Genomic DNA, 115,343 nt, shown 5'->3' on the forward strand with positions numbered 1-115,343 from the left:
AGGGAGGACCCGTGCTCTGGGTTGCGATCATCGGGCTCGTCGCTACGGGCGTCGCGCTCGCCCTGGCGGGCCGCCGCGTGGCGTTCCTCTACAGGCTCGCCACCAGCGGCCAGCCCGCGCCGGAACGGATCACGTACGCCAAGGAGAACGCCGGCGCGGAGATCAAGACCCAGCTGGTCGAGGTCTTCGGGCAGAAGAAGCTCCTGAAGTGGACGCCGTCGGGCACCGCGCACTTCTTCGTGATGTGGGCGTTCTTCATCCTCGCGACGGTCTATCTTGAGGCCTACGGCGCACTCATCCAGGGGATGATCACCGGCACACCCGATTTCCACATCCCGCTGATCGGGACATGGCCGGTGCTCGGCTTCCTCCAGGACTTCATCGCGGTCGCCGCGCTCATCGGACTGATCGCCTTCGCCGTGATCCGGCTCAAGAACTCGCCCAAGAAACTCGGGCGGGATTCCCGGTTCTCCGGCTCACACCTGGGCGGCGCCTGGCTCGTCCTCTTCATGATCTTCAACGTGATCTGGACGATGTTCCTGTTCCGCGGCGCGGCCGTGAACACCGGGAACTTCCCGTACGCCTCCGGCGCGTTCGCCTCGGAGCTGACCGCCAAGATCCTGCCCACCAGCGAGCTGCTGGAGGAGATCGGCCTCCTGCTGCACATCGGCGTCATGCTGGTGTTCCTGATCATCGTGGTGAACTCCAAGCACCTGCACATCTTCACCGCGCCGCTGAACGTGCTCTTCTCCCGCCGCCCGGACGGCCTGGGCGCCGCGCAGGAGATGCGCAGCGGCGGCAAGGTGCTCGACTTCGAGGAGGCCGACCCCGAGGTCGACGTGTTCGGCCGGGGCAAGATCCAGGACACCACCTGGAAGGGCTTCCTGGACTTCTACACCTGCACCGAATGCGGCCGCTGCCAGTCGCAGTGCCCCGCGTGGAACACCGACAAGCCGCTGTCGCCCAAGATGCTGATCATCGACCAGCGCGACCACGCCTTCAAGGTGGCCCCGTACCTGCTGGCGGGTGAGGACAAGAGGGACTCCTACCCCGAGGACGTGCTCGCGCTGCTGGACAAGCCCCTCGTGGGCGAGGACGGCGTCATCCACCCGGACGTGCTGTGGTCGTGCACCAACTGCGGCGCCTGCGTCGAGCAGTGCCCGGTGGACATCGAGCACATCGACCACATCCTGGACATGCGCCGCTACCAGGTCATGATCGAGTCCTCGTTCCCGTCCGAGGCGGGCGTCATGCTCAAGAACCTCGAGAACAAGGGCAACCCGTGGGGCATGCCGGAGATGAAGCGGGCCGAGTGGATCGAGGAGCTCGACTTCGAGGTCCCGATCATCGACTCGACGATGCCCGAGGGCGTCGAGTACCTGTTCTGGGTCGGCTGCGCGGGCGCGCTTGAGGACCGGGCGAAGAAGACCACCAAGGCGGTCGCCGAGCTGCTGCACATCGCGGGTGTGAAGTTCGGCGTGCTCGGCCCGATGGAGGCGTGCACGGGTGACCCGGCCCGCCGCCTGGGCATGGAGTTCCTCTTCAACATGCTGGCCCAGCAGAACATCGAGATGTTGAACGAGGCCGGCGTCAAGAAGATCGTGGCGACCTGCCCGCACTGCTTCAACACGCTCGCCAACGAGTACCCGCAGCTCGGCGGCACCTACGAGGTCGTGCACCACACGCAGCTTCTGGCGCACCTGGTCGAGGAGGGCAGGCTCACCCCGATCACGCCGATCGAGGAGAAGATCACCTACCACGACCCGTGCTTCCTGGGCCGCCACAACAAGGTGTACGCACAGCCCCGCGACATCATGGCGAAGGTGCCGGGTGTCCAGGCGCAGGAGATGCACCGGTGTAAGGACCGTGGTTTCTGCTGCGGCGCCGGCGGTGCCCGCATGTGGATGGAGGAGCGGCTCGGCAAGCGGATCAACACCGAGCGGGTGGACGAGGCGCTGACCACCGATCCCGACACCGTCTCCACCGCGTGCCCGTTCTGCCTGGTGATGCTGGGTGACGCGATCAACGAGAAGAAGAACAGCGGCGAGGCCAAGGAGACGCTGGAAGTCGTCGATGTGGCCCAGCTTCTGATCAAGTCCGTCAAGGGCGAGCCGGTCGCCGGCTGAGCCACGCGCCACCCCGGGCCGGTGAGAAGCCTGCGGATCATCGGCCCGGCTCCGGTCTGACGGGCGCTCTCGAATCCGATTCTCGACCTCGTGGGCTATTATCCCAATTTATCCGGTTAGTCCCGGCGTGAGTACCCCGGCTATTCCGGCGAACCAAATGGCCGTACCGGTCCAGAGGCCCTCACCAGCCGGCATCGTCGCGGACCGAAACGCCGTACGCCGAAGGCTGCTGAATCTGGGGCCGGAATTGATTCTCCATCGGCGAATTTGCCAGCCGAGCGAAGACGTCGATGGCCCGGGCCACCAATTCCTCGGCCTCCTCGCGGGTGGCACAGGCGGCCACCTCCCGGCATATCCCGCCCATGGCATCGGTGACGATCGCGACGATCGCGCGGACGGCCAGTGGGTCGTCGTGTCCCGGGGCATTCGCGCTGTCGCGAAGCAGTGTGGAATTCTGCCGGAGCCAGTCCTGGTTGATGCGGCGCATGCGTAGCCCGAACCCCGGCGGGGTGTCCCCGTCCGCGACGAGTCGCACCACGTCACGGTGCTCCCACGCCCCGAGCAGGTAGGCGCGGGTCCCTGCGAGGAACAACCGGAGCCCATTGGTGACCCCGGCGGCCCGCACGGCGGTGACCGTTTCCCTGGCCCGCGCCTCCTGGCTGCGTTGATACTGCAGCCAGATGGCCACGTATACGTTGGTCTTACTGCCGTAGTGGTAATAAAGCGACCCAACGCTCATGCCCGCACGCTCCGTGATATCGCTCACGCTGGTCGCGGAGAATCCCTTTTTCGCGAAAAGCTCGCGGGCCGCTTCCGCCAGGCTGCGTGCGGCCTCGGTCTGCAACCTCGGATCGTCGAGATCGATGACCGTCTCGGCGTCTTCACCCACTCGGGGCAATGCCTCCTGCTTTCTCGCCGACGTACCGGACTTCGCCATGTGTGCCCCCAACCAGGTCCAACCGATCCGCGCAACCCGGGAGATCTGAATGACATTCAGTCTATGGCACGCAGCGGATCCTCTGCCAGAAATCCCCGTCCTTCTTGATCTCCGATTCGGAGCCGTACGCTTCGCGGCCGGGGCGTCGGCCCGTTCCATAGGCGGGGGCGGCAGCAGCCGCGCGGGCTCGCGTGCTTGGGTGCGGATCAGCGAGCCTGCGGACTGTCCATCCGCAGCTGCCGGATGCGGCCACTCGACAGAATGCGCAGAGATCAATCCTTGATCGCCGACGTACCGCTGCTCGGCCTCGCCCCCCGAGGAGGCTTCGGGCTTGGTCTTCCGTTGATTGCCTGCGAGGCCGGGTCTGACGAAGCGGCCCTAAACGATCTACCGTGCACCCGGTCCGCGCACGCGGGCAAACAACGAGCAACCATCCGGGACCCGCTGCTCACAATGGAGCCCCTCAAGATCGAGAAATCACAGGTCGGAGGCCATGACAATGAGCGCGCCCCGAGGGATTCGAACCCCCGACCGTCGGACGAGAAGCAAGATCGTTCGCGTATCGACTGCGGACGTTCAAGACTTTGGACTACCGATTCGTGGCGCTTCGTCCACAACCCATCCGGATTCGATGACGGATCGTGACGGGGCTGACGGTGCGTTCCGGGACATGCGAGCACGCACCGCCGGTCCACCGGAATCCCAGGAGACCAAAAGGAGTGGGATGAGGGCTCAGTTTCGCGAGCGGGGGGCGCGATGGGGCCGACGGCTCCTGGATCCGTCGGCCCCATCACGCGGCGGCGCGGTCAGTCTGCGACGAAGAACATCCGCTTGTTGACGAACTCGTCCATGCCGAGGGGGCCGAGCTCGCGTCCGAACCCGGAGCGCTTCACCCCGCCGAACGGAACTTCCGCGCCTTCACCGGCGGGGGTGTTCACGTTCGCCATCCCGGTCTCGAGCCGTGCGGCCATGGAGGTGGCTCGATCCACGTCGGTGCTGAACACCGCGCCACCCAGTCCGTACTGCGTGTCGTTCGCGAGCTCCAGGGCCTCCTCGTCGCTGCCGACCTTGTAGACCACGGCGACCGGCCCGAACAGCTCTTCGCGATAGGCCCGCATGTCCGGGGTGATCCCCGTGAGGACAGCAGGCGAGTAGTACGCCGCCGGGCCGTCACTGAGCACACCACCGGCATGCAGCGTGGCTCCCTTGCTGACCGCCTCCTCGACCTGGGCCGCGAGTGTCTCCGCGGCCGCCCGAGATGACATCGGGGCGAATGACCCCGGCTCGATCGCGAGCGCCTTCCGGGTGAGCTCCGAGACGAAGTCATCGAAGATGTCATCCATCACGATCATGCGCTTGTTGGAGTTGCAGGCCTGGCCCATGTTGTACAGGCGGGTGCCCCACGCGGTCTCCGCCGCCTCCGCGACGTCGTCGCTGTCGAGGATCACGTAAGGGTCCGAGCCTCCCAGCTCGAGCACGCACTTCTTCAGGTGCTTCCCCGCGAGCGACGCGACGATCGCACCGGCCCGCTCGGATCCGGTCAGCGAGACGCCCTGCACCCGCGGGTCAGCGATGATCGTCTCGATCTGCTCGTGGGTCGCGAACACGTTGACGTACGCGCCCTCCGGCACGCCGGCGTCCTTCATGATCTGTTCGACTGCGAGCGCCGACCTCGGCACCGACTCGGCGTGCTTGAGGATGATCGTGTTGCCCAGCATCAGGTTGGGCGCCGCGAAACGGGCGATCTGGTAGAACGGGAAGTTCCACGGCATGATCCCGAGCAGAACACCGATCGGCAGTTTCTGCACGACCGCCTTTCCGCCGGCGAACGTCTTGATCGGCTGGTCCGCAGCGAGCGTCGGGCCCTCGGTCGCGAAGTAGTCGAAGATCGCCTGGCAGAACTCGACCTCTTCCACTCCCTCCGAGACCGGCTTGCCCATCTCCTGGGCCGCGATCGCGGCGAGCTCATCCGCACGCTCGGCGAACAGTGCTCCGACCTTGCTGACGATCTCGGCACGTCGGGTGATCGGGACGTCCTTCCACGTCGTGTACGCCGCAGCGGCGGCAGTCAGCGCGGCCTCGACGTCTGCGTCGGTCGCCGGCTCGAAGGTCTCGACGACCTCGCCCGTCGCCGGGTCGGTCACCTGGTAGGAGGGACTGGTGCTCATCGTCGTTCTCCTGTCGGGAGTGGTTCAGCCGGTGCCGGTTCGGGCACCGATTGTGAGTGTCGGCGGTGCGGAGCTGTTCGCCGACGCGTCCGCCCCTCGCTCGCCTGGTCGCTCTCGGAGGAGACAACAGGGTCGAGCGCCTCGGGCCCGAAGTACGGGGCGACGGCAGCCCTGCAGATGTTCACGGTGCGCCTCGGGTAACAGGGTTCGTCATGGCGTCGGCCGCCGTACGGCTCGCGGCCCAGCTTCGATCATGTCGATCAGAGCTGTCTGGGCTGGGGGGACCCACTGGCCGCTGAGCTCGAGCGTCGCTCCGCCGATCTCTTCGGTCAGAGACTACCGCCGGTGCGTTCGTGGGCTTCAACCACGGTGACCGGTGAGCGACGAAGCCACCCCCGCCCACATCTCATCCCGTTAAAACGCGTGCTCATGCCGATGGGTGCGCACAGATCGCCTCCCAGATCCCTACGCGAGGCGGGGCTTGACGGCGATCCACTCGCGGAGCCGACTGGCGAGGTGCTCATCCCGGACCTCGTCCAGGTGCAGCTGAGCGGCGCTGATCAGAATCCTCGCCTGCCTGGAGCGGAGCATCCGTACGCGGTCGAGTCCGCGCGGGTCCCGACGCTCGTTGAGCACGGCCACATGGTCGAGATCTTCCGGGATGGCGTCTAGTGCCGTGACCGGCAAGGTTTGCCCGGACGGAGCGGTGATCCAGGGTGGTGCATCGCAAGGCGGAGGAGGAGGCCGTAGCGGAGCCTACGGCCGACGACGACAACGCCGCGAGGTGCCGCCCTGGGCGACGCGACGGGGCAAAGATTGACGGGAGGGGCACTAGGCAGGCCTGGACGACGTCGTCGGCGGACGGCAGGACAACCGCTAACTCGCTCCCTGCGGGCCGCAGTCCGGCCACGAAGTACGCCGTCTTCTCGGCGATCTCAATCGGGGTGAGGATGCCCCGGGCACTCCCCTGGCACAACAGCCACAGTTTCAGGTCCACCCAGGCCGCCTGCCGGTCCGGTCGACCGCCGAGTTGCCGGTCGATGACCAGGAGCAGGTACCGCCACCAGTTGGCCCGCTCATCCGGCGGCGGCTGGCGGCGGTCGAGCCAGTCCTCGCGCTGGTCGCCGCCGAGTCGGAGCAGATGGGTCAGACCATCCTTGACCGCTTGGCGCCGCGCGTCCAGCCGTACGGAGACCGCTTCCTCGGGCGAATTCGGTGCGCTGATCGACCGCCGAGCGGCCTCGACCGGAAGATCATCGGCGGGCATGCCGGCCAACCTACCCGTCGAGGGCTTCGGTGTAGCGGCGGGCGAGGGTGCGGATGTGGGCGACCAGTTCGGGTGGGCCGTCGACGCGGAAGTCCATCATCAGCATGCTGAGGTAGATGGCGATGGTCTCCAGGGCGTCGGCACCGGTGACGAGGACGCTGGTGTGGGAGTCGACGGCTTCGACGATGCCGACGGCGGGGTTGATGCGGGCGATCACGGTTTCGGCGGGGGCGAGGACGGTGACGCGGGCGTGGACCTTCCAACCGGTCTGCGCGACTTCGCGCAGGACGAAGGCGACGAGGTCGTCGTCGGGTAGGGAGCGGGCGGCGAAGCGGCGGGACGCGGACCGGACACGGATCAGGTCGGCGACGGGCAGCGCCCGCCAGACATGCGCGCCGAGGTCGTAGGCGACCAGGAACCAGCGGCGGCGCCAGCTGATCAGGCGGTAGGGCTCCACCTCGGTTTCGGTTTCGGTGTCGGCGCGGGTCGCGAAGAGGGTCGCGCCGTCGCGGATCGCGCCCGCGACAACAGTGAGGGTGGCGGCGGGCACCGGGGCGTCCGGCTCGCGGGAGCCGACTGTGGCGGGCCCGACCGCCGTGGCCGACCGCAGGGCGGTCACTTTGCGCTGCAGGCGTTTCGGAAGGATCTGCTGGAGCTTGGCGAGCGCCCGGGTGAGGCTGGCGTCGATGTCCGCGATCCCGGTGGAGCCGTCTTCGGCCAGGCCGACGGCCAGTGCCACGGCCACCGCCTCGTCGTCGTCGAGCAGCAGCGGGGGCATCTTCGCGCCCTGTCCGATCCGGTATCCGCCCACCGCGCCGCGCTCGGCGTGCACCGGATAGCCGAGTTCGCGGAGGCGCTGAATGTCTTGCCGCAGTGTGCGTTCGGCGACACCGAGACGCTCGGCGAGTTCGCGGCCCGTGTAGGACCGGTCCTGCAGCAGGGAGAGCAGGCGCAGCACTCGGGTTGTCGTCGAAGCCATCGGATTCTCACCCCCGGGGATTATTAGGCACGAAAGTAGCCTAATAGGCCCATAGGCTGATGTCACAAGCAAGGAAGAGATCGAAAGGCAAGATTATGAACGCCACCGACACCGCCACCGTCACCTCCCTGCAGCCGGTCTGGCGTGAGGTGCTGGCCGCCTCGTACCGGGCGCTGGAGAACAGCGTCGCGGGTGTACAGGACAGCCAGGGAGACAACGCCACCCCGTGCTCGGAATGGACGGTCACCCAGGTGATTCAGCACGCCGCAGCCGACCAGCTCGCCTACGCGATGGTGCTCGGCATCGGAAACGGTCCGGCCTACGACCCCTTCTCGCCTTCCGGAGTTGTCGACGGCACTGCGGCAGAACTGGTGAAAGACGCCATCGAGCAGACCGGCGCGGCGTGGGCGACGGTGTCCGACGACAGCGAGACCGTTCCGACGCCGCTGCCGCACGGTGACCTGCCGACTCCGGTCGCCGCGGTGATGTGCGCGCTCGACGCCGCCGTGCACGCATGGGACATCGCGATCGCCACGGGCCAGCCGTCCCCGCTCGACGACGAGCTCGCAGGCCACCTTCTCGCCGCCGCGCGGGGAATCGTCGAACCGCTGCGCCAGTGGGGCGCCTACGCTCCCGTGGTTGAGGCTGAGGCTGCCGGCAACCCTTCCTCCACCCCAGTCGTCGACGACCTGCTCCGCTACCTCGGCCGCGCCCCGCGCTGACGATCGAGTCATGAGGGCTTCGGGGATGTGGGCGGTCGCGATCACCTGCCGGCGTCGCCTCGTACGCTGAGCTATTTGTCAGGAAAGTTCTCAGCGACCGCCCACCCCGGCCCACCCCGGATCACCGGCAGGCGATCCATCGGCGAGATTGTCGGCGACGAAGGCTACGGTGACCGCGAGGAGGCGGTAATCAGTGGAACTCACCCCCCAACAGGTGCTCGGCCTGCGGATGTCCAGCCTGCTGCTACGAGCGTCGCCCGGCGGCGCCGGCCAGGCGACGAGCGTGGCCGAGGTGGTGACCTGGCTCGGGGCGATGCAAGCGCAAGACCTGGCCAGCGGTCTGTGGTCGTTCGGCGCGCGACTGCCCGGATACACCGCCGCCGACGTCACCGCCGCGCTGGAGCGGCGTGAGGCGCTGCGCACCTGGCCGATGCGCGGCACCATCCATTTCGTCCCGTCCCGCGACGCCCACTGGATGCTCGAACTGATGGGCGTCCGGGTGCTGAACGGCGCGGCGAGGCGGCGCGAACAACTCGGCCTCTCGGAGGAGACCGCCGCTGCGGCCATGGATGTGCTGGGCGCGGCCCTGGCCGGCGGCGGGCGGCTGAGCCGGTCGGAGTGCCTGGCCGTGCTGGCCGACAAGGGCATCGACACCAGTGGCCAGCGCGGCTACCACCTGCTGTGGTACGCCAGCCAGCGGGGCCTGCTGTGCATCGCCCCCAACATCGGCAACGAGCAGAGCTTCGTGCTGCTCGACGAGTGGGTTCCCGACCCGCACCGGCCAGAGCGCGACGAGGCGCTGGGCATCGTCGCCCTGCGTTACTTCCGCGGCCGCGGGCCGACCACCCGGCACGACTTCGCCGGCTGGACCGGCCTGACCGCGGCCGACGCCAAACGCGGCATCGCCGTGGCCGGCGACGCGCTGGCCCAGGTGACCGTCCACGGGGTGGAGATGTACCTCGACGCCGCGCTCCTCGACACCACCCCTCCCCCGGCCGGCGACGACGAGGTGCTCGTGCTGCCGGGGTTCGACGAATACCTCTTGGGTTACAAGGACCGCTCCCTCATGGTCGCCGACGAGCACAAGGCGGCCATCATCCCCGGTAACAACGGGATCTTCCAGTCCACCGTGGTGCGCGCCGGCCGGGTCGTGGCCACCTGGAAACGCACCCTCGCGAAGAGCCGGGTACAGATCGCCGTTCAGCCGCTCGTACCGCTCCACAGAAGCAACCAGGTGGAGGTTGAGCGGGCGTTCGAGCAGTACGCGCAGTTCGTCGAACGCACCCCGGAGGTGCGCTGGCCGTGACCCGTCGCGTGTTCAGGCGGGCTGCGGGCAACGGGCTGACCACCACCGCGAAATTAACTACCGATCGAACCGCCTCACCCGACCACGCGGAGATCGCGAAAGATCGAGGTTAATTTCGAATAGCGGAGGCTACTGCTGGATTATGGTCGAGCACCGCCGCGTACACTCTTTGCATTTCAGGCCCAGGCGTGTGGCCGAGTTCTTCGAAAAGGAGCGTTCTAGCATCCTCGTAAGCAATGAGCGCACCTGCGGTGTTTCCAGCTTCATAGAGAGCCCGAATAAGGAGCACGTGAGAGCGTTCCCGCATAGGGTGATCGGCGACAAAGGATCGAATCTCGGGGACAAGCCGTCCCGGGGGAACGAGAATCATCCGATTCTCCAACCACTCCTCGTGAAGGATGTAACGCTGCTCGTTAAGCGCCGTCAGCCGATCTCGCAGTTGTCGAGAGCCGATTATGTTGACCCCAGCGGGCCCCCTCCACAGGGCAAGGGCAGCTTTCATCGTCTCCACCGCAGCCTCGCGGTCCCCAACATCTGCCTGGGAGCGTCCCTTCGCCATCAGCTCCTCAAAAAGTGCGAGATCCGTTTCATCGGAGGGAATCTGCAACTGGTAGGCACCTCCACCACCGCCGCCACCACCGCGAATCGTTGTGATCTGACATTGCAGTTTGGGTTGGCTGGCCAGCACAGCACGGAGGCGCATGACATGCTGTCTGATGTTGGCTTCGGCTGATCTGGGAGGGTCGTCCCAGAGAAGCCGTATTAACAGTTCCCTACCCGTCGGACGCCCTCGCTCCAGGAGCAGTGCGAGAAGCAACGCCCGCAGAGACGGTGCGGCCAAGCTCCGCCAGGAGACCCCTTCGACCTCAATCGGACCTAAAAAACGAAACAACACCCAAAGATCTCCCATCCAATATCCACCGACCGCAAGATCCTTACAGTCTCGACAACGTTTGACAAGTCGCTGTCGACGACCCTTGACATCACGGCGGGCAAGAACCTTCGGGAAGACGCGAGTAATCGCACGAGGCCATGCAGAAATCCGGCGACTCCGGAGCCGAAGACATTCCTGCCATTGCCGACCGCTCCCGTGGCGGCCTGCCGTCAGCGGTGACCGCCGACCCAGCCGTGTGATTGCCGCTGCCAGGGCAGCGCGTCACACGCACTACAGCACGATCGGCGAGCGTGTTGGTGGTCCAGATTCCCCAGTCGCGGGGGCCTGTACACCTCCCGTCACCCAGGGCCGAAGCGTTCTCGGTGAGCTCGAACAGCGCGTCTGCCCGAGCGGTCAAGCGGTCATACAGGTCGGTTCGGAACCGGGACAACACGGTCAGCGACTCGACGCGGGCGGGATCGTCCGCCCCCTTCAGTCTCATCCAGGTCAACACCACTCCACGCCTGCGACCCTGCGACAGCGACTCCTACGCCATGACCTTCGACCACGACACGATCTTCGTTTCCCTGCACGGCAGTCACTGACCGCGATATCGTCAACGTCTCCAGAGATCGCAGCAGAGTGCTCCGATGCCCAAGTAAATTGAAAAGACGCCGAGCGTCAGACACGATCTCCGTCACCAATGAAATTCGAGTCGTGACACTGAGTCAGCATTCATGTCGAGGGCCAGCCTCCGGCGAACTTCTTGGCTCATTACATGTACGAATCTTATACCCAAGTTATACGATGGTGATCGTAGGCTGCGGGAGATTCGGATGAGCAGCGTATTCCACGGTCATCCCGATGGCCATGGAATACGCTCAGGAAGAAAGAGGATCCCCCATGACGGACTTCGGCGTGGGCAACACCGCCCGGCGGATCGCGGCCGGTCTTGCCACCGTGGTCGCGACCACTGGAGTAACCCTGGCTCTCGCAGCCGGGCCGGCATCGGCGATGCCGAGCTGCACCAAGTACGAAGGTAAGACCTACGGCAAGGTCAACTGCACCGGCACGGGGCAGTGGCAGGGCGTGTGGGACTGTGACTGGCAGGCCGACTACTGGACCGGCTGGATTCAGATGCCGTCGACCCAGAAGTCCTCCAGGGAGTTCACCTGCGACTCCCTGCTCATTCACATCGATGTCATGACGCGATAATCCACCGGTTGCGCGTTCGGCACCGGACCCGGCCAAATGAGAGGCCGGGGCCGGTGCTTTGCCGTGACGGAAGGCGATGAGAGGAGTTTTGGGTAATGCCTGGTCTTGAGGTCGTCGGGCTGGTGCAGAGCTATGGCTCGCGCACCATTATCTCCGGGCTGACGATGCGAGCCGATGCCGGTGTCACCGCACTGTTGGGTCCGAACGGCGCAGGCAAGAGCACGCTGCTCAGAACGCTTGCGACGGTCACACCGCCCGGCGGCGGCGAACTGCGCCTGCTCGGCAGGAAAGTCGACAGCGAAAAGGACGCCAGGGAGGTCCGGAAACGGATCGGCTATCTTCCGCAGGAGTTCGGTTACCACCCGAATTTCTCTGTCTACGAATTCATACGCTATTGCGCCTGGTTACGTGAGGTTCCCGATCGCACGGCACACGCGTCGACCATGACGGCCCTGGAGCGGGTCGGACTCGCCGACAGACGGAAGAGCCGGATGCGGGAGCTGTCAGGGGGCATGCTGCGAAGGGCGGGCATCGCCCAGGCAATCGCGGGCGATGTCGGCTTGGTACTTCTTGACGAGCCGACAGTAGGCCTCGACCCGGAACAGCGGCTCGAATTCCGAGAGCTTGTCAGGACTCTGGCCGACACAGCGACCGTGGTGCTCAGCACTCACCTGGTGGAGGACGTGGCGGCGGTCTGCACACGCCTGCATGTCATCACGGCGGGCAGGATCGTGTTTTCAGGAACGCCCGCCGAACTGGCGGCGAACGCCACCCCTGGCACACCGGGTGATACACCACTTGAATCCGGATATATCTGGGCACTGCGTTCGGCGGCGGTCTCGGCATGAAGACAATGTTCGGCATCGAGCTGCGCCGATCGATCATGCTGTGGCTTCTTCCCTTCACTCTCGCCGCGGGTGCGCTAGTGGCGTGGGGGTGGTCGGAGACCTGGCTGGTCTGGCCGGAGGCGAGCGCCACCACCTCATTTGCCGCCACGCGTTTCTCGGTGGCCGTGCTCGCCGGTGTCGCTGCGTGGTCGGCGCAACGGGATCGGCGCGGGGGATTGCGGGACCAACTCGTGGCGATCGCCCGGCCTGCCTGGCAGGTTGAAGCTGTGCATCTCCTGGGCACGATGGCTTACGCGTGGATCGGACTGCTGATAACGGCGCTGTCGATCCAGCTCCTGGTCATGGCGAAGATCGGTCCAGGCTTTCTTTGGCCCAGTTACCTACTTCTCGGCCTGACCACGCTCACGTTCAGCGTCGCCGTCGGCCATCTCGCGGGTCGATTGTCCAGTTCGCGGCTCATTCCACCCCTCATCGGGGCGACCATGCTCGTGGCCGGATTCATCGCACCACCGAATGCCCCCTTCGATCTTTCGGTTGTCACGGGGCCCGCCAAGCTGGAGCTGAATCCTTCAGTCTTGGCAGCAAGATCGGCGTTTGCAGCGGCGTGCGTGGTGTTGGCGATCACCATTCCTCGCACCAGTGCCCCGTCACGGCCCACCAAGCAGGTAGCGGTACCTCTCCTCGCGGGCGTGATCACCCTCGGCTGGCTGACCGTGTCAGGCCCGCTGCAGGTACCGCGGGCTCCGGTAGCTCGGCCTCTCTGCGCGGAACCGGCGGCGGGCGTACCGCGGGTATGCGTCTGGCCGGAGAACCGCGCCTATCTGAATGACGCCACACGGGCGGCACGGCTGATCGCGAGCGCCGCTGGAGGCGCGGTGCCCTTGCCCGACACCTACTACGACGAAGGACTGTCCGAGGACAAACCGACCTTCACCGCGCTCAGCACGATCAATCCCATGATCGCCGACATGGCGATCGCAACCATGCCGTCGTTTCGGGGATGCAGGGACAAGTCCGAGGCCGACGCAGAGGAGCGGGCAACCATCGGCGGCGAGATCTGGGTGTGGATGACGGCCAGAGCGAGTGGCCTGAAGTCCGTGACGAACGATTCCTCTTTCCTGCTTCCCGCCGAGGTGGGGCGCGATGTCGACGCCGCCCTTGCCAAGCCGCATGACAAGCAGCTTGCCTGGGTCAAGCGGCAGGTGGCGAGAACCTGGGAGGGCTGTGGTGCGTGATTCTGCAGGGGTGTCAGTGGCGCGGGAACGGGCACACGCGACGGAAGAGTTCGCAATCCGCCGTGCCTTCGCTCAGGCGCGAGGTCTCTCACCGCTGGTTGCCTCGCTCGTGGTACTCAGCGTGGCGGCGGGGGCTTGGGGCCGTCTGTCGGTGAGTTTCCCTCAAGCGTGGAATCATCTGCCCACGCCGGTTCCCGTCGCGGTGCTGATGCCGATTCCGTTCGCCTGCGTCGCAGTGATGAGCCTCCACAGTCGGATGGCCGACTTCGAGCTCGTCGCCGCGCGCCCTATGGCCCGGATCGACCTCTGCCAGTTGAGCGCCTTTTTGCTCGCTGGCGCGGCCGGGCTCGCCGGAGGACTACTCGTGGGCGGAAGCTCTGAGACGGTCAGCGCCGCCCTGCGGAATCTTGCCTGGTGGGGAGGCATCGCCTGCCTGTCGGGGTGGTGGATCGGCCGCCGGTTGGCCTGGGTGCTGCCGCTGGCGATGGCGGTGCCGATGTACGTGTTCGCGGTGGCCGACGACGAAGTAATGGCGTGGGCGATCCCGAAGCTGGACGCGAACGTCCCACATTCGTGGATGGTGTCAATCCTCGTCCTGGTGATCGGAGCGTCGTTGCTGATCAGAAGCTCGCGATGGCAACGTCGGCGAACGCGACCCTGCACACGAGCCCGATGAAGCGTCGGTGGCGATGAGACCACCTCAATCAGTAGGAGCCTGCTAGCGATCGGTTCTAAGAGCATCGCGATGAGAAACCCGGGCCCTACTTGAGTGGAGCCGGGTTTCCATGTCCCGCGTCAAGAAGTGGCCTCATGAGAGGGCGTCCGAAAAGACGTAGTTTCTGATTGATTGTCGGTTACGCGTCTCGCCAGGTTGGAGTGGTTTCGCCGGTGATCCGCCGAGCGAGGTTGTCGATCGACGCGACGCGGATCATCGCTGCGGCGTGGCCGGTCCGGGTTTCGTAGTCGCGAGTGAGTCGGCGGTGGAGCATCAGCCGGCCCAGGGTGCGCTCGACGACCCAATGGCCCTTGACGACGTGGAAGCCGGGCTGGTCGGAGCGGCGTGGAACGACTTCGACGTCGGCTTGCGCTCGCTCGCCGGGTCATCCCAGCGCGCCCGGGCCCACCAACTAGGCGCAATGCTCCAGATCCACCCGATCGCGTTACGACATGGCGGGCATCAACTCGCGAATCTCCCTCCGAAAGAACGCGATCGTGACCGTCCTGCTCACCGCATCCTTCCTACGCGAGATGGACGCATCTGCCTGGCGAATGTCATTCCATAGGCTAGGCGGCGGCAGCCGCGGGGGCTCGCGTGCGTGTACTCGTTGACACCAAGGTTCCGCGCCACGTGCGAGACGGGCTTGCCGGTCTCCTTGACGATGCGCACCGCTCCGGCCCGGAACTCCGGATCAAAGCGGCGCCTGGTGGACCTGCCACGACCAAACCTCTCCAGGTTCGGCCTCCACGCTAGGAGGGAAAGCGCACGCAGCGCCTCCCGTACGCGCCCGATATGCCGCCCGACGCGCCCCCCACGAGGTCAACCCTCCGAAGTCCGGCTGGTGGTGGATGGTCGTGACCGGAGGACCGTCCGGACGAACCGGCATCGCACCGATCCGCCCTCAGGCGACTTCGTCGCCGTTGAGCTCGCCTGATCAGGCCAAATCTCGACCCCTCGCGCAGGCGCGGACCGGGGGCTGTCAACATCCCGCAAGGCTGCTGTCAGCAAGATCACCAGTTATTTGACCGATATGCGGAATAGAGCTCGAATCAATTAGTCAACATGGACAGGTGTCCTATCGACACGAAGACCGAAACCTTGATTACGGACATTCCGTAGGGGAGCGAGATCCTCACAGAGGATGACCGACGCCCAGACGCAGGGACGGGCAGAGATCATCCGCCCAGCCGGAGAGGTTCACCACCCGCCGGCGCACCCACAGGCAGTGCAATTTCCCAATGCCCGAAACCTCCATTCCATCATGGGTTGAAATTTCACCCCTTGACTGGCTTTCGGACAAAATAATAGGAATGGCATGGCTTATGGCGTTGGCCGACCCTCGCCAGGACGAACCCTGACGAGCGGCCCATACTTCCTGCTGCCCGCGCGACGACCTCGCACGGCGCGGTGGACCTGTCCGGGGGTGACTTCGCGTAGCAATGCGAGAGGAACACGTGCTACCCGAGACACCGTTCGCCTCGCTAACGCGATACCCGCCCGGCGCCCGGCTCCTCTTCTGCCTCCCCTACGCCGGTGGAGACGTCTCCGCCTTCTGGGCGTGGAGGCAGGCGTTCGACGGAGTCTTCGACGTACGGGTGGCGATGCTCCCCGGTCGTGAAGGCCGGGTGGCCGAACCCGGGGCTCTCTCCCCGGAGCTGATCGCACGGTCCATCGCCGCCCACCACCGCACGCCGTACTCGATCTATGGGCACAGTATGGGCGGCCGGGTCGCCTTCGAGGTGGTCCGCGAGCTGCGGCGGCTTGGCGTGCCGGCGCCCGAATGCCTCTACGTCGGCGCCGCGCACCCGCCGGAGCACCAGGAGACGCTGGGGCGGTGGACGGGCCTGGGTGACGAGGACCTGATCGAAGAGCTGATCCACCGGCTGGGCGCGCCCGCGGAGTTACGGACGCAGCCCGAGGTCAAGGCTCTGCTCGTCCCCGCCCTGCGGACGGACATGGAGTGGCTGCGCCGTTACCGCTTCGCCAGGCAGGAGCCGCTCGACATCCCCATCGTCGCCTTCGCCGGCGCTCATGACCGCGAGGTCGCCCACCCCACCATGCTCGGCTGGGCCCGCCACACCACCTCGACCTTCCGCCTGCACACGCTCGACGCCGCGCACCTCTTCCTCGCCACGCACGGCGATCAGGTGGCGCGGACGATCGCAACGGGCCCCCGGCAGAGCCCGGCCGCAGACGAGGTGCACGTGTGGCTGGCCAACCTCAAGGAACTGCCCGAGATGTGCGCGGCCGTCGACGAGCTGTCGCCCAGGGAGGCGGCACGAGCGGCCAGGTTCCGGCAGGAGGACCATCGGCGCTGGTTCGTCGGCAGGTCGGTGCTGCTGCGGCGGCTGCTCAGGGAGTACGGGATCGAGCCGGGCGTCGGCGAGCCGCGTACCCGGCCCGGCGGCAAGCCGTGCACCGGGACACAGCCCACCTACAGCGTCAGCCAATCGGGCGGGCTCGTGCTGGTCGCGCTGGCGACGGGCCGGGAGGTGGGCGCCGACCTCGAGCGCCTCCGCCCGCCGGCCGACGAGCAGGCCTTCTTCGAGAAGGTGCTGGACGAGCGGGAGCGCGATGAGTTCGCCGCGCTGCCCGAGGAGCTGCGGCTGCACAGCGCGCTGCGCACGTGGACGGCGAAGGAAGCGGTGCTGAAGGCGACCGGTGACGGGCTGCGGGTGGATCCGGCGCTGTTCGGGTTCGCGGGGCAGCGGCCAGGCACGACGTGGGTGCCCGAGACGGCTCCCGAGGTGGCGCGGCTGGCGGAGTGGCGGGTGACGCACCTGCCGCTGGGGCGCGCGATCGCCGCGATCGCCGTCCGCGCGCCGCGCTTCCTGCTGCGTTTCGAGACGGTACGGCAAGGCCGGCTGGTACGGCCCGGCGTGGAGGCCGCAGGATGACACTCCTCAGCACTCTGATCACGGCTCAGGCTGCGAAGACCCCGGATGCCCCGGCGGTCCGGCAGTGGGAAAACGTGCTCACCTATGCCCAGCTGGTCGAGCGGGCCGGGGCGCTGGCGGCGCGGCTCCAGGAGCTCGGCGTCGGGCCGGAAAGCCGGGTGGGCCTGTGCACCCGCCGTACCCCGCTGATGCCGGCGGCAGTGCTCGGCATCCACCTCGCGGGCGGGGCGTACCTGCCGCTGGATCCCGGGCATCCGCGCCTGCGGCTGGAAGAGGTGCTCGACGACGCCGGGGTCGAGGTGGTCGTGGTCGACGAGCGCGGCGCGGAGCTGCTGGAGGGCTGCGGGCGCGCGCTCGTGAACGTGGACCAGCCCGGTCGAGCCGCTCCGCCGAACCGCGCGGTTCCGGGAAACGCCGCGCACGTCATCTACACCTCCGGTTCCACCGGGAGGCCCAAGGGCGTGGTCGTGAGCCACGCCAACGTGGTCGCCTTCGTCACCTCCACGGTCGCGCACTTCGGGTTGGACGCGAGCTGCCGCTCGTTCGCCTTCTCCGCGCTGGGCTTCGACGCCTCGGTGTTCGACATGCTGACCCCGCTGGCCGCCGGTGGCTGCGTGCAACTGGTGCCCGACGAGGACCGGGTGGACCCGGCGCGGTTGCAGCGCTTCCTGGAGGAGCACGACGTCACCTACGGGTTCCTCCCGCCCGCGGTGCTCCCGCTGGTCGACCCCGGCCGCCTGCCGTACCTGCGGGACGTGATGACGGCGGGCGAGCCGCCCCCGCCCGAGCAGGTGGCGCGGTGGTCGGCGCACGGGAACTTCCACAACTGGTACGGCCCGACCGAGTCGACCGTCACGGTGGTGGGCGGCCGGTTCGAGGGCGTGTGGGAGCGGCCGCTGCCGATCGGGCGGCCGCTGCGCGGCTGCCGGGCGCACATCCTGGACGAGGACCTGAACGAGTGCCCGACCGGCGTACCGGGCGAGCTGTGCATCGGCGGCCCGCAGATCAGCCGCGGATACGTGGGCCGGCCCGGGCTGACGGCCGAGCGGTTCATCCCCGACCCGTTCTCGACCGAGCCGGGCGCGCGGCTGTACCGGACCGGCGATCGCGTGGCGTGGCAGGAGGACGGTCAGATCGCGTTCATGGGCCGGCTGGACCGCCAGGTGAAGGTCCAGGGGCAGCGGGTGGAGATCGGAGAGGTGGAGACGACACTGCGCGCCCACCCCAAGGTGCTGCAGGCTGTGGTGGACTTCACGGGCGAGCTGGTCGCCTACGTGACGCCCGAGGACGCGCCCGAGCTGGCCGTACTGCGCGAGGATCTGGCGGTACGGCTGCCGCCGTACATGTTGCCGACCAGGCTGGTACGGCTGGCCATCCTCCCGCTGAACGCCTCGGGCAAGGTCGACCTCGCCGCCCTCAGGGCGCGGTCCCAGCGGGAGCAGGGAACGGGGACCGGGTTGGCCGGGATCTGGGCGCGGGTGCTCGAGGCGCCCGCCCCGGACGACGAGGACGACTTCTTCCAGCGCGGCGGGCACTCGCTGCGGGCGATGCGGCTGGTGGCCGCGGTACGCGCGGAGCTGGGCCGGGTGGTGTCGGTCCAGGACGTGTACGAGGGCCGGACCTACGGCGCGCTGCGTGCGCTGGTGGAGCGCGCGCAGCGGGCGACCACCGCCGCCCCGCCCACGGGGAGTCCGGCCGCGTTCACCCCCGCCCAGCGCCGGATGTGGTTCGTCGAACAGCTGGCGCCCGAGTCGACCGCGCACAACATCGCGATGGCCGAGCGGATCCGCGGCCCGCTCGACGTCGCCGCACTCCGGCGCGCGCTCACCACCGTGGTGACGGTCCACGAGGCGTTGCGCTGGCGGGTGGGCTCGCGCGACGGGATCCCCGACGTGACGGTCGCGCCGCCGGGCGAGGTGCCGCTGCCGGTCGACGACCTCTCCCCCGCGGAGCTGGCCGGAGCGCTGCAGAAGGAGGCGCGGGAACGGTTCGACCTGGCCGCCGGTCCGCTGTTCCGGGCGCGGCTGATCCGGCTGGCCCCCGACGAGCACGTGCTCTGCCTGACCGCGCACCACCTGGTGTTCGACGGCTGGTCGCAGGATGTGCTCTACCGGGGCCTGTCCGCCGCCTACCGCGGCGAGCCGGTCGAGGTGACCGAGCACACGTTCGCCGACTACGTGCGCTGGCTGCGCGGGAACGGCGACGGCCGGGCGCTGGGCTGGTGGCGGGAGCACCTGCGCGACGCTCCGCTGGTGCTGGACCTGCCCAGGGACGCGGCCAGGCCGCCCGCGCAGACCTTCCACGGCGCCGCCTGCCGGGGCGAGCTGGACGCGGCACTGGCCGGGCGGGTGGCGGAGCTGGCGGCGCGGCTGGGGGCCACGCCGTACGCGGTGCTGCTGGCGGCCTTCGGACGGCAGCTGGCCGGGCTGTCGGGACGCGACGATCTGGTGGTGGGGGCGGCGTACGCGGACCGGCCGCACGTGGCGTTCGAGTCGCTGGTGGGGATGTGCGTGCAGGTCCTGCCGCTGCGGCTGCGGCCGCGGGGCGACTTCGCCGAGCAGGTGCGGGCGTGCGCGGCCGAGCTGGGCGCGGCGATCAGGCACCGGGACGTGCCGCTGGGGCAGCTGCTGGAGTCGCTGCGGCTGCCGCGTGACCTGAGCCGCAACCCGATCACGCAGGTCATGTTCAACATGTACAACTTCGCGCAGGCGCGGCTGGACCTGGCCGGGTGCGCGAGCGAGCCGTTACGGCCCGGCCTGCCGGGGGCGCTGTTCGACCTGACGATGTACGTGAGCGAGCAGCGCGACGGGTACACGCTGGAGCTGGTCTACAACCCCGACCTCTACACGGCCGAGCGCATGGCGGCGCTGGTCGAGGGCTACGTGGACCAGCTGGAGGAACTGCTGACCGGACGCGTGGACCGGGACCTCCCCGAGGCGGAGCTGCCGGGCTGGACGGGGCCGGGGCTGCTGGAGCTGGCGGGCGACGCCCACGAGCGGACGCGGCGGCGGACGGAGGCGGCGCTGCGTGACAAGGGCGTCGAGCCGGGCGACGTGGTGGCCGTGGTCGCCTCGCGGGTGCCCGAGCTGCCGGGGATCCTGCTCGGTGTGCTGGCGGCGGGAGCGCGGTGGGTGGTGATCGACTCGGCCTACCCGCCGGCCGTGCAGGACAGGCAGATCGCCGCCTCGGGAGCCCGGGCGGTCTTCAAGGACCACGAGGTCGTACTGCGCGACGGCAGCACGAACCTGCCGGGAGCCGGATACCTGTCGATGACCTCCGGGACCACCGGCGACCCCAAACCGGTCGTCACCGGCGAGAAGCCGTTGGCCCACTTCATCTCCTGGTACATCCGCACCTTCGACCTGAAGCCGCACGACCGGTTCGCGCTGCTGTCCGGCCTGGCCCACGATCCGGCGCTGCGCGACATGTTCGTCCCCGCCGCCCTGGGCGCCGAGCTGTTCGTGCCCGAGCAGGAACTGACCCGCGACCCCGCCAAGCTCGTCGCCTGGCTGCGCGAGCACGCGATCACCGTCCTGCACCTGACGCCGCAGCTCGCGGCCATGCTGGCGGGCACCGGCACGCCCCTGCCCGACGTACGGCTGGCCGCCATCGGCGGCGACCGCCTCACCGGCGCGGAAGCGGGCACGTTACGGAAGCTCATGCCGCGGGCCAGGCTCGTGGCCTGCTACGGCACGACCGAGACCCCGCAGGTGCACGCCTGGCACGAGCTGGCCGAGCCGTACCCGGAGGTCGTGCCGATCGGGCGGCCCGTCGAGGGCAGCGAGATCATCGTGGTGACCCCGGACGGCAGGCGCGCCGGGGTCGGCGAACTCGGCGAGGTGGTTGTCCGCAGCCACCACCTGGCCACCGGCTACCTGGATCCGGCGCTGACCGGCGAGCGGTTCGACGGCGACCGCTTCCGCACCGGCGACCTCGGGCGGCGCAACCCCGACGGCACGATCACCCCGGCGGGGCGGGCCGACGACCAGGTGAAGGTGCGCGGGTTCCGGGTCGAGCTCGGCGAGGTGGAGGCGGCGCTGGCCGGCTGCAGGGACGTGCGCGCCGCCGTCGCCAGGGTCGAGGGCGGCAGGCTGACCGGCTACGTGGTGCCCGCGCGGCCCGGGCTGGCGGCGAACCGGGTCCTGGAGGAGCTGGGCCGCGTGCTGCCCGAGCATGCCGTACCGACCGAGCTGGTGTCGCTGCCCGCGCTGCCGCTGACGCTCAACGGGAAGGTGGATCGGGCCGCGCTGCGCGGGCGGCCGGTCGACCAGCAGCGGGCCGAAGGCCGCCTCGACGGCCCCACGCAGCGGGCGGTCGCCCAGGTGTGGCACGCCGTGCTGGGCGTGCCACGGATCGGGCCCGACGACAACTTCTTCGAGATCGGCGGCCACTCGCTCGCCATGGCCGCCGTGCAGGCACGGCTGAAGGCGGCGATCGGCCGCGAGGTGCCGATCGTGGAGCTGTTCCGGCATCCCACGATCCGGGCGCTGGCCGCCCATCTGGACGGCGCGGGCGGCAGTCCCGGGCTGGACCGGGCCGCGCGCCGGCTGGCCGTACGGCGAGACAGGTTGAGGAAACGCAACGAGAAGGGGACTGCCCCATGACAGACGAGCCCACGGCTGAGCCCACGGCTGAGCCGATCGCGATCATCGGCTTGTCGTGCCGGGTCCCGGGAGCGGGTGACGCGCGGCAGTTCTGGCGCAACCTCGCCGACGGCGTCGAGTCGCTGACCACCTACACCCTGGAAGAGCAACGGGCGATGGGCACGGCCGAGAGCCTGCTGGCCGACCCGAACTTCGTGCCGGCCGCCATGGTGCTGGACGACTACGAGGGCTTCGACGCGGCGTTCTTCGGCATGTCGATCAGAGAGGCCGAGGTACGCGACCCGCAGCACCGGATGTTCCTGGAGCTGTCGCACACGGCGCTGGAGGACGCGGGCTACGACCCGTTCCGCTATCCGGGCGAGATCGGCGTCTACGCCGGGACCGGGTCGGACAACTACCAGTGGCGGAACATCCGCAGCAACGCCCAGGCGCACAAGAACGCCGGCTGGCTGGCGATCATGGTGGGCAATCACGTCGACTACTGCGCGACCCTCACCTCCTACAAGCTCGACCTGCGCGGCCCCAGCTACACCGTGCACACCGCGTGCTCGACCGCGCTGGTGGCGCTGCACATCGCGTGCGAGGCGCTGCGGACGGGCGAGTGCGACATGGCGCTGGCCGGCGCGGCCATGCTGGACCTGCCGCAGGGCGAGGGGTACGTCTACGACGAGGACGGCATCGTCTCCCCCGACGGTCGCACCCGCTCCTTCGACGCGAACGCGGGCGGCACGATCTGGGGCAGCGGCGGCGGCGTGCTGGTGCTGAAGCGGCTGTCTGAGGCGATCGAGGACCGCGACAACATCCGCGCGGTCATCCTGGGCAACGCGATCAACAACGACGGCGCGGGCAAGGTGGGCTTCTCCGCGCCGAGCATGGACGGGCAGTCCGCGGTGATCTCGCAGGCGCTGGGCGTGGGCGGCGTGGATCCGCGCACGGTCACCTACGTCGAGGCGCACGGCACCGGTACGGCGCTCGGCGACCCGATCGAGGTGGCGGCGCTGTCCAGCGTGTTCTCGCAGTACACCGCCGACACGCAGTGGTGCGGCATCGGCTCGGTGAAGAGCAACATCGGCCACCTCGGCCAGTCGGCGGGCGTCCCCAGCGTGATCAAGACGGTGCTGGCGCTGGAGAACCAGCTGATCCCGGCGACACTGCACTACACGAGCCCCAACCCGAAGATCGACTTCCCGGCGAGCCCGTTCTACGTCGTCTCCTCGCCGACCAAGTGGGAGAGCGACGGGTCCCCGCGGCGGGCGGGCGTGAGCTCGTTCGGGATCGGCGGGACGAACGCGCATGCCGTGCTGGAGGAGGCGCCGCCGCGTCCGCCGCTGCCCCGCGAGCGGCCCGCGCACCTGCTGAAGCTGTCGGCCAGGACGGAGTCCGCGCTGACCGCCGCGCGCGAACGGCTGGCGGCGCACCTGGCCGAGCACCCCGACACGGACCTGGCCGACGTGGCCTTCACGCTGCGCGTGGGCCGCCGCGAGCTCAAGCACCGGGCCGCGGTGGTGGCGACCTCGACCGCCGACGCGGTGGCGGCGCTGGCCGACCGGAAGCGCGTCGTCGCCGGGGCCAAGCCGAAGCGCGCGCCGCAGGTGGCCTTCCTGTTCTCCGGCCAGGGCGCGCAGTACGGCGGCATGGCGGCGCAGCTCTACGAGAGCGAGCCCGTCTTCCGCGAGGCGATCGACGAGTGCGCCGAGATCCTCGACCTGCGCGAGCAGATCTTCGCCACCGGCGAGGAGGCCGACGAGGCACTGCGGCAGACCTCGCTCACCCAGCCCGCGCTGTTCACCGTCGAGTACGCGCTGGCCAGGCTGTGGCTGTCGCTGGGCGTCGAGCCGGCGGCGATGATCGGCCACAGCATCGGCGAGTACGCCGCCGCGACCGTCGCCGGCGTGTTCACGCTGCCCGACGCGTTGCGGCTGGTCGCGGCGCGCGGGCGGCTGATCCAGGCGCTGCCGCCGGGGTCGATGCTGGCCGTACAGCTGATGCCGGACGAGGTCGCGCCGATGCTGCCCGACGGCGTGTCCGTGGCCACGATCAACGGCCCGGGCACCTGTGTGGTGTCGGGCCCGTCGGACTCGGTCAGGGAGCTGGCGGAGATGCTGGAGGAGGAGGGCATCGGCTGCACCCCGCTGCGGACGTCGCACGCCTTCCACTCGGCGATGATGGAGCCGATGCTCGGCGAGTTCCGCGAGCTGGTCGCGGCCACCGAGCTGTCGGCGCCGAGCCTGCCGTTCCTGTCGAACGTGACCGGCACCTGGATCACCGCGGCCGAGGCCACCGACCCGTCCTACTGGGCCAGGCACGTGCGCGAACCCGTCCGCTTCGGCGACTGCGTCTCGACGCTGCTGGCCGACGGCGAGTGGGTCATGATCGAGTGCGGTCCCGGACGGCAGCTGGCCGGCCTGGCCGCCACGCAGCTGCCCGCCGCCGCGATCGCCCCGCTGCCGTCACTGCCCGGACCGCGCGACCGGGCCGGTGACGTCGCGGTCTTCTCGCAGGCCGCCGGCGCGCTCTGGGTCCATGGCATCGAGCTGAACGACTTCGGCGCCCCCGGCTACCGCGTCTCGCTGCCCAGCTACCCGTGGGAGCGGCAGCGCGCCTGGATCGACCCGGACCCGCAGGGCGCGTTCACCGGCGGCGTCGCCCGCCCGCAGCAGGCCGAGGGCCCGCTGCCGCCCGAGCGGTGGTACGGCGTGCCCGTCTGGCACCAGGCGTCCGCCCGCCCGTCGACCCCGATCACGCGCTGCCTGGCCTTCGTGGACGAGGGCTCGGCCGGGCTGGTGGGCCCCGAGGCCATCGCGGTACGGCCAGGCCCCGCGTTCGGCAGTTTTGACGGATATTTCACCGTACGACCGGCCGAACGCGAGGACTACGACGCCCTCTTCCACGCGCTCGGCGAGATCCCCGAGCGGATCGTCCACGCCTGGTCCCTCGCCGGCGACGAGGACACCTGGTCGGCCCAGGACCGCGGCTTCTTCGGCGTCCTGTCCCTCGTCCAGGCCCTCTCGGCGGCGCAACCCCCGGGCGGCGTACAGCTCGACCTGGTCACCGCGGGCACGATGGACGTCGTCGGCGACGACCTGACCAGCCCGGAGCACGCCACGCTGGCCGCCTTCGCCCGCGTCGTCCCGCTGGAGACGCCGTGGCTGCGCGTCCGCCACATCGACGCCCAGGACCGTGACGCGGTACGCGCGGTCGCCGCCGAGCTGGGCCGCGAGCCGGAACCCGGTCCGGCCGGGCTGCTGGCCCCTGTCGCGCTGCGCGGCGGCAAGCGGTGGCTGCTCGGGTACGAGCAGGTCGAGGTGACGGCCGAGCCGGCCGAGCCGCGCGACGGCCAGGTGTACGTGATCACCGGCGGGCTGGGCGGCATCGGCGTCTCGCTCGCCGAGGACCTGGCCGCGCGCGCCCGCGTCAACCTGGTGCTGCTGTCCAGGAGCGGGCTGCCCGACGGGCCGCCGCGCTCGGCCCGCGAGGCGCGCGCCGCCGAGGCGATCGGCCGGATGGAGGCCGCCGGGGCGCGGGTGCTGACGCTCGCCGCCGACGTGACGGATCCGGCGGACATGCGCCGGGTCAGGGACGAGACGCTGGCCGCGTTCGGCCGGGTGGACGTGCTCGTGCACGCGGCCGGGCTGCCCGGCGGCGGCATGGCGCAGATCAAGGAGCGGGAGGCGGCCGAGGCCGTGCTCCGCCCCAAGGTGCTCGGCACGCTGGCCCTCCAGGAGGCGTTCGGCGACCTGGAGCTGGAGGCCGTGGTGCTCTGCTCGTCGATCACCGCGGTGGCCGGCGGGTTCGGGCAGATCGACTACTGTGCGGCCAACAACTTCCTCGACGCGTACGCCGCCGCCGGGCGGGGCTGGAACGCGGCTCAGCTCGTCAGCGTCAACTGGGGCAGGTGGCTGGAGGTCGGCATGGCCGCGGAGACCGCGGCGCCGGCCGGATTCGCCGCGCTGCGGCGCGGCGACCGGATCAAGGCGATCGACCATCCGGTCCTGACCGCCAGGCACGCGGGTGACGGGCTCGACTGGTGCAGCGGCACGATCTCGCCCGGCACGCACTGGGTGCTGGACGAGCACCGCATCGCCGACGTCCCGGTGCTGCCCGGCACCGGGCACCTGGAGCTGGCCCGGACGGCTGCCGAGGCGGTGCTGCCCGGCGGCGGCTCCGGCGGCGACATCGTGGAGCTGCGTGACGTGGTGTTCGTCGAGCCGCTGTCGGTGGCCGACGGGGCGACCGCCGAGGTGCGGGTGGTGTTCAGACCGGAGGCCGACGGGGCCGAGTTCCAGGTGCAGAGCATCATCGGGGGGTCGCAGCGTACGCACGCGACCGGGACGGCGGCCAAGGTGAGCCCGCCGCCCGCCGGCCGCGTGGACCTGCGCGCGATCATGGATCGCTGCGTGCCGACGGCGGACGGGCAGGGCAGCGTGCCGCTGTCCGGCCTGCTCACGCTGGGCGGGCACTGGAGCAGGACGCTGACCGCCACGCACACCGGCCAGCAGGAGTCGCTGGGCCTGTTCGAGGCCAACGACGCGCTGCTGTCCGACCTCGACCAGTGGGGGCTGCACCCGGCGCTGCTCGACGCCGCCACCACCTTCAGCTGGACCCAGGTCGAGGGCCACTACCTGCCGCTCGGCTACGGCCGCATCACCGTGTACGAGAGCCTGCCGGAGGCGTTCTGGAGCCACCTGCGCGTCACCAGCACCGACACCGACGAGGTGCTGGTCGTCGACGTCACGCTGATCGGGCCCGACGGCACGGTGCTGGTGCAGGTGTCGGACTATGTGATGCGGCGGATCGACACCGACGCCGTGATGACCGGGGTGGTCACCAGCGCCGACGCCCAGCGTGCCGCCCCGGCCGCGGCCGACGACGACACGGCCGGGATCAGGCCCGCCGACGGCGCGCTCTCCCTGCGCCGGCTGCTGGCCGCGCCGCTCGGCCCCCAGGTCGTGGTGGCGGCCAGCACGGTGGCCGACCTCGTGGCCGGAGTCGGTTCGCTGACCCAGGACACCGTGGAGACCGAACTCGACCCGGCGGCGGTCGCGGCCCGGCAGGACAAGGCGCCCGCCGAGGGCTATGTCGCGCCGCGCAACGACGCCGAGGCGACGATCGCCCGGCTGTGGGGCGAGGTGCTCGGCGGCGACCACATCGGCGTCGATGACGACTTCTTCGAGCTGGGCGGCAACTCGCTCATCGCGGTCCAGCTCATCGCCCTCATCCGCAAGGAGCTGGGGGTGCGGCTGCCGATGCGCAGCCTGTTCGAGGAGCCGACCGTGACCGGTGTCGCCGCCCTGATCTCCGCCGCCACCACCGCAGAACCCGCCGCCCAGACCATCCCCCGCCTCCCCCGGAGTTCCGCATGAGCACCAAGGTCGTTCGCAACGACGAAGAGCAGTACTCCATCTGGCCCGCCGACCGGGAGAACCCGTCGGGCTGGTACGACGCCGGCTTCTCCGGCACCAAGGACGAGTGCCTGGAACACATCGAGCGGGTGTGGACCGACATGCGGCCCAAGAGCCTGCGAGAGGCGATGCACAGTGAGTGATGCCTTCCCCGCTTCCTCCGGCCAGGAGCGGATGTGGTTCCTTTCCCGCTTCGAGCCTGACCTGGCCGTCTACAACATCGGCATGGTCATGCCGATGGCGGCCAGGCAGCCGGTGGACCCGCGCCGGCTGGAGCGGGCGATCGACCTGGTGGTGCGGCGGCACGAGGCGCTGCGCAGCACGTTCGAGTTCAGGGACGGGCAGGTGGTGCAGCTCGTCAGCCCGGACGCGGAGCCCACGGCGCTGACGGAGACGGACCTGACCCACCTGCCGCGGGCGGCGGCGGAAGCGGAGCTGACCCGGCTGGCCAGGGCGGACGCGGTCGCGCCGTTCGACATGGAGCGGGCGCCGCTGTACCGCGCCAGGCACGTCAAGCTGGCCGAGGACGACCTGCGGCTGGTCACCGTCTTCGATCACACGGTCTTCGACGGCGTCTCCGGCATGATCTTCATGAACGAGGTGGAGGAGTGCTACGACGCGCTCGGCGAGGACCGCGTGCCGAAGCTGCCCGAGCTGCCGATCCAGTTCGCCGACTTCGCCGTGTGGCAGCGCGGCAGGCTGTCCGGCGAGTTCCTGGAGACCGAGCTGACCTACTGGCGTGAACGGCTGGCCGGGGTGCCCGCCGATCTCGCGCTGCCGGGCGACCGGCCGCGGCCCGCCCGCCGTACCTACCGGGGGGAGATGCGGCTGGGTGCCTACTCCCCCGAGCTGTCGGCGGGGGTGGAGCGGCTGGCCAAGGAGCTCAACACGACGCTGTTCACGGTGATGCTCACCGCGTACGCGGCGGTGCTGTCGCGCTGGTCCGGGATCGACGACATCGTGGTCGGCACGCCGATCGCGGGGCGGCTGCTGCCCGAGACCGAGCCGGTCATCGGCATGTTCGTCAACGCGGTGCCGCTGCGGGTGGACCTGTCGGGCGCGCCCAGCTTCCGCGAGGCGGCGGCGCGGGTGCGGGCGACGGTGGCCGAGGCGCTGGACCACCAGGAGCTGCCGTTCGAGCGGCTCGTGGAGGACCTGCAGCCGGCCAGGGACCTGAGCGTGCCGCCCCTGTACCAGGTGATGTTCAACCTGGCCACCGGCACCAACGAGGGCCAGATCGCCAACGGCACCGCGAAGGTGGACCTCCAGCTCGACCTCAACGTGCGCGAGGGGCGGCTGCACACGCGGCTGGAGTACGCCACCGACCTGTTCGACCCCGAGACGATCGAGCGCTTCGAGGCGAACCTGCGGACGCTGGTCGAGGCCGCCGTCGCCGACCCTGACCGGGCGGTTCCCGCGCTGCCGGTGCTCGCGGAGCAGGAGCGCGAGCGGGTGCTCGCCCTCGGGGCGGGCGGTCCCGAGGCCGCTCCCGGGACCCTGCCCGCGCTGGTCGAGGCCCAGGCCGCCGCGACGCCCGGCGCCCCGGCGGTGGTGTCCGGCGACGTCACCCTGACGTACGGCGAGCTCAACGCCCGCGCCAACCGGCTGGCCCGGCGGCTGCGGCACACCGGCGTCGAGCGCGGCCAGCCGGTCGCGGTCTGCGCGGAACGCTCGGCCGAGCTGGTCGTCGGGCTACTGGCCGTACTGAAGGCGGGCGGGGCCTACGTGCCGCTGGACCCCGAGTACCCGCGCGACCGGCTGGAGTTCATGCTGTCCGACTGCGGCGCGCGGGTGCTGCTCACCCAGCGCCACCTGGAGCCGGCCGGTCCGCTCCGGACGGTGCTGCTGGAGGACGACCACGAGCTGCCCTCCGACGATCTGGAGCCGGTGGCCGGACCGGACGACGCCGCGTACCTGATCTACACCTCGGGCTCGACCGGCCGGCCCAAGGCCGTGGTCAACACCCACCGCGCGATCGTCAACCGCCTGGCCTGGATGCAGGAGACGTTCGGCCTGACGGTCGACGACGTGGTGATGCAGAAGACGCCGACCAGCTTCGACGTGTCGGTGTGGGAGCTGTTCTGGCCGCTGCTGCACGGCGCCGCCCTGGTCCCCGTACGGCCCGGCGGCCACCGGGACCCCGCCCACCAGCGCGACCTGATCAAACGGCACGCGGTCACCACCATGCACTTCGTGCCGTCGATGCTCGCCCTCTTCCTGGAGGAGGCCAACATCGAGTCGTGCACGTCGCTGCGCCGCGTGGTGTGCAGCGGCGAGGAGCTGCCCCCCAGGATGGCGGCCCGCTTCTTCGACCGCCTGCCGCACGCCGAGCTGCACAACCTGTACGGCCCCACCGAGGCGGCCGTCGACGTCTCCTGGCACGCCTGCCGTCCGGGCGAGACGGTGATCCCCATCGGCCGCCCGATGCCGGGCTGCCGCCTGCACGTCCTGGACGAGCACCTGGAGCCGATGCCCGTCGGCGTGCCCGGTCACCTGCACATCGGCGGCGTCCAGGTGGCGCGCGGCTACGCGGGACGCCCCGGGCTGACGGCCGAGCGCTTCGTCCCCGACCCGTACGGCCCGCCCGGCGCCCGCCTGTACGCCACCGGCGACCTGGCCAGACTGCGCGCGGACGGGGAGCTGGAGTTCCTCGGCCGACTCGACGACCAGGTGAAGGTGCACGGCTGGCGGGTCGAGCTGGGCGAGATCGAGGCGGCGCTGGCCGAGGACCCGCGGGTGCGCAGGGCGGTCGTGGCCCTGCGTGACGACGCGCCGGGCGGTCGCGGGCTGGTGGCGTACGTGGACGGGACGGGCGAGTGGCACGAGCTGCGGACCGGGCTGGCGCGCAGGCTGCCGACGGCGCTGGTGCCGCAGGCGTTCGTGCACGTCACCGAGTTCCCGTTGAGCCCGAGCGGGAAGCTCGACCGCGCGGCACTGCCGCCGCCGACCGGGCCCGGCCGCGGCGACCTGGGGACCGGCTATGTCGCGCCGGAGACGCCGCTGGAGGAGGAGCTGTGCGCGCTCTGGGGTGAGCTGCTCGGGCGTGATCGGGTGGGTGTCGAGGACGACTTCTTCGCGCTCGGCGGGCATTCGCTGTTGGCCGTACAGCTGATCACCAGGTATCGGGAGGCGTACGGGATCGAGCTGGATCTGCGGGTCTGCTTCGAGCTGACCACGGTGGGCGAGCATGCGCTGGCCGTACTGGAACTCCAGCTCGGGGACGTCGAGCTGGACGAGCTCCTGGCGGAGGACGCGGACGGATGAGTGACCTGAGAGGGCGGCTGGCCAGGCTCAGCCCGGAGCAGCGGGCGGCGCTGGAGCACAAGCTGCGGCGGCAGCCGAAGGCGCGGCCCGCCGGAATTCCCGCGCGCAGCGACCCGGACGCGCCCGCGCCGCTCTCCTACGGGCAGGAACGGCTGTGGTTCCTGCAGCAGCTCGACCCCGCGGACACCTCCTACAACATGTACCTGGTGCAGCGGCTGCGCGGCGAGCTGTCCGTCCAGGACCTGGCGGGGGCGCTGACCGCAGTGGCGGCGCGGCATCCGATGCTGCGGGCCCGCTTCCCCGCGGTGGAGGGCAGCCCGGTCCAGGTCGTCGAGTCGTCGCTGCGGCTCGAACCGGTCCTCGTGGACCTCGGGGACCTGCCCGCGTCCGAGCGGGAGGCGCGCGCGACGGAGCTGGTGGCGGAGCTGACCAACGCGCCGTTCGACCTGGCCACGGGGCCGCTGGTGCGGGTTCACCTGATCACACTGTCGGCGACCGATCACGTGCTCTGCCTGGTGCTGCACCACCTCGTGGCCGACGGGTGGTCGCTGAAGCTCGTCTTCTCCGAGCTGGTCGCCTGCTACTCGGGGGACGCGGCCGGGCTGGGCGTTCCGTCGGTCGACTACCGGGACTTCGCGGCCTGGCAGCGGGGGCGCGAACCGTCTCAGGAGTCGCTGGACTACTGGCGGTCCCAGCTGGCCGGGGTGGAGCCGCTCGACCTGCCGGTGGATCGGCCGCGGCCGGCCGTACGGAAACCCAGCGGCGACTACTGCGCGCGCAGGATCGGGCCGGAGCTGACGGCGCGGCTGGAGCAGCTGGCCAGGGACGAGCGCGGGACGCTGTTCATGGTCCTGCTGGCCGCCTACCAGCTGCTGCTGGGCGCGCACTGCGGCACCGACGACCTCGCGGTCGGCTCGGTCATCGCCGGGCGCGACCGTCCGGAGCTGCAGGACGTCGTCGGGTTCTTCCCCGAGACGCTGGTGCTGCGCGGCGACCTGTCGGGCGATCCGTCGTTCCGCGCGCTGCTCGCGCGGACCAGGGCGACGGTCCTGGACGCCTTCGCGCACCAGGACATCCCGTTCGAGCGCCTGCTCAACGACCTCGGGATCCGCCGCGACCTGAGCACGACGCCGCTGTTCCAGGCGATGTTCGTGATCCAGGACAAGGAGGCGGCCGCGCTGCCGCTGCCCGGCATCGAGGCGGAGATGTTCGACCCGGGCGCGACGCAGGCGAAGTTCGACCTGATGCTGGACATCACCCAGTTCGACGGCTCCCTGTGGGCGATGCTCTCCTACGCCAGCGACCTGTTCGAGGAGGAGACCGCGACGCGGCTGCTGCGCCGGTGGGAGCGGATCCTGGAGGCGGTCGCCGCCGACCCGGGCGCGCCGCTGTCCGCGCTGCGCGCCGCGATGCTGCTGCCCGAGGACCGGCCACCGGCCGCCGACCCGGCTCCGGTGGTCGCGCGCGACGTGCTCGACCTCTTCCAGGACCGCGTACGGCAGGCCCCCCACGCGATCGCGGTCAGCCACGGAGCCCGCCGGGTGACCTACGCCGAGCTGGACGCCATGGCATCCGCGCTGGCCGGACGGCTGCGAGGACTCGGCCGGGACGCGGTCGTGGGCCTGCGCGCCGAGCGCTCGGTGGAGCTGATCGCGGCGATGCTCGCCGTGGGGAAGGCGGGCTGCGCCTATCTGCCGCTCGACCCGGCGTACCCGCCGGAGCGGCTGCGGTGGATGGCGTCGGACGCGGCGCTGGTGCTGGACGATCTGCACGTTCCCGAAGAATCCACGTATGTCGCAGCACGCGGATCCCTGGCGTACGTGATCTACACCTCGGGTTCGACCGGCCGTCCCAAGGGCGTGGAGGTGCCACGCGAGGCACTCGCGGCGCGGGTGAGCTGGATGCGGGAGCACTACGGGCTCGGGCCCGGCGACCGCGTGCTGCAGTTCGCCTCGCCGAGCTTCGACACGCACGCCGAGGAGATCTACCCGGCGCTGGCCGCCGGAGCCGAGCTCGTCCTGTGCCCGGACGAGCCGCTGCCCGACTTCCTGAAGACCCCGGAGGGTTCCGCGCTCACCGTGCTCGACCTGCCGACGTCGTACTGGCAGGAGCTGGTGGGCATGGGCGTCGCCTGGCCGCCCGGCCTGCGGCTGCTCATCCTGGGCGCGGACCCGCTGCCGGGTCCCGCGCTGGCCGCCTGGTACGAGTCAGGTCCCCCTGGCGTACGGCTGGTCAACAGCTACGGCCCCACCGAGACCACGATCATCGCCACCACCGCCGAGATGGACCCCACCGAGGCGTCACGCCGACCGGCCGTCGGGTTCCCGCTGCCGGGCACCACGGTCGAGGTGGTCGCTCCGGACGGGCTTGCGGTCCCGCCCGGCGTGGCGGGTGAGCTCCTCATCGGGGGCGGCGGCGTGGCGCGTGGCTACCGGGGCGCGCCCGCCCTCACGGCGGAGCGGTTCGTGCCCGGCCCCGGCGGTTCACGCCGGTACCGTACCGGCGACCGGGCCCGCTTCCGCCTGGACGGGACGCTGGAGATCCTGGGCCGCCTCGACCGGCAGGTGAAGGTGCGCGGCTACCGCGTCGAGCCGGGCGAGGTGGAGTCGGTGCTGCTCACCCACCCGTCGGTACGGCAGGCCACCGTGACGGTCCGCGACGACCGGCTGGTCGCCTACGTCGTCCAGGACCCGGCTCCCCTGCACGATCACCTCGCCGCCGAGCTGCCCCCGCACCTGATGCCCAGCGCGATCGTCTCGCTGGACCGCATCCCGCTGACCCCGGGCGGCAAGGTCGACCTGGCCGCCCTGCCCGCCCCCGGCCAGCAGCTCGGCACGGCGTACGAGCCGCCGGAGAGCGCGGCGGAAGAACTGGTCTGCCTGGTCTGGTCCGAGGTGCTGGGCCTGGAACGGGTGGGCGTGCTGGACGACTTCTTCCGGCTCGGCGGCCACTCGCTGTTGGCCACCAGGACCACGGCCCGCATCGCCGCGGCCACCGACCTGGAGGTGCCGCTCAAGCTGGCCTTCACCCACCCGACGCCGCGCCTGCTGGCCGCGGCGCTGGAGCATCTGGCCGAGGAGGCCGACGAGCGTGGATGAACGGCGTGCGCGCGTCGAGGCCCGCTTCCGCAGGGCGGTGGCGGGGCTGGGCGCGGCGGAGGAGATCCCGCGGCGGGCCGAGGGCAGCCGACCGCCGCTGTCGTTCGCGCAGGAGCGGCTGTGGTTCATGGAGCAGTTCGCCCCCGGGACGAGCGCCTACGTGCTGCCCGCCTCGGCCCGGCTCCGCGGCCCACTATCCGTGGAGCGGCTGCGGCGGGCGCTCGACGCCGTGGTCGCCCGGCACGAGAGCCTGCGCATGACCTTCCCCGCCGGAACCTCCGGCCGGCCCGAGGTCTGCGTGGCCGACCACGTGACGATCCCGCTGCGCGTCGTGGACGCGGCGACCGAGGAGGCCGCCCGGCACGTGCTCAGCACCGACGCCGCGCTCCCCTTCGGCCTGGCGGCGGGCCCGCTGCTCCGCGCCACCCTCGTACGGCTGGCTCCCGACGACCACGCGCTGCTCATCGCCGTCCACCACATCGTCGCCGACGGCTGGTCCGCCGAGCTCATCCTGCGCGAACTCCTGACCCCGCCCGAGCGCGAACCGCGGCTCGGCTTCGGCGACTACGCGCTGTGGCAGCGGGAACGGCTGAGCGGCGAGCGGCTGGCCGGCGACCTGGCGTTCTGGCGCGCGGAACTGGCCGGGCTGCAGGTACTCGACCTGCCGCTGGACCGGCCGCGCCCGCCCCGGCAGGGATTCCGCGGCGGCTGGCACGACCTCGAACTGGACGTCGCGGAGTTCCGCGCGCTGTGCGCGGCCGAGGGGGCGACGCTCTACATGGGGCTGCTCGCCGCCTTCCAGGTGCTGCTGTCGCGCTGGTCCGGCCTGACCGAGTTCGCGGTGGGGTCGCCGGTGGCCGGGCGGACCAGGCCGGAGTTCGAGGACATGGTGGGGCTGTTCGTCAACCTGCTGCCGATGCGGGCGCGGCTGGCGGGGGATCCCGGGTTCGCCGAGGTGCTGCGCCGTACGCGGGACGGGGCGCTGGAGGTCTACGGCCACCAGGAGCTGCCGTTCGAGAAGCTGGTCGCCGAGCTGGACCCCGAACGCGACGTCAGCCGGCCGCCGGTGGCGCAGGTGCTGTTCGCGCTGCAGAGCTACCGCGATGGCGGCGAAGGTTTCGAGCCGGACAGCACGACCACCCGGTTCGACCTGGAGCTGTACGCCGCCGAGCGGGGCGACCGGGTGGAGGGGCGTTTCGTCTACAACGCCGACCTCTTCCTGCCTTCGACGGTCGAACGGCTGGCGGGGCGGTTCGCCGCCCTCCTGCGCGCGGTGGTGGCGGAGCCCGACGTGCCGGTGGGACGCCTGGACCTGCTGCCCGCCGGGGAGCGGGACCAACTCGCGCGCTGGAACGCCACCACACGCGACCACCCCGGCGGACTCCTCCACGAACTGGTCTTCGAACAAGCCTCCCGCACCCCGGACGCGACAGCCGTGATCTTCGAAGGCGAACGACTGACCTACCGCGAGCTCGCCTCTCGCGCCCGCGAGATCGCCGCCGGACTCGACGTCCAGGTCGACCAACCCGTCGGCGTCTGCATGGAACGCAGCCTCGACCTACCCATCCAGCTCCTCGCAGTACTCGCCGCCGGCGGCGCGTTCCTCCCCCTCGACCCCAACGACCCCGAAGAACGACGCAACGGCATGCTCGCCGACGCCCACACCACCCCCGGCGGCCACCCCCACCCAGACAACCTCGCCTACGTCCTCTACACCTCAGGATCCACCGGACGCCCCAAAGGCGTCGGCATCTCCCACCGCGCGATCGTCAACCGACTCCGCTGGATGCAGCACACCTTCCAGCTCACCTCACACGACCGGGTCCTCCACAAAACCCCGATCACCTTCGACGTCTCGGTGTGGGAACTGTTCTGGCCACTCATCACCGGCGCGACCATGGTCATCGCCCGCCCCGGAGGCCACCGCGACACCGCCTACCTACGCGACCTCATCAAAACCGAAGCCATCACCACCATCCACTTCGTCCCCTCAATGCTCCACGCCTTCCTGGAAGAAGAGGACATCCAACTCCCGGAACGGATCATCTGCTCCGGCGAAGCCCTCCCACCCGGCATCGACATCCCCGGACTGCACAACCTCTACGGCCCCACCGAAGCAGCCGTCGACGTCTCCTGGCACCCCTGCCAGCCCGGCGAAACCGTCGTCCCCATCGGCAGACCGATCGACAACACCACCCTGCACGTCCTCGACCAGCACCTACGCGACGTCCCCATCGGCACACCCGGCGAGCTCTACATCGGCGGCATCCAACTCGCCCGCGGCTACCTCGGCAAACCCGCACTCACCGCCGAACGCTTCCTCCCCGCACCAGGCGGCGAACGCCTCTACAAAACCGGCGACCTCGCCCGATGGCTCCCCACCGGCGAACTCGAATACCTCGGCCGCACCGACCACCAAATCAAAATCCGCGGCATGCGCGTCGAACTCGGCGAAATCGAAGCCGTCTCCGGCGCCGCCGTCAAACTCATCGACGGCCGCCTCGTCGGCTACGTCGTCGGCGACATCCCCGACCTGACAGACCTGCTCCCGGACCACATGATCCCGACGGCATGGGTCCGGTTGAACCGCCTGCCCACCACCCCGAACGGCAAGCTCGACCGGGCCGCGCTCCCCGCCCCCGACCGCCCGGCCGACCTGCCCTGGGAGCCCCCGCGCGGCGCGGCGGAGCGAGCCGTCGCGCAGGTCTGGCAGGAGGTTCTCGGCCTCGACCGGGTCGGCAGGAACGACACCTTCTTCGCCGTGGGCGGCGACTCGATCAGCAGCCTCAGGGTCGTGGCCCGGCTGCGGGGCCTGGACTACGACGTGGAACTGCAGCAGCTGTTCACCCACCAGGCGGTCTCCGAGCTGGCCACCGTACTGCGGCCGCGGCGGGCCGTACGTGAGTCCGCGGCGGCGGCCTTCGACCTGCTCAGCCCGGCGGACAGAGAGAGGCTCACGCGATGATCATCGACGCCTACCCGCTCAGCGCCCTCCAGGCCGGGATGCTGTACCACAGCGAGCTGGACGGGGTGACCTTCCACGACCACACCACGCTCACGCTGCGCGGGACGTTCGACGAGGCGGCGCTGGTCAGGGCGCTGGGAGAGCTGTCGGCGCGGCACGAGGTGCTGCGGACGTCGTTCGACCTGACCGGGTTCAGCGAGCCCGTCCAGCTGGTGCACGACAGCGTGGACATCCCGCTGACGGTGTCGGGCGACGCGCCGGAGTACGGGCCGTTCGACTGGACGCAGGCTCCGCTGCTCCGCGTGCACGTGCTGCCGCAGGCGGACCGGTTCGCGCTGACCGTGTACTTCCACCACGCGATCCTCGACGGGTGGAGCGTCGCGACTCTGGTCAGCGAGCTGCTGGCGCGCTACGCGACACCGGGACTGCCGCTGGATCCGCCCGGGGCGCGCTTCCGCGACCTGGTGGCGGCCGAGAAGGCGGTGCTCGCCCAGCCGGAGGCGGCGGAGTTCTGGCGGGAGGCGATCGCCGAGGCGCCCGAGGGACGGCTGCCCCGCAGGCCCGGCTACCCCACCGGCGGGCCGCGCCACGTCGAGGTCCTGGCCACGACGCTCCCCGGCGACCTGACGCGGGCGCTGGCCGAGGAGGCGGCAGACGCGCGGGTGCCGCTGCGCTCGGTGCTGCTCGCCGCGCACGTGCGCGTCATGGGACTGCTGACCGGCGAACCGGACGTCCTCACCGGGATGCTCACGCACAGCCGCCCGGAGAGCGAGGCGGGCGGCGAGGTGCTCGGCCTGTTCCTCAACACCATCCCGTTGCGCGTACGGGCCGATGCTCCCGACCTGGTGCAGCGGGTGTTCCAGGCGGAGGTGGCGGCGCTGCCGTACCGGCATTTCCCGCTTTTCGAGATCCAGCGGGCCAGCGATCGCGCGCGCCTGCTGGACACGCACGTCGACTTCCGCGACTTCCAGGTGTACGGCGGCGCCGCCACCCCCATCGAGGGCCAGGACTTCTTCGAGCAGACCGACTTCGCGTTCAGCGCGGCCTTCGTCCGGACTCCGGGGCAGGGGCTGGTGCTGACGATCTCCTACGACACCACGCAGTTCCCCGCCGACCAGATCGCGGCGATCCGGGACCACTACCTCCGCGCCTTGTCCGGAAATATCACCATCTCGCCGGAGGATGCGGCGCTACTTGCGCGCTGGAACGCCACCACACGCGACCACCCCGGCGGACTCCTCCACGAACTGGTCTTCGAACAAGCCTCCCGCACCCCGGACGCGACAGCCGTGATCTTCGAAGACCAGCGACTGACCTACCGCGAGCTCGCCTCTCGCGCCCGCGAGATCGCCGCCGGACTCGACGTCCAGGTCGACCAACCCGTCGGCGTCTGCATGGAACGCAGCCTGAACCTGCCCGTCCAACTCCTCGCAGTACTCGCCGCCGGCGGCGCGTTCCTCCCCCTCGACCCCAACGACCCCGAAGAACGACGCAACGGCATGCTCGCCGACGCCCACACCACCCCCGGCGGCCACCCCCACCCAGACAACCTCGCCTACGTCCTCTACACCTCAGGATCCACCGGACGCCCCAAAGGCGTCGGCATCTCCCACCGCGCGATCGTCAACCGACTCCGCTGGATGCAGCACACCTTCCAGCTCACCTCACACGACCGGGTCCTCCACAAAACCCCGATCACCTTCGACGTCTCGGTGTGGGAACTGTTCTGGCCACTCATCACCGGCGCGACCATGGTCATCGCCCGCCCCGGAGGCCACCGCGACACCGCCTACCTACGCGACCTCATCAAAACCGAAGCCATCACCACCATCCACTTCGTCCCCTCAATGCTCCACGCCTTCCTGGAAGAAGAGGACATCCAACTCCCGGAACGGATCATCTGCTCCGGCGAAGCCCTCCCACCCGGCATCGACATCCCCGGACTGCACAACCTCTACGGCCCCACCGAAGCAGCCGTCGACGTCTCCTGGCACCCCTGCCAGCCCGGCGAAACCGTCGTCCCCATCGGCAAACCGATCGACAACACCACCCTGCACGTCCTCGACCAGCACCTACGCGACGTCCCCATCGGCACACCCGGCGAGCTCTACATCGGCGGCATCCAACTCGCCCGCGGCTACCTCGGCAAACCCGCACTCACCGCCGAACGCTTCCTCCCCGCACCAGGCGGCGAACGCCTCTACAAAACCGGCGACCTCGCCCGATGGCTCCCCACCGGCGAACTCGAATACCTCGGCCGCACCGACCACCAAATCAAAATCCGCGGCATGCGCGTCGAACTCGGCGAAATCGAAGCCGTCTCCGGCGCCGCCGTCAAACTCATCGACGGCCGCCTCGTCGGCTACCACATCGGCGACATCCCCGACCTGACAGACCTGCTCCCGGACCACATGATCCCGCGCAGCTGGGTACAGCTGGACGCCTTCCCCCTCACCCGCAGCGGCAAGCTCGACCGCGCCGCCCTCCCCGCGCCGGAGGCCACCAGCGGCAAGCCGTACGTGCCGCCGCGCGACGAGGTGGAGGCGCGGCTGGCCAGGCTGTACGAGGAGGTGCTGAAGGTGCCCGCCGCCGGGATCCTGGACGACTTCTTCGAGCTCGGCGGCCACTCCATCAGCGCGCTGCGGCTGGCCGCCCGCATCCGCCAGGAGCTGGGGCGGAACCTGCCGGTCGCCACCGTGCTCGCCGCGCCGACGATCAGCGCGCTCGGCCGGGTGCTGCGCCAGCCCGAGGACCTGGCGCCACCGAGCCACGTCGTGCCGCTCAACCCGGACGGCGACCGTACGCCGATCTTCTTCATCCACGCGCTCGGCGGCCAGGTCTTCCGCTACCACCCGCTGGCCCGGCGGCTCGGACCCGACCAGCCGGTGTACGCCATCGCCGCGCGCGGGCTCGTGCCCGGCGAGGAGCCGCACGCGACGCTCGCCGAGATGGCCGACGCCTACGTGACCGACCTGCTGGCAGTACGGCCGGCCGGGCCGTACGTGCTGGGCGGGTTCTGCATCGGCGGGAACATCGCGCTGGAGGTGGCCAGGCGGCTGCGCGAGCGCGGCGAGCAGGTGCCGCTCGTCGTGCTGTTCTACGCCAACGCCGAGGAGCCGGTGGCGGACGCGTCGCTGAAGGACGACACGGTGCTGCTGTTCCACGCGCTGGCCGGCGGGCCCGAGGAGACCCTCGGGCTGGACGCGGCGGAGCTGGCCGCCCGGTCGCCGGAGGAGCGGCTGCTGGCGGTGATGGGCGCGGCCGAGGCGGCCGACCGGCTGGCCCCGGACACCGCCGAGGTCGAGCAGGCGCGCCGCTACCTGGCGGTGTTCCGGGCCAACGCGCACGCGGTCGGCGGCTACCGGCACGAGCCGTACGACGGCGACGTCGCGCTCTTCGCGCCCAGGCGCGAGGACGGCGGCTGGCCCTCCGTCGCCAAGGGGCGGCTGGCGCACGTGGAGATCCCCGAGGAACGCGTCCCGATCCTTTACGAACCCCTGGCCGCCGGAGCGGCCACCGAGATCAGAAAGTGGATGGATCATGGCATCCCCGACCATTGAGCAGCAGCCGAGCCTGTGGAAGTACCCCGACTTCCTGCGGCTGTGGGCGGGCCAGAGCCTGTCGCAGTTCGGCTCGGCGATCAGCCTCTTCGCGTTCCCCGTCATCGCGGTCACCGTCCTGAACGCCTCCGAGGCGGAGATGGGCGTCGTCGGCTTCCTGCTGCGGCTCCCGATGGTGTTCTTCCTGGTCTTCGGCGTGCTGGCCGACCGGGTGCGCAAGCGGCCCATCCTGATCTGGACGGACGTGGCGCGCTTCGTGCTGCTGATGCTGATCCCCATCGCGTGGTTCGCCGACATGCTCACGCTGACCTGGATCTACGGCGTCATCTTCGCTCTCGGGCTGCTCAGCACGCTCTTCCAGACGGCCTACCGCAGCTACTTCCCGTTCCTGGTGCCGCGGGAGAACTTCCTGGAGGGCAACTCCAAGCTGCAACTGACCGAGTCGACCGCCCAGACCTTCGGACCCGGCCTGGCCGCGGCGCTGCTGAAGGTGCTCGCCGCGCCCGCGCTGCTGATCATCGACGCGGTGTCGTACCTGGCCTCCGCGATCGCGGTGTCGCTGATCAAGCGGCCGGAGGCGCGGCCCGAGCCGGACGGCACCACCGCCGGGCAGATGCACAAGGCGATCTGGCAGGGAGCGCTCTGGGTGATGCGGCACGAGCTGATCCGGCCGCTGGCCATCTCCTCGGCCGTGTACTCGCTGTTCATCCTGGGCTCGATGAACTCCATCTACGCCCTGTACGTGATCCGCGACCTGGGCGTGCCCGCGGCGTGGTTCGGCAGCATCCTGGCCGGCGGCGGCGTGGGCGCGATCATCGGCGCGCTGATCGCCGTCAAGGTGATGCGCCGCTACGCGATCGGCAAGGTGCTGGTGTGGTCGATGGTGTACGGCAACCTGGCGCTCTTCCTCATCCCGCTGGCCACCGGCAACGTCTGGGTGTCGGTGTCGATGCTCGTCCTCGCGCAGCTGGTCAGCGGCGTCAGCTCGCAGATCTTCTTCGTCACCAACACCTCGCTGGTGCAGACGGTCACCCCGCCGCAGCTGCAGGGCCGCGTGGTGGCCTCGATCTACTCGCTGGGCCTGATCCCGGCCCCGCTGGGCGCGCTCGGCGCCGGCCTGCTGGCCGGCGCCGTGGGGACGCGCGTGGCGCTGTGGGTGGTCGTGGCCATCGGCGCGCTGGTGCCGATCGCGGCGATGGCCTGGTCTCCGCTGGCCAAGCTCAAGGAGATGCCGGCGCCAGGCTCGCAATGAGCCGTAGCTGGCGGCTGCGCAGCCGCCGGGTGGGCGTGACCAGGCCGACGATCAGCGTGGTCGCGCCCGCCTCCTGGTAGGCCGCCATCCGCTCGCGCACCTTGCCGGCCGGGCCGCACATGGTCATCGCGTCGACGAGCGCGTCGGGCAGCATCGCCATGGCCTCGCCCTGCCGCCCGTCCAGGAAGGCTTCCTGCATGCGGGCGGCCTCCTGCTCGAAGCCGAGCGTGGCGGCCAGCCGGTTGTAGAAGTTCGTCCGGCGCGAGCCCATGCCGCCCAGGTAGAGGGCGAGCATGGGCCGCATCATGTCGTAGGCCAGCTCCTGGTCCTCCTCGACGAGCGTCAGCACCATGGGCGCCACGTCGAGGTCGCCGCGGTTCAGGTGCTTGGCCATCCTGGCCAGGTGGTCGGGCGGGAAGTGGATGGCCAGCCAGCCGTCGGCGAGCTCGCCGGCCAACGCGACGGTCCCGGGCCCCATCGCGGCCAGATAGACCGGCAGCCGTTCCTGCACCGGCGACACGGCCAGCGCCAGCTCCTTGCCCTCGCTGCCCGGCAGAGGCAGCGTCATCGTGGGCCCATCGTGCCGCACCGGCTCCTGGTGGAGCGCCTTGCGCACCACCTGGAGGTAGTCCCGGGCGCGGGCCAGCGGCCGTTCGAAGCGCTCGCCGTGCCAGCCCTCGACCACCTGCGGGCCTGACAGCCCCACGCCGAGCCTGGCCCGCCCGCCGGAGATCTGGTCGAGGGTGGCCGCGGTCATGGCGGCGACGACGGGCTTGCGCCCGGTCATCTGCAGCACGCCGGTGCCCAGCGCGATGCGTTCTGTCTGCCCGGCGATCCAGGCCAGCAGGCTCGCCGGGTCGGTGCCGTAGGTCTCGGCCGCCCACACCGAGTCGTAGCCCAGCGCCTCGGCCTCTCGTACCAGCGCCAGGTGGTCGGCCGGGCCGAGGCCCGCGCCACCCCAGTAGCTCATGCTGTAACCGAGGCGCATCCCATCTCCTGAGCGATCGTGGCTGCCAGGACGTCCGGGGTGTCCTCGGCCAGCCAGTGGGTGGAGTCGAGCTCCCTGAGCGCGGGCCGGTGCACGCTCTGCCTGCGCCAGCCGAGCAGGCCGCCCCTGGTCAGCGAGGCGTCCCGGATGCCGTACAGGACAGAGATGGGCACCGGCAGCGGTGGCCCGGGCCGGTGGTGGTAGCCGGCCAGCAGCCCGAAGTCGGCGCGGAGCGCCGGCTCCAGCACCGGCCAGAGCACCTCCCGATCGGCCACTTCCGGCGGGACACCGCCGAGCGCGATCAGCTGCTCCCAGAACAGCCACGACGGCAGCGACGGCAGCCTGCGCAGGAGCAACGTCACGTCCGGCGCGGCGAACGACGCGACGATCAGCCGTTCCGGTCGTCCGCCCAGCTCGACCGCGCGGCGGCAGACGAGGAAGGCCAGCAGCGCGCCGCTGCAGTAGCCGAACAGCGTGTGCGGGCCCCTTTCCACGAGGTCGTGGGCGAGCTCGTCGACGAGCCCGTCGAGGTCGGTGCGCGGCTCCTCGGCGAGCCTGGCCTGCCGTCCCGGCAGGTTGACCGACCACAGCCCCACCTCGGGCGGCAGGTGACCGGCGAGCTCGCCGAGCGACGCGGGGCCGCCGCCCGCGTGCGGGAACGCGACCAGCGCCCGCTCGCCCTCCTTGACCTGGACGAACCACGGCGTCATCGGGCTTCCCCCAGGTGTCGGGCCAGCTCGGCCGGGGTCGGATGGTCGAACACGGCCCGCATCGAGACCGGCCGTCCCGCCAGCTCCTCCAGCGGTCGGACCAGCCGTACGGCCAGCACCGAATGCCCGCCGTTGAGGAAGAAGTTGTCGTGCGCCCCCAGCCCGGGACGGTTCAGCGCGTCGCGCCACAGCGCCACCATCTGCTGGACCAGCCCGTCACCCGCTTCCTGCTGTTGTGTGCGGCCTTCCGCCGGAACGACGAGGTCGCGGTAGGCGATCTTCCCGTTGCCGGTGGTGGGGAGCCGGTCGACGACGACGTAGCGGGTGGGGACGGCGTAGTCGGGCAGCCGCGACCTGGCGAACCGCCACAGCTCTCCCTCGTCGGCCGGGCCGGTGACCTCGAGGAAGGCGACGAGCCGCCCGTCGGTCTGCGGGTCGCCGTCCAGGATCACCGCGGCGGTCCTGATGACGTCGTGCTCGTGCAGGGCGGCCTCGACTTCGCCGAGCTCGATGCGGTGGCCGCGGAGCTTGATCTGCCGGTCGTCGCGGCCGAGGAGTTCGAGGGTGCCGTCGTGGCGGATCCGGGCGCGGTCGCCGGTCCGGTAGAACCTGCCGTACCGGTCGTGGTGGCCGAAGCGTTCCGCGGTCAGCTCGGGGCGGTTGAGGTAGCCCGCGCTCACCCCGTCACCGGCCACACACAGCTCGCCCGGCACGCCGGGCGGCACCTCGCGGCCTCCCCCGTCGGTGACGAAGATCCGCGTGTTGGCCAGGGGCGCGCCGGCGGTCACCGGATCGGCCTCGCGCAGCTCGGCGGCCGTGGACCAGATCGTCGTCTCCGTCGGGCCGTACACGTTGAACAGGCGGCACCCCAGCCCCAGCAGGTCCCTGGCCAGCGCCGCCGGCATCGGCTCGCCGCCGCACAGCACGGTCCGTCCGGCCAGCTCCCGTACGGCCTCCGGCGCGATCAGCCGCCAGGCGGTCGGCGTGGCCTGGACGACCTCGACGCCGGTCATCAGCCGGAGGAACCTGGCCGGGTCCAGCTGGTCCTCGTCCGAGGCCACCACCACGACGCCGCCGGAGGCCAGCGGCAGCAGCAGCTCCAGCCAGGAGATGTCGAAGGAGGTGGTGGTGGACCACAGCACGCTGGTCGGCGCGCCGAGCCGGTCGGCGAAGTCCAGCACCAGGTTCGTCAGGTTGCCGTGGGTGACCCGCACGCCCTTGGGGCGTCCGGTGGAGCCGGAGGTGTAGATGACGTAGGCGATGTCGCCCGGCTCGGGGGGCTCTGATTCCATCCGGGTGTCGGGCATCCTGACGACCGGGGTCGCGCCCGCCCAACCGGGGGTGCCCTCCGCGATCACCAGCCGGGCGCCCGAGTCGGACACCTGGTAGGCGAGGCGGGATTCCGGCTGCCGTGTGTCCAGCGGCAGGAACGCCGCGCCCGCCTGCCACACCCCCAGCACCGCCGCCACCAGTTCCGCCGAGCGGTCCAGCGCCAGCGCGACGAGGTCGCCGGGCCGTACGCCCTGCTCGCGCAGCAGGTGGCGGACCGCGGCCGCGCGGCCGAGCAGCTCGTCGTAGCCGGTCTCGCGGGAGCCCTCGCGGACCGCCACCGCGCTGCCGGGGACGATACGGTCGAGCAGCGTGTCCGGCCAGGTTCGGTGCGTGTCGTTGATCCGGTCGAGCAACGCCCGGTCCTGCGGTGAGAGCACGTCCTCGACGGGGCCGCGGGCGGCCTGCCGTACGACCGCGCACATCCTCGCGGCGAACGCGGCGATCTCGTCCTCGTCGTGCACCTCGGTGCTGTGCACCATCCGGATCGTGAGGCGGTCCGGCTCCTGGATGACGTTGCACTGCAGGTCCAGGCGACTGCGGTCGATGAGGTCGTCCACGTAGCCGGGCACCTCGCCCTGGACGCTGACCTTCTCGTCGCTCCAGGGCCGGTAGTTGAACATGTGCCGGAACAGCGGGACGCGCCAGTCGTCCGTACCGTGCCCGCGGCGGGTCAGCACCGCCTCCACCGAGGCGCCGGCGTGCTCGATCCCCTCCGCGAAAGCCTCCTCCACGCGCCTGGCGACCTGCTCGAAGTCGTCGTCCAGCTCGACGTGGACGCGCAGCGGCAGCGTGCTCACGGCGTAGCCGACGTGCTTGTGCTCCTCGCCCGTCTTGGTGCTGACCGGCATGCCGATCACCAGGTCCGGGCCGGCACCGTGCCCGCGCAGCGTCAGCAGGAAGGCGGCGGCCAGCACGATGTTGCCGGTGGTGCGCAGCCGGGCCCGCACGCCGTCCAGGGCCGCCACGGTCTCGGCGTCGACCTGCCACGAGCAGGTGTGGCCGGCGAACGTCGGACGGCCCGGCGAGTGCCTACTCCCCGGCAGCACCATGGCGGCGGGGTCGACGCCGTCGAGCCGCTCCAGCCAGTAGCCGATCGACTCCTCGGACGGCTCCCCCGGCTCCAGCATCGGCGCGGGCCCCGCCAACTCGGGGGGCAGCGTGCCGTGCCCGGTCTGGCTGTCGTAGAAGCGGCCCAGTTCCTCCACCAGGAGCTGGAGGGAGGTGCCGTCGATAATGATGTGGTGGCCGACCAGGCACACCACGGTCCCGGCGCCGTCGGGCAGGGTGAAGTGTCCCACCCTGATGAGCAGGTCGCGGCCCAGGTCGAAGGGCTCGTCCAGGAAGGACTGCAGGTCCGCGACCAGCGTCTCCTCCGTCGTGGCCCGCGTCTCGACCTTCAGCTGGGCGTCCTGGGGCGCCACCAGGTGCCTGACAGGCGCCCCGCCCTCCACGGGGAACCGCAGGCGCAACGCCGGATGCCGCTTGACCAGCCGGTTCACCGCGATCTGCAACGGCAGCCTGCGCAGCGATGTCTCGAACCTGAGCGCCACCGCCAGGTTCGAGACGCCGCTGTCCGGCGCGAGCTGCTCCAGAACCCAGAAGGAGTACGGCACCGCCGACAGCGGACGCGGCTCCTCCACGGAGGCGGGCAGCTCCGGCTGCGGCCGCGGGATGGGGATGCGTTGCAGCGGGTGATCGGGATCGAGCGCGGCCCAGTCCACCCGGCCGCCGCCCGTCCAGAACCTGGCCACGGCGGCCAGCAACCCCGCGAGGTCACCACCCACCTGGACCTCGGCTCCGACCGTCTCCTGCGCGAGGCCGGCGAGCGCCTCCTCCGGCGGAAGGTCACTCGCGAGGAGTGCCGGGTCCGGGGCTTCTGCGCGGATGCCCCAGGCGGCGAGGGTGGCGGCCAGCCCGTAGGCGGTGGCGAAGGCGGATGGCACCTCGACGCCGCGTGCTTCGAAGGCCTCTTCGCACACGTCCACGGCCTCGGTGAACACGCGCTCCACGCCGTACAGACCGGCCGTCTCATCGGAGTGGGACAGGCGGACCGGCCCCTGCTCGTAGGTGTGCTCGCGGCCCAGCGCGAGAGCGGCTTCCGCGGCGCTCCGGCAGACCACCGCACCTCTCACGGGGTGGTGGACGCGTCCCTGCCGCAGGGTGCCCGCCGCATCGGCGTAACGATCCTCCGATAGTCCGGCGAAGAAGCCGGCCAGGCTTCGCCGTACTGACTCGGCCTCTTCGTGGGTGCGGCCGGACCACACCACCACCTGCGGGCGGCCGTCGCCCGGAGCGTGCACCGGCGGATAGCCCTCCTCGACCTCGAGGTCGTCGGGCCAGATCACCCGGTGCACCAGGTCGCCGTCGAGCAACGCCCGGTCGAGGAGCCGCAGGACCAGGGTGCCGCGCAGCGTACCCGGCGGCAGCTCGCCGGCGTCGGTCACGGCCAGCTCGCACTCCCCGGCCAGCAGCGCCGCGCACGCCTTGCCCACCCCGCCGTACAGCCGGACGACCTGCGCTCCAGGATCGTGTCCGGCCTCCTCGGCCGCCCCCACCTCCTGCGGGAAGCGCCCCATCGCGATCACGGCGATGGGCAGTTCGTGTGGGGTCACCGACCGTCCTCACGGATCCTGGCACGCACGTCGCGGCGGCTGCCGCCCAGCGGACGGCGACGGGCGCCGTCCTGCCTGGCGGGCGCCTGGCCCTGCGTGATCAGGTGTGAGAGGGCACGCAGGTTCGGGTGGGTGAACATCGCGGTAACCGGCAGGCTCAGGCCCAGTGTGCTGGTGATCTCCTCGTGCAGCTCGACCAGGGCGAGCGAATCGAGACCGGCGTCGAAGAAGTTGAGGTCGGGATCGAGAACCCGGCCTAACCTTCGCTCCACGAGAGATGCAACCGCGTCGGCCTGGGTCATCCGGCGTCCTTTGTCTCGCCTGCTATCGGACGGGATCACCGTCCGCCTCCCAGCATCCTTACCGAGCGCCGTCATCCACCACAAGCCCGTATTTTTCGGGATTTCGGCGCCACGCGCATGGCTCCGGAATCCCCGCGGCTACCGCCCAGTGATCTTGACGTCGTTGTCGGCAGAGACGTCGTCACCAAGGACGGCCACCTGACCTTGGTCGCACGGGGTCGGTGACGACTCCAGCGCCCACACCTCGGCGCGAACGCGTCTAGGGTCGGCGCCATGACGCGAGCGGAGATTCTGGTGCGGCAGGGTGCGGACTTCATCGTGGACAACGCCACGGAGACGCTGTATCAGCTGGCCTCTGTGAGCAAGCAGTTCACCGCGGCTGCCACGCTCTTGCTCGTCGAGGACGGCATGCTGGCCCTCGACGATCCCGTGGGCCGTTGGATCGACGGCTGCCCGGAGGAGTGGCGAGACATTACGCTGCACCACCTGCTCACCCACACCTCCGGCCTCGGCCACTGGGACGACTACCCCATGATCGACCTAGGCCAGCGGGTTGAGCCCGGCGAACTGCTGAAGACCTTCCACTGCGTACCACTCCAATATCCGCCGGGCGAGGGCTGGAGCTACAGCAGCCCGGCGTACGTGCTGTTGGCGCACGTCGTCGAACGGGCCGCCGATACGCCCTACCGGGCCTTCTTGGCAGACCGCATCTTTGATCGCCTCGGTTTGACCGGGACGTTCGCGGGCGCTCCCGGTGCGCGGCCGAACCTGGCGCGCGGCCACGACACTGAGGGCCGGCCGTTGCCGACCTGGGAACTGGACGTGGTGGGCATGGGGGCCGGAGACGTCTGGTCGACGGCCAAGGATGTGTTGGCCTGGCTCGATGCCCTCCAGGACGGCCGTCTGCTGAGCGAACCGTACCGCACGCTGATGTTGACCGAACGGGCGCGGACCGGCAAGGGCCCCGATGAAAGCGGTTACGGCTACGGCGTCTTCGTTGGTGAGCTCAACGGCCGGCGGTGGTGGCACCACAGCGGCCACAACGCGGGCTTCAAGGCGTTCGCCGCCAGCATTCCGGAACTGGGTCGCCGCATCGTGGTCCTCAGCAATACCGAGGCGACGGACGCCAGCACCCTGGAGCCTCTGCTCGCATAGATCAGGCACTTCGAATCACCGCGGCCGTCCCGATCCGGAAGACCCCGCCGAAAGCCGGCGACTGGTATCCGCTCATCGGCTATGAGAGGACGACAGCGCGGGTCCGAACCCCTGCACGCAACGGGCTGCAAGCATCAGTAAGCGTCTCGCCGTACTTGTGCGTATAGGGGATGTGGAGCATCTGGAGTTCGAGGAGTTTTACCAGGAAAGCCGGGATGCCTGCCTCCGGGCGGTGCTGGCCACCACGGGTGACCGGCAGTTGGCGGAGGACTTGGTCGCTGAGGCGTTCACGCGGGCGTGGATGTCGTGGCGGAAGGTGAGCCGGCATCCGGCGCCACACGCCTGGATCGTTCGCGTGGCGCTGAACACCCGGGTCACCTGGTGGCGGCGGCGCCGCCACGAGGTCGCCTTGGGAGGCCACGATGCCGTGGACCCCTCGGCGGCCGACGGGGCCGATGTGGACCCCGCTCTGCTGGTGGCGCTGCGGCGGTTGCCGCGACGGCAGCGGGAGGTGGTCGCGCTGCGCGTCTTCCTCGATCTGGACACCGACACCGCCGCCAGGACCCTCGGGATCGCTCCAGGAACCGTCACCGCACATCTGTCGCGCGCTGTCGCGGCTTTGCGCGGCGACCTCGCAACAGTCAACAGCCAGGAGGCGAACGGTGAACGACAATGATGTGCTAGGCGCGGTGCGGGACGCGATGGCCGAGGTACACATGCACACGCCGGTGCAGGAACTCGTGGCGTCGGGCCGGTCTCGCCGCCGCCGCAGGATCGCGGGGACGGCGGTCGGCGCCACATTGGCGACGGGCCTGGCGTTGACGCTGGCGATCGACAGCCCCCAGGTGAACGCACCGCCGGTCGCCGCCGGCAACCAGGTGCACGTGCACCTGGCCGCATTCTCCGTCGACACCAACCCCGACGGCACGGTCACCGTGAAAATGACCAAGCAGGAGTCACTGGATCCGGAGATCATGCAGCGGACGCTGGCCCAGGCCGGCGTCCCCGCCCAGATCACGATCAACAAGTGGTGCCGGCCATCGGACGCGTCGCAGGACCTGGAAGCGGACTTCCAGAAGGTCGTCGGGGACGGAAAGCAGCCTGACGGAACCTCCGTGATGGTCATCACACCATCAGCGATGCCCCCAGCAACCAAGCTGATCATCGGCATGAGGACAGACGGCTACCAGCCCGACTCTCCGAGCCCGCTCGCGGTGGTCATGCGCCTGGTGCCCGACGATGCCCCGCTGACCTGTACCACGGACGTCCCACCCAAGCCTGCATCCAATTCCTAGATCACCAAGGATATCCAACAGACGGCACATGGCCAGGTGACCCCTTTGGGCGGGGGGCACCTGGCACGTCTACGCGTCGGCGGGCAACTTGACCTGCTCGCGTTGGCGCGCACCCATCCCGCCCGTGCCGTCATCGCCGACCGGCGCGGCCTCCGGCCTGCCCGAGCCTGAACCACTGGCGGGCACGGTCGAGACCTGGCGGCCCGAAATCCTCGCGTTCATCCAGACCGGCATCACCAACGCGGAGCACTTCGCACTCGCGACCTCGCGCTGCATCACCGCTGAGTACGGTGCTCGTCCCCCTCGTGACGTGCCGGCCGTGACTCGCCTTCAAGGTCGGCCAAGAGCGACAGCGCCAGGTCCTCCAGGAGGCGGTAGCCCGTCGAGGACGCCTGGTCCAGCGCTTGACGGGCGTACTGGAGCGCGCGGTCGCGCGTGCCCAGGGCGGCGTGCGCGCGGGCGAGGCCGAGCAGCGGCCTGACCTGCAGATGCCGCATGCCTGCCGTGACGGCGTACCTGAGTGCTTGTTGGTGGGCGTCGAAAGCCTCCCCGTGGTTTCCGATCATCGCTTGGACGGTGCCGAGGACGTGCGAGGCGCGGCACATGGCATAGACATGCTGCGCGCCCTCTGCGCGCTCACCGGCCGAGACCGCAGCCTTAAGGGCGAGATCGAGACGGCCCCGGTCACAGTGGATCTCCGCCAGCGTGGTCAGGCTCTTGGACTCGGGAACGTGCAGGCCGCTCGCGCGGTCGTGGCCAAGCGCCTCGGTCGCGAGGGTCAGTGCCTCGTCGAGGTCGCCGCTGAGGCGCCGGACGGTCGCGAGCTCGTTGAGGGAGTGGCTCACCTCGCTGTCGCGCAGGCCGCGGTGAAGGGCGAGGGCGTCGCGCAGGTGCCGTTCCGCGGCCTCCAGATCGCCGCATTCCAGGCATACGGCGCCTAGATTGCCCGTGGCGCGAGCCTCGCCGTAGGTGTCACCGATCTCACGGTTGAGCTCCACGGACCTGACGAGGTGGTCGATGGCCCGGCGCAGCTCGCCTAGGTCATGGCAGGCGGTGGCGGCGTTGTTGTGCGCGGCGGCGGCGCCCGCGGACCAGCCCGCGCGCTCGCTGTGCTGAACGGCCAGTTCACAGGCGACGCGGGCGGCGGTAAAGCCGGCGCGGCACAGAGCGGCCGTGCCCGCACAGAGGTGCGCCGCCGCCAGGCCGAGCGGGTCGTCCTCGACGGTGGCCGCGTGCACCGCGGCGTCGGAGACCGCCACGATGTCGGCCAGGCTGGAGGCGGTGTGGTGGACGAAGTGACCACGCAGGGCGTCGGCGATCATCCAGGTGTGCCGCCTGGGTCCGCTGATCGGGGGCCGACTGGCGGCGGAGGAGAGGCCGGCGACGTCGGCGGCGCCGGCGGCGTGCAGGGCGAAGGCGACGAGGTTGGCCTGTTCCGCCGTGAGCCAGGCCATCGCCTCGGCGCGGGGCCTGAGCCCGGACGGAACGGGGAACGGCAGGCGGGTGATCGAGGGATAGGCACTCTCCGCCGCCGCGACGGCCTCGGCCAGGTACCAGTCGCCGAGGCGTTCGAGGGCCTGGCCGCCGACCGCGGGGGTGTCGTCGCGTAGCGTGAGCTCTCCCGCGTACTGGCGGAGCAGGTCGTGGCAGGTATACCGGTACGGCCGGTGCTCGTCGATCAGGTGGGCGGCGGCGAGGCGGTCCAGGAGCCGTTCGGCCTCGGCGGTCTCGACGTCCGCCAGGGAGGCGGCGGCCGGCGCGGTGATGTCGGGCCCTCGGACCAGGCCCAGCAGCCTGAACAGGCGCCGCTCCGCCTCCGGCAGTCCCGCGTACGACAGCTCGAACGCCGCCCGGACCGCCACGTCGCCGTCGATCCGCAGCATGTCCAGCCCTCGCGCGGACAGCGCGGCGGCGTACTCGCTCAGCGACCTGCGCGGACGCGTCGCCAGCGTGGCGGCGGCCACGCGCAGGGCCAGCGGAAGGCGGCCGCACAGCCGTACAATCCGCTCGGCTGCCTCTGGCTCCGCGGACAGCCGCTGATCTCCGAGCACGGAGGCCAGCAGCCGGACGCTCTTGTCCTGGTCGAGCACGCCGAGGGACAGATTCCGGGCGCCGTGGGAGACGGCCAGCCCGGCGAGCGCGTTGCGGCTGGTGACGAGGACCAGGCAACCGGGAGTGCCGGGGAGCAAGGGCCGCACCTGCTCGGCCGTCCGCGCGTCGTCGAGCAGCACCAGCATCCGCCGGCCCGACAGGCGCGAGCGGTACAGGCCGGCCGCCGCCTCCTGTTCCTCCGGGATCCGCTCTGGGGGTATCCCGAGCGAACCGAGCATCCGTACGAGTGCCTCCAGCGGCGACGTGGGCGGGCGGGGTGCGTGCCCGCGCAGGTCCACATAGAGCTGGCCGTCGGGGAACTTCTCGGCCACGAGATGGCCGAACCGTACGGCCAGGGCGGTCTTGCCCGCGCCGGCCGCACCGGTGACGGTCGTGACGGAGGGAGTGCCCGCAGAGAAGGCGTGTCGGCGCAGCAGGGCCAGATCTCGTTCGCGCCCCACGAAGCCGGTCACGTCGGCGGGTAACTCGGCGGGCACCTGCCTCGCCTCGCCGCGTCCGTGGAAGGGCTCGAGGTCGGGGGCGTCGGCGAGGATGGCCGCCTCCAGGCGGCGCAGCTCGGGCGCGGGGTCGAGGCCGAGTTCGTCCGCCAGCAGGGCTCGCCCCGCGCGGTACACCTCCAGCGCGTCGGACCGCCGCCCGGAGCCGTGCAGCGCCATCATGAGCAGCCCCCGCAGACGTTCTCTCAGCGGATGCTCGGCCAGCACCTCCGACAGCTCGCCGACCACGTTGCGGTGCCGGCCGAGGGCGAGGTCCAGTTCGGCCCGCTCCTCCAGGACGGCCAGGCGCAGTTCCTCCCACCGCCCGACGAAGGCCGCCATCTCCTCCAGTTCCAGGTCGCCGAGCACCGGGCCGCGCCACCGTGTCAAAGCCTGGCTCAGCAGGTCTGCGGCCTCGGCTTGCCGTCCCGCCTGAGCCGCCTGCCTGCCCCGCTCGATGCACTGCTCCGCGTAGTGCGTGTCCACCAGGCCGCCGGCCAGCCGATAGCCGGCCCCTTCGGTCCTGATGATCTCCGACTCTGCGCCCGCCCTGCGCAGTTCCCTGCGTAAGGCCGCCACCGCGATCATGACCTGGTTGCGTACGGTTGCCGGCGGGTTCTGTCCCCAGGCGGTGGACAGCCGGTCAATGCTGATCACCTGGCTGTGGCCGACCACCAGCATGGCCAGCACCGCCCGGGCCCGCGGACCGCCCAACCGCACCGGCCGGTCGCCGACCGTCGCTTCGAGCCGCCCAAGGATGTTGAACCGTACATCCTCAGCTCCCATGTGATCATGATAACGAGGGCGGTCTCCGCCGACCGTCGCTTTCCCCGGGCCCGACGGCAGCACGCGCACGCACGGCCTGATGTTCCTGTCCGAACGCCGCCCGGTCCCCGCCCGCCGCCCGGCCGCCGGCGACATCTGCCCGCACACCGGCCGCGCCCGTCCGGGCTACGACCGCGCCCGCGGACGCCTTGCGCTCGTCCCCGCTCTCGGTGTCCATGGGCAGGTAGGACTCGATCAGTTGGTCAGCCTTGTCATACACCGCCGTGGAGACCGCTCCGTTGGGGGCGGTCATCTTGGTGATGTGTCGTTGCGGTCGTAGCTCTGCCCCCGTCCTCCTCGTAGCTGCCTACCCCCGGGACGGGACACTTGAGCGGCGAGGAGGTCTCATCGGGCACGCAACGAGGCTCGGGAGTGACCATTGTGTCGCTCGCTCCTGGAAGCATGGATATATGACTGCGACTGCTGTCGATTACACCTGGTTCCGTGAGCGTTTCGCGTACCTGGCGGAGGCGTACTGTTTCACCCTCATCCGCGGCCTGACATCCGAGGAGCTGGCGGCTCGGCTCGGCGCCCGGACCGAGGGATTCCCCGATATGACGTTTGAGGAGCTGGTCGACAGTGCCTTCTCCGGTCCTGGCTCCTATGGCACCTGGGATGGCCACTTCTTCGGAGCCGTCCCCGTTGGAGACTGGATTCTCATCGTCGAGCCTAACGGATTTCTCGGCGTGACCAGGAAGGCCATTGTGCCGTTGTCGGCGGGCACACGCCTCGTCTCCCACTTCCGGAACGTCAACTCAGTGAACTACTTCTACTGGGTGGAGGATGGGGATATTCGGCTGTTCTTCGAACCGCTTTCCCCCTCCCCCCGCTACGGCAGCGACCCGGACGGACTCGTAGAGATCATGCAGCAGGCCGGCTTCGACCTCCGCAACGGCGGCAATCACAATCTCTACATGGGGGCGGCATTCGCACTGGCCGAGCACCTCACAGGGATCAAGGTCACTCCACAGCTCCTTGAGTAATCCATTTACTCATGCGGGGTCGCACCCGGATCATGGTAAGCAATCCAACGGGTCAATGTGGACAGGCAGCGCCACACAATCCGGCAGGCCAGGGCGGAGAACGTGTTTGAGAAGGGCGGATAGCGGTCTGCGCATCTCGCCGCTGCGACCGCCGTCGTGTTGCGATCATGACTTGGCGCCCAACGCCGCCGAGGCGCCCGTGGCTGCTGCATGCTGTACGGGATCCCCCGAAAGGGGCATATGCTCCCGATCGTGCGTCGAATCATCGTGAGTCGAATCGCGGTAACGGTAGCGGCCGCGCTGATGGTAGCCAGCTGCACATTTGAGCCGGAGCAACCAAAACCACCTCCTGCGGTCGCGTTCACGCCGGAGATGGCGGAGTCAGTCCTCATGGAAGTTGTCGCTGGAGTCAGCAAGAACGGCGTCGCCGATTTCTGCTCCAAATTCGCGCGTAGCACGGGGACATGTGAGGCTCTTCTGAAGGATGCCTTGAGGCGGTGCCTGCTGCCTGGAGACGAGCCCATCGTGAAGCACTCGGTGCGTCTACCGGCCACGGACAAGTACGAAGAGACGTGGCAGTTGGTGGTTCAGGGTAGAACACTCGATGGCCAGAAGTATGTTTCGGATTTTCCGATCGTCCTATCGGCGGGTGCGCCGAAGGCTGTACTAGGAATCTACTGGACAGGTCAGGGTTACGGCAGGAATATGGACGACCCCCCGAAGTACACGGTCCCCCCGAAAAACGCTTGCCCTCGGTAAAAGTGGCACGCCGCCTTGATGCCTCTGGAGCGGATTAGAGAACGTTGAATTGGGCGATTCAGGGTACGTGCGTGCTGGCGTGTCGCAGCATGTCCGCGGGTGAGACGCCGCGCCATTCCGGAGATCGCCGCCCATCGGATCATGGCTTCGGCTGTGGCGGGGTGGCGCTCATAGTCCCGGGCCAGGCGGCGATGGCTGGTCAGCCGGGCCAGTGACCGTTCCACGACCCACCGCCGTTCGATCACGGCGAACCCGATCTGCCCCGGCGCCTTGCGGACGATGTACAGCACGGTCCGCAGGACCCGGCGAGCGGGGCCGTCACGGCCGAAGGATGCGGGGCATCCGCGGGCTCAGCGGGTGGTGAGGGTGCGTGCCCGCCGGGCGGGCACGCGCCGCTCCTTCTCAGGCCGGCCGGGTCACTCGGCCACCGTGAAGTAGGCGGCCGGATCAAGGGAGTTGAGCGCGATCCAGCGTTGCGCCGTCGCTTCGGCGGGCGCCTGGCCGCCGCCCGCCGAAGTGCGGAAGAAGCCCTGCACGTCGAGAGCGATGCGGGGATCGTCGTCGATGCGCCGCGCCATGTCGTAGTAGACGGCCAGCTCATGGACGCACCGCGGGGTGGCGGCCGGGCAGGAGCAGTCGACGCTTTCGAGGACCGGCGCGGGCGGATGGCCCGCGTCGGCGATCGCGCGGTACAGATCGTCAGTGAGCAGGGGCTGGATGCCGCTCAGCTGACGGGAGATCTCGGCCGTCGCCCCCGCGGACATCGGCGCGACCTCGATCGTGACCACCGTGGTGCCGCGGCCTCGGTGCACGGCGGCGCGCACGGTCCGGCCGTCGAACGTGATCTGCACCTTCCCGTCGCGCACCATGCGCCGCGCGCTCGGCAGCTGGGGATCGGGACGGGTCTGGCGCAACGACTCGGCGAACCGGACCCAGTCCTTGCCCCACTTCGTGTATCCGTAGTCGTGGTCGGCCATGGTCAGTTGACTCGCTTCCGGCGCAGGACCTCGATGAGACGGTCGTCGTCCAGGCGTGTCAGCTCGGCGACGCTGGACATGTCGGCGATGTCCGACAGCGCGGACTTGCGGTGATGCATGGCCGCGATGTGCTCCTCGACGGTGGTCCCGGTGGTCAGGGTGGTGACGGTGACCGTGCGGGTCTGACCGATCCGGTGGACCCGGTCGGACGCCTGAGCCTCCACGGCCGGGTTCCACCACCGGTCGAAGTGGATGACGTCGGCCGCGCGCGTGAGCGTGAGCCCGGTGCCCCCGGCCTTCAGGCTGAGGACGAGCACCTTCGGACCGTCGTCGGACTGGAACCGGCGGACGATGTCGGCCCGTTGCTCCTGGTTCAGGCCTCCGTGGAAGAACGGCGTACTCGCCCCGAACTGTTCGGCGAAGTGCCGGACCAGCAGCTCACCGGTCTGCCGGTACTGGGTGAAGACGAGGGTCGGAGAGGCGTTCTCCAGGTTGTTGGCCACAATGTCGGTGCACAGGTCGAGCTTTCCCGACCTGCCCGACAGCTCACCGAGGTCGTCCGTGATCAGGCCCGGATGGTTGCAGACCTTCTTGAGCGAGGTCAGGACCGCGAGCACCTTGGTCTGCCGCTGGGCGCCACTGCCGAAGCCGTCGTCGATGACCTGCTCCAGCAGCCGGTCGTACAGCCTCTCCTGCTCCTCGGTGAGGTCGCAGATGAGATCGGCATGGATCTTGGGCGGGAGCGACCCCGCGACCTGGGACTTCTTCCGCATCAGCACGACCGGCTCGATGGCCCCGCGCAGCCGGGCGGAAGCGGCCGGGGAGCCGTCCGCGATCGGCCGCACGAAACGACGGCGGAACTGCGTCCGGTTCCCGAACAGGTGCGGTGCGACCAGATTGAGCAGCGCCCACAGCTCGTCGAGGTGATTCTCGACGGGCGTCCCGGTCAGGGCGATCCGCGCGTCGGCCGCGATGGTGCGCGCGGCCTTCGACACCTGCGTACGGGGGTTCTTCAGGACCTGCGCCTCGTCGAAGACCGCGGTGCTCCACTGGATCCCCGCCGGGGCCGGGCTGTGCGTGCGCAGCGTGGGGTAGCCGGTGAGCACCACCGTGCCGCTGTCCACCGCGGGCAGCGGCCCGCCGCGCCAGATCGTGGCCCGCAGGTCGGGTGCGAACCGCGCGATCTCGTGCGCCCAGTTCCCCACCAACGACGTGGGGCAGACCACCAGTTGCGGCCCCTTCTCGGCCCGTCCGGCGACACAGCCGATGGTCTGCAGGGTCTTGCCGAGTCCCATCTCGTCGGCCAGCACCGCGCCACCGTGCGTCTCGATGGTCTCGCGCAGCCAGCTCACCCCGCGCACCTGATACGGGCGCAGCTTGGCGGTGAGCGCCGCGCGCATCTCGGCCCCCACCGAGGTGGTGCGGCGGAAGACGCCGCTCGCGTGCTCCGGCGTCGTGACGGCGACACCCGTGGCGTCGGGGACCGCGTGCGCGGCGATCGGCAGGGCCGACTCGCCGCCCGCGATCCACGACCGCCAGACGTCCACCGACCGGCCGGGCGAGTCGAGGGGCACGGTCACGAGCCGGTCCGGCTCGATCAGCACGCAGTCGACGTCGGACACCTTGAGCCTGCCGAGGTCCGGCGTCGGCACGACCAGGGGGACGGTCTGGACGTCACCGACCGCCGGGGCCGCCCCCACGGCGCCGTCGGCCCAGGTCCACAGGGCGAACATGTGCCGGTCGGGCAGGTACGTGGCCTGACTGCCCGACCGCGCCTCGGGGAGTTTCTGCCTGGTTCCCATGGCGTCAGCGGGTGCCCACGTCGTCGCCCTCGCGGGCGGTCAGGTCCTCGGCCTCAGCCCGGGGGGCCGTCTCGTCCGCGGTCGGGCCGCCGTCCCGCGCGGGCTCCGGCGCGCCCCCGGCAGCCGCGGGCTTGCGGATCGCGCACAGGGCGAGCAGCAGCACGGCCGCGCCGAAGAGCGCGATGAACATGATCCAGACCGCGCCGACATGCATGGCGTGGACGACCGCGTCGTCGGCGGCGTTCCCGAGCGCGGGCAGGTGGGACGTGGTGGCGGAACACACCATGAGAAGAGCAAGAATCAACTGCTGCCTGGACTTCGGCAACGTGGATGTAGTCATTAATACCTTCGGTATGCGGTCTGGAAAAGCTGACGAGCGGACCGTAGGCAACCATCGGGCGTATGTCAATTCTCATGCGGCCGGTAACGGTCGGCGATTTTCCGACGCACCCGAGGGCATGCCGACAAGCGTTCTGTCAATTCTTGAAGATGTGAGCGGGCCGGCGGTTTAGTGCGCTCCCGTGGGCATGCCGCCAAGCGCCCTGTCAATTCCTGATCCTTTTGTTTGACTTCGCGTGAATTCCGTGCCCCACCCCGTGTTCTGCCTCTGCTCCGCGCCCTGTCCCGCCCCGTGTCCCGCGTCGTGCGCTACACCGGGAGCAGGAAGGGGGTGGGCGCCAGCGCCGGTGCGGCCGCCCCCGGGGCCGCCGGGAGCGGCCGAGTACCCAGACGGCTACCCCGTGCGGGCGGTCCTTTCGGCCTGCCGGTTCAGCAGGCCGAACGTTCTTCCCCGCGTATTTTTTTGAATGGGAGGATTGGAATTCACCCAGGCCGGCGGAACGGAAGTCGCCGGGGCATGCATGGAGAGGCAGGGGGATGACCCTACAGGGCCAATGGTGGAGCGAGAGCGACAGTTACGTCTCGGGCATTCTCTCGGTGTGCTCATTGGATTCGGACCGTGCGGTGCTCCACTGGCGCGGTCAGGTGATCTCGGGTGCCGAACTGAACCGAACAGCAACCCGAGCGTGGCACCTTTCGCGATCTCAGCAACCGACTGGACGAATCCTTCGGGACCACCGGTCAGAACATCAATTGGTGGGCGCGAATAGAAGAACCGCCAGAGCAAGCCTGATCCGGGCCACGCGCCTCTCCTCTCCCTGCGAGCGAGCTACACCCATCTCGGAGCGTTTCGGCGGCCTCGAAGCATGGCGCCAGGACATCGCCTTCTTCCGTGAAGTGCGCGTCTGGATAGTGAAGCTGGACGCCGCGGACCGCGAGGCCAGCGACAAACCGTTGGCGGCCGAGGTCAACCTCTACCTCTCCCAGCTGGCGGCCTCCGTCGTCGACGCCGACGACATCACCGATCTGTACGCCGAGGCCGGCATCGAACGGCTCGACATCACCAGCCTCAACGAGGAGCACCTGCGCAGGCTCCAGGAATCCGAGACGCCACACCTGACGGCCGAAGCCCTGCGCCGGTTGATCGAGCAGAAGATGCGCGAGGTGATCCCGCACAACATCGTCCGCCAGGGAACAGAGAGAGCAGTAAGGCCGCAATGGCCGCAATGGCCGCGATGGCCGTGAAGATGTCGTCCAGCCAGGACCGTCGGAGGGCGTCGTCTTCTCTTTAAGAACCTGACGAATGGCTGGCCAATTATGCTCGCCCATACTCCCGGAGCGCAGCGCAGTTTGGCCGCTCTACACCCAGCAAGGTTACGACGGCCGAAGAGCTGTAAAACCGTCGGCTCAGCCTACGCAAGTTCGAACCTTGCACCTGCCACATCAACGAGAAAGGGTCCGTCACCAGCGGAAACGCGGCGGCAGGCCTCTCGCGCTGATTGCCCGTGAGCTCCCGTGAGTTCCCGTGATTCCCCTGATTTCCCGTGGCCTCTGGCACGCGATCACGGCAGCTTCCTGCCTGAAGACAGAGACGAAGAGCGATTGCGCCAAACTCCTCCAGTCCCCCAAGCTGCCCCGGACAAGCGGGCGGCGGGGCAGGGAAAGGACCGGTGACCAAGGGGCCGGCGGCGGCGCGGTTCTCAGCTCAGGTCGGCAGGTCGATTGGGTACGAGGTGGTGGCGTATGGCGGGTCGCGCGGGATCTTGAAAAGGTTCAATGGTGCTACATTGACTGAACCTTTGGCCACAGCACGGCGGTCCGCAGTAACGAGGTGTCGCCCCAAGCAATGCGGGACGAGTTCCTGTTCAGCCACCTGGCTATTCGAGCGACGACGACCTTGAGGCCTGCGTCCGCCATTGAAAGGAAGAGCGATGAAGAAGAGGACCACTGCCATGTTGGTCGCGGGGCTGACCGTCGCTGCCGGTCTCGTGGCATCCTCCCCGGCATACGCTGACCCGAGCTTCCCATGCGGTCTCTCCTACGCTAAGCAGAGCGGTGTCGACCTGTCGTTGCACTACCACAACTGCGGCAGCACGACAGTGAAGCGCAAGCCCTTCAGCGTCCTCTACGGCGGTATGGGGAGCTGCAAGTCCATTTCTGCCGGCGCGACCGTCGGCTGGATCGTCCAGGGCAATGCCCACCCCGAGACATGGTCGGTCATCGCCTGCTGAGTGGACGATCTGCCCGCGTAGGGATAGGCATGTCGGGAGACACAGAACATCTCCATTAGCAGGACGAACAGCGATGTCCGCCGCCGAGGTGTTACCACCATGCTCCTGCGTACCTTTCTCGGCCTGATCATCCCGTCTGCCGTCGTCCCGCCCGAAGGGGAAGCGGGCCGGGGACGAACTGGTGACCATTCTCCGCGACCATATCCACCGGTACGGCGTCGGCAACGACGGACGACCATTCCGCACGAGGATGGGCGGCGTGATCTCCGGATCGGCCTACGCCATGGTCTGGAAGGAAGCCCGCACATACGCGCTCACACCCGATCAGGCCGCTTCTCCTCTGGCGGCCCGGCCGTACGACCTGCGGCACGCGGCGGTCTCGCTCGGGCTGAACGCCAGGGTCCACGCCCCGGAAGCCGCGGAACGGGCCGGTCACGGAGTCGACGTCATGCTCCGGGTCTACGCCAAGTGCATCGACGGGCAACGTGAGGCGGCCAACCAACGGATCATGGATGCCCTCGCCGGATGAGGCGACGCATGAGCATCAAACGAAGGGTCTCGGTTCACGCCGGGACCCTTCGGCGTGCTCGGGGGGCTCGGAATCGTTCCGGGAGCTCGTAAAAGCCACGGGCCGACCTGCGAAAACACCCCCAAGATCATTCCGGATATGTTCCGGAAGTAGTGGCATCCGGCTGCGTTCGGCGGCCTGCGGGTGCATACGCGGCACATTCCGTACCAAAGCAAAAGACCAGGTCACACGGGATGTGGCCTGGTCTGGAGAGCGCGCCCTGAGGGATTCGAACCCCGGACCGTCGGATTAGAAGTGGGTGATTCTTTCCCCCACCTATATACCGCTGACCTGCTCGACAAGCTATTGGCGTACGGCGGGCAGAGAAGATCATCCCGCGCATATCCCGCAGGCCCGATCCGCTACCGTGACGGCGTGTCGAGTAGCGAGCGTCATCTGTCAGTCGAGGAACAAGCCGTCATCCTGGCACTCCTCGCACAGGACTTCCCCGGCGCGGACGAACTTCGAGCTCAGGTTCCTTCGGCAGTTGTCAGCGGGCGATGCGGATGCGGATGCGCGACAGTGGATCTTCGAGCGGGAACAGGACCTCGCGCACTCGCCTCGCCGGTGCAAGACGGCGTGCTGATCTCCGCCGAAGTATGTGGGCGAAGTGATGGCGTCTTGCTCTTCGTCGAAGATGGCCATCTCTCGTGTTTTGAGGTCTACTCCGTCGAAGATGAGCCGGCCACGCTCCCACGGCCTGAAGATCTCACCGTTGACGCGCCAGGCGCCTGGGAGTGATGTCCCCCAAGAGGAGCAAGTCCGAAGGCCAGCTCACGACTCCGCGGATTGAAGGATCGATTTCGCGTCGTTCCACACAGTTCAATGCAGATCAGGCGCCGTACGCGGTCTGATCCGAACTGTCCTGGATCACCTAGAACTGCACGCGCTCACGCGCTGCCGACGGGTTTACAGCGCGTGACCGTTCCCGGCCAATCATAGGTACGGCTCCCACCGGCAAGATCATTACACGTATTTTGCACGTGCGGGCATCGCCCTCATCGACCGCGCCTGTCATCCTGTGGGCGTGTCCGCTCCGACATGTCCCCGATGTTCCGGCAAGATGACGCCGTTGATGTACGGGCTCCCTACCCAAGCGGCGAGAGAAGCCGCCGAAGCCGGTGAACTCGCTCTGGCGGGATGCGCCGTTCCCGTTGACGCTTTCGAAGAAGGCTGGCGATGCCTCGCCTGCACCTACAGCTTCGAGGCAACGGATCGGGCCGATTGGCTGGCCGCCCTGGAACAGGCGATCGCAGGACGTCCGCGGTGCCCGCAGTGTGGCTCACCGAGCCATCTGCTCGTGTATGCCGACGCGGTAGAGATCTTCGCCGACGACATTGCGAGGGGCCGAGCCGTGGTGGCTGCCCATACGGCGCCTGCGGGAGTGAATGCTGAGCAACAGTGTCCTGCTTGCGGTCATGTTTGGCAGCCGCGTTGATGTCACTCGACCGACCGTGATGAGCGTCCGAGCCGGTCGCCATCCAGGAACCGCGGATTGAAAGAAGTCGATTCGATCGAGGTCCGGGGCTCCGAACTGCGGGTGCGGTGTCCGTGGACGTCCGCCGAGTTCCGCCGTCGTCCGCCGCGTCGGCTGCACTCGTGGCTGTAGAGCTGCAGTCAGCCTTCAGGGTCGAAGGGGTTGATCATTAGCCCCGCGAGTCGTGATGTCGCGAACTCAGCTCCGCAGGTAGGGCATCCCGACTCGAAGGAGTGTCGATGCCGCCACCCTTCTAGTACCTCGGGCGTGTCCACAGGGTAGAGCACCTCGTGCCATGCGCCGCAGCCGAAACAACGATGAGAACGACTGTCGGCAAGCAGGACGCCTCTGAGATCCTCGGCGGTCCACGCTTCGACCTCGCTCGCCGCGCGGCGTGGTTCGATTCCGGACGGCCACACCGCAATGCATCCTTGTGTAAACCTCGGCCGGTCGATCCGCAGGGCGGATGCGCGGCAAGAGGCCTCGTTGGCCAGCCAAGCCGGAATGGGATCGACATACGGTGGGAGCACGTCACCCGCCTCGTAGACCGTGATGTGCAGCCGATGATCGAAGTGGACAGTTTGCACGGCTGACGACGGTACTCGCAGATGGCGGTGTGGTTCGACCGTGACCTTGGATCGAGCCCGCGCTGTCAGCTTGGGAAGCGTACGGATCGCGCCTCGTAGCGCCGCTGAGCTGCGCTTCGGGCCGGTCATGAGTGACCGTGGTTGACCCCTCGTCACCCTGCTTAATGGCCCGCTAATGGCCCGACGATCACAGTGCTGCTCTTGGTCGTACGTTCGATGATCAATAGATCACGTTGTGGGCGGTAGTTGAGTGTCGCGGCTGAGGAGATCCGGGAGCGTCAGACTCAGGCGGTGCGGCAGGTCGAAAACTGTGTTCAGCCGATGATGTAGCGGGACAGATGCCTTGCCCTGGGGGTCGATCAAAAGCGCCTCCATGCCCATGCGGCGCGGGCCAACGTAGTCGGCTTCGTAGGAGTCGCCGATGAACCATACGTCCTGGGCCGAGACCGCGAGCTGGTGGAGTGCCGCCTGATAGATGTCCGCGTGGGGCTTGCGCCTGCCCACGTCCACGGAGAGCACGACTGCGTCCATGGAGTCGAGCACTCCCATCGCCGTGAGGTGCTCAGGCACCATGGTCGGGCTGTGGGTGTTGGAGACCACCGCCAGGCGGAACTCCGAGCTCAACCCTTCGAGCAGGACGTCGATACCAGCAGGGTGGCGCACTGGGGCGCTCCACTCGGCGAGATAGGTCTTCACGAAAGCGTCCACCTGCCCAGGCGTCGGCTCCCGAGGAAGCGCCGCATGCAGGAATGCGGTCGTGACGTCGGCCATGGAGAACTCACGGTCATCGAGCGCGCTGTGCTGGTCGAACTGAGCGGAGGTCGCGGACCAGGCTTCCAGGAACCGCTCGTAACCCAGCTGTCCGCCGAACTCGTACAGCAAGGCGTGAGAAAGCTGATAGCCCTGCTCGGTTCGGCTCGGCGAGTAATCGACGAGCGTGCCGAAGAAGTCGAACAGAAGATGCGTGGGACGACGCTGAATCATCCAAGGATCTTGCCAGGCTCGCGCGGCAGCTCAGCAGGTAGCCCACAGCTGGCGCCGACCTGCAGTCGCCGGCCAAGCACGGCCCGTCCCCTGGTTCGCCCCCGTCCTCCTCGTAGCTGCCAATCCCCAGGACGGGACCGAGGAGTCAAGGGTCAGCGAAGCTGATCGCGAAGCGACGCCGCGGGCGCCCTTGACTCCTCGGGCACGGCCGGGAAACTCAAGCAGCGAGGAGGACGAATGCCATCAGACTACGAGTGGACCTGATCTTGCTGAGGAAAGGGCCACCTGACCTGCAGTGCGGCGTGGCTGCCTGCTCTCCGGCTACCGTGCCCCATGGCCAGCGGGGCAGGACAGGACGAGGCTATCCGGTGGCCCAGCTCTGAGGAACGAAGGCCTGGACCACCGATCGCCCCCAAGCAAGTGCGGCGACCGACCACGTAGTGGCGATCGTTGTGCTGCATTGGGTGGCGGCGTGACCAGGTGCCGCCTTCTTGGATCGGTCGGCGCATTCCCGGCTACGACGCGGCCCGAGCTGCTGGCGGCCGGGACCGGCCCCCAGGCCGCAGCCCGGCCGGCGAGCGGGCATAGGGCCGCCCTTGAAGAGCTTTCGGCAAACCCCCTCGACCGGGTGAAGCTCCGCCGCACCAAGAGCACCGGCGAGATAGATCGGCGCGTCGTGGTGAACCCGGCCCAGGTTCGGGAGCTCCTCGTCGCCGTCACCTACTGCGGGCGGTCGCGCGGGCCGATGCTGGCGGCCATGTTCGCCTGCATGTACTTCGGCGGCCTTCGGCCTGCTGAGGCGGCCGGACTCCGCGAGAAGGACTGCCACCTTCCGAAAGACGGCTGGGGCCTGCTCACCCTGGAGAAGACCGCACCGCAGAGCAACAAGCGGTTCACCGACTCCGGCAAGGGTCATGACGAGCGCGGCCTGAAGCACCGAGACGAGAAGATCACACGGCCGGTGCCCATTCCTCCGGAACTGGTGGGCATCCTCCGCGACCATATCGACCGGCACGGCGTCGGCGACGATGGGCGGCTGTTCCGGACCCGCACAGGTGGCGTGATCTCCGGCTCGGCCTACGCGAAGATCTGGAAGGAAGCCCGAACCTACGCGCTCGCACCCGACCAGGTCGCCTCTCCCCTGGCGGGTAGGCCGTACGACCTGCGGCACGCGGCGGTCTCGCTCTGGCTGAACGCCGGGGTCCACGCCCCAGAAGCCGCGGAACGGGCCGGTCACGGAGTGGACGTCATGCTCAGGGTCGACGCCAAGTGCATCGACGGGCAACGCGAGATCGCCAACCAGCGCATAGAGGGCGCTCTGGCCTCATGAGTGATCAACCGCGGAATACTGGTCTGGTGGAACTCTCCCCTGAGCTCAGGAATCGTCTGGCTGAGCTGAGAGGTGATCTCCTATGGGGCCGCCTCTCGGGGACCGCGCCGGAGGCAGGCTGGCTTGCCTGCGAACTGATCGAAGCCGGTCTGGACTCTCCTGCGGTGTGGGAGCTGGCGGGCTACACGTTGTCCATCGGATCAATGACCGAAGTTGAGCCGCTCGTCCGCGAGGTGCTGGCGGAGAGCGGCTTCTCACCCATCGATGTCCAGCGCACACCATGGGAAGTCGCCCGCGATGTGGCGCAGGGAATAGCCGAGGGCACACTCCCCATCGGTAAGGGTGCGGACTTCCTGATCCTCGAACTCAGGGACAAGTGCGACGGCCCTGAGGACATCTTCTGGCTGATGATGCTCATCGACGACTGGGAGGCCGTGCAGGCAACTCCGCCGAGTGACGATGCGCTCCGCGAGCAAGCACGGAAGATCGCGAACGCTGCAACCGACCGGCTTGAGGCGATGAAAGATCAGGATTCGTAGAAGTGGGAACCGCGCCAGCCAAGGGTCTCGAATCACTCCGGGGCCCTTCGGCGTACCTTGGATTCATTCCGCAGACATCTGGAAACCGTCCCTCGACCTGCGGAAACGCCAGCGCTTCCATCCCGCGTATATCCCGCGATCAGCGACAAACGGTGGCTGTCGGCGGCCCGCGGGTGCATACGCGGCACATGCCGTATCAAAGCAAAAGACCAGGTCACAGGAGATGTGGCCTGGTCTGGAGAGCGCGCCCTGAGGGATTCGAACCCCCGACCGTCGGATTAGAAGCAAGATCTTTAAGTGTCGCGGAGTGTCGTTTGACGGTGGTTCGTACCGCCTGCGCGCACATTTCGTGTCAAGCGGTGCCGGGCCCTGACGGCGAGTGACGGGGCGTACGAGCACGCACCGAGCACGGTGGACACCCGATTTGATCACCGTGGGTCGCCCACATCATCAATCTTGCACCCAGAGCCCGCCGTCACGCCACATAGATCCTGGTCCCTGTGCTCGGCACGTGCTCCCGCGAAGGCGGCCACGCTGCCTCGCCGCCTTCGAGATGGCGTCGGCAAGCTGAGGGCCGGCGAACGGTACGCCGCTCGTACCCTACCCTGGCCATCACCAAGACCCCTCGGAAATTTGACAGAGACCCTGAGACGAGGCGAACCGTTCCTCATCGAGGAAGCGCCCCAGTGATCCGGTTGACAACGCAGCCAGCCCGTGGCCGTTCGAATGACCACCTGTGCTCCATCCGCCTCCCCATCGTCAGCGGCGCGATCAACGAATACCACCGCGATGGGTAACCACAGCTCAGACCACGTAACTCAATATTCGAGCGGCACACCATTTACACCATGCCCTGCGCGAGTACCAGCAGTTCTACAACGAGCACCGAGCCACTTGAGATGCACGGACGTACTTTTCGGCAGGCGCAGGGCTGCGGTGTGGGCCACCGCCGTGACTTGGCGGACCAAGGCGGGCCAGCCGAAGGTCTCCACCGGCTGGGGGTTGATCGAGCGGAGCGCGTTGTCCGGCATCGGTCCGCTGGCTGCGGATTTCGTCCGGCGGGACCATACGCCGCACCTCACCGAGGCCATGCAAATGCGCAAGCTCGGTGTCGCGGTAGGGGCGGCTACGCCGGCGAGCTGCTTACCGACGGCCCCGCCGAGGATGACCCGGTGGTTGTGGTACGACGCCCGGCGGGCGCAGGATCAGCGCCCGCCGCCACCAGGTCGAGCGTCGAGTAGGTGTCGATGAGGAACGGCTTGGACACCTCGAATCCGGCATCGACTCTCAGCTATGAGCGGCCATTACCCATCGTCATGGTCGGGACGGCTTCGAGGAGCTGCTTCGTGTACGGGTGCGCGGAACGCTCGATGACGTCCTCCGTCGTACCGTGCTCGACGAGCCGGCCGGACTTCATGACCGCGATCGAGTCGGCTATGTAGCGGACCACGGCGAGGTTGTGCGAGATGAACAGGATCCCGACACCGGTCCGGGTCTGGATCTCCTTGAGCAGGTTGAGCACGGCACCCTGGACCGAGACGTCGAGCGCCGATGTGATCTCGTCGGCGATCAGGACCTCGGGCTCGGCGGCGAGGGCGCGGGCGATGGCGACGCGCTGCCGCTGTCCGCCGGAGAGCTGCCGGGGGCGCTTGTGGACGTCGCCGGGATCGAGCCGGACCATCTCGAGCAGCTCGGTGACCCGGGCCGGCCGCTCCTGCCGCCCGCTTGCCCGGGGCAGGCCCTCGGCGATCGACGCGCCGACGCTCATCCGCGGGTTGAGGGACGCGTACGGGTCCTGGAACACGTACTGCAACGGCGGGCGGCCGCGCGGGTCGAGCCCCGCCCCCTTCCAGAGGATCGTGCCCGAGGTGAGCGGGGCGAGGCCGACCGCCGCCCGGGCGAGGGTCGACTTGCCGGACCCCGACTCGCCGACGAGCCCGACGACCGAGCCGGCCGCCACGGTCAGGCTGACCTCGTCGACGGCCGTCACGGCGCCCTGATTGTGGCCGTACCGGACAACTATGTCGCGGAGCTCGAGCACGTCACGCCTCACTTTCTAGGACCGGCAGCAGCGGATGCCAGCAGGCGACGGCGCCGCCACCGCCCGAGTCGGCCAGTTCGGGACGCGCCTGCCGGCATCGGTCGTCCGCCCGGCCGCACCGGGGCGCGAACGCGCAGCCCGGCGGCAGGTCAGAGGCGTGCGGCGGGCGGCCGGGAATGTTCGCGAGCGGCCGCGACCGGTCCGTCGACATGTCCGGGATGCTCGCGATCAACGCGCGGGTGTACGGATGCGCGGCCTCGGCGAGCCCGCTGACCGGCAGTTCCTCGACCACCCGGCCGGCGTACATGACCAGGACCCGGGACGCGTTCTCAGCCACCACCGCGATGTCGTGGCTGATCATCAGGACGGCGGCGTCGCTCTCCCGGGAGATGCGCCGCAGCAGGCCGAGCACCTCCTTCTGGACGGTCACGTCGAGGGCGGTGGTCGGCTCGTCGGCGACGATCAGCGCCGGCTGGGCCATGAGGCCCATCGCGATCGACGCGCGCTGGCGCATGCCGCCGGAGAACGCCATCGGGTACTGCTTCGCCCGCGCCTGCGGGTCGGTGATCAGCACTGCGCTGAGGCGGTCGACGGCTCGTCGCCACGCGTCCCGGCGGCCGAGGCGTTCGTGGGTTTCCGCGACCTCGGCGAGCTGGCGTCCGACCTTGAGCGTCGGGTTCAGCGACGACATCGGGTCCTGGAACACCATCGCGAGCGAGGTGCCGAGCAGCCGCTCGCGGTCGCGGGGGCGCATCCGCCGCAGCTCGTTGCCCTTGATCTGGTGCACGTCGGCCTCAGCGACGTTCGGGTACGAGGTGAGCTGTGCGACCGCCATGGCGGTGAGGCTCTTGCCCGATCCCGACTCGCCGACCAGCCCGACGATCTCGCCGCGGCGAAGGCGCATGCTGACGTCGACGACCGGGGAGAAGGGCGCGGTCTCGCCGGGTACGGTGACGGTCAGGCGCTCGATCCGGAGCACCTCTTCGCCCGGTGGCGGCGTCTCGGCCGGGGCCATATCCCGGCGCTGGGACCTGAGGGACGGGAGCCGGAGGTGACCGTGCTGGCTGCCGCCGAGGACCTGGGTCAGCAGCTCGCCGGCGAGGACGAATGCGAGACCCGCGACGACGATCATGATGGACGGCGCGAGCGCGGCCGCCGGGTTGGTGTAGATGGCCGGCAGCCCGTCGGCGAGCATGCGTCCCCAGTCGTACTGCGGCGGTTGCACGCCGAAGCCGATGTAGGACAGTGCCGATATGCTGAGCAGCGCCGCCCCGACCTGGCTGGTCGCGTTGATGACGAGGGGTTCCGAGATGTTCGGGATGACGTGGCGAATCAGGATCCGCCACCGCGGGACCCGGAGCAGTCGCGCGGCGGAGACGTAGTCGGCGTTCGCGACGCCGCTGGCGGTGGTGTGGGTCAGCCGCGCGAACGAGGGCGCGAAGGCGATCGCCATCGACAGCACGGCGCCGCGCGCCCCCACTCCGAAGATCATGGCGAGGAACAGGGCGAGCAGCAGCCCGGGAAAGGCGACCATCAGGTTCAGGACGGCGACCACCGCTCGGCCGGCGCGCCGGCCGAGCACGACGGGGACGGTGCCGATGATCAGCCCGCAGGCCACGCCGATGCCGACGACGAGCAGAGCGAGGACGAGGGACAGCCGGGTGGCCACCAGCGTCCGCGTGAGGACGTCGCGTCCGAGGGCGTCCGTGCCGAACGGGTGCGCCGCCGACGGTCCCGCCTGGAGCGCGCCGCCCGCGATCTCCGTGGCCCGGTCGCCGAGCAGCAGCGGCGCCACGACGGCGGTCGCGACCAGGAGCAGCAGCAGGGCGACCGTGACCACGCCGAGCGGCGACGACAGGTGATGGCGGGTACGTGACCAGGACACGTCAGCTCTCCTTGATCGTCGAGCGCGGGTCGATGACGGCGATCGCGATGTCGACCGCGAGGTTGATCAGCAGGATGCCGGCGCCGAAGAAGAGCGCGACCGCCTGGACGACCGGGTAGTCCTTGGCGAGCACCGAATGCACGAGCTCGGCGCCGACGCCGGGCCAGGCGAACACGTTCTCCACGAGCACGGTGCCGGCCACCATCGACGCGAGGATCATGCCGGAGACGGTCAGCGTCGGGGTCAGCGTGTTCGGCAGCGCGTGCCGCAGGTAGATCAGCCGCGCCGGGAGGCGCTTCGCGCGCGCCGCCCGGATGTAGTCCTCGCCGAGCACCCGCTGGGTCTCGGCCCGGACGATCCGCGCCAGGTAGGCGGCCGGCCCCACGACGAGGGCGGTCACCGGCAGCACGAACGACGCGGGACCGGACAAGCCCGCGACCGGCAGCGCATTGAGGGAGACGGCGAAGACGAACACGAGTCCGACCGACACCAGGTAGTCCGGCACGGAGAGCGCAAGCCCGGTCACGCCGCCGAAGCCGAAGTGCAGGCCGCGGCCCCGGCCGTCCCGGGTGGCGATACCGAGGAGCAGGCCCACCGGTATCGCCACCGCGAGGCAGACCACGAACGCGGTCAGGCCGAGCTGGAGGGTCGCGGGCACCAACTGTGCCATCTTCTCCCGCACCGGCGTCTGGGTGTCCAGGGACGTACCGAGGTCGAGGTGGAGCAGGTTCCAGAGATAGTCCAGGTACTGCCGCCACAGCGGGTCGTTGAGCCCGAGACGCTCCCGGGTGGCCGCGATGGTCTCCGGCGACGCCATCAGGCCCAGGGCTCCGCGTACCGGGTCGCCCGGCAGCGCGTGGACCATGGCGAACGATGCGGTGACGACGACCGCCAGCGAGACGACGAACCTCCCCAGCCGCCGGATCAGGAATACCGGCCACGGGTACCTGGCGCGCAGCGACGACTTCACAGAACCTCCCATCCTCCCCGCCGTACCTAGCGCAGAACCCGGAGCGAGGTGGGCTCCAGCACGCGGGCGACGACGTCGAACGTGGCCCCGTTGCCCCAGTAGAGGTAGGGCGAGACGGCGATCGGGGTGATGTCCGCGTCCTTGATCAGGGCGCCCTCGCCCGCGTTCCAGTCGGCGCAGCCGCCGGTGCCGGACTTCGCCTGCGCCGCCTTGATCGAGCTGTCGAAGACGTCGTTGTGCATCGAGCCGTAGTTGATGCCGCCATGCGACGGGGTGGCGCCGGAGAAGAACGGCACGAGCGTGGCCGGGTTGGACACGCCGAGGCCGATGAGGGTCGCGGTCCACGGGCCCTTGCCGCCGAAGACGACATCGGACCGCGCGTTGAACGACTGTCCCTTGAGGTCCACCTTGACGCCCAGCGCCGTCCACTTCTGGCCGATGTACTCGGCCGCCGCCGCGGTCGTGGCGTCCTCGTTGTCGTAGACGAACGCGACCTCGAGCGGCTTGCCGTCCTTGGCCCGGGCTCCGCCGCCGGCGGCCGTCCAGCCGGCCCGGTCGAGCAGCGCCGCCGCGGCGGCCGCGTCGTACGCCGGCTTGTTCGGGGTGACGGTGTCACCGCTGCAGATCTTCGGGTCGGTCAGCAGCCCGTTGGCCTCCTGTCCGAGGCCGCCGGTGGCGACCTGGGCCAGTTCCTTCATGTTGAGAGCGCCGACGAGCGCGCGCCGGACGTTGACGTCGGCGGTCGGCAGACCGGCAGCCTGGTTGAAGGTGAGCTCGTCGTCGATGATGCTGCCGCCGTCCGAGAACACCTTGGCGGCCTTGAGCCGCCGGGTGTCGGCACCGGAGAGGTACGAGATGTTGACGCCCTTGCTCAGCAGGAGGTTGGCCGTCGTGGTCACGCTCGTCACGAGCTTGAAGGTCACCTTCGCCGGCATGCCCTTCTCGGCGGTCGAGGCGCCGTTCGGCCCCCAGGCGTACCCGTCGCGGCGGGTGTACGTGTACTGGTTGCCGGCCTGCACGCTGGAAAGGACGAACGGACCGGAGCCGGCGGAGGCGGCCTTCAGGGAGTCGCGGTTCTTGATGGCGCTCGAGCAGACCAGCGGCAGCTCGGCCAGGTTCTGGAAGAAGAAGGGCGCGCCCTCCTTGAGCTTGACCGCGACGGTGCCGGCGGCCTTGTCGGCCGTTGCCGTGGCGCCGGCAGGAACGGCGGCGCCGCGCATGGGCGAGCCGTTGCCCTCGGCGGCCACGTAGTTGATGTTGTCGGCCACCGTCTGCGCGTCCATCGGCGAACCGTCCGAGCAGGTGACGCCCTCGCGGACGGTCAGCGTGTAGGAGGTTCCCTCGCCGGTCCACGACTTGACGACGCTGGGCGCCACCTCGCCGGAGTCCAGCAGCTTGACGGGCGTGTCGTAGGCGAAGACGGCCATCATCTTGTTGACGCCGTTGACCGAGCGCTGCGGGTCGAGCGCACCGGGGTCGCTGTCGATCGCGATGGTGAGCGAGCCACCATCGGCATAGTCGTCGCCGGACGAGCTACCGGTGCTCCCACCGTTGGAGCAGGCAGCCAGCGCGACCGTCGAGCACAATACGGAAATCGAGACACGAAAAGGGCGATTTCGGACCATTGGCGTGTGACTTCCTCTGCGGCCGGCGGGACGAGCCAGCTCGGCGCTGGGTGATGTAACCCACGATTGAAGCCACAGCGCGACAGCGATTCTTGTCCAAGCCCACAAAGGTGCCCGTGCTCGATCGTGGCCAGACCCAAGCCCCACGGTCGCCCCTCACTTTAACGTCGTCCGTCAGACCGTACCCGACTAGGTGAAACATGGATCAAATGACGGAGAGGTCCGGGTTGGTGGACGTCGAAAGCCTCGGCAAGCGGTACCAGGAGCTCCGGTACCGCACGGCGCCCACCTGGGCGCACCTGATCGGTGAGTACTCGGTGGCAGGGCACTTCGAGGACGTCAGCGCGACGGCCGAGGCGGCCGAGCTCCGCGAGCTGCGCGAGGTGGCACATGCCGCCGCCGCGCTCGCCCGTACGCCGGACGGCACACCCGTCTCGCTCGACGGCGCGGTCCTCGCCTGGCAGGCCGCAACCAGAGCCGACGTGCTCGAACACCGGTTCGCCGAGCTCGACGTCGACCCGCTCTTCGGGCCGGTGACCCAGTTCCCTGGCCGGGTCGCCAAGCTGGCGCTCCCGTCCGCCAAGGTGGCCGGCGCCCTGCCGAAGAAGTACCGCGGCTTCGCGCGCAATCTGCGCGACAGGCTGGAGCGTCTCGCTGCGGGCCGCGCGGCCGGCCGTACCCCGGTCGCCTTCGCCGTGGCGGACACCGTGGACAGGGTGCGGAAGTGGCTGCACACCCCGCTCGAGGACGACCCGCTGCTGGCCGTCGACCGCGCCGCGCGCACGGATCACCTGCGCGCGGTGGTCGGCGAGGTGGTGCGCCCCGCGCTGGCCGACTATGCCAACGCGTTGACATGGGAGGTCGCGCCGTCCGCGCGGCCCGACGAGCGGTGCGGGCTGTGCTGGCTCGACGACGGCGATCGCGTCTACGCCACCCTGGTCCGCTCGCACACCACCACCGACCTCCACCCTGACCGCATCCACGAGATCGGGCTCGCCCAGGTCGCGGCCCTGGACGAGGAGTACGCCGCCCTCGGCCGGGAGGTCTTCGGCACCTCGGACGTGCCCGCCGTCATGGCCAGGATGCGCGACGACCCGGCCCTGCACTTCGACGACGTCGCCGGCCTCGTACGCGCCGCGGAGGTCGCCCTGGCCCGGGCGACCGACCGCGCCCCGGACTGGTTCGGGCGGCTGCCGCGCGCCGCGTGCGCGGTCGAGGCGGCGACGAGCGGATCGCTCGGCCAGTACATGCTTGCGCCGAAGGACGGCTCGCGGGGCGGGACGTTCGTCATCAACGTCTCCGATCCGCGTGCCTGGGCCCGGTACGAGGTTGAGGCCCTCGCCTTCCACGAGGGCGTTCCCGGGCACCACCTGCAGATGGGCCTCGCCGCCGAGCTCACCGAGCTGCCGGAGTTCCGCCGCACCACCACGGTCACCGGCTTCCTCGAGGGCTGGGGGCTGTACGCCGAACGGCTCGCCGACGAGATGGGCCTCTACAGCAGCCCGCTGGACCGGCTGGGCATGCTGTCGTTCGACTCGCTGCGGGCCTGCCGCCTGGTCATCGACACCGGCCTGCACGCCAAGGGCTGGAGCCGGCAGCGGGCCAAGCGCTTCCTGGCCGAGCACTCCCCGCTGAGCCCGGGGCACATCGACGCGGAGGTCGACCGGTACATCGTGACGCCGGGCCAGGCCCTGGCCTACTTGGTCGGCCGGCTCGAGATCGTGCGGATCCGGCGGGAGGCGGAGCGCCGGCAGGGTGCCGACTTCGACCTGGCCCGGTTCCACGACGTGGTGCTCGGCGCGGGGCAGCTGCCTCTGCCCTTGCTGGAGGCGCACGTCGCCGCGGCACTACCAGGCGTCGTCGGGTAGCGCGCCGGGCGGGCGGCGGCGATGCCAGTCGCTGACCGCCTGCACGGCTTCGCCCACCACGAGCAGGGCCCGGTCGGCGCCGCGCCGGCCGACCAGCTGTGCGCCGACCGGCAGCCCGGCCGGCGAGGGCGACACCGGCAGGCCGAGGACGGGCAGGCCGGTGACCGACCAGCAGCCGGTGAGCTGGTTGATCCGCCGGCTGGCGAGGGTGAGATCGCCGTCCCCGGCAACGGGCGCGACGAAGGGCGTGGCCGGCACGGCGATGACGTCGGCCTCGGCGAGCACCTCGTCGACCCGGGCCCGCCAAACGAAGGCCACCGCGAGCGCGCTCTCGATCTCCTCGGTGGTGACCCGGCGGCCCGCCTCGATCCGCCCCTTGATCCCGGCGCTGACGCGGGCGTCGTGCCAGTACGGCCGGAGATGGCGGATCGCCTCGGAGTTCTGCAGCGCGGCCATCGCCTGGTGCACCCGATCGACGTCGCGCAGGGCCACCCGCCGGATCTTCGCGCCGTGCGCGCCCAGCAGGTCGAGCAGGTCGCGGAAGCCGGCGGCGACCGCGGGCTCCAGGTCGTCGAGGAAGTACTGCTCGGGTACGGCCACGGTCAGGCTGGACAGGTCCCGCGGCGGAAGGGGCCGCGAGCCCGTGCCAGCCATGACCTCCAGGGCGATGCGGGCCTCGGCCGCACTACGCGCGAGCGGCCCGACGACGTCCATGCTGGGGCTCAGCGGCGTTACTCCCAGCGTCGGCACCAGCCCGTGGCTCGGGCGCAGCGTGGTCACCCCGCAGAACGCGGCCGGGTTGCGCAGTGAGCCGCCGGTGTCCGTGCCGATCGCGAGCCGGACCAGGCCCGCGGCGACCGCGGCGGCCGACCCGCCGCTCGAGCCGCCGGGGATCCGGTCCGGGTCCCACGGGTTGCGGCAGGCGCCCCACGTGTCGTTCTGCGTGGTCGCCCCGAAGCTGATCTCCTCGAGGTTCGCCTTGGCGACGATCCGCGCGCCGGCGGCCCGCAGCCGGCGCACCACCTCCGCGTCGATCACCGCCGCGGGCGGATGCGGGGCGCGGAGCCCGTCGGTGCGCACCGTCCCGGCGACGTCGATGTTGTCCTTGACCGCGATGGTCCAGCCCGCCATCGGGCCGTTCTTCTCGGCCGCGATGCCGTCCTCGATCAGCTGGGTGAAAGCGTTCAGCCGGGCGGCGAGCGCCACCACGGCGGCGGGAGCGCCGCTCACCGTTCACCGCCGAAGGCGCCGCCCCGTGCAAGATCGGCCAGTTCCGCGGCGCTCATGCCGAGTTCCTCCCGCAGGATCTGCTCGCGGTGCTCGCCGAGGCCCGGCGCGCGGTCCGGCACCGGGTTCTCCCACCAGGCGCGTCCCGCCGTGCGCACGTGCCGTACCGTACCGAAGCTGGGGTGGTTGGTGTCGACGACCAGGCCGCGCTGCGCGGCCTGCGGCTCCTCGAAGGCCTCGCGCAGCCCGTTGACCGGGCCGCACGGCACGCCCGCCGCCGACAGCAGGCCGACCCAGTGGTCGGTGCCGTGCCGGGACAGGGCGGAGTCCAGCACCGCGTCCAGCTCGGCCTGGTGCGCCTGGCGGCCGGCGAGCGTCGCGAACCGGGGATCGGCGGCGACCTCGGCGACGCCCAGCACCTTGGTCAGGCGCTCGAAGAACACCGGCTTGACGCAGGCGAGCATCAACCAGCCGTCCGCGGTGGGGTAGGCACCGAACGGCACTACCGAGGGGTGCGCCGACCGGGTCTTGCGGCGGGTCTCGTGCCCCCGGGTGAGGAACCAGGTCGCCGGGTAGGAGAGCATCGCCATCGCCGTGTCGAAGAGGCTGACGTCGCACTCGCCGCCGACGCCGTCGCGCCGGGCGACGTGGATCCCAGCCAGCAACGACATCGCCGCGACGACTCCGCCGCAGTAGTCGACCAGCGAAAGGCCGCTCTTGGTCGGCGGTCCGGCCGGGTCGCCGGTCAGGTCCATCCACGCGGCGAGACCCTGGACGACGTAGTCGTACGCCGGCTCCGCCCGCCGCGGCCCGGTCATCCCGTAACCGGACAGCGAGCAGACCACCAGCCGCGGATTGAGGTGGCTCAGGTCGGCGTACCGGAGGCCGAGCTTGTCCGGCACGTCCCCGCGCAGGTTGTACATGAGCGCGTCGGCGCCCTCGACGAGGCGGTGCAGCACCGCCACGCCGGCCGGAACCGAGAGGTCGAGGCAGATGCTGCGCTTGTTCCGGTTGAAGCTCTGGAAGAAGAGGCTGTCGTCGTCCTCGGCGAACGGCGGGACATGCCGCCCGATGTCGCCGCCCGTACGCGCGTCCTCGATCTTGATCACGTCGGCGCCGAGCTCGGCGAGGTGCAACGATCCGAACGGGCCGGCGCCGTACTGCTCGACGGCGATGATCCTGATGTCACTGAGTCCCGTCACGTCTGCTCCTGTGCTCGATGACCGCGTGGGTGCGTGCCATCTCGTTCCTGGTCACCATCACTGCCTCGTCAACACCCATGCCGGGCCGGGCCAGCAGCACGTCCGCGCCCGCGCCCATCGCGACGTGGGTGGCGATGCGGGCCGACAGGTCGGTCTCGGTGCACGACCCTCCGAGGTACGCCGCGACGCCCGCGGCCCGGCAGGCGAGAACGGACCGCACGGCGTCGTCGAGGCTGCCGACGTCGGGCATCTTGATTTGGATCATGTCGGCCGCCCGCGCGTCGAGGAAGGCCAGCACGTCCTCGTGGGTGTTGCACCACTCGTCGGCGACGATCTGGACGCCGGTTTCGTGTTTGCGCAGGCGCAGGAGGACGTCGATCTGGGCCTCCCGCGACGCCGCGCGCATCGGCTGCTCAACGCGCAGCGGGAACGGCGCGCACTTCTCGGCCAGCCGGGCGAGGAAGCCGGCCACCTCGGCCGTGGAGGGGAAGACGTCGCCGAGGGTGCCGTAGCAGTCGATGTGGATCACCGGCTGGTAGTCGTCGTCCGGGCGCCGCGCCAGCACCCGGTCGCGTACCCAGCCGACATAGTCCAGCAGCAGGTGGCCGCCGGGCCCGACGAGCAGATCGGCGTTGTTGATCAGCCCGTGCGGCAGGCTCTCGACCCGGCGCAGCACCATCCGGTCGACCGCGCCCCGCCGGTCCTCGCCGGACTGGGCGAGCAGCGGGACTGGACCGATCGGATCGGCGCCGCCGTACTCGGCGGCGACCACCTCGGCCATCGTGCGCCGGGTGGCGTTCGCGGCCGCATCGAGCAGGGCCTGGCTGACCCCGTACGCGACCGCTCGTGGCAGCCCGAGCGGCGCGATCAGGGCGGAGGTCTCCCGGAACGAGTCCACGGTCGCGTCCAGCAGGACGTCGCGCAGCACCGGCAGCCAGCGGTCGCGGGCCACCTCCGCCAGCAGGACGGGCTCGCGTCCGGAGCCGCCGGCGTACTGCACCGACACCCCGGCCCCGGTGGCCACGCGGTCGTCGTCGAGGAAGAGCAGAATCTGCAGCGACTCGCTGGGCTGGCGGATCGCGCGGTAGCCTGGGGTGAGCGCGGGGCCGTCGTAGAAGTAGCCGTCGCGTACCGCCCCGGCCTTGATCGCCGCCTGGTCGTCGTTGCTGTAGGTGCCGGTGCCGGGCACCGCCAGAATCCCCGAGACGCGCATCAGCCGGCGTACCTTGTCACCCAGTCCACGACCCGGGCGTTGTAGTCGCGCCGGAACCGGGGCGGGCTGTTGAACAGCATGTTGTGCGACGCCTCCGGGTAGATCACGATCTCGGTCTGCACGCCGAGCTCGCGCAGCGCCGTGTGCCACTGCCTGGCCTGGTCGAGCGGGCATCGGACGTCCGCACCGCCGTGCAGGAGCAGCGTGGGAGTGCGTACGTCGGCCACGTGGGTGATGGGCGACATCGCCGCGTAGTTCTCGGCGTCCGCCCAGAACGCGCCGCCCCACTCGCTGGTCGACAGGGCGCGCCGGTTGTCGGTCGTGCCGGCGGCGCTGCGCAGATCGCTGATGACGCCCCCGCCGACGGCCGCGGCGAACCGGTCGCTGCGGCTGGTGAGGTAGCAGGTCATGTAGCCGCCATAGCTGTAACCGGTCACCGCGATGCGGTTGTTGTCGACGAGCCCCTCGGCGACGAGCTCTTCGAGGGGCTCGAAGAAGTCCGCGGTGTCCGAGGTTCCCCACCGGCCACTCACGGCGCGGGCGAACTCCTCGCCGTAGCCGTCGCTTCCCCGCGGGTTGAGCAGCAGTACGGTCCAGCCGCGCGCGACGAGCTCGTGGTGGTAGAGGTGCACGGCCTCCGCGGCACCGTTCCAGGCGTTGTGCGGGCCGCCGTGGATGTCCAGCAGCAGCGGCTGCGGGCCGGTGGCGTCGGGGTCGCGCATGACCCATCCGGTGACGGCCGTCCCATCGGAGATGGTGAACGTACGCTCGGCGCGCGGGGCCAGACGCCGGCCGCCGAGCCGCTCGCGATGGTTGGTCAGCTGGGTCGACGTGCCGGTCGTGAGGTCCAGGACGTAGATCTCGCCGAACGTGTCCGGCCCGTTGCCGAGGAACGCGACCAGTGTGCCGGCCACGCTCAGGCTCGAGACGTTCTGGTCGGGCGCTGCGAGCAGCGCGGTGGGGGTGCCGCCGGTCTCGGGCATCGTGTACGGCACGACGTAGCCGCCCTCGCGCACGCAGAACAGGACCGTCCCGAGCTCCTGCACCACGCGCGGCGTCGAGCCGGGATAACCGGGCGCGCCGTACATGACCTGCCGGTCCATCTGCTCGGTGAGGTGCCGGGCCGTGCCGTCCGCCGGATCGACGAGGAGCAGGCCGGTGAAGCGCGCGGGCCCCTCCGGGTGGCCGCAGACCAGCAGCCGGGTGCCGTCGCCCGTCCAGGCGAGCGGCCCGGCGCTGCCGGATTCCGGGCCCGCCGGCCGCGGGACCCGTCCGGGGTCGCCGAGGTCGATGGTGTACGCGGCGGATTGCCGGGTGAGGTCGGCGTCCGCGGACATGGCGGCGGAGAAGGCGATCCGGGTGCCGTCCGCCGACCAGGCCGCCCCGGATGCGCTCCACTCACCGGCGGTGATCTGCTCGCATCCGCCCGTGTCGACGTCGGCGACGTGGATGTGCTGCCGCGGGGCGCTCAGCACGCCGGCGCCGTCAGCGTAGTAGTCGAGGCGACGGCTCACGACCGGCGCGCCCCACGCCCACGTGCCCTCGGACTCCGGGGGATCGGCCGGCGCGGTGAACAGCAGCCGCGAGCCGTCCGGGCTGAACGCCGGGGCGCCCGCCCCGCCGGGCCGGCGGGTGAGCTGCCGCGCCTCGGACGTCCCGACGTCGAGCAGCCAGATCTGGGGCCGGCCGTCGGTGGTGCGCAGGAAGGCGAGCAGCCGGCCGTCCGGCGACCAGGCCGGGGCGCAGTCGCCGACGCCGTCGGTCAGGCGGCGCGGGTTCCCGCCGCCGGTGGGCACCAGCCACAGGGCCTGCTCGACGCGGTCCGCGTCGAGGTCGTCGGTCTGGACGACGTAGGCGACCGCGCTGCCGTCCGGGCTGATCGCCGGTTGCTTGGGTACGTCGATCCGCCGGATGTCGTCGACAGTCAGATAGCGGTTCACACCGGTCCTCTCGTCGGTTGCCTGGATGCCGGACACCGCTGATCGTCACAAGTCCGGGGGCGGCGGCGCTGGTGTCGCGGCACGAAATTGCGGGCGCCGGGTAGCGCCGCGCGACGAGGCTGCCGGTCAGGAGCGCATGAAGAGCCGGAACTGGAGCATCAGCGACAGCCGCTCGTCGTGGTTGTCCAGGCTTATCCCGGAGACCTCCGCGACCCGCTTCAGGCGGTAGCGGAACGTGTTGGGGTGGACGTGCAGCGACGCCGACGCGGCGATGTTGTCGCCGAAGTGGTCCAGCCACGCGCGCAGTGTCGGCACCAGGTACCCGTGGCGCTCGTCCCGCTCGACGAGGCGGGCGAGCGGCCCGCTGAGGCCCATCCCCCGCGCCGACACCAGGTCGGCCATCTCCATCATGAGCAGCTCGTACGCGTGCTCGACCGTCGAGCAGACGCGGTCGCCCTGCTGCGCGCCGCGGGCCAGCCGCAGCGCGCGGTCGGCCTCCTCCCGGGCCCGCGGGAGGGCGTAGGCGTCGGGCGCGACGGCGCTGACCCCAATCACCGCGGCGGACCGCCGCCCTACCCGGGCGAGGAAGTCCTTCGCCATCCGCTGACCGCGGTCCGAGTGCGGGTCGGCGGCCGGGGGCAGCGGAACGATCCCGTACACGATGTCGCCGACCAGCGCGGCGGAGGCGCCCGGCTGGACGGTGCCGAGGTGCATGTCGAACGCGTCACCGATGCGCAGCAGCTCGGCCGCGCGGTCGCCGCGCAGGCGTGCGGGCTCGTCCTCGCCGTCCGGGAGCGCGACCGCGAGCACCAGCATCGGGCGGCGGGGCAGGCCCAGCCGGGCCGCGACCTCCTCCGCCTCCGGGCCGCCGGCCAGGACCTGGGCGGTAAGGTCCGAACGCATTCGGCGCTCCACGTTGGCGTTCGCGCGGTGGCTCAGCAGGTGCACGGCGACCGTGCCCTGCAGCTCGCGGAAGGCCTGCATCCGCTCGTCCGAGAGCGGACCGGGGACCGCGGCCCACACTGAGCCCAGGATCTCGTCGTCGGCCCGGATGCCCAGCACGACGCGGGGCATCGTGAAACCGCCGTACCCGCTCTCGGGCGGATCGACGAAGAGCGGCTCCTGGGTGCGGTACAACTGGCGGAAGATGCCGCGCTCGGTGAGATCCTGCGTGGCCCAGGGCGTGACCTGGCGGTTGAGGATCGCGCCGATGCGCGACGGGTCCGCCTCCTCCTGCCGGATCGAGAAGGCGAGCACCCGGGAGTCCCGGTCCTCGACCGTGACCGGCGCGTCGAGGATCTCGGCGATGGCGTTCGCCAGGGCGAACAGGTCGCCGGTCGGGACGCCACCGAGCGGCGCCGCGAGCGCGGGGCCGGACGAGCCGTTCACCAGCGGCGCGAGGGTCGCGGCGAGCTGGATCCAGGAGTTCTCGTTGCCGAGCGCGAGCACCGGCGCGACGCTCCGCGGGCCGGTCAGCGTGGCGACGACGCTCTCGTGGACGATGAGCGCGCCGCCCTGGCGTGCCACCCGCTCCCTGAGGGCGGTGAGCTGCTCACCAGCCTGGACCCCGACGGCAAGAACCAGGGGGCGCCGCGACCAGGCGACCTGGTCGGCCGGGTCGAAGATCACCAGGCCGTCGACGATCCGGTCGAGGTCCTGGCCGTCGAACGCCGGGCGGAGCAGGGTGTGGCCGGCGTCCTCCAGGATCCGGGCCAGCGTGATCGACGGTCCGTCTACCACGACCGATGCTTCCGGCTGCTCCGGGTGTCCCACAGCCATGATTTTAGCCACGGCCGGTTGGCCCGATCTTGTTCCACGGCACTATCGGCCTGCTCGATCTGGTGCGGCAGCACCATCTCTACGGGGCTTCGGGGTCACTGCGGGATGGGCGGTAGCGGTCGCCGCTGTCTATGAGGCCGCTGAATATCAGCGCTTCATCGGTCTGCTCAGCCCGAGGTTGGTGGGTGGTCCGGGTGCGTGGTGGTCGGTCGAATGCGTGGGTAGGCCGGTGGGGTGTGTCTGGGCCGGCCGGGACCCGGGGTCGTCAGGCGGTGGTCAGGGCCCAGGTCCCGGCTGTGCGGGTGAGGCCGCGGTTGATGAGGTTGCGGTTGATGAGGTTGCGGAGGTTGAGCGCGGCGGTGCTGCGAAGGTAGCGACTCGGGTGGCGCTGATCGGCCGGGTGCTGCCGTTGGGGCAGGTCACCGTGCCGGCTTGCTCGTCAACGGTGAAGTCATCGACGGTGAACCCGCCCTCAACCGCATTCTGCAACGGCTTTGGTTTGATCACCGCAGTGTCGCCAGCCTGGCCGATCGCGTCGCGCAGGTCACCGGTGCCGTAGGCCGAATCGCCGTACCACTCCCGGCGTTGGTCGCTGTCGCTGTGGTGCGTGCGTTCGGTGGTGTCGGCGTCCGACAGGTCCAGCAACGTCTGCAACGTCAGGATCGAGGCCGCCACCGACGCCGGCATCGATGGACGGCCCTTCCCGGACGGAAACAGATCAGCGAACTGCTCGTCCGGGAACAGCGCACCGCGATGCTCGGCCAGAAACGCGAACATACTGCCCTCGGGCACCAGATGACCCACCAGTGCGGCGGCGTCGAGAAGCTCCCGGTCTGCACGCTCCACACCCCGCACCCAGAAATCATCGCATCTCGGTATAAATCACTACAGACGACACGCCGATTCTTCAGCGGCCTCCTATAGGGGTAGCCACTCGGTGTGAACTGTTGCTGCGGCGAGAGCTTCGGGGTCGGGGGTGACGCCCAGGCCTGGGCCTTCTGGGACTGACATGTAGCCGTCGCTGAGTTCGAGGGGTGGGGTGATGTCCTGGTGGTAGAAGCGCGACGAGGCGGAGATGTCGCCTGGTAGCCGCATGCCGGGCAGGGCGGCCAGGGCGGCGTTCGCGGCGCGGCCCAGGCCGGTCTCGACCATGCCGCCGCACCAGACCGGGACGTCGTGGGCTTGGCAGAGGTCGTGCACGCGCCGGGCCTCGAGGTAGCCGCCCACCCGGCCGGCCTTGATGTTGACGACACGGCACGCGCCCAGTCTGATCGCGTCGGCCGCGGCCCGGGCGGAGGTGATCGACTCGTCCAGGCAGATGGGGGTTCGCAGGTGGCGGGCCAGCTCGGCGTGGCCCAGCACGTTCTCCTCGGCCATCGGCTGCTCGATGAGCAGCAGGTCGAAATCGTCCAGTTTCCGGAGTTGGTCGACGTCGGCGAGCGTGTACGCCGCGTTCGCGTCGACCTGCAACGGGATGTCGCCGAACGCGTCCCGGATCGCGCGCACCGCCGCGACGTCCCAGCCTGGCTCGATCTTGAGTTTGATCCGCCGGTATCCGTCGGCCAGGTAGGCGCCGACCGCGGTGACCAGCTCGTCGAGGGTGTCCATGATGCCGACCGAGACGCCCGACGGCACCGACGTGTGGACGGCGCCGAGCGCGCGGCTCAGCGGCATCCCCAGACCCCGTAGCTCGGCGTCCCAGACCGCCATCTCGAGCGCCGCTTTGCTCATCCGGTGCCCGCGGAAGCGATCCAGCGCGGCGCTGACGAGGTTGACGTCGATGGCGGGCAGGTCGCGCAGCGCGGGCACGAGGAAGTCGCGCAGCGTGATCATCGCCGCGCCGACGTACTCCGAGGCGTACAGCGGGTGCTGCGCGGCGACACACTCGCCCCAGCCCTCTGCGTCGGCGGTGACGGCGCGGAGGATCAGCACGTCTTTGGTCGTCTGGGTGCCGAAGGAGGTGCGGAACGGCGACACCAGGGGCAGCCGGAGCCGCCGCATCTCGATGCCTTCTAGCGCGGATACCTTACCCATCAGGGTCACCTCAGTCCTCGGTCCGGGTCAGGGGGATGTTGGCGTACGCCGGGCCGGCGTCGCCGACCGTCAGCACCTCGCCGGTCGCGGACAGGTAGCGTCCCGGGCCGGCGGCGGTAAGCTGCAGGGTGATCGGGGCGTCGAGGGAGCCCCCACTGGGCAGGTCGATCACGGCGTGGTCCCCGTCCTGCCGCAGGCGGTACGGCGCCATCGGCACCTCCCCGACCCGGGATTCGTAGTCGCCGGCCAGGCCGGGTTCGAGCGTCGACGGGCCGAGCTCGGGCACGGCGGTCCGGTACCGCACATCGCCGGTGGCGGCGTCGAGCTGGTAACGGACGTGCCCGGCCGCGTCGCGCAGGAACACGGACCGGCCGTCGACGCCGTGAAGTTCGCCGTCGCGGGCGACGATGTCCCGGATGTCGCCAAGGCGCCCGACGTACCGGCCGGCCGCGTCCTGCGGGTAAGGCGAAGCCGCCGCCGGGGGTGGGGTGGCCCGCGAGCCGTGGCCGTCCGCGAGCCGCCGAACGATGTCGGCCGCCAGCTCGTTCTGCAGGTCGTGGTCCACGGAGTTGGTGAGCACCGCACCGCCGATGCCGAGGTCCGGCAGCCAGAACACCTGGCAGAGGAAGCCGAAGCCGGCCCCGCCGTGGTGCAGCACCCGGACCCCGGGCGCCCAGCGGTCGACGTAGAGCCCCAGCCCGTACCCCTGGGTCTGCTCCTCGGTCAGCCTCGGGAAGTCCAGGTGTTGCCGGGCCAACTCGGGCCGTAGGACGCCGTCGCCCTCGCGCAACTGGAATCGCAGGTAGCGCAGTACATCCGCCACGCTGGTGTAGAGACCGCCCGACGGCACCATCGGCACTCGCCGGGGCACGTCGCGACCCGCGCGGGCGAACGTGCGGGAGTGCCCGAGCGCCCGGTCCTCGTCGCCGTCGAAGGCGCCGAAGTCGAACGTCGACCGGGTGAGACCGAGCGGCTCGAACAGCCGCCCGCGCATGAACTCGGCGAACGTCTCCCCCGCTGCAGTAGCCACCACCTGGCCGGCGAGGTCGATCCCGAGGTTGGAGTACTCGTGGTGGTGGCCGACGGGGAACCGCAGCCAGGTCTCGGGGATGCTGGCGAGGTGCTCCTCGAACGTGGCGTCGCCGACCTCGTAGTTGGACCCGACCGGCGCCTCGTGGGTGAAGCCGGCGGTGTGGGTCAGCAGGTGGCGCAGGGTGATCCGGCGTTCGGGCCGCTCCTCGAAGTCGCTGTGTACGGTGAAGTCCGGCAGGTGGCGCAGGATCGGCTGGTCGAGGTCGACCAGGCCCTCCTGCACGGCCAGCAGCACGCCGGTCGCGGTGACCAGCTTCGACGTCGACTGGACGCTGAACATGGTGCGGACGCCGATGCCGCTGCCGAATCCCTCGGCCCACAGGACGCCGTCGGCATCACACAACCCTACGGCGACCCCCGGAATCCCCCGCGATCTCGCTTCGCGGGGAACGGCTTCGGAGAGGTACGCGATGAGCTCATCGACCCGCGACATGACCCGACCCTTCTTCGGTACGACCCCGCGCCGTCGACGATCCGGCCAGGACCGCATCGTATCCGGCCGGATTGGTGACCCCCTCGGTGTCGAAGAGGACGAGCGTGGATCTGGGCCGCAGCAGCGAACCCGCCCGCGAGTCGAGCCGCAGCCGCCGGAGACCGGCCAGGCCGGCCGCGCCGCTCTCGCTGGTCGCGACGCCGAGCGCGGCGAGGTCGCGGACGGCCGCGGCCACCTCGAGGTCGGAGACCCGGGTGGCGGCACGGACGCCCCGCTGCAGCGCCGGCCATGCCACCAGCGAGACCTCGCCGCAGTTGAGCCCCGCCATCGTGGACTCGTGCGGTCCCGGCACCGTCACCCGTTCCCGGGCCGCCAGGGACTGCCATAGGCAGTCGGCCGCCGCCGGCTCGGCGGTGACGACGCTGCACGACCCGCTCGCGAGGCTGCGGACCGCGGCCGAGGCGAACGCGCCCACGCCCACCGGGACGAGCGCCAGGTCGATCGACGCGTCCGAGCCGAGCGCCGCGGCGAGCTGGCGCCGGGTCTCGGCGAAGATCGTCGAGTAGCCGGCGGCCACGGCCTCGGGGATCCGGGTGTACCCGGGCCACGACGTGTCCGAGACGAGCAGCTCGTGCCGACCGTCGGGCCGGTCCCGCTCCGCGCTCTCGGCCGACCGGCGAACGGCGTCGTCGTACGATCCGGCGACCACCTCGACCTCGGCGCCCTCACCGCGGATCGCATCGACGCGTGCCTCGGCCATGTCCGCGGGCACGAAGATCCGGCTGTTCAGGCCCAGCCGGCGCGCCAGGTACGCGACGGCGCGGCCGTGGTTGCCGTCCGTGGCGGTCGACAGGACGATCGAGGCGCGCAGGGCGCCGGCCGCCTCGGCGAGCGCGTCGAACGTCGGGAAGGGCACGCGGCCGATGTGGCCGGCGATCGCCACGCTGACGGCCCAGCTCGCACCGACGACCTTGAACGACGGCAGGCCGAGGCGCTCGACCTCGTGCTTGACGAGCACGTGCGCGACGCCGACCTGGTCGGCGATCGCCGGCGCCGGCACCAGCGCGGACTCGGCGAATCCCGGGATCGATCGGTGAAAGTGCTCGATCGCGTCCGGAGGGCGTTCCGCCCAGCCGTCGAGGGCCGACCACGCCGGGTTCCACAGGACGTTACTCTCGAAGTGCGCCATCTCAGTCCCCAGTTCCCCTTTTCTCATCGATGGCCGAGCCGGCCAAAATCCGGCGCGCGCGCTCGACGACCGGGGCGTCGACCATGACGCCCCCGACGGCGACCGCACCCTGCCCGGCCGCCGCGATCACCTCGCGCGCCCAGGACACCTCCTCCGGCGACGGCGCGAAGGCGGACCGGATCGCGCCGGCCTGGACCGGATGGACTGCGAGCTTGCCCGCGTAGCCCTCGCGGCGCGCTCGCCCGGCGTCGGCGAACGTGGCGTCGTAGTCCCGCAGCGCCATGGTCACCCCGTCCACCGGCGCGGGCTTCCCAGCCGCGCGGGACTCCAGAACCAGCCGGCTCCGGACCTGCCTGACGACGTCGGACTCCTGCTCGCAGCCGAGATCGAGGGCGAGGTCGACAGTGCCCAGCATGAGCCGCTCCACCCGCTCGACGGCGAGCATCTCGGCGACTCGCTCGACGCCGGCGGCGGACTCGACGAGGGCCGCCGACGGCACCGGGAGCAGGTCGCACACGCGTTGCAGGTCCGCCGCCGACTCGGCCTTGGGCACGACCACGCCCCGCAGGCCCGCGCAGCCGACCAGCGCGCGCAGATCGTCCGCATGCCACGGTGATCCTGCCGGGTTCACCCGTACCCAGGCGGATCCGCCGACGGCGAGCCAGCCCGCGACGTGGTCCCGGGCCGCCGGCTTGGCAGTCAGCGCCACGGCGTCCTCCAGATCGCAGATGATCTGGTCGGCGGCGCTCGCGGCCTTCGCGAAGCGCTCAGGGCGGTCGCCCGGGACGAAGAGCCAGGCCGGGCCTCGTACGGTGCTCATGCGACCAGCGCCGCGAAGGTCCAGTCGAGGACGGCTCCGCGACCGGCCACCGACGTCTGGGTGTTGAGCACGGCGATCGCGGTGCCGTCCCGGTAGGGCGTGACGCCCCGCACCGTGACGCGGCTGCGCACCGTGTCGCCTTCGAAGACGGGCGCGATGTGGTCGCACGCGAACCACTCGGTCACGGTCACCAGCCCCGGGACCATCCGGCAGGTCTGGCTGAGCGCGAGCCCGATCGTGTGCCCGCCGTAGACGAGCCGGCGGCCGCCGGCGGCGTCCGCGTCGTGGTGCACCGCCGCGATGTTGACGGTGAGCCGCGCCAGTTCCGGCGCGCTCGAGACGACGTCGCCGGCCGCTAGCTCGAAGGTGTCGCCAGCCGCAGGCGGACCGCCGGGCGAGGGCGCCAGCGGCTTGAGCGACCACTGCGCGAGCCAGTCGGGGGCCGTCGCCACGTCCGGCACGGACGGTGCGGTGAAAAGGCCGTCGGCGTGGGGGTCCGCCTCCGGGGCCGGTCCGGACCCGTCGCGGCAGGGCAGCAGCGCGCACCGGTCGAAAGCGAGGATGACACGTCCGGTCTGGTCCCGGGTCACGATGCTCAGCACCGCCTTGCCGCGCTCGGGCCGGTCGGGCCGGGACCGGACCCGGCGGAGAGCGACGACCTCGGTCGAGGTAACGAGGGTGTCGCCGAGGTACGGCGTCGCCCGCGGCCGCAGCCCCCGGTAGAAGAGGTTCGCCACCACCTGGCGGGTCACGACGCTCGACTGGCCGACGGCCACGTCCCAGACCACGCCGGGATGCGCGAGGCCGGGACGTCCGGTGACCCGCTCGGCGAGCGTCTCGTCGAGGCAGAGCCGGAGCCGGTCGCCGAGGATCGCCCGGTGCTGGGCATGGAGCCCGGCATCCAGCGTGACGGCCGGCGCGGTGAAGGTGTCGCCGACGGCGAGGTCGTCGAACCAGGGACCGTCCACGACGCTCATGCGTCCTCCTCCAGTGCCGGCGCGCCGGCGGTCAGGTAGCGGGTGAGCAGGCGCACCCCGCGGCCGTTGGCGCCTGCGGCCCACCGGGCGTCGGCGGCCGGGCGCATCACCGTGAGCCCGAGGTCGAGGTGCGCCCACGGCACGTCGGACGCGAACGGCTCGAGGTACAGCGCCGCGGTGATGGCGCCGTACGGCTGGGGCGCGTCCGGGTCGAAGTTCCGGGTGTCCGCCACGTCGGAGGCGAGGGTGGCCCGGTAGGGCTCCCACATCGGCATCGCCCACCCGGGCTCACCGGCCGCGCCGCCGGCGGCCAGCACCCGCGCCAGCAGGGCGTCGTCGGTGCCGAAACCGGCCCACATGTCGGGGCCGAGGCCGGTGGCCGAGGTCAGCGTCGCCAGGTCGACGATCGCGGCAGGGCTGGCCTCCACGGCGTACGCCATGGCGTCCGCGACCACGAGCCGTCCCTCGCAGTCGGCGTTGGTCACCTCGACGGTCCGGCCACCGCGATGGCGCAGGACGTCCCCGATCCGGACCGCGTCCGGGCCCGGCATGTTCTCGGCGCACGGCAGATAGGCCCGCACCGGCGCGTCGGAGCCCAGGCGGGCCAGCGCGACGAGGGCGCCGAGAACGGCGGCGGCGCCGGCCATGTCCGCCTTCATGGTGAGCATGCCCCGGGTGGGCTTGAGCGACAGGCCGCCCGCGTCGAAGGTGATGCCCTTGCCGACGAGCGCCGTGTGCGGGCCGTCGCCTCCGCGTCGCAGCTCGATCAGGCACGGCGGATGCACGCTTCCCCGGCCCACGCCGGCGATGCCGCCGAATTGCTCGCGCTCCAGCGTCACGGCGTCGTGTACGCGTACCTCGAACCCGAGCGCCTCGCCGAGTTCCTGGCACACGGTCGCCAGCCGCGCCGGGACGAGTTGGCCGGGCGGCGTGTTGATCAGGTCCCGAGCGAGGTTGGCGGCCGCGCCGAGCGCGACCCCTTCCCGTACGGCATGCTCCGGTCCCCCGTGCCGACGCGGACCGGGGTCGAGCCGGGCGAGCAGGTCGGCGACGGTCCAGTCGGGGCGGTATCGGTACGTGCCGAGGGTCCAGCCCTCCGCCGCGGCGACCGCGCAATCCGGGTCGGCCTCCCAGCACCCGATCGCGTCGAGCACCGCCGGCGCGGATCCGCAGTGCCGGGCCGCCGCCATCGCGGCCGCCCGCACGTGGTCGAACGCCAGACCCGGCCGGGGATCACCGACGGTCACGTAGACGAGGTCGGGGCCGTCGAGGATGGGGACCCGGGCCACGTCGCCGGGCTCGGCCGGGCCGAGGCGAGCCCCGATCGCGTGCACGTCAACATCAATGCCGGCCTCCGCGAGGAAGCCGGCGACCGGGGCCGGCACCGCCCCATCGGTCCCGACCGGCACGACGACCACGTCCGCCACCCGTTCCGTCACCTGGTCCTCCTGAACACGCGGGCCGCCCGCTGCGACCCGTCTCGTTTGAGCAAGCTAACCGGCGGCGCCGGCCGCCGTCGGTGTCGAACACCCAACCTCGGGACCGCCTTTCATGTCGGGCCACAAGAGTCGCCACCGCACCCGATGAAACGTTGGCGGCGCCGTCCAAAGCGCCGGAGGAAAACCCATGAACGCACCGTCCGTTGGCTCCCGCTCCCGGGTCGCCGGCGTCGTCGCGGCGTCGGTCCGGATGATCTGCTGCGAGTCACCCTCCACCGACCTCGCCGCGGTCGCCCGCAGCGCCGACTGCGTCGCGCGGGTCGGCGAAGAGATCCTGGGCCGCCCCGCCGAGCCGATCGTCACCGCCGGCCGCACCCACCTGCGCTGGCGGTGGGGAAAGGAACCACCTCGCGTGCTCGTGCTGGGGCACCACGACACCGTCTGGCCGCTGGGCACGATCGACACGATCCCCTGCACGGCCGGCGACCGGATCCGCGGGCCCGGGTGCCTGGACATGAAGGTGGGCCTCGCCCTCGCCTTCCACGCCATCGCCGCGCTCGACGACCCATCCGGGGTCACCCTGCTGGTCACCGGCGACGAGGAGCTCGGCTCTCCGACCTCCCGCGAGCTGATCGAGGATGAGGCCAGGGGCTGCGCTGCGGCCCTGGTACTGGAGGCCGGCGACGACTCCGGCGCCCTGAAGACTGAGCGCAAGGGCCGTGCCCACTACGAGCTGACCTTCGCCGGACGCGCGGCCCACGCCGGCCTGGAACCTCACCTGGGCGCGAACGCGCTGATCACACTGGGCGCCGCCGTCGGCGCCGTCGCCGCGCTGGCCGACGACGCGGCGGGGACCAGCGTGACGCCGACGATGGCTTCCGCCGGTACGGCCGTCAACACGGTGCCGGACCGGGCCACGCTGACGATCGACGTTCGCGCCCGGACCACCGAGGAGCTGCGGCGGGTCGACGCCGCAATCCGCGGCCTGGCGCCGGCGAACGGTGACGTCACCGTCGAGATGGAGGGTGGCATCGACCGTCCGCCGCTCGATGCCACGATGACGGCCGGGCTGTTCGAGCGGGCCCGCGCCGTGGCGGATCGGCTGGGCATCGGCCCGCTCGCCGGCGTCGCGGTCGGCGGCGGATCGGACGGCAACCTCACGGCCGCTGCCGGGGTGCCGACCCTGGACGGCCTGGGCGCGGTGGGCGGCGGGGCGCACGCCCGCCACGAGTGGGTCGACGTGGCTCGGCTCGGCGACCGTCTCGCCCTGCTGACCGGGCTGCTCGCCGACCTGCTCGGCGAGGCCAGGCGATGACGCCGGAGCACGGAGTGTCAGTCCGCGAGGCGGCCGGGCTCGCCGACCTCGAGGCGATCGCCGCCCTCTTCAACCGGGTCTGGGACGGCGCGCCCGACTCCAGCCAGATCACCGTCGCGTTGCTGCGCGCCTTCAGCATGACCGGCAACTACGTCGCCGTCGCATTCGTCGGGGAGCATCTGGCCGGCGCCGCGGTCGGGTTCCTCGCGCCGCACAACGGATCCCTGCACAGCCACATCACCGGGGTCGAGGCGAAGTACCGCGCCCAGCAGATCGGCTACCTGCTCAAGTGCCACCAGCGCGACTGGGCGCTGGGCCGCGGCATCGGCTCGATCACCTGGACGTTCGACCCCCTGGTCCGTCGCAACGCGTACTTCAACCTGGTCAAGCTCGGCGCCCGGGCGACGGACTACCTGCCCGACTGCTACGGCCCGATGCACGACGGGCTCAACCGCGGCGAGGCCAGCGACCGGCTGTTCGTCGAGTGGGACCTGCTCTCCCCCGCCGCCGTCGGGCCGCCCGAGGGCGACCATCGGCCGCTGATCACGGTCCGCGACGACGCGCTCCGGGTGGTGCCGTGGACCGGCGGGCCCGCCTTCGTCCCGGTCCCCGAGGACATCGAACGGGTCCGGGTCGAGAACCCCCTCCTCGCGCGGGCCTGGCGTGCCCACGTACGGGACGTGCTGGCCGGGGCCCTGGCCGGCGGCGCCGAGATCGCCGCCTTCGACCGGCGGCACGGCTACCTGATCACCTACCCAGCCAAGACAGGAGAACGATGACAGACCACCCGGACGTCGTGACGATCTGCTCCGACCTCATCGCGATCGACACCAGCAACTACGGCAAGGCGGGCAGCAAGGGCGAGCTGGCCGCGGCCGAGTACGTCGCCAGTCTCCTACGCGGGGCGGGGTACGACCCCGAAATCATCGAGTCCGAGCCGACCCGGGCCAACGTCGTTCTCCGGGTCCCGGGCGCCGACCGGTTGCTGCCCGGCCTGCTCGTCCACGGGCATCTCGACGTCGTCCCCGCCGAGCCGGAGCGGTGGACGGTGGCGCCGTTCGAGGGCCGGGTGGCGGACGGGTACGTGTGGGGCCGCGGCGCGACCGACATGAAGGACACGGTCGCGATGATGCTCGCCACCCTGCTGCGGTGGGCGGCCGACGCGACCGGACCACGCCGCGACATGGTCTTCGCCTTCGTCGCGGACGAGGAGGAGGACGGTGCCCTCGGCGCCGAGTGGCTGGTACGCAACCGACCCGAGCTCTTCGCCGGGGTCACCGCCGCCGTCGGCGAGTCGGGCGGGCGGCCCGTGCCGGTACGGGCGCCCGACGGGACGGTACGGCGGTTCTACCCGATCGCTGTCGCCGAGCGTGGCTCCCTCCACATGCGCGTCCGCGCGACCGGTACGGAGGGCCACGGGTCACGCCCGAACCCGGACAACCCCGTCGCCCGCCTGGTGACCGGCCTGGCCCGGATCTCGGCGCACCGGTGGCCGCTGACGCTGACGCCACCGGTGCGCCGGCTGCTCGACACCGCCGTGCAGACCCTCGGCCTCGACGCCGACCTCTCCTCCGACGAGGGCGTCGAGGCCGTCCTCGACCGGATCGGGCCGCTGCGCGAGTACGTCGAGCCGTCGCTGCGCTGCTCGACGAACGTCACCGTGCTCGACGCGGGCTACAAGTTCAACGTGGTACCAGGCGAGGCGCACGCCGAGATCGACGTACGCTCACTGCCCGGCACCGAGGACGAACAGCTCGCCATCATCGACGAGTTGCTGGGACCGTCCGTCACCCGGTCATTCCTGTCCTACCGCCCCGCGATCGGGGCCGGCTGGGACAACGCCTGGTACGACGCGATGGCCGCGTCGGTCCTGCGCCACGACCCGGACGGCGTGATCGTCCCGTTCTGTATGGGCGGTGGCACCGACGCCAAGCCGTTCGCCGAGCTGGGGATGGCGGGCTTCGGCTTCGCCCCGCTCGGTGAGGACCCCGACGGCCGCACACCAGCCGGCATGCACGGCGTCGACGAACGCGTGCCGATCGCGTCCCTGCGCAGCGGCGTCGACGTGCTGGACGACTTCCTGCGCACGGTATGACCCGCTACGGCGCCGCGAACGCCCTGGCGTGGGACCGGTTGCATCCCCGCCTGACCCGCCGGGCTGCCTGGCTGGACCACGGCGACCTGCCCGTGCTGGAAGGCACGCTGATCCGGCTCACGGTGCAGCACCTGCCCGGTGACCGTGACCCGAAACCGTTGTGGCTGCGGTCGTCCCGCACCGGCGTCTGTCCGTCTCATGTGGACAACCTCTGGCAGGCGTTCCTGCGCAGGTTCGACCTTTCGTGTCGGGGTCGGTGAGGCCGAGCAGAATCCGGAGCGGCGGGGAACCCGCGGCTGGTGATTTCGCCGGTCACGATCCGGACAGCACGCGCATTCGTCGCCTGGGCCCACCGGCGTCTCGGTCCGCCGCCCGGTGCCAAGTTTGCGAGCGCCGTCCAGACCACCGACGGAACCCTCGTCGGCGTCGTGCTCGTCGGACGACCCGTTGCCACGAAACGTCGGCACCTCTTGGCGGACGTTTCTACGGCTGCAAGCGAAAGGACTGCTCGCCTGCGACTTCTTCCACATCGACACGATCTTCCTGAAACGCCAATACGTGTTGTTCGAGATGGAGGTGGAAACACGACGCGTGCACATCCTGGGTGTCACAGCCCATCCCACCGGCGCCTGGACAGCTCAGCAGGCGAGAAATCTGCTCATGGCTTACGGGCGCCGGGCCAGGTCATTCCGGTTTCTCATTCGTGACCGGGATGCCAAGTTCACCGCCGTCTTCGACGAGGTCTTCACCAGCCTGGGCGTCACGGTGATCAAGACGCCGCGACCCCAATATCAGGATTCTCGTCTCAAACGTAATCAACCGCACCGAGCTCGACGGCTGGGCTTGGCTCAATCCTGCTATCACCGACTACAAGGCCAAGCTGCCAGGAGTGGCTGCAGCACTCAGCACCTCCCAGTCACCCATCTACGTGGTGGACGTAAACACGGGATTCGACCCGGCCCGCGATACGTGGGACGGACTACACCCGAACGGAATGGGCGAGTTCAAGTTTGCCAAGGCCTTCGCCGACACTTTCGCCACCAAGCTCAGCATCGGCCCAGCTTTCCCCGCACTGCCCGGATCGGTGCCCGAGCTGCCGATGACGGCGCCTGCCACCATCACGGCCAGTGCCGTACCTGAGGGCGTGCAGCTCAACTGGGCGCATTCGTACGGCGCAGCCGGCTACTACATTTACACACGCGACGTGACCAACGGCGAGGCATTCCAGAAGCTCCCGTACCCTGTCTCGGCGGATAACTGGCTGCAGACCTGGGTAGTGAAGGGACACACCTACGAGTACAAGATCTCCTCGGTCAAGGGCGCTGCGGAGAGCGGAACCTCACCTGTGGCCTCGGTGATGGCCAACCCGCAGACTCCATCGCAGATCCAGGACGTCCCTCATCGTCACCTGCGTGATCAGCGAATGCCACCACGACGGGCAGCCAAAGCTCAGACCGCGTAACTCGATATTCGAGCGACATAGGACCTACCCGAACGCGACCGGGCATCCGCCGATCCCAGATGAACTGCGTGAGCTGGTCATCCGGCTGGCCAGAGAGAACCCACGATGGGGGCACCGCGGATCCGGGGCGAACTGCTCGGCCTCGGCCATCAGATCGGGGAGGGCACCATCCGCCGCATCCTCCTCGCAGCCGGCCTCGGCCCCGCGCCACGCCAGATACCGCCGACCTGGCGACAGTTCCTCGCCTCGCAAGCCTCCGGCATCCTGGCCTGCGACTTCCTGCACGTCGACATTGGGCGTGGACGCCCGCAAACGATCAGCGAGAGCCGTAGACAGCCGGACATGTGAAGAGAGCCTCTAACTCGCGTTATCGCAGGTCAGAGGCTCTCTTGTGCTGGTGTAGAGTTGCGCGCCCTGCAGGATTCGAACCTGCGACCGTCGGATTAGAAGTGGATGATTCTTCACGGTGGTCACATCGCCTCTGGCCTGCATCTTGGCGGCCGTCGTGTTGGTGGCGATCCGCGATCATCCCGCGTATATCCCGCGTTGCTCATGGTCGTCATCGACGGGGAGTGGAGCGAGACCTCCGGAGCCTGGCCCGGATGATCCTTATTGCACCTCCGGTGAGCACGAGCCCGGTCACGAGGCAGGTGAGCAATGCGGCGAAGTCCAGCCAGTCATCGCCCGTCAGCGCATTGTCCACCACGACGAGGATGCACATTGGCAGCCCCAAACAGATCAGCCAGAGCTTTTCGCCCTCGTGGGGATCTCGATCGGGTGCGGCCGGGGGGTTGGTCACGTTTTCAATGTACCGGCGATACTCCGGCAAGTCGTGGGCGCGGACGCCCACTTTCCCCTGACTTCCTGCTTGCAAAGACGTATGCCGATCTTGCTCGACCTGCGTTCTTGCTGCTCGTGCCGCTGATCGCGTTCCCCGTGAGTCCCCGCCATTCCGCCTTGATCGCCGTCCCACGCAACGGGCACGGCACACCTTCTGATCCGTAGGTCCCCAAACGGTCTCCAGGACCATTCAGCTCGTTCGCCGTGCTGCTCGTCAGGACCCCGGTCGTTCAGATCCGTTCGGCTCAGTTTATGATCGTCCGCTTAGGTGGCTCCCAAGGTGGCTCCCGAAATGCGATCGACTTCTCCGACGTCACCTCGACATACTCGTATTCCTTGCGAGCCGTCCCTCTCCTCGCTGCCAGCCAAGAAGGGAAGGACATGCCGACACCATCGATCCCCAGTAGCCAGCTCGCCGAGCTGCTCGACTGGGATGAGACATCCTCTCAAGAGCATTTCGACGCCATGGACAGGTTGTTCGAATCGATCTCTGACCCTGAAGAGGTCATAGCCCTGACTCAGGCCTGGTGGGCTGATCCTGATGAGAGGGTGCAGGCGCTCGGATTCGACCTGCTTGCGGTTCAGGCACTCAACTTCTGCTGGCACGTTTCGCCCCTGATCGAAGCGGCGGATGCCCTTCCATTGGACAGGACACATAAGCACGTGCGCGCGGCCACCGCCCATGCACTCGCCACCATCTGCGACGACGAACGTGTCCTGGGTCCGCTCTTACGCTTCGCTGCCGACCCGGACGCGGATATCCGCTGGCAGGTGGCGCGTGGGATTCCAGTCGGCGCCGACCCACTGCCCGAGGATGCGGTGCGGGTACTGCTGGCGTTGATGCGTGATCCGGATGCCGAGGTGCGGGACTGGGCCACCATGATGCTGGGCAGTCGCGCCGAGAACGACACCAAGGAGATCCGGGACGCCTTCGTCGAGCGTCTGGACGATCCAGGCGCGAATACGGCTGGTGAGGCCGCGGTGGCACTGGCGATACGGCGTGACCCCCGGGTTCTGCCCACGTTGAAACGCGTGCTCGCCACCCCGGATGTGGGCAACCTCTACGTCGAAGCTGCGGCGGAGCTGGGTGACCCGGAACTTCTGCCACTCCTGGAAGGGCTCAAGACCGACGGCTGGCAGGACGATGACGAGCAGCGACCCCAAGTTCTTGATCAAGCTCTACAAGCATGCGCGTCGCGTCCGGCCTCGCTCGCCTGATCTCTGCGCCCGCCCGAGCGAGAAATCGGTAACCTGCTCCGGCATGTCCGCCAAACCGCATTAGCAGCTCGGATCATGGCCGTCCCGATCAGTTCCACCTGGACCAACACCGCTCGCCGGTGCTCCTGGAACGGCCTGGGACGGCGGGGAACTGCAACTAGAGCGGGCTCGTGACCTGCGCGGACGCGCACACCTTGCCCCCGCGCATCCCGTATGCCGTTGACCCATCGCGCAGCGGCAGCGGGCTGGCGACGGAGGGGCAAGCCCGTCTTCGTGTGTACGTTAGCCGGTCGCCGTTCCTCGGCAATTGGACGCCAAGGGTCACAGACGGGCTTGAGCCGTAGGAGTCGGTCTGCTGGGCTTGCCTGGGTCGATGGCAGCAGGGATGCACGGGCACCCACCTCAGCCTGAATGCGCCGCGTGATTTCTTGTGATCGATTCCTGGTCCAATTCGGTCGCGAGGGCCGTTGCGCCAGGTGAAGCGCTGTTTCCAGGCATCGGAGAGCCGCTGCGCGCGGGCCGCAGCCTGTCCACGTGTCCAAAGGCTCGGGGCGGGGGTTCATGCGCCGGTGGCGCCGGTGGCGCGAGTGGCGCGGGTGGCCGTGGGGGTCGCGGTGGTGCGGGCAGTGACCGAGGGCATTCGGGCTGGTCAGGCCGCTTGCGCGGGCGGTGGATCATGGACGGCGTCGAAGACGTTCATCCACGCGGCCTGCCAGCGCCAATGTCGTGGCAGGTGGAGAGTGATGTGACCGTGTCCGTGCCGGGCCAGGCGGGCGGGGACAGCAACCAACCGGCGGCGGAGCGTGGCACCACGTGCCCTGGCGTGGACGGGACCGGCCAGGCAGCCGGTCGCGCGCAGCAGGTTGTGGGTGATCGCGGCGCAGGTCAGCCACGCGGCGTTCGCGGCGAAGTCACCTGAGGGAAGGTGCGCGAGCGGGCCGCAGACCAGATCGGCGAAGACCTGCTCGACGATCGCGTGGTCACGATGCTGTTCCTCGGCCTGGACCAGGTGGAACGGGCTGTCGGTGAAGACCGCGTGGTACCGGTATGAGCTGAACAGCTCGTCCTGGCCGCCCGCGGCCTGCGGGTTGAGCCGTTTGACCCGGCGCACGATCAGCCGTGCCGTGACCGCCCGGCCATTCTTCGAGGCGAAGGCCGTATAGCGGGTCTCGGCGATCTCAGCGTCGGGCACCCAGCAGCCGGCCTGCTCATCGAAGATCGCGTTCGGATACTCGATCGGCTGCCAGGCGTCACCGTCGATGGCGGCGATCGCTGCTTTGATCTTGGGGTCCATCTTCGCGGTGACCGAGAAGCGCGCGCCCGCGCGGCGGCAGGCGGCGATCACGCCCGCCGCATAGAACGCCGAATCTCCGCGCACCAGGAGGATGCCAGTGGCGCCCACCGCCCGCGCAGCGCTGATCGACTCGGCCACGAACGATTCCGCGCCACGGGCTGAGCCTGCTTTCCCGCCGCGTAACCGGGTGCCGGTGATGACCGGCGCGGCCAGCGGCGTCGACAAGGTCGAGGCCAGCACGTTCAACCCGCGCACCAGCACGCTCTTGCCCTGGATCTTCGTGTGCCCGAACCCGGAACCCTGCTTCGCGTATCCGTAGGTCCGTTTCTGCATCGAGTCCACGTCCAGGAACGCCACCGTGCCGGCTCCCGCCAGTAGCGGCGTGCGCGCGGCCAGCCGGGCCACCAGCATCCGGGAGACCTTCTCGATCTGGCGGACGTTTCCCCACTTCAGGCTGCGCAGGAACGAGCCGAGGGTGGACGGGGCGCGGATACCGTCAAACAGCTTGTCCATGCCACCGTGCCGTAACGCGTCCAGATCGGCGATGGAGTCGGCCCCGGCGGCCATCCCGGCCACGATCGAGCTGATTTTCGCTGCTGCGTTGACGCCGAGCCGGTCGGCGATTGCGACGTGCTCGTCGATGAGTCCGCCCAGGTCGCAGCGCTCGGCCAGCCGCATGACCGGCTCCAGCCCGGCGTAGGCGACGAGGTGCTCGTCATCGAAGCTCGCATGGGTCTTGCCGGGAGCGTGGAACAATTGCACGTGAGAGGTGTCCTCTCGGTTTGGGTGACGGAAGCGTGAAGAACTCCCATCATCCCAGGTCGGAGGGCACCTTCTCTCATTTCACGGCAATAAGGTCAGAATCGGCTCGGTGCATCCAGGCTCAGCCACATGCGGCCCGCGCCCTCCAGCTCCGTGGCATCCCGGAGTCGGAGTGCCCCCGCCGGAGGCGCCTTAACTTAATGGCGGTTCAGTATCGGCGCCAGATGCGGTGGGTCTCAAGCGCGTCGGAGAGTTTCTGGGCCGCTTCCGGTGAGCTGGCGGAGAAGAATCCGCGCTCCAGGATCGTCGCAGGCGCTGAGCCCCTGATCCAGTTGTCCAGGAGCGCATACCACTCGGTGTCGTGGGCGACGCTAACGGTGAAATCGTGCATGAGCCACGCCATGTGACGGGCCGCCGCCTCGGTGGTGTTCGATTCCCACTCGGCCAGGTAGGGAGGTAGGTCCAGCTCCAGAGTGTCAGCGATGATCTCGAGCATCGTCATGGCGTCGACGTCGCGTGGATAGTGGTTCAGGGTGTGCCGCCACCATGCGTCGATGGTGGCGATGACGGCTTCCTGCTCGGTCTTTCTCCAGCTGTGCCACCTGACGCCGAGTCGCAGCATCAAGGAGGGGGCGTGCAGGCCGTCGAGCTCTTCGAGGATGAGCAGCTCCATTAACCGGGGCAGGTAGTGCTTGAACTCCTCGACATCTCCCCATGTGTTCAGGCCATTCCAGGCATAGGGCTCCAGCGCAGATGCAGTGAGCATCCGAAGTGGTGCGGCATGCGCCGCGCGAACCCGCTCAGCTGACACACAGTGGTCACACACGTCGGTCTTGGCGGGAAGCGGGTACCGGGAGAAGGCCGCGTAGAGAGCGTCCAACGCACGGTCGAGATCAGGCGGCGTGTCCATGCTCGGATGCTAATGCGCGGCTGCTGTGGGGCTGGGAGCTTTTCCGCTCGTTGAGTGGAGTGGTAGGCATCACCGTGCGCGAGGGGAGACCTGAGGCAGATCAGCAAGTACGCGATGGGTACGCGGCCCGAGCTGCCGGCCGCCGGGACCGGCCCCCAGGCCGCACGCCCGGCCGCCGAGCGGGCGCAGGGCCGCGAGGCGGCGCGGAGCGCCGCCCTTGATCCCTAAAAGCACAATTCGGCAATCATCATTGATACATATCCGACCGAACGGAGGCCGGTTATGCCAACCGTTCTAGCGGCCTATGCAACGGCATCGCCTCAATGCCTCGTCGGGTGACCGTTTGCGTCATTAATGAAATCCAAAACCTTTTTGATATGGCGCTCAAGCGCTCTGTCTATCTTGTCAATTGACCAGAGGCGACAGACGGCGCGAACAATTCGGATCTTGTCCACAGCTCCCTTCCATTCGGGAGAGAAGGCACCCAAGGGGTTGACCCACTGTTCCCCCTTCCACGCAAGGGTCCGGGAGTGAACGGCTGCTACAGCTGCGGAGAGTATGTCAGTAGGGACATAATTCTCGATAGTGTATCCATCGGCGATCCATGCGAATCCGGGATACGCCTCATTGTCAAACTCATTCCGAATCCGCTTCTTGGCAGGGCGATTTCAAAGTCGGGCCGCGTGATCGCGAGCTGTAACGTTACGTAGCGATCAAGCGAAGGGCCCGCATGGGATCGCGGCCGATGGATTGCACGGTACGGGTGATCTCGGTGACACCGGTACGGCGGATCAGGCTCAACGCGAGATTGCGTAGGGTGGCCATGACCTGCGGGCCGTTCCCCGTGTAGGCCTGACGGGCGTCTTCGTCCCAGACGGTGTCGCGGCAGCGGTGCTCGAGGTTCTCCACGCCCCAGTGGCCGCGGGTGTACCGGTCGAGCCCGACCGCGTCCAGTCGGTCAGCGGCGCGGCTGGTGACGACGATCGCGAACTCTTTGGTCAACGGCTGGCCATCCAGAGCGAGAACGTCGCGGCGGATGCAGCCGAGTTGGTTGGCGAAAGGCAGGTCGAGACCGTTCACCGAGGTGGCGTCGGTGACCCAGGTGCTCCACCGGTTGATCCGCCCGTGCCCGCGCGTCGTGGTGACGTGCTGGGGCGGTCCGCTGGTGAGCATCCGTGTACATGCGGCGATGGCCGCTTTGAGCAGGTTCGGCCGGTTGCCCTTGATCGTGAGAAGGTAGTCGGCCTTCTTGGCTTCGACGATGTAGCGGGCGGTGTCGTCGCGGGTGTGTGCGGCGTCTGCGGTGATCAATGCTCCTTGCAGATCCATCGGGTCCAGCAGGGCATCGACCTGGGTGATCTCGTTGGTGCCGGTGGGGACGCGGACCTGGCCGAGCACGGTGCCGTGTTCGTGCAGCATCGCGGAGAACAGGGTGAGTTTCCCGTCCTGGTTCCAGGAGCCGCGCAGGACTTTCCCGTCAATGGCGACCGCCCATGTGCTGGTGTCGCCGGTGGTGTGCGCGCGGAGCCAGGTGCCGACGTGGAGGTCCAGTTCAGCGGCGTCGATGTCAAGAAGGATGCGGTACAGGGTGCTGCTGCTGGGCGCGAGGTAACGGCGCCGGCTCGGGCAGTAGCGGGCTCCGGCCAGCCACAGCAGATCTTGCGGCAAGTCGGCTGCGTGATCGCCCATCTCCCTGTGGTTCCTTGCTCCGGCCAGGGTGGTGATCGCCGCAACAGCCAAGATGGCGGGCAAGGGGTGTCGTACACCGCGCGGGTCACGAGGGTCATCGATCTGCGCCAGCATCGCGAGCAGCCCGGGCATCGGCTCCGGGTGTTGCTCGCCCTCGACCAGCTCGACCAGGACGACGAGGCCGAACCGCTGCATGTGCTGACCTTCGGCCCTCAGCTCGACGTCCAAGGCGTCCTCGCCGGAACCACCGACGCGGACACCTGCATCCGCTACCTGTCGAAGTACCTGACCAAGTCCATCGGGGACGCGATCGACCCGGACGACTCCGCGCAACGGGAGCACGCGGAACGCCTTGGCAACGCCCTCCGCTACGAGCCGTGCTCGCCGACCTGCCCGAACTGGCTCCGGTACGGCGTTCAGCCCAAGGGCGCCAAGCCGGGCATGATCCCCGGCCGGTGCCGGGGCAAGGCGCACAAGCCCGAACACCTCGGCTACGCGGGCCGCCGGGTGCTCGTCTCCCGGAAGTGGTCGAACAAGACCCTCACCGAGCACAAGCAGGACCGCCGTACCTGGGTGCTGGAAGCCCTCGGCCTCCCAGACGAGCCCATAGACGCGCACCGCTACGTCTGGCGGCCGGTCAAGCCCGGTGACCCCGGCCTCGACCCCATCGGCGTCCGGCTCCTGCGCTCGATCCACGAACGCCAGCGATGGCGCAATCACATGGCCCAGCTCCAGGCCGAAGCAGGCGGACAAGATCTTTCGGCAACAGAAGGGAGGGCGGCATGAGGAAGAGCGACGAACTGATGACGGTCCCCCAGATCCTCGACGAACTCGGGGGCGTCTCCCGCCGGACCTTCTACCGGTGGAGGGAGATCGGCAAGGCCCCGGAGGGCTTCAAGCTCCCCAACGGCGAGCTCCGGATCTATCGCAGCGAATTCACCGCATGGCTTGAGACTCTTAGGGAGGCGGCGTGATCACGTCGTACAGCGTGAAGTTCTGGGAGACGCGCCGGAACAAGTCGAGCAAGAAGCCGTCCTATGAGGTCCGCTGGAAGGTCGGCGGCCGGGAGAAGTCCAAGAGCTTCGGAACCAAGGCACTCGCGGACAATTGGCTTTCCGACCTTCGGCAGGCCGCCAAGCGTGGCGAAACGTTCGACATGGAGACCGGGCTCCCGGAATCCATGCTCAAGGCGAAGAACGCACGCACCTGGTACGCCTTCGCCGTGGCCTACGTAGAGACCCGCTGGCCTCACTCCGCGGCCAAGACCCGCGAAGGCTGACAGACGCGCTGTCCAACGTCACCCCCATACTCACCACCGATCGGCCGGGCCGACCGGATGACGAGACCCTGCGGCGGGCATTGCGTGAGTTCGCGTTCGTCCCGGCCGATCGCCGGCCCCCGCAGACTCCGGAGATCGCGGGCGCGCTGCGCTGGCTCGAAGCCGCGTCACTCCCTATCAAGGACCTGGAAGACGCCAAGCACACGCGGGCGGCGCTGGAAGCCCTCGCGCTCCTCCTCGACGGCAAAGCGGCTGCGGCTTCCACCTTCCGGCGCAAGAAGGCCGTGTTCCATCACGCGCTGGAGTACGCGGTAGAGCTGGAAGAGCTTTCGGCAAATCCCCTCGACCGGGTGAAGCTCCGTAGAACCAAGAGCACCGGCGAGATAGACCGGCGCGTCGTGGTGAACCCGGCCCAGGCTCGGGAACTCCTCGTCGCCGTCACCTACTGCGGGCGGTCGCGCGGGCCGATGCTGGCAGCCATATTCGCTTGCATGTACTTCGGCGGCCTTCGACCTGCTGAGGCGGCCGGACTCCGCGAAAAGGACTGCCACCTTCCCAAAGACGGCTGGGGTCTGCTCACCCTGGAAAAGACCGCACCGCAGAGCAACAAGCGGTTCACCGACTCCGGCAAGGGACATGACGAGCGCGGCCTGAAACACCGAGACGAGAAGATCACACGGCCGGTGCCCATTCCTCCGGAACTGGTGGGCATCCTCCGCGACCACCTCGACCGGCACGGCGTCGGCGACGATGGGCGGCTGTTCCGCACGCGGACGGGCGGCGTGATCTCCGGCTCGGCTTACGCGAAGATCTGGAAGGAAGCTCGAACCTACGCGTTCGCACCCGACCAGGTCGCCTCTCCCCTGGCGGGTAGGCCGTACGACCTGCGGCACGCGGCCGTCTCGCTCTGGCTGAACGCCGGGGTCCACGCCCCAGAAGCCGCGGAACGGGCCGGTCACGGAATCGACGTCATGCTCAGGGTCTACGCCAAGTGCATCGACGGGCAACGCGATGTGGCCAACCAACGGATCATGGATGCTCTCGTCGCATGATCCAATGCAAGCACGAGAAAACGAAGGGTCTCGGATCACTCCGGGACCCTTCGTCGTACCTTGGGTTCATCCCGCAGACATCTGGAAACCGTCCCTCGACCTGCGGAAACGTCAGCAATTCCATCCCGCGGATATCCCGCGATCAGCGACAAACGGTGGCTCTCGGTGGCCTACGGCTGCATGGGCGGCACATGCTGCACCAAAGCAAAAGACCAGGTCACAGGAGATGTGGCCTGGTCTGGAGAGCGCGCCCTGAGGGATTCGAACCCCCGACCGTCGGATTAGAAGTCCGATGCTCTATCCGGCTGAGCTAAGGGCGCTGGATTAATGGGATTGACCAGCACTTTTGGTGACCATGGCATAAGGTAGCATAGCCGCACACCGATGAAACAGCATCGGATTTGGAGCAACCCCGATGGGTAGATCCCCACTCCTCTGCGACCTCATGCCTTCATGGAAGCTGGCGCTCGAAAGCGAGGAGCTCGCCGCTGGAACGATCACCAGTTACCTCCACTCGGCACGGCTGCTCACCGAGTACCTCGCTAAGCATGACATGCCCCAGCAGATCTTCAAGATCCGGGCCGAGCACCTGCGCGCCTTCCTCGCCGCGCGTCTGTACGGCTGCTGGACCGACGGCGAGCGCACACGCCCCTGCGGGTGCGGGGATCTCACCGCACACAGCCCCGGGGACGCGCACAAGCACTTCCGCAACCTGCGGGTTCTGTTCAACTGGCTGATCGCCGAAGAGGAGCTGGACGGGGTCTCTCCGATGGTCGGCGTCGCACCGCCCGAGGTCGTGACGCGACCCGCCGAGCCCCTCCGCGAGCACGAGCTGAAGCTGATGCTCATGACCTGCTCGGGCACCACCTTCATCGACCGCCGCGACACCGCGATCATGCGGGTCCTGCTGGACAACGGCGTACGCGGATCGAGCCTGGCCGGGCTGCGCTACCACCCCGAGGACGACGAGCTCACCGACGTGTTCCTGAGCCAGCACGCGCTGCGGATCCGGCTCAAGGAAGACCGGATGCGGATGGCGCCCATCGGCCGCAAGACGGCCGCCTCGATCGACCGCTACATCCGCGCCCGCGCCCGGCACGCCCACGCGGGCAGCCCGTGGCTGTGGCTGCCCGAGCGCGGCCGTACGGCGGCCGGGGGTGATCGGCGGCTGACGACGACGGGCATCCTGCAGATGCTCAAGCGCCGGGCCAAGCAGGCGGACATTTCCGGCGTCCATACCCACCGGTTCCGGACCACCATGGCGGAGTCGTTCCTCGACGCCGGAGGGGACCCGATCGACCTGATGCGCGTGGGCGGGTGGAACTCCCTGGCGATGGTCCAGCGCTACAGCGCGGCGACCGCCGAGCGCCGCGCCCGGGAGGCGCACGCCCGCCTCTCCCCCGGCGACCGGATCTGACCCCGGGCGCGCGCCGAGACCGCACACCGGTGCGGCGACGCGGCACGCCGATGACCTTCACCACCTCGGCCGTACGGCATCAGAGGAAGTCCGGCACCATAGAGGAATGACTCGGGTGGTAGGCGCAGAATCGGGTGGTATGTCCGGGACACTGCTCGGCCCATCCGGAACGTGGTCCGACGAGACGGACGCGGTCACCGCCACGCACTTCCGCCTGCTGGCCGACCTTGTCGCGGACGGCGACGCGGTGGTCCTGAGCGGCGCCGGTCTCTCCACCGAGTCCGGCATCCCCGACTATCGCGGCGAAAGCGGTCGCAGGCGGCGGGCTGACCCCATGACCTACCAGACCTTCGTCGGCAGCGCCGCCGCGCGTCGGCGATATTGGGCGCGCAGCCACCTCGGCTGGCGGCACATCGCCCGCGCCGCCCCCAACACGGGCCATCGGGCGGTGACCGGCCTCCAGCGCCGCGGATTGCTCGCCGGCGTCATCACCCAGAACGTGGACGGCCTGCACCAGTCCTCCGGCGCCCGGGACGTGATCGAACTGCATGGCAGCCTCGATCGGGTGCGCTGCCTCGGGTGCGGCGCGCGCACCCCGCGCCAGGCGCTGGACGACCGCCTGCGTGCGGCCAACCCCGACTGGCACGCCGAGGTCGGCGCGATCAACCCGGACGGCGACGCCGTGCTCGCCGACGACCGGATCGACGCCTTCCAGGTCGTGGACTGCCCCGGCTGCGGCGGCGTGCTCAAGCCGGACGTGATCTTCTTCGGCGAGAACGTGCCCCGCACGCGGGTCGACGACTGCTATCGGCTGGTCGAGCGCGCCGGCATGGTGCTGGTTCTCGGCTCGTCGCTGACCGTGATGTCGGGCTACCGGTTCGTACGGCACGCCGCCGGGCGGGACATCCCCATCGTGATCATCAATCGGGGGCCCACCCGGGGCGACACCGACGCCCTCCTGACCTTCGACGCCCCACTGGGCGCGACTCTCACCGCGCTCCTCGCCCGGCTCGACCCCGAGCCATGACCCGCGCCGCCACCACCACTGCGTGGCGTGGATGGTGGCCGGCCACACGCGATCGCGGTGCGCGGGCGGGCCGGAGAGCTCTCCCCGGTGTCGTGCCGCCGGGAACCGGCGCCGATCACCGTCTCGATCTCCCCTCGCGCGGGGCCCGGCGCGGCATCAATCCTCCTTGGTGTCGACGCAGATGACCGAGAACTTCGTGGCGACGGACGTCCACGGCACGATGACGACCGTGCCGTTCCGCTCGAACACCCGCGCCCCCTCACCGTCCGTGCCGTACTTCTGCGGCAGCTCGGCGACCGACGTGGCGGCGCCGGTGGCGGCGTCGAGGCGGACCAGGCGTGGGGCGAGATCGCGACGGTCGCCCGCCTCCAGCGCGAGCAGGCCCCGGTCGTCGGCCCGTACGTAGGTGAGCCTGGTGTCGTGCGTGCCCGACGACTGCCACAGCTGCTTTCCGGTGGTGAGGTCGAAGGCCAGCGCCTTGTCCTCCGAGCGCATCTTCCCCGGCACGTTCTCGGCGAAGGTGGCGAGATAGAGCCGGTTGCCGTGCACGGCGTACCTGCGCTGTTCGAGGGCGCCGTCGATGTAGGCGACCCTGTTCATGGCGAGCATGTCCACCTTGCCGGCCTTGATCTCGACCGACTTCTCGGGCTTGCTGTCAAGCACGGCGAACACGTTTCCGTCGCTCTCCTCGCGCCCGATGATCGTCGGCTCCGCCGACAGCACGGCGCCCATCAGGCCCACATCGCCGATCTCGTGCTTCCGTACGAGCTTGCCGGTGGCGGCATCGAGCACCGCGACGTTGGTGCTCGAACTGCTGTTGTAGCACGTCAGCAGGACGGCCACGCTGTTTCCGTTCGCGTTGACGTCCTTGACGCTGCACGTCGCGTCCGACTTCAGGCCCCACACCCCATGTCCGTCGGAGAGGCGGTAGCCGTACAGTGCACGGTCCACGTACAGGATGGCCATGCCGCCCGCGCTCATGATCCGCGGGACGGTGCGCGCGTTGGCGAGCTTGGACTTCTCCGCGGGGATCTTGATCTTCCAGGTGAGCTTGCCCGTGGCGGTGTCCAGACCGGTCAGGTGGTCGCACAGTCCGGAAGCGCCGTAGGCGACGGCGCCCTTGCCGTCCTTCAGCTCGGGGGTCGCGCCGCACAGCTCCTCACCCGGCGAGGGGATGCCCCAGGCTCGCGCGCCCGACTTCAGGTCGTACGCGAGCACGCCGTCCCGCTGGGCCCGGATGACGGCGGTGTCGGTCATCCAGGTTCCGTAGGCGTAGCCCGAGGTGAAGTCCCCGCTTCCGGCGTTGGGCAGCGGCACGTCCCAGGCCGTGCCTCCGGCGGAGGCGCCGCCGCCTCCTCCCGGACCTCCCCTGGCCACGAACCACGCGGTACCGCCGCCGGCCGCCAGCAGCACCACCAGGCCGAGCGCGACGAGCAGCGTCGTCTTGCCCTTCTTCTTGGCCGGCCCCTCCGGGCCCGCTTGCTGCGGATAGCCGGGCGGTCCCTGCTGGGCGTACTGAGGTTGCGCATATTCGGGCGGCCCTTGCTGGGCGTACGGGGGCTGCGCATATTCGGGCGGCATCTGCTGGGGGTAGGGCGCCGACACCTGCGACTGGTACGGCGCCTGCGCATACCCCTGCGGCGCCTGTGCGTACCCCTGCGGCGGCTGCGGAGAATAGCCGGGCGGGGGTGGCTGCATGGGCTGCTGCTGGTAGCGCGGATCCACCGGTTGGCCCGGCGGAGGCGGAAACTGAGGGTGCCCCTGCGGGATCTGCTGCCCGTACGGCGACTGCGGATCTCCGGCAGGCGGGTTCGGCCACATCCCCGCGGAGGGCTGCGACTGATAGCTCGGGTCCATCGGCTGGCCGGGCTGAGACTGATACTGCGGCCCCCAGGGCGAGGGCGCCGGCCTGTCGCCGTAGGGGTCCCCGGTGTGCTGCTCCGTCATCTTCGCTCCCCGATCATGCGAGCACACGGCGAACGTAGGCCGCCCACTGCTGCTCGAAGTCCGTCTTGCTCACGCCCAGCTCCTTGAACAGCGCCGCCTCGCTGTCGTCACCGTTCGCCCGGTAGGCGGCGACCACGCCCGCGACCAGCTTCTGGTCGCCGTACCGCTCGGCGATGTACCGCATGGCGAGGTGTCCCATCAGGTAGTTGACGCTCGTCATGCCCTTGGCGTCCCAGACGAGGTTGTCCGGCAGCCTGCCGCCGAAGGGCTGGCCGAGCTGCCCCGCCACGTAGGCCCGCCCCTCCGCCAGGCGCGCGTTCTGTCCGATCGGTCTGTCCCGATTCGCGACGTACTCGGCGAAGCCTTCGATGATCCAGTTCGCCTTGCCGAACAGGGAGAACTCGGCACTGTCCAGGCCGGCGATCAGCGAGTGCGCCAGCTCGTGCTTGCTGATCTCGGAGATGCCCTTCGCGTCCGTGAAGAACGTTGACGTCGTGTCCATGACGACACGGGTGCCGCCGATCTTCACGGTGTCTCTCAGCGATTGCCAGGTCGGCATGCCGATGGAGACGCCCGCCTCGTTCGCCTTCGTCTTGCGGAACAGGTTGCCGAGCTGTGCCTTGCCCTTCACCAGCGCGACCACGAACCCGGCGGGCACCTGGGCGTCGGGGGCCCCGTTGCGCTTCCAGTACGCGAGGTTCGCCGTGGCGGCACCGGCCACGGCCGGGGCGACGCGCTGGGCCAGAGCGGCGTCCTGCGGCTGCGCGAGAACCACGTTGCCGCCCGCCTTCACCACGGTGATGTCCGGCCAGATGTCCCACGGCCCCGGGTAGTACACCGTCTTGGACGTCCCGCTGCTCGACGTCGTCGGGGGCGAGGCCCCGGTCACCTTGGTGACGACCAGGGGCGCGTCGGCCGAGGCCTTCTCGATCGTCCAGCGGTACCACTCCGAGACCGGACGCAGGTCGATCCCGGCGAAGCGGTGGACGAATGCGACGTCCTGGGTGAACTTCACCCCACGCCCGAAGCTGTCCTCGGCGCGGCCGTCACGGCGCAGCGCCTTGTAGGACATCTCGCTGAAGGGCACCTTGCGCAGGTTGGCGAGGACGCGCGTCTGGTTGCGGACCAGGGCGGCGTTCTTCTTGTCGAAGATCGAGGTGAACGCGGCCGCGTCGCCGGCGGTGAGCGCCTTGCTGTGCTGATCGAGCAGCGCGGTGATCTCCTCGTCCGTGACGATGATCGTGGAGGGGTCGGTCGCGCCCTTCCCCTTCCCCTGCTCCTGGGCCTGCTCGTCGCTTTTGTCCCGCAGGATGAAGCCGACGCCCGCGCCGCCCCCGACGACCAGGACGAGGGACAGCACACCGAGGACCACCCACAGCCCCGGCCCTCGCTTGGAAGGGGGCGGGGGTGGCGGCGTGGGAGCGCCCTGCCAGGGCTGCTGCCACTGCGCTCCGAAAGGTCCCGCGGGAGGACCCTGCGGCGGGCCGACGGGCGGGCCGGGAAGAGGCCCCTGCGAGACGTCGGGCGGAGGTCCCTGCGGAAAGCCGAGGGGAGAGCCCTGCGAGACGTCGGGAGGAGGGCCCTGGTGCGGCCCCGGCGGTGGTGCCGAGGTGGGCCCGTACGGCGGCGCGTGCGGATGCCCGTACGGCGGCGCCGGCGGCCCGCCCTGCCACTCGCCCGGTGGGAAAGCCTGCGGCTGCCCCGGTGGCGGCCCCTGCCACTGAGACGGTCCGGGCTGATACCCCTGGTGATAACTGGGCTCGCTCATTACTTGTGCCCCGTTAACCGTTGTAGGTTTCAAAGGGCAAAGATCGTACCAGTCACCCGAAATCCCGGACTAGCCGGACAAACCACCAGAACGCCCGCAATTGCGGCATTGGAAACCGGCACCCGCGTCTGCGGGAGCGGCCGGCGGCGAACGTCGCTTAATGGGCAACCACGGTTCGAGCTACCGTAAAGCGCTATGACCGATTCGAGTGCGGAGGAGATCCGCCGGGTGACCGCCTTCTGGCGGGGCCTCGGCCTTCCCGGGCTGATCGACGTGCACACGCATTTCATGCCGGAGCGGGTGCTGGCGAAGGTCTGGGCGTACTTCGACGCCGTGGGCCCGCTGACCGCGCGACCCTGGCCGATCGCCTATCGCCTTGAGGAGGAGGACCGTGTCACGCGGCTGCGGTCCTTCGGCGTCCTGACCTTCACTTCGATGCTCTATCCCCACAAGCCGGACATGGCGACCTGGCTGAACGGCTGGGCCGCCGACTTCGCCGAACGCACCCCCGGCTGCCTGCACACCGCGACCTTCTTCCCCGAGCCCGGCGTCACGCGGTACGTCGCCGAGGCGATCGAGGCGGGCGCGCGGGTGTTCAAGGCGCACCTCCAGGTGGGCGCCTACGATCCCGCCGACCCGCTGCTGGACGGCGTGTGGGGCCTGCTCGCGGAGGCGGGCGTCCCCGTCGTGGCGCACTGCGGCTCGGGTCCGGCGCCGGGACGGCACACCGGGCCGGGGCCGATCGGCGCCGTGCTCGCCCGCCACCCCCGGCTGCGGCTGATCGTCGCGCACATGGGCCTGCCGGAGTACTCCGGCTTCCTCGACCTGGCCGCCCGGTACCCGTACGTCCACCTGGACACGACGATGGCGTTCACCGACTTCACCGAGGAGGCCACGCCCTTCCCCCGGAGCGAGCTTCCCCGGCTGCTCGACCTGGAGGACCGGATCCTGTTCGGCAGCGACTTCCCGAACATCCCCTATCCGTACGCGGAGGCGCTGGAGGGCCTCGCCCGGCTCGGCCTCGGGGACGGCTGGCTGCGCGCGGTCTGCCACGACAACGCCGCCCGCCTCTTCCGGGTCACACCCGCGCCGCGACACTGAGGTCGCGCTCGTAGGCGGGGATGTCCCCATCCGTCAGCGTGCCCGAGTACTCCCGATCGCGTTCGGGTAGTCGTCCGTGAGCCGGTACGGCTCCGGGTCGTCCCCGCGCGCGAGATGGCGTTCGAACGCGGTCTGCGCCGCCGTGCGCGCCGCGTAGCCGATGTCGGCGGGCTCCCGATGGCGCCAAGGACGACCGCGGGCCGCGCACCGAGTGCGGCGCCGATGATTCGAATCGCTTCCGTGATCTGTGCTCGCCGCTCGCTTGGCACCGTTCACTACTCGGTGGTACCGTGTAGTAGTATTCGGTAGTACAAGGTACCAAGAGATCGAAGAGGACCCACGATGGACGACCTGACGGAGATGCTGAAGGGCACGCTTGAGGGCTGCGTGCTTGAAATCATCGGCAGCGAGGAGACCTACGGGTACGCCATCACGCGCCGGCTGAACGAACTCGGCTTCGCCGACGTCGTCGAGGGGACGGTTTACACCATCCTGCTGCGGCTGGAGAAGAACGGGCTCGTCCAGGCGACGAAACGACCGTCCGGACAGGGCCCGCCGCGCAAGTTCTATGCGCTCAACGACGCGGGGCGCGAAGAACTCGCGACGTTCTGGGCGAAATGGGAATACATCAAATCACGGATCGACAAGCTCAAGGAGGGCGGGAGATGAACTTCTGGGAGACCATGACAGGCAGCGATATCAACAGGGAATGGAAGGCGTTCGAAGTCCGGGCCGAGGCATTGCCGGCCGACTACCGGGCGGCGTGGGAAGAGATCAAGGGCCATCTTTTTCTCTACTCGGACTTCACAGGTCGAAACCTGATGCCGATTCTCGACGGTGCTCTGGGGCTGCTCGAAGAGACAGCGGCCGATGGGCGGAGCATTCACGAGGTGCTGGGTGACGACATCAAGGGCTTCTGCGCGGCGCTGGCCGGCGGAGAAGGAGCTCGGAACTTTCGCGACCGGTGGCGCGAGCAGTTGAACAGAAACGTCGCAAGGAAACTGGGCCGGCTAGGAGGCTGACATGGGCATCCACGACATCATCGAGGGCAAGAAGCAGTGGCGGGCGCACATGGCGCGGGTCAAGGCGCTCCCGCCGGACTATCAGATCGTCTACAAGGAGATTCAGAGGTACTTCTTCAAGATTGGACCCGTCGACTTGCATGACGGGCCCCTGCTCTCAGGGATCATCGATTTCTTCGAGGAGGGCGTCGCGGCCGACAAGGGAGTCCTGGAACTCATCGGCACCGACGTCGCCGCCTTCTGCGACGACCTGGTCAAGGACTCGCGCACCTACGCGGACATCCATCAGGAATCCATCAGCGGAAAACCCGGCACGGCCGAGAAGTAGCACCCGTCGACCCGGCCTTATATCTCTTGATCAGCGCCGGCGCCCGCATCATCGGCGCATGCACGGTGTTGGTCGACCCGAACTCCAAATCAAGCCCGTGCGGTAGTGGTTGGTGCAGGAGGCCTTGAACACGCGCTGCCTGTGCCGCCGGTATGAAGATCCCTTGGCCTGTACTCGTGCAGCAGCGTCACCAGAGCCTCGTAGCCGCCGGGCACCGCAGGATAGATGACATCCTCGACCGCGGGGGGAACCCTCGCTGAACAACCCCGCTTGAGGTCGACGGGCTGAGCAGGTCGTAGGAACGCCGGCCGGCACCCCAACATCGCGAGGCGAAGACCTCGGCGCTGTCCGAACTCATCGACGAACACTGTCGCTACTCACCTACGTAATCAGCCGAGCGAGCGAGCCGAAGCGGCGCTACCAGTAGCCCTGGAGACACTCACCGCGCCGATTGAGGACAGCGGCGCCATCGGCCATGCAAGGCGCGCACGCAGCGGCTTCCCGCCACCTCTCGCACAGCGATCAATGCGCTGCGGCGGTACCCGCAATCCCCCAGGCCGCCGGACTAGGCGGACAGCCTGCCGGCGATGCCGGAAGATCTCGCCGACCTGGTCGAGCAGAGCGCGGTGGACGGAACTCCCAGCCGCGAAGTCGCCGGGCAGGACTGGGTGGAGTTCGCCGCGGCATTCCTGGCGAACCATCCGCCGGGTCAGTGGATCGGCCGCGAGCGAGAACGGCTGACCAACACCATCGATCGCGCCACGGGCGACAAGCCGTGACCGAACAGAGAACGGATATCTGAATGACAGCCAATAAGGTCCGAGGGCCTGTGATCCACGTGCAGGGTCTGGAGAAGTCGTACAAGGAGCTGCGGGTACTGCGCGGCGTGGACTTCACCGTGGCGGGGGGCAGCATCTTCGCCCTGCTCGGCTCCAACGGGGCAGGCAAGACCACGGTCGTGAAAATCCTGTCCACGCTGCTCAAGGCCGACGCGGGCACGGCCGGTGTCAACGGCTTCGACGTCGCCACGCGACCGGCGGACGTGCGGGAGTCCATCAGCCTCACGGGACAGTTCGCCGCCGTCGACGAGATCCTCAGCGGGCGGGAGAACCTGGTGCTGGTGGCCCGGTTACGGCACCTCAAGGATCCGGGCAAGATCGCCGATGACCTGCTGAAGCGCTTTTCGCTGACGGATGCGGGCGCGCGGAGGGTGTCGACGTATTCGGGTGGCATGCGCCGCCGCCTCGACATCGCGATGAGCCTCATCGGCAATCCGCCGGTCATCTTCCTCGACGAACCGACCACCGGGCTGGACCCCCAGGCGCGCATCGAGGTGTGGCAGGCCGTCAAGGAACTCGCCCACCACGGTACGACGGTGCTGCTCACGACGCAGTATCTGGACGAGGCCGAACACCTCGCCGACCGGATCGCGATCCTGCACCAGGGCCGGATCATCGTCAACGGCACCCTGGCCGAGCTCAAGCGGCTGCTCCCGCCGGCCAAGGTCGAATACGTGGAGAAGCAGCCGACTCTCGAGGACGTCTTCCTCGCGCTCGTCGGTGACAACGGCAAGAACGGCCATGACCGCAACGTCGGTACGAACGCGTAAGGAACCACGATGACCAGGCATTTCTTCGGCGACACCGCCGTCCTGCTGGGACGATCCCTGCGCCACATCGCGCGCAGCCCGGACACCATCATCACCACCGCGATCATGCCGATCGCCATGATGCTGATGTTCGTCTACGTGTTCGGCGGCGCGATCGACACAGGGTCGGAGTCGTATGTGAACTACCTGCTGCCCGGCATCCTGCTCATCACCGTTGCCTCGGGCATCGCCTACACCGCATTCCGGCTCTTCACCGACATGAAGAGCGGCATCTTCGAGCGCTTCCAGTCCATGCCGACCGCACGCTCGTCCGTGCTGTGGGCGCACGTGCTGACCTCGCTGGTCGCCAATTCGATCTCGCTCGTGGTCGTCGTGCTCGTCGCCCTGCTGATGGGCTTTCGCTCGGCGGCGGGAGTGCCAGCGTGGCTCGCGGTGGCCGGCATCTTGATCCTGTTCACCCTGGCGTTGACGTGGCTGGCCGTCATCCCCGGTCTGTCCGCGAAGTCCGTGGACGGCGCGAGCGCGTTCTCCTACCCGCTCATCTTCCTGCCGTTCCTCAGCTCGGCGTTCGTGCCCACCCACACCATGCCCGGCCCGGTGCGCGCCTTCGCCGAGCACCAGCCGGTGACCTCCATCGTCAACGCGATCCGCAACCTGTTCACCCAGCAGCCGGTCGGCACCGACATCTGGATCGCCCTCGCCTGGTGCGTCGGCATCCTCATCGTCGCGTTCGCCTTCGCCATGAACACCTACCGCCGCAGGACCGCCTAGGCAGCTATCCCCTTATCCGCTCTTCCGGGTCGCACCCGCGCCCACCGGGCCGTATCGGGGGCGCGGAGCCGTCAGAGCGGGTTGAGGCGGGCCCTGAGCAGGCAGAACTCATTGCCCTCGGGGTCGGCAAGAACGTGCCAGGGCTCCTCGCCGGTCTGGCCGATGTCGGCCGGACGCGCCCCGAGCTTCAGGAGGCGTTCGAGCTCGGCGTCCTGATCGCGGTCGGTGGCGTTGACGTCGATGTGCAGCCGGGGCTTCCCCTGCTCCGGCTCGTCCCTGCGGCTGAGGATGATCGTCGGCTGCGGGCCGCCGAACCCTTCGCGCGGCCCGATCTCGAGGGTGCCGTCCTCTTCGCGATCGAGCACGACGAAGTCCAGGACCTCGCACCAGAACCGCGCCAGCACCTCGGGGTCGCGGCAACCGAGCACGAGCTCACTGATACGACATGCCATCGACGAAACCTACTCTCAGCGTGGGAACTGCCGGGGCGGCCGCGCGCGGAACTCCTGGGCTCCCCGCAGTGGGAACACGCTCGAGACCGTACCGGGCGAGGCGAGCAGGTGCGAAGGGTTTTTGGGGCCCTCGCCCGGCCGGGTCGTCGCGACCGATCAGATCATGCGGGTCGAACGCGATCCTCTGTCACATGTTGATCATGTGACCGGCCAGGCCGTGGATCGCCTCCTTGACCGCCTCGCCCAGCGTCGGGTGCGCGTGGACGTTGCGCGCGACCTCGTTGACGGTCAGGTCCCACTGCTGGGCCAGGGTCAGCTCCGGCAGCAGCTCCGTGACGTCCGGCCCGATCAGGTGGGCGCCGAGCAGCTCACCGTACTTGGCGTCGCTGAGGATCTTGACGAAGCCGACGGTGTCGCCGAGGCCGTGCGCC

General features: G+C 69.7%; 87 protein-coding genes, 1 tRNA gene and 2 pseudogenes (1 of these 90 running past the window's edge). 47 read left to right on the forward strand and 43 right to left on the reverse strand.

The annotated features are described in order from the left end of the window. The first annotated feature begins 11 nt into the window (after nt 1-11). Entirely contained in the window at nt 12-2,126 is a 2,115-nt protein-coding gene (locus AWQ71_RS38825) for a (Fe-S)-binding protein (RefSeq protein WP_067144031.1), read from the forward strand. Nucleotides 2,127-2,307: 181 nt separating this feature from the next. Here AWQ71_RS38825 and AWQ71_RS38830 read toward each other — a convergent pair whose 3' ends face one another. The 4 genes from AWQ71_RS38830 to AWQ71_RS38840 form a co-directional block, all read right to left on the reverse strand. Then, complete coding sequence (locus AWQ71_RS38830) at nt 2,308-3,063, reverse strand: TetR/AcrR family transcriptional regulator (protein ID WP_169806735.1); 756 nt, start codon at nt 3,061-3,063, stop codon at nt 2,308-2,310. 806 nt (nt 3,064-3,869) lie between these two features. Then, complete coding sequence (locus AWQ71_RS38835; RefSeq protein ID WP_067144035.1) at nt 3,870-5,231, reverse strand: NAD-dependent succinate-semialdehyde dehydrogenase; 1,362 nt, start codon at nt 5,229-5,231, stop codon at nt 3,870-3,872. Between the two features lie 465 nt (nt 5,232-5,696). Continuing rightward, nucleotides 5,697-5,867, reverse strand: coding sequence for a hypothetical protein (locus AWQ71_RS42430; RefSeq protein ID WP_157570858.1), 171 nt, complete (start codon nt 5,865-5,867; stop codon nt 5,697-5,699). A gap of 641 nt (nt 5,868-6,508) precedes the next feature. After that, nucleotides 6,509-7,477, reverse strand: coding sequence for a helix-turn-helix transcriptional regulator (locus AWQ71_RS38840; RefSeq protein ID WP_067144037.1), 969 nt, complete (start codon nt 7,475-7,477; stop codon nt 6,509-6,511). Nucleotides 7,478-7,572: 95 nt separating this feature from the next. Here AWQ71_RS38840 and AWQ71_RS38845 point away from each other — a divergent pair, with 95 nt between their 5' ends. Further along, entirely contained in the window at nt 7,573-8,199 is a 627-nt protein-coding gene (locus AWQ71_RS38845; protein WP_067144039.1) for a TIGR03086 family metal-binding protein, read from the forward strand. A gap of 193 nt (nt 8,200-8,392) precedes the next feature. Next, entirely contained in the window at nt 8,393-9,505 is a 1,113-nt protein-coding gene (locus tag AWQ71_RS38850) for a winged helix DNA-binding domain-containing protein (protein WP_084259782.1), read from the forward strand. Between the two features lie 109 nt (nt 9,506-9,614). On the opposite strand, the gene AWQ71_RS44820 is transcribed toward AWQ71_RS38850, so the two are convergent. Then, nucleotides 9,615-10,415: an AfsR/SARP family transcriptional regulator gene (locus AWQ71_RS44820; protein WP_084259784.1), complete on the reverse strand. Its 801-nt coding sequence runs from the start codon at nt 10,413-10,415 to the stop codon at nt 9,615-9,617. A gap of 867 nt (nt 10,416-11,282) precedes the next feature. Here AWQ71_RS44820 and AWQ71_RS38860 point away from each other — a divergent pair. From AWQ71_RS38860 to AWQ71_RS38875, 4 genes are all read left to right on the forward strand, one after another. Next, nucleotides 11,283-11,594, forward strand: a complete 312-nt coding sequence (locus AWQ71_RS38860) for a hypothetical protein (RefSeq protein ID WP_067144043.1) — start codon at nt 11,283-11,285, stop codon at nt 11,592-11,594. A gap of 95 nt (nt 11,595-11,689) precedes the next feature. Next, the gene (locus AWQ71_RS38865; protein WP_067144045.1) at nt 11,690-12,442 is read left to right on the forward strand and encodes an ATP-binding cassette domain-containing protein; all 753 of its coding nucleotides are present in this window, start codon (nt 11,690-11,692) and stop codon (nt 12,440-12,442) included. Then, complete coding sequence (locus AWQ71_RS38870) at nt 12,439-13,677, forward strand: DUF7224 domain-containing protein (RefSeq protein WP_157570859.1); 1,239 nt, start codon at nt 12,439-12,441, stop codon at nt 13,675-13,677. The genes AWQ71_RS38865 and AWQ71_RS38870 overlap by 4 nt, the downstream gene beginning before the upstream one ends. Before the next feature lie 10 nt (nt 13,678-13,687). After that, nucleotides 13,688-14,353, forward strand: a complete 666-nt coding sequence (locus AWQ71_RS38875; protein WP_157570860.1) for a hypothetical protein — start codon at nt 13,688-13,690, stop codon at nt 14,351-14,353. A gap of 178 nt (nt 14,354-14,531) precedes the next feature. Here the strand turns inward: AWQ71_RS38875 and AWQ71_RS42950 are convergent. Further along, nucleotides 14,532-14,756: pseudogene (locus AWQ71_RS42950) on the reverse strand (IS5/IS1182 family transposase); the annotation flags it as partial. A gap of 146 nt (nt 14,757-14,902) precedes the next feature. Then, the gene (locus AWQ71_RS44825) at nt 14,903-15,187 is read right to left on the reverse strand and encodes a transposase (RefSeq protein WP_084259786.1); all 285 of its coding nucleotides are present in this window, start codon (nt 15,185-15,187) and stop codon (nt 14,903-14,905) included. Nucleotides 15,188-15,849: 662 nt separating this feature from the next. Between AWQ71_RS44825 and AWQ71_RS38885 the strand changes: the two genes are divergently transcribed. From AWQ71_RS38885 to AWQ71_RS38925, 9 genes are read left to right on the forward strand one after another with little or no spacing between them, the layout of a single operon-like run. Next, the gene (locus AWQ71_RS38885) at nt 15,850-17,292 is read left to right on the forward strand and encodes a thioesterase domain-containing protein (RefSeq protein WP_067144053.1); all 1,443 of its coding nucleotides are present in this window, start codon (nt 15,850-15,852) and stop codon (nt 17,290-17,292) included. After that, complete coding sequence (locus tag AWQ71_RS38890; protein ID WP_067144055.1) at nt 17,289-21,896, forward strand: non-ribosomal peptide synthetase; 4,608 nt, start codon at nt 17,289-17,291, stop codon at nt 21,894-21,896. Before AWQ71_RS38885 ends, AWQ71_RS38890 begins: the two co-directional genes overlap by 4 nt. Further along, nucleotides 21,893-27,259, forward strand: coding sequence for a type I polyketide synthase (locus AWQ71_RS38895; protein WP_067144057.1), 5,367 nt, complete (start codon nt 21,893-21,895; stop codon nt 27,257-27,259). Before AWQ71_RS38890 ends, AWQ71_RS38895 begins: the two co-directional genes overlap by 4 nt. Then, nucleotides 27,256-27,441 (forward strand): MbtH family protein, encoded by a 186-nt coding sequence (locus AWQ71_RS38900; RefSeq protein ID WP_067144059.1) that lies wholly within the window; start codon nt 27,256-27,258, stop codon nt 27,439-27,441. The genes AWQ71_RS38895 and AWQ71_RS38900 overlap by 4 nt, the downstream gene beginning before the upstream one ends. Next, nucleotides 27,434-30,562, forward strand: a complete 3,129-nt coding sequence (locus AWQ71_RS38905) for a non-ribosomal peptide synthetase (protein ID WP_157570861.1) — start codon at nt 27,434-27,436, stop codon at nt 30,560-30,562. The genes AWQ71_RS38900 and AWQ71_RS38905 overlap by 8 nt, the downstream gene beginning before the upstream one ends. Further along, a complete protein-coding gene (locus tag AWQ71_RS38910) occupies nt 30,559-33,660 on the forward strand; it encodes a condensation domain-containing protein (protein ID WP_067144063.1) in 3,102 nt (1,033 codons plus the stop codon). Before AWQ71_RS38905 ends, AWQ71_RS38910 begins: the two co-directional genes overlap by 4 nt. Then, nucleotides 33,653-36,625: a condensation domain-containing protein gene (locus tag AWQ71_RS38915; protein WP_067144065.1), complete on the forward strand. Its 2,973-nt coding sequence runs from the start codon at nt 33,653-33,655 to the stop codon at nt 36,623-36,625. The genes AWQ71_RS38910 and AWQ71_RS38915 overlap by 8 nt, the downstream gene beginning before the upstream one ends. Then, the gene (locus AWQ71_RS38920; RefSeq protein WP_067144068.1) at nt 36,622-40,185 is read left to right on the forward strand and encodes an AMP-binding protein; all 3,564 of its coding nucleotides are present in this window, start codon (nt 36,622-36,624) and stop codon (nt 40,183-40,185) included. The genes AWQ71_RS38915 and AWQ71_RS38920 overlap by 4 nt, the downstream gene beginning before the upstream one ends. Next, nucleotides 40,166-41,437, forward strand: coding sequence for an MFS transporter (locus AWQ71_RS38925; RefSeq protein WP_067144070.1), 1,272 nt, complete (start codon nt 40,166-40,168; stop codon nt 41,435-41,437). The genes AWQ71_RS38920 and AWQ71_RS38925 overlap by 20 nt, the downstream gene beginning before the upstream one ends. On the opposite strand, the gene AWQ71_RS38930 is transcribed toward AWQ71_RS38925, so the two are convergent. From AWQ71_RS38930 to AWQ71_RS38945, 4 genes are read right to left on the reverse strand one after another with little or no spacing between them, the layout of a single operon-like run. Beyond that, nucleotides 41,406-42,425 carry an LLM class F420-dependent oxidoreductase gene (locus tag AWQ71_RS38930; protein ID WP_067144071.1) on the reverse strand — a complete coding sequence of 340 codons (1,020 nt, stop codon included), beginning with the start codon at nt 42,423-42,425 and terminating at the stop codon, nt 41,406-41,408. The two genes, AWQ71_RS38925 and AWQ71_RS38930, sit on opposite strands and share 32 nt — an antisense overlap. After that, nucleotides 42,404-43,135, reverse strand: coding sequence for a thioesterase II family protein (locus AWQ71_RS38935; protein WP_067144074.1), 732 nt, complete (start codon nt 43,133-43,135; stop codon nt 42,404-42,406). Before AWQ71_RS38935 ends, AWQ71_RS38930 begins: the two co-directional genes overlap by 22 nt. After that, nucleotides 43,132-47,079 carry a non-ribosomal peptide synthetase gene (locus AWQ71_RS38940; protein WP_067144075.1) on the reverse strand — a complete coding sequence of 1,316 codons (3,948 nt, stop codon included), beginning with the start codon at nt 47,077-47,079 and terminating at the stop codon, nt 43,132-43,134. The genes AWQ71_RS38935 and AWQ71_RS38940 overlap by 4 nt, the downstream gene beginning before the upstream one ends. Further along, nucleotides 47,076-47,381: an acyl carrier protein gene (locus AWQ71_RS38945; protein ID WP_067144077.1), complete on the reverse strand. Its 306-nt coding sequence runs from the start codon at nt 47,379-47,381 to the stop codon at nt 47,076-47,078. The genes AWQ71_RS38940 and AWQ71_RS38945 overlap by 4 nt, the downstream gene beginning before the upstream one ends. A gap of 273 nt (nt 47,382-47,654) precedes the next feature. Between AWQ71_RS38945 and AWQ71_RS38950 the strand changes: the two genes are divergently transcribed. The 3 genes from AWQ71_RS38950 (at nt 47,655) to AWQ71_RS38960 (ending at nt 49,831) form a co-directional block, all read left to right on the forward strand. Then, on the forward strand, nt 47,655-48,536 hold the full coding sequence (locus tag AWQ71_RS38950) for a serine hydrolase domain-containing protein (RefSeq protein WP_218002156.1): 882 nt from the start codon (nt 47,655-47,657) through the stop codon (nt 48,534-48,536). Between the two features lie 172 nt (nt 48,537-48,708). Continuing rightward, a complete protein-coding gene (locus tag AWQ71_RS38955) occupies nt 48,709-49,212 on the forward strand; it encodes a sigma-70 family RNA polymerase sigma factor (RefSeq protein WP_218002157.1) in 504 nt (167 codons plus the stop codon). Continuing rightward, nucleotides 49,199-49,831, forward strand: coding sequence for a hypothetical protein (locus AWQ71_RS38960; protein ID WP_157570863.1), 633 nt, complete (start codon nt 49,199-49,201; stop codon nt 49,829-49,831). The genes AWQ71_RS38955 and AWQ71_RS38960 overlap by 14 nt, the downstream gene beginning before the upstream one ends. A gap of 69 nt (nt 49,832-49,900) precedes the next feature. Here AWQ71_RS38960 and AWQ71_RS38965 read toward each other — a convergent pair whose 3' ends face one another. Further along, on the reverse strand, nt 49,901-50,107 hold the full coding sequence (locus AWQ71_RS38965; protein WP_157570864.1) for a hypothetical protein: 207 nt from the start codon (nt 50,105-50,107) through the stop codon (nt 49,901-49,903). Next, nucleotides 50,107-53,205: an AfsR/SARP family transcriptional regulator gene (locus AWQ71_RS38970; RefSeq protein ID WP_067144085.1), complete on the reverse strand. Its 3,099-nt coding sequence runs from the start codon at nt 53,203-53,205 to the stop codon at nt 50,107-50,109. The genes AWQ71_RS38965 and AWQ71_RS38970 overlap by 1 nt, the downstream gene beginning before the upstream one ends. Nucleotides 53,206-53,654: 449 nt before the next feature. Here AWQ71_RS38970 and AWQ71_RS38980 point away from each other — a divergent pair, with 449 nt between their 5' ends. Further along, entirely contained in the window at nt 53,655-54,227 is a 573-nt protein-coding gene (locus tag AWQ71_RS38980) for a DUF6461 domain-containing protein (protein ID WP_067144089.1), read from the forward strand. A gap of 252 nt (nt 54,228-54,479) precedes the next feature. Further along, on the forward strand, nt 54,480-54,986 hold the full coding sequence (locus AWQ71_RS42955; protein ID WP_169806733.1) for a hypothetical protein: 507 nt from the start codon (nt 54,480-54,482) through the stop codon (nt 54,984-54,986). A gap of 416 nt (nt 54,987-55,402) precedes the next feature. Here AWQ71_RS42955 and AWQ71_RS38985 read toward each other — a convergent pair whose 3' ends face one another. The 3 genes from AWQ71_RS38985 to AWQ71_RS42435 are packed head-to-tail and all read right to left on the reverse strand — an operon-like array spanning nt 55,403 to nt 58,051. Beyond that, on the reverse strand, nt 55,403-55,963 hold the full coding sequence (locus AWQ71_RS38985) for a hypothetical protein (RefSeq protein WP_067144091.1): 561 nt from the start codon (nt 55,961-55,963) through the stop codon (nt 55,403-55,405). A gap of 2 nt (nt 55,964-55,965) precedes the next feature. Further along, on the reverse strand, nt 55,966-57,765 hold the full coding sequence (locus AWQ71_RS38990) for a DEAD/DEAH box helicase (RefSeq protein WP_245658964.1): 1,800 nt from the start codon (nt 57,763-57,765) through the stop codon (nt 55,966-55,968). Between the two features lie 4 nt (nt 57,766-57,769). Beyond that, nucleotides 57,770-58,051, reverse strand: a complete 282-nt coding sequence (locus AWQ71_RS42435; protein WP_067144092.1) for a hypothetical protein — start codon at nt 58,049-58,051, stop codon at nt 57,770-57,772. 590 nt (nt 58,052-58,641) lie between these two features. Between AWQ71_RS42435 and AWQ71_RS44215 the strand changes: the two genes are divergently transcribed. From AWQ71_RS44215 to AWQ71_RS39010, 3 genes are all read left to right on the forward strand, one after another. Then, nucleotides 58,642-59,349, forward strand: coding sequence for a type I restriction enzyme endonuclease domain-containing protein (locus tag AWQ71_RS44215; RefSeq protein WP_245658965.1), 708 nt, complete (start codon nt 58,642-58,644; stop codon nt 59,347-59,349). Nucleotides 59,350-60,035: 686 nt separating this feature from the next. Beyond that, nucleotides 60,036-60,335, forward strand: a complete 300-nt coding sequence (locus AWQ71_RS39005) for a hypothetical protein (RefSeq protein WP_067144097.1) — start codon at nt 60,036-60,038, stop codon at nt 60,333-60,335. Between the two features lie 181 nt (nt 60,336-60,516). Beyond that, nucleotides 60,517-60,864: a site-specific integrase gene (locus tag AWQ71_RS39010; RefSeq protein ID WP_067144099.1), complete on the forward strand. Its 348-nt coding sequence runs from the start codon at nt 60,517-60,519 to the stop codon at nt 60,862-60,864. Between the two features lie 1,656 nt (nt 60,865-62,520). Here AWQ71_RS39010 and AWQ71_RS42440 read toward each other — a convergent pair. Both AWQ71_RS42440 and AWQ71_RS39020 read right to left on the reverse strand, forming a co-directional pair. Then, nucleotides 62,521-62,967 carry a hypothetical protein gene (locus tag AWQ71_RS42440; protein ID WP_157570867.1) on the reverse strand — a complete coding sequence of 149 codons (447 nt, stop codon included), beginning with the start codon at nt 62,965-62,967 and terminating at the stop codon, nt 62,521-62,523. A 228-nt stretch (nt 62,968-63,195) separates the two neighbouring features. Beyond that, nucleotides 63,196-63,951, reverse strand: a complete 756-nt coding sequence (locus AWQ71_RS39020) for an HAD family hydrolase (protein ID WP_067144104.1) — start codon at nt 63,949-63,951, stop codon at nt 63,196-63,198. 628 nt (nt 63,952-64,579) lie between these two features. Between AWQ71_RS39020 and AWQ71_RS39025 the strand changes: the two genes are divergently transcribed. Together AWQ71_RS39025 and AWQ71_RS39030 are read left to right on the forward strand one after the other, a co-directional pair. After that, nucleotides 64,580-65,281, forward strand: coding sequence for a tyrosine-type recombinase/integrase (locus AWQ71_RS39025; RefSeq protein WP_281196539.1), 702 nt, complete (start codon nt 64,580-64,582; stop codon nt 65,279-65,281). Between the two features lie 26 nt (nt 65,282-65,307). Further along, nucleotides 65,308-65,820, forward strand: a complete 513-nt coding sequence (locus AWQ71_RS39030; protein ID WP_157570868.1) for a hypothetical protein — start codon at nt 65,308-65,310, stop codon at nt 65,818-65,820. A gap of 1,291 nt (nt 65,821-67,111) precedes the next feature. Here the strand turns inward: AWQ71_RS39030 and AWQ71_RS39035 are convergent. The 4 genes from AWQ71_RS39035 to AWQ71_RS39050 are packed head-to-tail and all read right to left on the reverse strand — an operon-like array spanning nt 67,112 to nt 72,302. Beyond that, nucleotides 67,112-67,861 (reverse strand): ABC transporter ATP-binding protein, encoded by a 750-nt coding sequence (locus tag AWQ71_RS39035; protein WP_067144107.1) that lies wholly within the window; start codon nt 67,859-67,861, stop codon nt 67,112-67,114. Nucleotide 67,862: 1 nt separating this feature from the next. Next, entirely contained in the window at nt 67,863-69,746 is a 1,884-nt protein-coding gene (locus AWQ71_RS39040) for a dipeptide/oligopeptide/nickel ABC transporter permease/ATP-binding protein (protein WP_067144109.1), read from the reverse strand. Between the two features lies 1 nt (nt 69,747). Further along, on the reverse strand, nt 69,748-70,716 hold the full coding sequence (locus AWQ71_RS39045) for an ABC transporter permease (RefSeq protein ID WP_218002159.1): 969 nt from the start codon (nt 70,714-70,716) through the stop codon (nt 69,748-69,750). A gap of 26 nt (nt 70,717-70,742) precedes the next feature. Beyond that, entirely contained in the window at nt 70,743-72,302 is a 1,560-nt protein-coding gene (locus tag AWQ71_RS39050) for an ABC transporter substrate-binding protein (RefSeq protein ID WP_169806737.1), read from the reverse strand. A 248-nt stretch (nt 72,303-72,550) separates the two neighbouring features. Here AWQ71_RS39050 and AWQ71_RS39055 point away from each other — a divergent pair, with 248 nt between their 5' ends. After that, nucleotides 72,551-74,209: a DUF885 domain-containing protein gene (locus AWQ71_RS39055; RefSeq protein ID WP_067144115.1), complete on the forward strand. Its 1,659-nt coding sequence runs from the start codon at nt 72,551-72,553 to the stop codon at nt 74,207-74,209. Here AWQ71_RS39055 and AWQ71_RS39060 read toward each other — a convergent pair. The 12 genes and pseudogenes from AWQ71_RS39060 to AWQ71_RS39115 all read right to left on the reverse strand — a co-directional run bounded on the left by AWQ71_RS39060 (nt 74,189) and on the right by AWQ71_RS39115 (nt 89,554). Further along, nucleotides 74,189-75,439 carry an amidase gene (locus tag AWQ71_RS39060; protein WP_067144117.1) on the reverse strand — a complete coding sequence of 417 codons (1,251 nt, stop codon included), beginning with the start codon at nt 75,437-75,439 and terminating at the stop codon, nt 74,189-74,191. The genes AWQ71_RS39055 and AWQ71_RS39060 overlap by 21 nt on opposite strands. Then, complete coding sequence (locus AWQ71_RS39065) at nt 75,436-76,638, reverse strand: CaiB/BaiF CoA transferase family protein (protein ID WP_067144119.1); 1,203 nt, start codon at nt 76,636-76,638, stop codon at nt 75,436-75,438. Before AWQ71_RS39065 ends, AWQ71_RS39060 begins: the two co-directional genes overlap by 4 nt. Further along, complete coding sequence (locus AWQ71_RS39070; protein ID WP_067144121.1) at nt 76,622-77,851, reverse strand: methylaspartate ammonia-lyase; 1,230 nt, start codon at nt 77,849-77,851, stop codon at nt 76,622-76,624. Before AWQ71_RS39070 ends, AWQ71_RS39065 begins: the two co-directional genes overlap by 17 nt. Continuing rightward, nucleotides 77,851-79,791, reverse strand: coding sequence for a S9 family peptidase (locus AWQ71_RS39075; RefSeq protein ID WP_169806738.1), 1,941 nt, complete (start codon nt 79,789-79,791; stop codon nt 77,851-77,853). The genes AWQ71_RS39070 and AWQ71_RS39075 overlap by 1 nt, the downstream gene beginning before the upstream one ends. A 126-nt stretch (nt 79,792-79,917) precedes the next feature. Next, nucleotides 79,918-81,564, reverse strand: a complete 1,647-nt coding sequence (locus AWQ71_RS39080; protein ID WP_157570869.1) for a PucR family transcriptional regulator — start codon at nt 81,562-81,564, stop codon at nt 79,918-79,920. A gap of 618 nt (nt 81,565-82,182) precedes the next feature. Further along, nucleotides 82,183-82,425: pseudogene (locus tag AWQ71_RS44220) on the reverse strand (IS5/IS1182 family transposase); the annotation flags it as partial. Between the two features lie 63 nt (nt 82,426-82,488). Further along, entirely contained in the window at nt 82,489-83,604 is a 1,116-nt protein-coding gene (menC, locus tag AWQ71_RS39090) for an o-succinylbenzoate synthase (protein ID WP_067144242.1), read from the reverse strand. Between the two features lie 10 nt (nt 83,605-83,614). Continuing rightward, entirely contained in the window at nt 83,615-85,129 is a 1,515-nt protein-coding gene (locus AWQ71_RS39095) for a serine hydrolase domain-containing protein (RefSeq protein ID WP_067144129.1), read from the reverse strand. Further along, nucleotides 85,113-86,318, reverse strand: a complete 1,206-nt coding sequence (locus tag AWQ71_RS39100) for a pyridoxal-phosphate dependent enzyme (RefSeq protein ID WP_067144131.1) — start codon at nt 86,316-86,318, stop codon at nt 85,113-85,115. Before AWQ71_RS39100 ends, AWQ71_RS39095 begins: the two co-directional genes overlap by 17 nt. A gap of 1 nt (nt 86,319) precedes the next feature. Further along, nucleotides 86,320-87,138, reverse strand: coding sequence for an HpcH/HpaI aldolase/citrate lyase family protein (locus tag AWQ71_RS39105; RefSeq protein ID WP_067144133.1), 819 nt, complete (start codon nt 87,136-87,138; stop codon nt 86,320-86,322). Further along, a complete protein-coding gene (locus AWQ71_RS39110; RefSeq protein WP_067144135.1) occupies nt 87,135-88,115 on the reverse strand; it encodes a MaoC family dehydratase in 981 nt (326 codons plus the stop codon). The genes AWQ71_RS39105 and AWQ71_RS39110 overlap by 4 nt, the downstream gene beginning before the upstream one ends. Continuing rightward, nucleotides 88,112-89,554: a leucyl aminopeptidase family protein gene (locus tag AWQ71_RS39115; protein WP_067144137.1), complete on the reverse strand. Its 1,443-nt coding sequence runs from the start codon at nt 89,552-89,554 to the stop codon at nt 88,112-88,114. Before AWQ71_RS39115 ends, AWQ71_RS39110 begins: the two co-directional genes overlap by 4 nt. 187 nt (nt 89,555-89,741) lie before the next feature. Between AWQ71_RS39115 and AWQ71_RS39120 the strand changes: the two genes are divergently transcribed. The 6 genes from AWQ71_RS39120 to AWQ71_RS39145 all read left to right on the forward strand — a co-directional run bounded on the left by AWQ71_RS39120 (nt 89,742) and on the right by AWQ71_RS39145 (nt 94,774). Next, a complete protein-coding gene (locus AWQ71_RS39120; RefSeq protein WP_067144139.1) occupies nt 89,742-90,869 on the forward strand; it encodes a M20/M25/M40 family metallo-hydrolase in 1,128 nt (375 codons plus the stop codon). A gap of 14 nt (nt 90,870-90,883) precedes the next feature. Further along, nucleotides 90,884-91,648, forward strand: coding sequence for a GNAT family N-acetyltransferase (locus tag AWQ71_RS39125; RefSeq protein WP_245658967.1), 765 nt, complete (start codon nt 90,884-90,886; stop codon nt 91,646-91,648). Next, nucleotides 91,645-92,964 carry a M20/M25/M40 family metallo-hydrolase gene (locus AWQ71_RS39130; protein WP_067144143.1) on the forward strand — a complete coding sequence of 440 codons (1,320 nt, stop codon included), beginning with the start codon at nt 91,645-91,647 and terminating at the stop codon, nt 92,962-92,964. The genes AWQ71_RS39125 and AWQ71_RS39130 overlap by 4 nt, the downstream gene beginning before the upstream one ends. Further along, on the forward strand, nt 92,961-93,224 hold the full coding sequence (locus tag AWQ71_RS39135; protein WP_067144145.1) for a hypothetical protein: 264 nt from the start codon (nt 92,961-92,963) through the stop codon (nt 93,222-93,224). Before AWQ71_RS39130 ends, AWQ71_RS39135 begins: the two co-directional genes overlap by 4 nt. A 629-nt stretch (nt 93,225-93,853) precedes the next feature. Beyond that, the gene (locus AWQ71_RS42960) at nt 93,854-94,426 is read left to right on the forward strand and encodes an SGNH/GDSL hydrolase family protein (RefSeq protein WP_169806734.1); all 573 of its coding nucleotides are present in this window, start codon (nt 93,854-93,856) and stop codon (nt 94,424-94,426) included. Between the two features lie 105 nt (nt 94,427-94,531). Next, the gene (locus AWQ71_RS39145) at nt 94,532-94,774 is read left to right on the forward strand and encodes a hypothetical protein (protein ID WP_067144149.1); all 243 of its coding nucleotides are present in this window, start codon (nt 94,532-94,534) and stop codon (nt 94,772-94,774) included. Nucleotides 94,775-94,985: 211 nt separating this feature from the next. Here AWQ71_RS39145 and AWQ71_RS39150 read toward each other — a convergent pair whose 3' ends face one another. Continuing rightward, entirely contained in the window at nt 94,986-95,225 is a 240-nt protein-coding gene (locus AWQ71_RS39150) for a hypothetical protein (protein WP_157570872.1), read from the reverse strand. Nucleotides 95,226-95,647: 422 nt separating this feature from the next. Between AWQ71_RS39150 and AWQ71_RS39155 the strand changes: the two genes are divergently transcribed. Beyond that, a complete protein-coding gene (locus AWQ71_RS39155) occupies nt 95,648-96,484 on the forward strand; it encodes a HEAT repeat domain-containing protein (protein ID WP_169806739.1) in 837 nt (278 codons plus the stop codon). Nucleotides 96,485-97,133: 649 nt separating this feature from the next. Here AWQ71_RS39155 and AWQ71_RS39160 read toward each other — a convergent pair. The 3 genes from AWQ71_RS39160 to AWQ71_RS39170 form a co-directional block, all read right to left on the reverse strand. After that, a complete protein-coding gene (locus AWQ71_RS39160; protein ID WP_067144155.1) occupies nt 97,134-98,540 on the reverse strand; it encodes an IS1380 family transposase in 1,407 nt (468 codons plus the stop codon). Nucleotides 98,541-98,748: 208 nt separating this feature from the next. Then, nucleotides 98,749-99,450 (reverse strand): hypothetical protein, encoded by a 702-nt coding sequence (locus AWQ71_RS39165; RefSeq protein ID WP_157570873.1) that lies wholly within the window; start codon nt 99,448-99,450, stop codon nt 98,749-98,751. A 702-nt stretch (nt 99,451-100,152) separates the two neighbouring features. Further along, the gene (locus AWQ71_RS39170) at nt 100,153-101,334 is read right to left on the reverse strand and encodes an ISAs1 family transposase (RefSeq protein ID WP_157570874.1); all 1,182 of its coding nucleotides are present in this window, start codon (nt 101,332-101,334) and stop codon (nt 100,153-100,155) included. Between AWQ71_RS39170 and AWQ71_RS39175 the strand changes: the two genes are divergently transcribed. From AWQ71_RS39175 to AWQ71_RS39185, 4 genes are all read left to right on the forward strand, one after another. Then, on the forward strand, nt 101,284-101,925 hold the full coding sequence (locus AWQ71_RS39175; protein ID WP_369407243.1) for a replication initiator: 642 nt from the start codon (nt 101,284-101,286) through the stop codon (nt 101,923-101,925). The genes AWQ71_RS39170 and AWQ71_RS39175 overlap by 51 nt on opposite strands. Further along, nucleotides 101,922-102,113, forward strand: a complete 192-nt coding sequence (locus AWQ71_RS39180; RefSeq protein WP_067144161.1) for a helix-turn-helix transcriptional regulator — start codon at nt 101,922-101,924, stop codon at nt 102,111-102,113. The genes AWQ71_RS39175 and AWQ71_RS39180 overlap by 4 nt, the downstream gene beginning before the upstream one ends. Further along, nucleotides 102,110-102,418, forward strand: a complete 309-nt coding sequence (locus AWQ71_RS44225) for a hypothetical protein (RefSeq protein ID WP_245658968.1) — start codon at nt 102,110-102,112, stop codon at nt 102,416-102,418. The genes AWQ71_RS39180 and AWQ71_RS44225 overlap by 4 nt, the downstream gene beginning before the upstream one ends. Before the next feature lie 80 nt (nt 102,419-102,498). Next, the gene (locus AWQ71_RS39185; protein WP_245658970.1) at nt 102,499-103,470 is read left to right on the forward strand and encodes a tyrosine-type recombinase/integrase; all 972 of its coding nucleotides are present in this window, start codon (nt 102,499-102,501) and stop codon (nt 103,468-103,470) included. Between the two features lie 246 nt (nt 103,471-103,716). On the opposite strand, the gene AWQ71_RS39190 is transcribed toward AWQ71_RS39185, so the two are convergent. Then, nucleotides 103,717-103,790 (reverse strand) — tRNA-Arg (locus AWQ71_RS39190). A 125-nt stretch (nt 103,791-103,915) separates the two neighbouring features. On the opposite strand from AWQ71_RS39190, the gene AWQ71_RS39195 reads away from it, so the two are divergent. Further along, on the forward strand, nt 103,916-104,887 hold the full coding sequence (locus AWQ71_RS39195) for a tyrosine-type recombinase/integrase (protein ID WP_169806740.1): 972 nt from the start codon (nt 103,916-103,918) through the stop codon (nt 104,885-104,887). Between the two features lie 139 nt (nt 104,888-105,026). Next, the gene (locus AWQ71_RS39200; RefSeq protein ID WP_084259812.1) at nt 105,027-105,914 is read left to right on the forward strand and encodes an NAD-dependent protein deacetylase; all 888 of its coding nucleotides are present in this window, start codon (nt 105,027-105,029) and stop codon (nt 105,912-105,914) included. Nucleotides 105,915-106,070: 156 nt separating this feature from the next. Here AWQ71_RS39200 and AWQ71_RS39205 read toward each other — a convergent pair whose 3' ends face one another. Together AWQ71_RS39205 and AWQ71_RS39210 are read right to left on the reverse strand one after the other, a co-directional pair. Next, nucleotides 106,071-107,861, reverse strand: coding sequence for an outer membrane protein assembly factor BamB family protein (locus tag AWQ71_RS39205; RefSeq protein WP_157570875.1), 1,791 nt, complete (start codon nt 107,859-107,861; stop codon nt 106,071-106,073). Between the two features lie 13 nt (nt 107,862-107,874). Then, the gene (locus AWQ71_RS39210; protein ID WP_157570876.1) at nt 107,875-109,221 is read right to left on the reverse strand and encodes a hypothetical protein; all 1,347 of its coding nucleotides are present in this window, start codon (nt 109,219-109,221) and stop codon (nt 107,875-107,877) included. Between the two features lie 603 nt (nt 109,222-109,824). Here AWQ71_RS39210 and AWQ71_RS39215 point away from each other — a divergent pair. From AWQ71_RS39215 to AWQ71_RS39245, 7 genes are all read left to right on the forward strand, one after another. After that, the gene (locus AWQ71_RS39215; RefSeq protein ID WP_067144169.1) at nt 109,825-110,730 is read left to right on the forward strand and encodes an amidohydrolase family protein; all 906 of its coding nucleotides are present in this window, start codon (nt 109,825-109,827) and stop codon (nt 110,728-110,730) included. Nucleotides 110,731-111,072: 342 nt separating this feature from the next. Beyond that, nucleotides 111,073-111,399, forward strand: coding sequence for a PadR family transcriptional regulator (locus AWQ71_RS39220; RefSeq protein WP_067144171.1), 327 nt, complete (start codon nt 111,073-111,075; stop codon nt 111,397-111,399). Next, nucleotides 111,396-111,752, forward strand: coding sequence for a DUF1048 domain-containing protein (locus AWQ71_RS39225; protein WP_067144173.1), 357 nt, complete (start codon nt 111,396-111,398; stop codon nt 111,750-111,752). Before AWQ71_RS39220 ends, AWQ71_RS39225 begins: the two co-directional genes overlap by 4 nt. 1 nt (nt 111,753) lies before the next feature. Further along, a complete protein-coding gene (locus tag AWQ71_RS39230) occupies nt 111,754-112,080 on the forward strand; it encodes a DUF1048 domain-containing protein (protein ID WP_067144176.1) in 327 nt (108 codons plus the stop codon). Between the two features lie 587 nt (nt 112,081-112,667). Next, entirely contained in the window at nt 112,668-112,859 is a 192-nt protein-coding gene (locus tag AWQ71_RS39235; protein ID WP_245658971.1) for a DUF1048 domain-containing protein, read from the forward strand. A gap of 50 nt (nt 112,860-112,909) precedes the next feature. Then, entirely contained in the window at nt 112,910-113,689 is a 780-nt protein-coding gene (locus AWQ71_RS39240) for an ABC transporter ATP-binding protein (RefSeq protein ID WP_281196543.1), read from the forward strand. Between the two features lie 9 nt (nt 113,690-113,698). Continuing rightward, the gene (locus AWQ71_RS39245; RefSeq protein WP_067144180.1) at nt 113,699-114,460 is read left to right on the forward strand and encodes an ABC transporter permease; all 762 of its coding nucleotides are present in this window, start codon (nt 113,699-113,701) and stop codon (nt 114,458-114,460) included. 71 nt (nt 114,461-114,531) lie between these two features. On the opposite strand, the gene AWQ71_RS39250 is transcribed toward AWQ71_RS39245, so the two are convergent. After that, on the reverse strand, nt 114,532-114,912 hold the full coding sequence (locus AWQ71_RS39250) for a VOC family protein (protein ID WP_067144182.1): 381 nt from the start codon (nt 114,910-114,912) through the stop codon (nt 114,532-114,534). A 187-nt stretch (nt 114,913-115,099) separates the two neighbouring features. Continuing rightward, nucleotides 115,100-115,343: the 3' end of a dihydrolipoyl dehydrogenase gene (gene lpdA, locus AWQ71_RS39255; RefSeq protein WP_067144184.1), read on the reverse strand. It continues 1,157 nt past the right edge of the window; the window shows 244 of its 1,401 coding nt (coding positions 1,158-1,401); its start codon lies beyond the right edge, outside the window; it ends in the stop codon at nt 115,100-115,102.

Origin of the sequence: Microtetraspora malaysiensis (assembly GCF_001528665.1) — a bacterium.
Taxonomy (GTDB): domain Bacteria; phylum Actinomycetota; class Actinomycetes; order Streptosporangiales; family Streptosporangiaceae; genus Microtetraspora_A; species Microtetraspora_A malaysiensis.

What these genes read in the sequence shown, in the direction of transcription:
- AWQ71_RS38830 (WP_169806735.1), bottom strand. Translation starts at nt 3,063, where the DNA reads ATGGCGAAGTCCGGTACGTCGGCGAGAAAGCAGGAGGCATTGCCCCGA.
- AWQ71_RS38835 (WP_067144035.1), bottom strand. Translation starts at nt 5,231, where the DNA reads ATGAGCACCAGTCCCTCCTACCAGGTGACCGACCCGGCGACGGGCGAG.
- AWQ71_RS38840 (WP_067144037.1), bottom strand. Translation starts at nt 7,477, where the DNA reads ATGGCTTCGACGACAACCCGAGTGCTGCGCCTGCTCTCCCTGCTGCAG.
- AWQ71_RS38845 (WP_067144039.1), top strand. Translation starts at nt 7,573, where the DNA reads ATGAACGCCACCGACACCGCCACCGTCACCTCCCTGCAGCCGGTCTGG.
- AWQ71_RS44820 (WP_084259784.1), bottom strand. Translation starts at nt 10,415, where the DNA reads ATGGGAGATCTTTGGGTGTTGTTTCGTTTTTTAGGTCCGATTGAGGTC.
- AWQ71_RS38860 (WP_067144043.1), top strand. Translation starts at nt 11,283, where the DNA reads ATGACGGACTTCGGCGTGGGCAACACCGCCCGGCGGATCGCGGCCGGT.
- AWQ71_RS38865 (WP_067144045.1), top strand. Translation starts at nt 11,690, where the DNA reads ATGCCTGGTCTTGAGGTCGTCGGGCTGGTGCAGAGCTATGGCTCGCGC.
- AWQ71_RS38870 (WP_157570859.1), top strand. Translation starts at nt 12,439, where the DNA reads ATGAAGACAATGTTCGGCATCGAGCTGCGCCGATCGATCATGCTGTGG.
- AWQ71_RS38890 (WP_067144055.1), top strand. Translation starts at nt 17,289, where the DNA reads ATGACACTCCTCAGCACTCTGATCACGGCTCAGGCTGCGAAGACCCCG.
- AWQ71_RS38895 (WP_067144057.1), top strand. Translation starts at nt 21,893, where the DNA reads ATGACAGACGAGCCCACGGCTGAGCCCACGGCTGAGCCGATCGCGATC.
- AWQ71_RS38900 (WP_067144059.1), top strand. Translation starts at nt 27,256, where the DNA reads ATGAGCACCAAGGTCGTTCGCAACGACGAAGAGCAGTACTCCATCTGG.
- AWQ71_RS38910 (WP_067144063.1), top strand. Translation starts at nt 30,559, where the DNA reads ATGAGTGACCTGAGAGGGCGGCTGGCCAGGCTCAGCCCGGAGCAGCGG.
- AWQ71_RS38920 (WP_067144068.1), top strand. Translation starts at nt 36,622, where the DNA reads ATGATCATCGACGCCTACCCGCTCAGCGCCCTCCAGGCCGGGATGCTG.
- AWQ71_RS38925 (WP_067144070.1), top strand. Translation starts at nt 40,166, where the DNA reads ATGGCATCCCCGACCATTGAGCAGCAGCCGAGCCTGTGGAAGTACCCC.
- AWQ71_RS38930 (WP_067144071.1), bottom strand. Translation starts at nt 42,425, where the DNA reads ATGCGCCTCGGTTACAGCATGAGCTACTGGGGTGGCGCGGGCCTCGGC.
- AWQ71_RS38935 (WP_067144074.1), bottom strand. Translation starts at nt 43,135, where the DNA reads ATGACGCCGTGGTTCGTCCAGGTCAAGGAGGGCGAGCGGGCGCTGGTC.
- AWQ71_RS38945 (WP_067144077.1), bottom strand. Translation starts at nt 47,381, where the DNA reads ATGACCCAGGCCGACGCGGTTGCATCTCTCGTGGAGCGAAGGTTAGGC.
- AWQ71_RS38950 (WP_218002156.1), top strand. Translation starts at nt 47,655, where the DNA reads ATGACGCGAGCGGAGATTCTGGTGCGGCAGGGTGCGGACTTCATCGTG.
- AWQ71_RS38965 (WP_157570864.1), bottom strand. Translation starts at nt 50,107, where the DNA reads ATGCAGCGCGAGGTCGCGAGTGCGAAGTGCTCCGCGTTGGTGATGCCG.
- AWQ71_RS38970 (WP_067144085.1), bottom strand. Translation starts at nt 53,205, where the DNA reads ATGGGAGCTGAGGATGTACGGTTCAACATCCTTGGGCGGCTCGAAGCG.
- AWQ71_RS38980 (WP_067144089.1), top strand. Translation starts at nt 53,655, where the DNA reads ATGACTGCGACTGCTGTCGATTACACCTGGTTCCGTGAGCGTTTCGCG.
- AWQ71_RS38985 (WP_067144091.1), bottom strand. Translation starts at nt 55,963, where the DNA reads ATGGCCGACCACGACTACGGATACACGAAGTGGGGCAAGGACTGGGTC.
- AWQ71_RS38990 (WP_245658964.1), bottom strand. Translation starts at nt 57,765, where the DNA reads ATGGGAACCAGGCAGAAACTCCCCGAGGCGCGGTCGGGCAGTCAGGCC.
- AWQ71_RS42435 (WP_067144092.1), bottom strand. Translation starts at nt 58,051, where the DNA reads ATGGTGTGTTCCGCCACCACGTCCCACCTGCCCGCGCTCGGGAACGCC.
- AWQ71_RS44215 (WP_245658965.1), top strand. Translation starts at nt 58,642, where the DNA reads ATGACCCTACAGGGCCAATGGTGGAGCGAGAGCGACAGTTACGTCTCG.
- AWQ71_RS39005 (WP_067144097.1), top strand. Translation starts at nt 60,036, where the DNA reads ATGAAGAAGAGGACCACTGCCATGTTGGTCGCGGGGCTGACCGTCGCT.
- AWQ71_RS39020 (WP_067144104.1), bottom strand. Translation starts at nt 63,951, where the DNA reads ATGATTCAGCGTCGTCCCACGCATCTTCTGTTCGACTTCTTCGGCACG.
- AWQ71_RS39055 (WP_067144115.1), top strand. Translation starts at nt 72,551, where the DNA reads ATGACGGAGAGGTCCGGGTTGGTGGACGTCGAAAGCCTCGGCAAGCGG.
- AWQ71_RS39070 (WP_067144121.1), bottom strand. Translation starts at nt 77,851, where the DNA reads ATGCGCGTCTCGGGGATTCTGGCGGTGCCCGGCACCGGCACCTACAGC.
- menC (WP_067144242.1), bottom strand. Translation starts at nt 83,604, where the DNA reads ATGGGTAAGGTATCCGCGCTAGAAGGCATCGAGATGCGGCGGCTCCGG.
- AWQ71_RS39095 (WP_067144129.1), bottom strand. Translation starts at nt 85,129, where the DNA reads ATGTCGCGGGTCGATGAGCTCATCGCGTACCTCTCCGAAGCCGTTCCC.
- AWQ71_RS39100 (WP_067144131.1), bottom strand. Translation starts at nt 86,318, where the DNA reads ATGGCGCACTTCGAGAGTAACGTCCTGTGGAACCCGGCGTGGTCGGCC.
- AWQ71_RS39105 (WP_067144133.1), bottom strand. Translation starts at nt 87,138, where the DNA reads ATGAGCACCGTACGAGGCCCGGCCTGGCTCTTCGTCCCGGGCGACCGC.
- AWQ71_RS39110 (WP_067144135.1), bottom strand. Translation starts at nt 88,115, where the DNA reads ATGAGCGTCGTGGACGGTCCCTGGTTCGACGACCTCGCCGTCGGCGAC.
- AWQ71_RS39120 (WP_067144139.1), top strand. Translation starts at nt 89,742, where the DNA reads ATGAACGCACCGTCCGTTGGCTCCCGCTCCCGGGTCGCCGGCGTCGTC.
- AWQ71_RS39130 (WP_067144143.1), top strand. Translation starts at nt 91,645, where the DNA reads ATGACAGACCACCCGGACGTCGTGACGATCTGCTCCGACCTCATCGCG.
- AWQ71_RS39135 (WP_067144145.1), top strand. Translation starts at nt 92,961, where the DNA reads ATGACCCGCTACGGCGCCGCGAACGCCCTGGCGTGGGACCGGTTGCAT.
- AWQ71_RS39145 (WP_067144149.1), top strand. Translation starts at nt 94,532, where the DNA reads ATGGGGGCACCGCGGATCCGGGGCGAACTGCTCGGCCTCGGCCATCAG.
- AWQ71_RS39155 (WP_169806739.1), top strand. Translation starts at nt 95,648, where the DNA reads ATGCCGACACCATCGATCCCCAGTAGCCAGCTCGCCGAGCTGCTCGAC.
- AWQ71_RS39165 (WP_157570873.1), bottom strand. Translation starts at nt 99,450, where the DNA reads ATGGACACGCCGCCTGATCTCGACCGTGCGTTGGACGCTCTCTACGCG.
- AWQ71_RS39170 (WP_157570874.1), bottom strand. Translation starts at nt 101,334, where the DNA reads ATGCAGCGGTTCGGCCTCGTCGTCCTGGTCGAGCTGGTCGAGGGCGAG.
- AWQ71_RS39180 (WP_067144161.1), top strand. Translation starts at nt 101,922, where the DNA reads ATGAGGAAGAGCGACGAACTGATGACGGTCCCCCAGATCCTCGACGAA.
- AWQ71_RS39195 (WP_169806740.1), top strand. Translation starts at nt 103,916, where the DNA reads ATGCCTTCATGGAAGCTGGCGCTCGAAAGCGAGGAGCTCGCCGCTGGA.
- AWQ71_RS39200 (WP_084259812.1), top strand. Translation starts at nt 105,027, where the DNA reads ATGTCCGGGACACTGCTCGGCCCATCCGGAACGTGGTCCGACGAGACG.
- AWQ71_RS39205 (WP_157570875.1), bottom strand. Translation starts at nt 107,861, where the DNA reads ATGACGGAGCAGCACACCGGGGACCCCTACGGCGACAGGCCGGCGCCC.
- AWQ71_RS39215 (WP_067144169.1), top strand. Translation starts at nt 109,825, where the DNA reads ATGACCGATTCGAGTGCGGAGGAGATCCGCCGGGTGACCGCCTTCTGG.
- AWQ71_RS39220 (WP_067144171.1), top strand. Translation starts at nt 111,073, where the DNA reads ATGGACGACCTGACGGAGATGCTGAAGGGCACGCTTGAGGGCTGCGTG.
- AWQ71_RS39225 (WP_067144173.1), top strand. Translation starts at nt 111,396, where the DNA reads ATGAACTTCTGGGAGACCATGACAGGCAGCGATATCAACAGGGAATGG.
- AWQ71_RS39230 (WP_067144176.1), top strand. Translation starts at nt 111,754, where the DNA reads ATGGGCATCCACGACATCATCGAGGGCAAGAAGCAGTGGCGGGCGCAC.
- AWQ71_RS39235 (WP_245658971.1), top strand. Translation starts at nt 112,668, where the DNA reads ATGCCGGAAGATCTCGCCGACCTGGTCGAGCAGAGCGCGGTGGACGGA.
- AWQ71_RS39245 (WP_067144180.1), top strand. Translation starts at nt 113,699, where the DNA reads ATGACCAGGCATTTCTTCGGCGACACCGCCGTCCTGCTGGGACGATCC.
- AWQ71_RS39250 (WP_067144182.1), bottom strand. Translation starts at nt 114,912, where the DNA reads ATGGCATGTCGTATCAGTGAGCTCGTGCTCGGTTGCCGCGACCCCGAG.